Annotated in this window: 88 protein-coding genes and 1 tRNA gene (2 of these 89 only partly in view); 39 read left to right on the top strand and 50 right to left on the bottom strand. The window is 59.5% G+C overall.

The features are described from left to right. On the bottom strand, positions 1-1,868 hold the 5' portion of the coding sequence (locus tag JIN84_RS14805; protein WP_200351817.1) for an RCC1 domain-containing protein. The gene continues 1,624 nt to the left of window position 1, outside the view; only the first 1,868 of its 3,492 coding nucleotides appear in the window; the start codon lies at positions 1,866-1,868; its stop codon lies off the left edge, out of view. A 180-nt stretch (positions 1,869-2,048) separates the two neighbouring features. Between JIN84_RS14805 and JIN84_RS14800 the strand changes: the two genes are divergently transcribed. After that, positions 2,049-4,205, top strand: coding sequence for a prolyl oligopeptidase family serine peptidase (locus JIN84_RS14800; protein WP_200351816.1), 2,157 nt, complete (start codon positions 2,049-2,051; stop codon positions 4,203-4,205). 21 nt (positions 4,206-4,226) lie between these two features. Here the strand turns inward: JIN84_RS14800 and JIN84_RS14795 are convergent, their stop codons facing one another. Continuing rightward, positions 4,227-4,622 carry a hypothetical protein gene (locus tag JIN84_RS14795; protein WP_200351815.1) on the bottom strand — a complete coding sequence of 132 codons (396 nt, stop codon included), beginning with the start codon at positions 4,620-4,622 and terminating at the stop codon, positions 4,227-4,229. Positions 4,623-4,808: 186 nt separating this feature from the next. Here JIN84_RS14795 and JIN84_RS14790 point away from each other — a divergent pair, with 186 nt between their 5' ends. The 4 genes from JIN84_RS14790 (at position 4,809) to JIN84_RS14775 (ending at position 8,053) form a co-directional block, all read left to right on the top strand. After that, on the top strand, positions 4,809-5,831 hold the full coding sequence (locus JIN84_RS14790; protein WP_200351814.1) for an adenosine deaminase family protein: 1,023 nt from the start codon (positions 4,809-4,811) through the stop codon (positions 5,829-5,831). Between the two features lie 19 nt (positions 5,832-5,850). Next, on the top strand, positions 5,851-6,237 hold the full coding sequence (locus JIN84_RS14785) for a hypothetical protein (RefSeq protein WP_200351813.1): 387 nt from the start codon (positions 5,851-5,853) through the stop codon (positions 6,235-6,237). A gap of 196 nt (positions 6,238-6,433) precedes the next feature. Next, positions 6,434-7,393, top strand: a complete 960-nt coding sequence (locus JIN84_RS14780; RefSeq protein WP_200351812.1) for a ring-cleaving dioxygenase — start codon at positions 6,434-6,436, stop codon at positions 7,391-7,393. 33 nt (positions 7,394-7,426) lie between these two features. Continuing rightward, a complete protein-coding gene (locus tag JIN84_RS14775; RefSeq protein ID WP_200351811.1) occupies positions 7,427-8,053 on the top strand; it encodes an alpha/beta hydrolase in 627 nt (208 codons plus the stop codon). A 681-nt stretch (positions 8,054-8,734) separates the two neighbouring features. On the opposite strand, the gene ppdK is transcribed toward JIN84_RS14775, so the two are convergent. The 7 genes from ppdK to JIN84_RS14740 form a co-directional block, all read right to left on the bottom strand. After that, positions 8,735-11,575 (bottom strand): pyruvate, phosphate dikinase, encoded by a 2,841-nt coding sequence (gene ppdK / locus JIN84_RS14770; protein ID WP_200351810.1) that lies wholly within the window; start codon positions 11,573-11,575, stop codon positions 8,735-8,737. A 193-nt stretch (positions 11,576-11,768) separates the two neighbouring features. Then, positions 11,769-13,691 carry a transcription termination factor Rho gene (gene rho / locus JIN84_RS14765; protein WP_200351809.1) on the bottom strand — a complete coding sequence of 641 codons (1,923 nt, stop codon included), beginning with the start codon at positions 13,689-13,691 and terminating at the stop codon, positions 11,769-11,771. 590 nt (positions 13,692-14,281) lie between these two features. After that, entirely contained in the window at positions 14,282-16,900 is a 2,619-nt protein-coding gene (locus tag JIN84_RS14760) for an Amuc_1098 family type IV pilus outer membrane protein (RefSeq protein WP_200351808.1), read from the bottom strand. Positions 16,901-16,975: 75 nt separating this feature from the next. Then, positions 16,976-18,031 (bottom strand): Amuc_1099 family pilus-like system protein, encoded by a 1,056-nt coding sequence (locus JIN84_RS14755; protein WP_200351807.1) that lies wholly within the window; start codon positions 18,029-18,031, stop codon positions 16,976-16,978. Between the two features lie 26 nt (positions 18,032-18,057). Beyond that, complete coding sequence (locus JIN84_RS14750; protein WP_200351806.1) at positions 18,058-19,029, bottom strand: Amuc_1100 family pilus-like protein; 972 nt, start codon at positions 19,027-19,029, stop codon at positions 18,058-18,060. Positions 19,030-19,062: 33 nt separating this feature from the next. Then, a complete protein-coding gene (gene mul2B / locus JIN84_RS14745; RefSeq protein WP_200351805.1) occupies positions 19,063-20,940 on the bottom strand; it encodes an Amuc_1101 family PilM-like pilus complex protein in 1,878 nt (625 codons plus the stop codon). Between the two features lie 59 nt (positions 20,941-20,999). After that, positions 21,000-21,785 carry an Amuc_1102 family pilus-like protein gene (locus JIN84_RS14740; protein WP_200351804.1) on the bottom strand — a complete coding sequence of 262 codons (786 nt, stop codon included), beginning with the start codon at positions 21,783-21,785 and terminating at the stop codon, positions 21,000-21,002. Between JIN84_RS14740 and JIN84_RS14735 the strand changes: the two genes are divergently transcribed. Further along, positions 21,784-22,500, top strand: coding sequence for a type I 3-dehydroquinate dehydratase (locus tag JIN84_RS14735; RefSeq protein ID WP_200351803.1), 717 nt, complete (start codon positions 21,784-21,786; stop codon positions 22,498-22,500). The genes JIN84_RS14740 and JIN84_RS14735 overlap by 2 nt on opposite strands. Positions 22,501-22,506: 6 nt before the next feature. Here JIN84_RS14735 and JIN84_RS14730 read toward each other — a convergent pair whose 3' ends face one another. After that, positions 22,507-24,513, bottom strand: coding sequence for an ATP-dependent DNA helicase (locus JIN84_RS14730; RefSeq protein WP_200351802.1), 2,007 nt, complete (start codon positions 24,511-24,513; stop codon positions 22,507-22,509). A 125-nt stretch (positions 24,514-24,638) separates the two neighbouring features. On the opposite strand from JIN84_RS14730, the gene JIN84_RS14725 reads away from it, so the two are divergent. From JIN84_RS14725 to JIN84_RS14690, 8 genes are all read left to right on the top strand, one after another. Next, entirely contained in the window at positions 24,639-25,139 is a 501-nt protein-coding gene (locus tag JIN84_RS14725; protein WP_200351801.1) for an SRPBCC family protein, read from the top strand. Positions 25,140-25,161: 22 nt separating this feature from the next. Further along, complete coding sequence (locus JIN84_RS14720) at positions 25,162-25,701, top strand: SRPBCC family protein (RefSeq protein WP_200351800.1); 540 nt, start codon at positions 25,162-25,164, stop codon at positions 25,699-25,701. A 12-nt stretch (positions 25,702-25,713) separates the two neighbouring features. Further along, positions 25,714-26,103, top strand: coding sequence for a hypothetical protein (locus JIN84_RS14715; RefSeq protein WP_200351799.1), 390 nt, complete (start codon positions 25,714-25,716; stop codon positions 26,101-26,103). Between the two features lie 23 nt (positions 26,104-26,126). After that, positions 26,127-26,489: a DUF1428 domain-containing protein gene (locus tag JIN84_RS14710; protein ID WP_200351798.1), complete on the top strand. Its 363-nt coding sequence runs from the start codon at positions 26,127-26,129 to the stop codon at positions 26,487-26,489. Between the two features lie 14 nt (positions 26,490-26,503). Then, complete coding sequence (locus JIN84_RS14705; RefSeq protein WP_200351797.1) at positions 26,504-26,902, top strand: YciI family protein; 399 nt, start codon at positions 26,504-26,506, stop codon at positions 26,900-26,902. Positions 26,903-27,000: 98 nt separating this feature from the next. After that, positions 27,001-28,290, top strand: a complete 1,290-nt coding sequence (locus JIN84_RS14700; RefSeq protein WP_200351796.1) for an RNA polymerase sigma factor — start codon at positions 27,001-27,003, stop codon at positions 28,288-28,290. Positions 28,291-28,421: 131 nt separating this feature from the next. Beyond that, complete coding sequence (locus JIN84_RS14695; RefSeq protein WP_200351795.1) at positions 28,422-29,093, top strand: hypothetical protein; 672 nt, start codon at positions 28,422-28,424, stop codon at positions 29,091-29,093. A gap of 86 nt (positions 29,094-29,179) precedes the next feature. Next, positions 29,180-35,149, top strand: coding sequence for a rhamnogalacturonan lyase family protein (locus JIN84_RS14690; RefSeq protein WP_200351794.1), 5,970 nt, complete (start codon positions 29,180-29,182; stop codon positions 35,147-35,149). A gap of 77 nt (positions 35,150-35,226) precedes the next feature. On the opposite strand, the gene JIN84_RS14685 is transcribed toward JIN84_RS14690, so the two are convergent. The 11 genes from JIN84_RS14685 to dusB all read right to left on the bottom strand — a co-directional run bounded on the left by JIN84_RS14685 (position 35,227) and on the right by dusB (position 53,089). Further along, positions 35,227-36,627, bottom strand: a complete 1,401-nt coding sequence (locus tag JIN84_RS14685) for a Gfo/Idh/MocA family protein (protein ID WP_200351793.1) — start codon at positions 36,625-36,627, stop codon at positions 35,227-35,229. A gap of 166 nt (positions 36,628-36,793) precedes the next feature. Then, positions 36,794-38,176, bottom strand: coding sequence for a 3-keto-disaccharide hydrolase (locus JIN84_RS14680; RefSeq protein ID WP_200351792.1), 1,383 nt, complete (start codon positions 38,174-38,176; stop codon positions 36,794-36,796). Between the two features lie 212 nt (positions 38,177-38,388). Further along, positions 38,389-41,859, bottom strand: coding sequence for a 3-keto-alpha-glucoside-1,2-lyase-like domain-containing protein (locus tag JIN84_RS14675; RefSeq protein WP_200351791.1), 3,471 nt, complete (start codon positions 41,857-41,859; stop codon positions 38,389-38,391). Continuing rightward, positions 41,856-42,884, bottom strand: coding sequence for a hypothetical protein (locus JIN84_RS14670; protein ID WP_200351790.1), 1,029 nt, complete (start codon positions 42,882-42,884; stop codon positions 41,856-41,858). Before JIN84_RS14670 ends, JIN84_RS14675 begins: the two co-directional genes overlap by 4 nt. Before the next feature lie 185 nt (positions 42,885-43,069). Continuing rightward, complete coding sequence (locus JIN84_RS14665) at positions 43,070-44,317, bottom strand: hypothetical protein (RefSeq protein ID WP_200351789.1); 1,248 nt, start codon at positions 44,315-44,317, stop codon at positions 43,070-43,072. Continuing rightward, on the bottom strand, positions 44,314-45,318 hold the full coding sequence (locus JIN84_RS14660; RefSeq protein ID WP_200351788.1) for a hypothetical protein: 1,005 nt from the start codon (positions 45,316-45,318) through the stop codon (positions 44,314-44,316). The genes JIN84_RS14665 and JIN84_RS14660 overlap by 4 nt, the downstream gene beginning before the upstream one ends. A gap of 329 nt (positions 45,319-45,647) precedes the next feature. Beyond that, positions 45,648-46,649 carry a GTP 3',8-cyclase MoaA gene (gene moaA, locus JIN84_RS14655; RefSeq protein ID WP_200351787.1) on the bottom strand — a complete coding sequence of 334 codons (1,002 nt, stop codon included), beginning with the start codon at positions 46,647-46,649 and terminating at the stop codon, positions 45,648-45,650. A 106-nt stretch (positions 46,650-46,755) separates the two neighbouring features. Beyond that, a complete protein-coding gene (locus JIN84_RS14650) occupies positions 46,756-48,228 on the bottom strand; it encodes a DUF1501 domain-containing protein (RefSeq protein WP_200352040.1) in 1,473 nt (490 codons plus the stop codon). Between the two features lie 138 nt (positions 48,229-48,366). Continuing rightward, positions 48,367-48,765: a four helix bundle protein gene (locus JIN84_RS14645; protein WP_200351786.1), complete on the bottom strand. Its 399-nt coding sequence runs from the start codon at positions 48,763-48,765 to the stop codon at positions 48,367-48,369. Between the two features lie 31 nt (positions 48,766-48,796). Beyond that, a complete protein-coding gene (locus tag JIN84_RS14640; protein ID WP_200351785.1) occupies positions 48,797-52,003 on the bottom strand; it encodes a DUF1553 domain-containing protein in 3,207 nt (1,068 codons plus the stop codon). A gap of 87 nt (positions 52,004-52,090) precedes the next feature. After that, positions 52,091-53,089 (bottom strand): tRNA dihydrouridine synthase DusB, encoded by a 999-nt coding sequence (dusB, locus tag JIN84_RS14635; protein WP_200351784.1) that lies wholly within the window; start codon positions 53,087-53,089, stop codon positions 52,091-52,093. Between the two features lie 306 nt (positions 53,090-53,395). Here dusB and JIN84_RS14630 point away from each other — a divergent pair, with 306 nt between their 5' ends. Together JIN84_RS14630 and JIN84_RS14625 are read left to right on the top strand one after the other, a co-directional pair. Next, positions 53,396-54,355, top strand: a complete 960-nt coding sequence (locus JIN84_RS14630) for a phosphoglycerate dehydrogenase (RefSeq protein WP_200351783.1) — start codon at positions 53,396-53,398, stop codon at positions 54,353-54,355. Positions 54,356-54,418: 63 nt separating this feature from the next. Further along, complete coding sequence (locus JIN84_RS14625; RefSeq protein ID WP_200351782.1) at positions 54,419-55,576, top strand: hypothetical protein; 1,158 nt, start codon at positions 54,419-54,421, stop codon at positions 55,574-55,576. A gap of 4 nt (positions 55,577-55,580) precedes the next feature. On the opposite strand, the gene JIN84_RS14620 is transcribed toward JIN84_RS14625, so the two are convergent. Both JIN84_RS14620 and JIN84_RS14615 read right to left on the bottom strand, forming a co-directional pair. Further along, complete coding sequence (locus JIN84_RS14620; RefSeq protein WP_200351781.1) at positions 55,581-55,976, bottom strand: hypothetical protein; 396 nt, start codon at positions 55,974-55,976, stop codon at positions 55,581-55,583. After that, complete coding sequence (locus JIN84_RS14615) at positions 55,973-56,845, bottom strand: TIGR02587 family membrane protein (protein WP_200351780.1); 873 nt, start codon at positions 56,843-56,845, stop codon at positions 55,973-55,975. Before JIN84_RS14615 ends, JIN84_RS14620 begins: the two co-directional genes overlap by 4 nt. A gap of 342 nt (positions 56,846-57,187) precedes the next feature. Between JIN84_RS14615 and JIN84_RS14610 the strand changes: the two genes are divergently transcribed. The 3 genes from JIN84_RS14610 to JIN84_RS14600 are packed head-to-tail and all read left to right on the top strand — an operon-like array spanning position 57,188 to position 58,080. Beyond that, a complete protein-coding gene (locus tag JIN84_RS14610) occupies positions 57,188-57,376 on the top strand; it encodes a hypothetical protein (protein WP_200351779.1) in 189 nt (62 codons plus the stop codon). 25 nt (positions 57,377-57,401) lie between these two features. After that, positions 57,402-57,737: a DUF883 domain-containing protein gene (locus tag JIN84_RS14605; protein ID WP_200351778.1), complete on the top strand. Its 336-nt coding sequence runs from the start codon at positions 57,402-57,404 to the stop codon at positions 57,735-57,737. A gap of 1 nt (position 57,738) precedes the next feature. Beyond that, a complete protein-coding gene (locus JIN84_RS14600; protein ID WP_200351777.1) occupies positions 57,739-58,080 on the top strand; it encodes a hypothetical protein in 342 nt (113 codons plus the stop codon). Here JIN84_RS14600 and JIN84_RS14595 read toward each other — a convergent pair. Further along, a complete protein-coding gene (locus JIN84_RS14595) occupies positions 58,077-58,430 on the bottom strand; it encodes a cupin domain-containing protein (protein ID WP_200351776.1) in 354 nt (117 codons plus the stop codon). The two genes, JIN84_RS14600 and JIN84_RS14595, sit on opposite strands and share 4 nt — an antisense overlap. An 85-nt stretch (positions 58,431-58,515) precedes the next feature. Here JIN84_RS14595 and aroB point away from each other — a divergent pair, with 85 nt between their 5' ends. Beyond that, a complete protein-coding gene (gene aroB / locus JIN84_RS14590; protein ID WP_200351775.1) occupies positions 58,516-59,601 on the top strand; it encodes a 3-dehydroquinate synthase in 1,086 nt (361 codons plus the stop codon). 9 nt (positions 59,602-59,610) lie between these two features. On the opposite strand, the gene JIN84_RS14585 is transcribed toward aroB, so the two are convergent. The 3 genes from JIN84_RS14585 to xseA all read right to left on the bottom strand — a co-directional run bounded on the left by JIN84_RS14585 (position 59,611) and on the right by xseA (position 63,441). Then, entirely contained in the window at positions 59,611-61,185 is a 1,575-nt protein-coding gene (locus JIN84_RS14585) for a nidogen-like domain-containing protein (protein WP_200351774.1), read from the bottom strand. Positions 61,186-61,366: 181 nt separating this feature from the next. Continuing rightward, positions 61,367-61,972, bottom strand: a complete 606-nt coding sequence (locus JIN84_RS14580; RefSeq protein ID WP_200351773.1) for a flavin reductase family protein — start codon at positions 61,970-61,972, stop codon at positions 61,367-61,369. Beyond that, complete coding sequence (gene xseA, locus JIN84_RS14575; protein ID WP_267908237.1) at positions 61,969-63,441, bottom strand: exodeoxyribonuclease VII large subunit; 1,473 nt, start codon at positions 63,439-63,441, stop codon at positions 61,969-61,971. The genes JIN84_RS14580 and xseA overlap by 4 nt, the downstream gene beginning before the upstream one ends. A gap of 677 nt (positions 63,442-64,118) precedes the next feature. Between xseA and JIN84_RS14570 the strand changes: the two genes are divergently transcribed. Next, complete coding sequence (locus JIN84_RS14570) at positions 64,119-65,429, top strand: cellulase family glycosylhydrolase (protein ID WP_200351771.1); 1,311 nt, start codon at positions 64,119-64,121, stop codon at positions 65,427-65,429. Between the two features lie 75 nt (positions 65,430-65,504). On the opposite strand, the gene JIN84_RS14565 is transcribed toward JIN84_RS14570, so the two are convergent. The 6 genes from JIN84_RS14565 to JIN84_RS14540 form a co-directional block, all read right to left on the bottom strand. Further along, the gene (locus tag JIN84_RS14565) at positions 65,505-66,476 is read right to left on the bottom strand and encodes a hypothetical protein (protein ID WP_200351770.1); all 972 of its coding nucleotides are present in this window, start codon (positions 66,474-66,476) and stop codon (positions 65,505-65,507) included. After that, a complete protein-coding gene (locus JIN84_RS14560; protein ID WP_200351769.1) occupies positions 66,473-68,269 on the bottom strand; it encodes an ORC-CDC6 family AAA ATPase in 1,797 nt (598 codons plus the stop codon). The genes JIN84_RS14565 and JIN84_RS14560 overlap by 4 nt, the downstream gene beginning before the upstream one ends. 18 nt (positions 68,270-68,287) lie before the next feature. Then, the gene (locus JIN84_RS14555) at positions 68,288-69,412 is read right to left on the bottom strand and encodes an HD domain-containing protein (RefSeq protein WP_200351768.1); all 1,125 of its coding nucleotides are present in this window, start codon (positions 69,410-69,412) and stop codon (positions 68,288-68,290) included. After that, positions 69,412-70,515, bottom strand: a complete 1,104-nt coding sequence (locus JIN84_RS14550; protein ID WP_200351767.1) for a DNA cytosine methyltransferase — start codon at positions 70,513-70,515, stop codon at positions 69,412-69,414. Before JIN84_RS14550 ends, JIN84_RS14555 begins: the two co-directional genes overlap by 1 nt. Before the next feature lie 243 nt (positions 70,516-70,758). Beyond that, the gene (locus JIN84_RS14545; protein WP_425563429.1) at positions 70,759-73,020 is read right to left on the bottom strand and encodes a GH92 family glycosyl hydrolase; all 2,262 of its coding nucleotides are present in this window, start codon (positions 73,018-73,020) and stop codon (positions 70,759-70,761) included. Between the two features lie 204 nt (positions 73,021-73,224). Then, a complete protein-coding gene (locus JIN84_RS14540) occupies positions 73,225-73,683 on the bottom strand; it encodes a hypothetical protein (protein ID WP_200351765.1) in 459 nt (152 codons plus the stop codon). 51 nt (positions 73,684-73,734) lie between these two features. On the opposite strand from JIN84_RS14540, the gene JIN84_RS14535 reads away from it, so the two are divergent. Next, positions 73,735-74,088 (top strand): arsenate reductase family protein, encoded by a 354-nt coding sequence (locus JIN84_RS14535; RefSeq protein ID WP_200351764.1) that lies wholly within the window; start codon positions 73,735-73,737, stop codon positions 74,086-74,088. A gap of 7 nt (positions 74,089-74,095) precedes the next feature. Here JIN84_RS14535 and JIN84_RS14530 read toward each other — a convergent pair whose 3' ends face one another. Next, positions 74,096-74,890: a histidinol-phosphatase HisJ family protein gene (locus tag JIN84_RS14530; protein WP_200351763.1), complete on the bottom strand. Its 795-nt coding sequence runs from the start codon at positions 74,888-74,890 to the stop codon at positions 74,096-74,098. 83 nt (positions 74,891-74,973) lie between these two features. On the opposite strand from JIN84_RS14530, the gene JIN84_RS14525 reads away from it, so the two are divergent. The 4 genes from JIN84_RS14525 (at position 74,974) to JIN84_RS14510 (ending at position 79,263) form a co-directional block, all read left to right on the top strand. Continuing rightward, a complete protein-coding gene (locus JIN84_RS14525) occupies positions 74,974-76,047 on the top strand; it encodes a phosphate acyltransferase (protein WP_200351762.1) in 1,074 nt (357 codons plus the stop codon). Positions 76,048-76,127: 80 nt separating this feature from the next. Next, entirely contained in the window at positions 76,128-77,006 is an 879-nt protein-coding gene (locus JIN84_RS14520) for a hypothetical protein (RefSeq protein ID WP_200351761.1), read from the top strand. 114 nt (positions 77,007-77,120) lie between these two features. Further along, entirely contained in the window at positions 77,121-77,723 is a 603-nt protein-coding gene (locus JIN84_RS14515; RefSeq protein WP_200351760.1) for an N-acetylmuramoyl-L-alanine amidase family protein, read from the top strand. A 43-nt stretch (positions 77,724-77,766) separates the two neighbouring features. Then, positions 77,767-79,263 (top strand): NAD(P)H-hydrate dehydratase, encoded by a 1,497-nt coding sequence (locus JIN84_RS14510; protein WP_200351759.1) that lies wholly within the window; start codon positions 77,767-77,769, stop codon positions 79,261-79,263. Here the strand turns inward: JIN84_RS14510 and JIN84_RS14505 are convergent. From JIN84_RS14505 to mscL (JIN84_RS14495), 3 genes are all read right to left on the bottom strand, one after another. Next, positions 79,260-79,571, bottom strand: coding sequence for a DUF3817 domain-containing protein (locus tag JIN84_RS14505; protein ID WP_200351758.1), 312 nt, complete (start codon positions 79,569-79,571; stop codon positions 79,260-79,262). The two genes, JIN84_RS14510 and JIN84_RS14505, sit on opposite strands and share 4 nt — an antisense overlap. Positions 79,572-79,666: 95 nt before the next feature. Then, complete coding sequence (locus JIN84_RS14500; protein ID WP_200351757.1) at positions 79,667-80,014, bottom strand: P-II family nitrogen regulator; 348 nt, start codon at positions 80,012-80,014, stop codon at positions 79,667-79,669. A gap of 228 nt (positions 80,015-80,242) precedes the next feature. Next, positions 80,243-80,674, bottom strand: a complete 432-nt coding sequence (mscL, locus tag JIN84_RS14495) for a large conductance mechanosensitive channel protein MscL (protein WP_200351756.1) — start codon at positions 80,672-80,674, stop codon at positions 80,243-80,245. A 165-nt stretch (positions 80,675-80,839) separates the two neighbouring features. On the opposite strand from mscL (JIN84_RS14495), the gene JIN84_RS14490 reads away from it, so the two are divergent. Continuing rightward, positions 80,840-81,514, top strand: a complete 675-nt coding sequence (locus tag JIN84_RS14490) for a ubiquinone/menaquinone biosynthesis methyltransferase (protein ID WP_200351755.1) — start codon at positions 80,840-80,842, stop codon at positions 81,512-81,514. A gap of 312 nt (positions 81,515-81,826) precedes the next feature. After that, on the top strand, positions 81,827-82,219 hold the full coding sequence (locus JIN84_RS14485; protein ID WP_200351754.1) for a helix-turn-helix domain-containing protein: 393 nt from the start codon (positions 81,827-81,829) through the stop codon (positions 82,217-82,219). A 69-nt stretch (positions 82,220-82,288) separates the two neighbouring features. On the opposite strand, the gene JIN84_RS14480 is transcribed toward JIN84_RS14485, so the two are convergent. The 3 genes from JIN84_RS14480 to trxB form a co-directional block, all read right to left on the bottom strand. Next, complete coding sequence (locus tag JIN84_RS14480; RefSeq protein WP_200351753.1) at positions 82,289-83,503, bottom strand: OmpP1/FadL family transporter; 1,215 nt, start codon at positions 83,501-83,503, stop codon at positions 82,289-82,291. Positions 83,504-83,634: 131 nt separating this feature from the next. Then, positions 83,635-84,411, bottom strand: coding sequence for an NIPSNAP family protein (locus JIN84_RS14475; protein WP_200351752.1), 777 nt, complete (start codon positions 84,409-84,411; stop codon positions 83,635-83,637). Between the two features lie 11 nt (positions 84,412-84,422). Beyond that, positions 84,423-85,349 (bottom strand): thioredoxin-disulfide reductase, encoded by a 927-nt coding sequence (gene trxB / locus JIN84_RS14470; RefSeq protein WP_200351751.1) that lies wholly within the window; start codon positions 85,347-85,349, stop codon positions 84,423-84,425. Positions 85,350-85,439: 90 nt separating this feature from the next. Here trxB and JIN84_RS14465 point away from each other — a divergent pair, with 90 nt between their 5' ends. The 3 genes from JIN84_RS14465 (at position 85,440) to JIN84_RS14455 (ending at position 88,232) form a co-directional block, all read left to right on the top strand. After that, complete coding sequence (locus JIN84_RS14465) at positions 85,440-86,219, top strand: ABC transporter ATP-binding protein (protein ID WP_200351750.1); 780 nt, start codon at positions 85,440-85,442, stop codon at positions 86,217-86,219. Continuing rightward, a complete protein-coding gene (locus JIN84_RS14460; protein WP_200351749.1) occupies positions 86,216-87,931 on the top strand; it encodes a hypothetical protein in 1,716 nt (571 codons plus the stop codon). Before JIN84_RS14465 ends, JIN84_RS14460 begins: the two co-directional genes overlap by 4 nt. Positions 87,932-88,013: 82 nt before the next feature. Then, positions 88,014-88,232, top strand: a complete 219-nt coding sequence (locus JIN84_RS14455; protein ID WP_200351748.1) for an addiction module protein — start codon at positions 88,014-88,016, stop codon at positions 88,230-88,232. Positions 88,233-88,498: 266 nt separating this feature from the next. Here JIN84_RS14455 and JIN84_RS14450 read toward each other — a convergent pair whose 3' ends face one another. Continuing rightward, complete coding sequence (locus JIN84_RS14450) at positions 88,499-89,713, bottom strand: MDR family MFS transporter (protein WP_200351747.1); 1,215 nt, start codon at positions 89,711-89,713, stop codon at positions 88,499-88,501. 342 nt (positions 89,714-90,055) lie between these two features. On the opposite strand from JIN84_RS14450, the gene JIN84_RS14445 reads away from it, so the two are divergent. Next, a complete protein-coding gene (locus tag JIN84_RS14445; protein WP_200351746.1) occupies positions 90,056-91,108 on the top strand; it encodes an Mrp/NBP35 family ATP-binding protein in 1,053 nt (350 codons plus the stop codon). Between the two features lie 69 nt (positions 91,109-91,177). Here the strand turns inward: JIN84_RS14445 and JIN84_RS14440 are convergent, their stop codons facing one another. The 4 genes from JIN84_RS14440 to clpB form a co-directional block, all read right to left on the bottom strand. Then, on the bottom strand, positions 91,178-92,467 hold the full coding sequence (locus JIN84_RS14440) for a hypothetical protein (RefSeq protein WP_200351745.1): 1,290 nt from the start codon (positions 92,465-92,467) through the stop codon (positions 91,178-91,180). A 21-nt stretch (positions 92,468-92,488) separates the two neighbouring features. After that, positions 92,489-93,493: an Lnb N-terminal periplasmic domain-containing protein gene (locus JIN84_RS14435; protein ID WP_200351744.1), complete on the bottom strand. Its 1,005-nt coding sequence runs from the start codon at positions 93,491-93,493 to the stop codon at positions 92,489-92,491. A 35-nt stretch (positions 93,494-93,528) separates the two neighbouring features. Beyond that, a complete protein-coding gene (locus JIN84_RS14430; protein ID WP_200351743.1) occupies positions 93,529-93,873 on the bottom strand; it encodes an MmcQ/YjbR family DNA-binding protein in 345 nt (114 codons plus the stop codon). Between the two features lie 70 nt (positions 93,874-93,943). Then, positions 93,944-96,517, bottom strand: a complete 2,574-nt coding sequence (clpB, locus tag JIN84_RS14425; RefSeq protein ID WP_200351742.1) for an ATP-dependent chaperone ClpB — start codon at positions 96,515-96,517, stop codon at positions 93,944-93,946. A 129-nt stretch (positions 96,518-96,646) separates the two neighbouring features. Here clpB and JIN84_RS14420 point away from each other — a divergent pair, with 129 nt between their 5' ends. Continuing rightward, positions 96,647-97,567 (top strand): LysR family transcriptional regulator, encoded by a 921-nt coding sequence (locus JIN84_RS14420; RefSeq protein WP_200351741.1) that lies wholly within the window; start codon positions 96,647-96,649, stop codon positions 97,565-97,567. Here JIN84_RS14420 and JIN84_RS14415 read toward each other — a convergent pair. Then, positions 97,537-98,304 (bottom strand): tetratricopeptide repeat protein, encoded by a 768-nt coding sequence (locus JIN84_RS14415; protein WP_200351740.1) that lies wholly within the window; start codon positions 98,302-98,304, stop codon positions 97,537-97,539. The genes JIN84_RS14420 and JIN84_RS14415 overlap by 31 nt on opposite strands. A 183-nt stretch (positions 98,305-98,487) precedes the next feature. On the opposite strand from JIN84_RS14415, the gene JIN84_RS14410 reads away from it, so the two are divergent. Beyond that, positions 98,488-100,137, top strand: coding sequence for an NAD+ synthase (locus JIN84_RS14410; RefSeq protein WP_325099604.1), 1,650 nt, complete (start codon positions 98,488-98,490; stop codon positions 100,135-100,137). A gap of 141 nt (positions 100,138-100,278) precedes the next feature. Next, positions 100,279-102,366, top strand: coding sequence for a right-handed parallel beta-helix repeat-containing protein (locus JIN84_RS14405; RefSeq protein WP_200351739.1), 2,088 nt, complete (start codon positions 100,279-100,281; stop codon positions 102,364-102,366). Positions 102,367-102,431: 65 nt separating this feature from the next. Here the strand turns inward: JIN84_RS14405 and JIN84_RS14400 are convergent, their stop codons facing one another. After that, entirely contained in the window at positions 102,432-104,555 is a 2,124-nt protein-coding gene (locus tag JIN84_RS14400; protein ID WP_200351738.1) for a discoidin domain-containing protein, read from the bottom strand. Positions 104,556-104,906: 351 nt separating this feature from the next. On the opposite strand from JIN84_RS14400, the gene JIN84_RS14395 reads away from it, so the two are divergent. The 3 genes from JIN84_RS14395 to mscL (JIN84_RS14385) all read left to right on the top strand — a co-directional run bounded on the left by JIN84_RS14395 (position 104,907) and on the right by mscL (JIN84_RS14385) (position 106,813). Then, entirely contained in the window at positions 104,907-105,665 is a 759-nt protein-coding gene (locus JIN84_RS14395) for a PRC-barrel domain-containing protein (protein WP_200351737.1), read from the top strand. Between the two features lie 42 nt (positions 105,666-105,707). Then, positions 105,708-106,241 (top strand): DUF3341 domain-containing protein, encoded by a 534-nt coding sequence (locus JIN84_RS14390; protein ID WP_200351736.1) that lies wholly within the window; start codon positions 105,708-105,710, stop codon positions 106,239-106,241. A gap of 110 nt (positions 106,242-106,351) precedes the next feature. Beyond that, on the top strand, positions 106,352-106,813 hold the full coding sequence (mscL, locus tag JIN84_RS14385) for a large conductance mechanosensitive channel protein MscL (RefSeq protein ID WP_200351735.1): 462 nt from the start codon (positions 106,352-106,354) through the stop codon (positions 106,811-106,813). Positions 106,814-106,821: 8 nt separating this feature from the next. On the opposite strand, the gene JIN84_RS14380 is transcribed toward mscL (JIN84_RS14385), so the two are convergent. Next, positions 106,822-106,895 (bottom strand) — tRNA-Arg (locus tag JIN84_RS14380). 118 nt (positions 106,896-107,013) lie between these two features. On the opposite strand from JIN84_RS14380, the gene coaD reads away from it, so the two are divergent. Then, positions 107,014-107,508, top strand: a complete 495-nt coding sequence (coaD, locus tag JIN84_RS14375; RefSeq protein WP_200351734.1) for a pantetheine-phosphate adenylyltransferase — start codon at positions 107,014-107,016, stop codon at positions 107,506-107,508. 52 nt (positions 107,509-107,560) lie between these two features. Here the strand turns inward: coaD and JIN84_RS14370 are convergent, their stop codons facing one another. Further along, the gene (locus JIN84_RS14370; protein WP_200351733.1) at positions 107,561-112,423 is read right to left on the bottom strand and encodes a beta strand repeat-containing protein; all 4,863 of its coding nucleotides are present in this window, start codon (positions 112,421-112,423) and stop codon (positions 107,561-107,563) included. Between the two features lie 232 nt (positions 112,424-112,655). Further along, a protein-coding gene (locus JIN84_RS14365; RefSeq protein WP_200351732.1) for a beta strand repeat-containing protein crosses the window boundary here: on the bottom strand, positions 112,656-115,343 show its 3' portion. Its footprint extends 1,593 nt past the window's final position; only the last 2,688 of its 4,281 coding nucleotides appear in the window; its start codon lies off the right edge, out of view; it ends in the stop codon at positions 112,656-112,658.

Below are 115,343 nucleotides of genomic sequence, written 5' to 3'. Positions count from 1 at the left end.
GAATTGAGCCGCATTTCCTCATCCCCGTCATCTTCATCATCCCAGTCATCCTCCCAATCGTCATCCCAGTCATCCTCTCCGTCGTCGGTTTCTTCGTCAGCCGGTGCGCCAATGCCCAACTGCCCGCTGCCATTGTTTCCCATCGCCCACACGCTGCCGTCGGTTTTCAGGAAAAGGCTGTGGTAGGCACCCGCCGAGATCGACCGCACACCGGTCATGATTTTCACCGGCGTCACGGAGCTTCCGACATCACCAAAAAAGTGATCCCCGGTGGCCCACACGCTGCCATCTTTTTTCAAAAAGAGGCTGTGGGCGTTCCCCGTCGAAATCTCCTGAACATTGGTCATCACCTTGACAGGGGACCGGCGGTTTCTGGTGGTTCCGTCGCCCAACTGGCCGTCGTGGTTGCTGCCGGTTCCCCAAACACTTCCGTCGGACAGCAATACAAGACTGAAGCCGATCCTCGCGGAAACGGAAGCCACTCCCAAGGGGGATTCATGGGGAAGAACGGTCAAAACGGAGGACCCGCTCGTGGAACTGCCTGCCTGATCGCTCACCACACAACGGAAACTGGCGCCCGTATCAGCCGCAGACACATTCCTGAGCGTGTAGCTGGCCGCCGTGGCCCCCGGAATGTCCACTCCGTTCCTCTGCCAGCGGTAGGCCAGGGGAAGCTCGCTCGTCGCCGTCACGGTCCATGTCCCGTCAGTCCCCGTCCTCATCCACTGGTTTTGAGGATGAGCGGTGATGATCAGCCTGGTCTCAAAAATCCGGACCGGTGTCCGGCGGTTCACCACGGTCGTTCCATCTCCCAGTTGTCCGTAAGCATTCCATCCCACCGCCCACGCGCCTCCGTCGGTCCCGATGAACAAACTATGGGTTCCCCCCGCCGAAATGGAAGCCACTCCCGTGGTCATCTGGAGCGGAAAAGGGCTGGTCGTGATCGTACCGTCGCCCAACTGGCCGGAGCCGTTGTAGCCCGCCGCCCACAGGCTTCCATCCGTCTTCAGGAAGAGACTGTGAAGTCCTCCCGCGGAGATCGCCTGAATTCCGGTCATAACCTGCACCGGAGTGCTGCGGCTCACCAAAGTGCCATCACCCAATGAGGCGTAATCGTTCCGGCCCACCGCCCACACGCTGCCGTCCGTCTTCAGGAAAAGTCCGTAGTGCTCTCCCGCGGCGATCGCGGCCACTCCCGAAATACCGACCTGCACCGGCGTACTGCGCGAAATCTTCGTCTTGTCCCCCAACTGGCCGTAGGTATTGTCTCCCGTCGCCCACACGCTTCCATCATTCTTCAGGAAAAGGCTGTGATGATATCCTGCGGAGATCGCCTTCACGCCCGTCATCACCTGGACCGGAATGGCCCGCGCCGTTTTCGTTCCATCTCCCAATTGCCCGGAAGCATTGTCCCCCGCAGCCCAGACGCTGCCATCCTGCTTCAAAAAGAGGCTGTGGTTGCGTCGTGCCAGGATCGCCGTCACTCCCGCGATCACCTGCACCGGAGTGCTGCGGGACACCATCGTTCCATCGCCGAGCTGGCCGGAGGTGTTCAGGCCGACCGCCCAGGCGGTGCCGTCATCCTTCAAAAACAAACTGTGCCTGTTTCCCGCCGAGATGGCCGTCACTCCCGTCATCACCCTCACCGGGAGGGGGCGGTTCGTTGTCGTGCCGTCGCCCAATCCACCACTGGTATTCTCCCCCCACGCCCATGCGCTGCCATCGGCTTTCAATACAAAATTATGATTGCTGCCGGCTACCACGACCGGGGTGACGGCCTGAACCCGGGCCAGCGATGTCCATGAAAACAGGGCGAATACCAGAAGCCATAGGCTCCTGAAACGGGAGGAGGGGGGAGGGATGATCATCTGCGTGACGAGATCTTTTTAAAGAAGAGTTCCAGCGATCATACAAGAGATTTCAACAAGCCGCCGGTGGTGTGAAACAACCGGCCCGGGGTCCGGTGCGGGCATCACATCTCCGCCAGCAAACGATTTCCATTGGCTTCCACGTCGCCATCCGTTAGGGCAACCACAGTCGTTCCAGTCATGAAACCGTTTCGCATCCTCCCGTTTCTTGTCCTCATCGATCAGGCGATGGCGGTTCCCCTGCCTGAGCCACGGCCTGTGAAGACGGATTATTTCGGTACGGTCATCGAGGACCCCTACCGTTACTTCGAGGAGAAGCACCAGCCGCAGGTCGCCGCATGGGCCCGTGCGGTCTCCGATGAGACCATCGGAAAACTCTCCAAGCTGCCGGACAGGGAACGCATCGCGAAATGGATCGCCGAGGCGGACCAGAGTCAGGGTGACAAGGTCGGCTGGGTGTCGGAACCCTCGCCGGGGGATTACTATTTCCTCATGCGGAGGCAGGACGATCCCATCGAACTGCTGTTCCACCAAAAGCCCGGCGGCAGGCCGGAGTTGATCCTCGATCCGCGCCAGGTGGTGAAGGGCGACGGATCTCCTGTCACCATCAAGGCGTTCACCGTCTCTCCCGATCTCAAACACATCGCCGTCACCATCACCGCGGGTGGTGGTGAAATGGCCAGCCTCTATGTCTACAATCTGGCGGAGCAGAAAATGGTGGAAGGCCCCTATGACCGCGCCCGCTGGGGAGCGGCGGAGTGGCTTCCCGACAGTTCGGGCTTTTTCTACACCCGGTTGCAGAAGCTCGCTCCTGATGCCGACCCATTGGAAACCTTCCAACGCGGTAAAACCTGGTATCACAAGCTCGGCACTCCGGAGTCCGCAGACAAAGCCATCTTCGGCGAGGGGGTGAATCCCGACGTGCTGGTGAAACCGGAAGACATCGTCTTCGTCAGCCCCCTGGCCGACACCGGCTGGGCACTGGCCACGAATGAAAGCGGTGTCTCCGCGGACTACATCCATCATCTCGCACGGGTGGACGAGATCCTTTCCGGAAAACCCCGCTGGCGGAAGATCTGCGATCGTCCGGACCTCGTCGGCTCCATGAGCGGCGGCGGATTCGCCATCCATGGGGATGAGATTTTCCTCCTCACCCGCAAGGATGCGCCCAACGGAAAAATCATCCGCCGTAAGCTGACGGAGGATGGCCTCGGAGAAATGAAGACCCTCTACACCGCACCGCGCGGCTCCATCCAGAATCTGTCCGTTAGCAAGGACGGGATCTATGTCCGCACGTTGGACGGCGGTCCGAGCCGGCTCGTCCGGCTGCCATGGGATGCCCTCGACAAGCCAGAAACCATCACCACCGCCGAAGAGGGACGCATTTCCCTGCACGATTCCCCGGCCGGTCATCCGTCGCGGGAAGGTGTCGGTTTCACCTTGGACTCATGGACCCGCCCGGCACGGTTTTATCACACCACACCAGGCAAATCCTTGCCTGAGCCGAGCGCGCTCCCTCAGCTCCGGGAACCCGGGATCTCCGCGAGGCTCGTCAGCCGCGAAACGATGATGCCCGGCCACGACGGCGTGATGATCCCCGTATCCATCATCCACCGGAAGGATCTTCCCCGCGACAAGACCCATCCCGTCATGCTCATCGGCTACGGCGCATATGGCATGTGCCTGGAACCGGGCTTCCGTGCGGCTGAGACCGCCCTCTTTGAAATGGGTGGCATCAAGGTCGTCGCCCACGTCCGTGGCGGCGGAGAGCTTGGCGAGGAATGGCGTCTCGCAGGCTATCAGAAAACCAAGCCGAACACTTGGAAGGACATGATTTCCGTGGCGGAGGGACTCGTTCGCGATGGACTGACCACTCCCGGCCAGATCTGCATCCACGGTCGCAGCGCGGGCGGAGTCACCGCGGGGCGCGCACTTACGGAAAAACCGGAAGCCTTCGGCGCGGTGCTCATCGGCGTGGGCCTGACGGATGCCTTGCGCGCGGAGAATTCTCCGAATGGAGTGCCGAACATCCCCGAATTCGGCACCACCAGGACGAAACCCGGTTTCGAAGCCCTGCGGGAGATGAGCGCCTACGAGCATGTGAAGCCTGGGGTGAAATATCCACCGACACTGCTCTATCACGGTGCGAACGATACCCGCGTGGAACTCTGGCAATCGCTGAAAATGACCGCCCGCCTGCTCGCGGCAGGTGGGGAAAACTCGAACGTCGGATTGAGGATCGACTACCAGACCGGACACGGCAGCGGGGCCTCCCGCGAACAGGAAAACTCCCTGCAAACCGATCTGCTCTCGTTTTTCTTCGCGAACTGCGAGTAGGAGACTCCCCTTCCTGACGCCTCATTCCCCATTCTTGGATGGCGGCGTGTAATTCACATTTCCGAGCGTGTCCTCGGCCAGCTTGTATGCGTCCAGCAACTTCTCCATCGTGAAGTCTTCCTGATTCTTGTAACGAAGAAGGGCGGTTTCCAATATCCTCCACGCGGCCCTGATTTCCGCGGCTTTGCCGCCGAGGTTGAAATTCGTTATGAATCCGAGGGCCAGCGATGATGAAAACGCCAGACCGGCCAAAACCCATTTGTTATCGATCAGACCGGCAAATGCCGTCACCCCAAGTGAAAGTGCCGTTGCGACGATGCCCAAGGCAACGAAGGTCCGGTTCGTGGAAACCGCCATACGGTGCCAGACTTCGAGCCTCCGGGCGAACTCGGGTGGGGGTGGTTGTTTTTCAGCCATATTGATAAACACGCGGGGTTGATTCCAACAAAACAATGTGGTCGATTTCACGACTGAATATCAAGAGGGAAACCCGGCGGACGCCTTTATCATCCCGCAATCGCAATGATCCCTCAAAGCCAGCCCCTCCGCAACGCCCGCCGCATGCAGCATTGCAAGTCTGTCAAAAATCAGGTCCACTCGTCCATGCACGACCTCCACATCCACCTCGGCGGAGCAGTTCCATCCTCGGTGCTCTGGGAAATCCTCTGTGACAACGGGCTGCGCACCGAGTATGTCGATTTCACCAGTTTCCACGATTCACTGACCGCCCGCCCCCACGAGGTGAAATCCCTGGATGACTTTCTGGGCCGTTATTTCCAAGTGACGGAGGAAATCCAGTCCTCTCCCTCGGCGGCCAGCGTTTCCGCCTATCAGGTCGTAGCGAAAGCCTACCGCCGCGCCCAGGTCCGCGCGCTGGAGCTGCGCTTCAACCCACAGAAGCGCATGCGCCACGGACTGCACACCATGGACGCGATCATCCTGGCCGTCATGCAGGGGTTGGAACGTGCCTCTCTGCACTACGGCGTCGCCACAGGCATCATCCTGTCATTGGGCCGCGATCTTTCCCTGGAATCAAACTGGCTCATCATCGAGGCCGCCATCAAGTGGCGCAGCCGTGGCTCGCTCAATGGCGCGAACGGTGTCGTCGGCATCGACATGGCCGGCCCTGAGTCCCGCTCGCTCGAACTCAGCAAACCCTGGATGAGCGAGGTGTCCGCCATGATGGAGAAAGCCCGTGATTCCGGACTGAAGATCACCTATCATGTCGGCGAAAGCGAAGCCACCGGGCCGAAGGGCATGCTGAACGTGATCGAGTCCATCCGCCCGGACCGCATCGGCCACGGCATCGAACTGCGGAACGCGAAGGGAAAGGTCAAGGACGCGCTCGTCACCCGGTTGCGTGAAAACTCCATCTGCCTGGAGCTGTGCCCCACCGTGAACCTCGTCACCCGCGTGGTGCCGGACTACGCGTGCGTCGCGGATTTCGTGAAAACCCTCGCGAAAAACGAAATCCCTTACTGCATCAACACCGACAACCCCTACCTCATCCACACCAACCTCAGGCAGGAGTATGAAGTCGTGGGCAAGGAACTGGGAGACGACGCCAGGCCGTTGCTGGACCTCAGCAGGAGCCACGCGAAGGAGCACCGGTTCCTGAGAGAGTGAGATTTATCGCACAAGATTCATGCACGTCACACCGTCACAAGAGCGGATGAAAAAGATCACGCTCTCCGTCACCCTTCTGGGCATCATCGCGGGAGTCTGCATCGGCTGCAACCAACTTCTGGTTCCTTTGGCCGGGGTTTTCTTCGGACTTCTCATGATCTCCCCGCTTTTCTTGACCCTCCTGATTTCGAATTCAATGGTGGGAACCGCCACACAAGTGGTCCTTCTCGGTTCCACCCTTGGTTATCTGACCAATCTGATCTATTTGATTTACTTCAGTTCGAACCCGGACAATCCCATGCGGTTGATATACTCGGTTCCCGTAATGATCGTGCTATGGTTTATCGCGGCATATCTGGGACTTACCCGTTCTGAAATCAAACGCCGCCAGAAGAGAACCAGTTGATATCCGGAATATAAGAACGGCTTCCGCCCCATTGGACACGGATTTCCCCAACCGTTGCTATCCGGCAAGAGTCTTCACGCGCATCATCGGCAGGCCTCCGGCACTCCATCGCAAGGAATGCCCCATGCGGAACCGGTAGTCTCAGCCATACAACTCCGCATTATCCAAAACCCCGGATCCCGTGCATGCTCCGGACATGAAAACACAACAACCCGTTCTTCATGGCCTCCACCACGTCACCGCCGTCACCGCCCAGGCGCAGCGGAATCTCGATTTCTACACCCGCACGCTCGGCATGCGCCTGGTGAAAAAAACGGTGAACCAGGACGACGTCTCTGCCTACCACCTGTTCTACGCCGACGCCGTTGGCAGCGCGGGATCGGATCTCACCTTCTTTGACTGGGCTCACACTCCGACCGTCCGGATCGGCGCGGGCACCGTCAGCGAAACCGGCCTGCGCGTGCTCGGCGGAGAAGCTTCCTTGGAGCAATGGATAAAATGGTTCGACCAACAAAAGGTCGGACACGGAGCCATCGAGGTCCTGGCGGGCCGCCCCACGCTCGCCTTCCAGGATGGCGAAGGACAACGCCTCCGCCTGATCGCTGACGATGCCTCCGGCACGGAGGTGCATCCATGGCACGGCAGCCCTGTCCCTCTGGAAGCGGCCATCGTCGGACTCGGCTCCGTCAGCCTGACGGTGGGCGATGTGGACGCGACCTCTCAATTCCTCACCGGAGTGCTCGGTTTCAAAAACGACGGCGACCTTTTCGAGACCGGCTCCGGTGGCACCGGCACGCAACTCCGTTTGGCGGGCTCCACCAGCCGTGGCCAGGACGGCGCGGGCGGCGTGCACCACGTGGCATGGCGGGTGAGAGACCAGGCGGAATTGCTCGATTGGCAGCGCCACTTGGAAAGCCACGGCCACCGCACCTCCGGCGAGGTGGAGCGACACTATTTCAAATCCCTCTACTTCCGCATCCCCGGCGGCATCCTGTTCGAGATCGCCACGGACGGCCCAGGCTTCGCCGCGGATGGAGAGGATCCCGCTCATCTCGGGGAAAAGCTCGCGCTGCCTCCTTTCCTCGAACCCCACCGTGCGAAAATCGAGGAGGGAATCAAGCCGCTGGACTATCAACCAAGCAAAGCGAAAGGTTGATCGTTGTTTGTCAGAAAGAAAGAAACCACCACCATGACACCTGACTTCATCCATCGTTTTGTTCCGGCATCCGGCGGAAACGTCGCCACCTCCCCCACCCTGTTGCTGCTCCACGGCACGGGTGGCAATGAAGACGACCTTCTCCAACTGGGTCATTCTCTCGCGCCGGGTGCCAACCTGCTCAGTCCGCGTGGAAAAATTCTGGAGAACGGCATGCCGCGTTTTTTCCGGCGCCTCGCCGAGGGCGTGTTCGACGAGGTCGACCTCCTGCGCCGCACCCAGGAACTGGGAGATTTCGTCATCGCCGCAGCCAAAGAGTATGGCTTCTCACCGGAAACCATCACCGCGGTAGGCTACTCGAACGGAGCGAACATCGCCGCGAGCCTGCTGTTGCTCAGGCCGGGGATCTTGAAAAACGCGGTCCTGCTGCGGGCGATGGTTCCGCTGACACCGACGAAAGCTCCCGACCTGACAGGCACCCGGGTGTTCCTCGCCAGCGGTCTCAGCGATCCCATTCTTCCCATCGACAACGCGCGCACTCTCGGAAAGATGCTTCGCGATGCGGGTTCGGAGCTGACTCATCTGGAAATCAACACCGGCCACCAGCTCACGTCCGGAGAACTGGACACGGCGAGGACATGGCTCGGTGACGGTTCCTGATCATCCCTATCACACGCCGCCTTTATGAAACTGGAGCGCGGAATTCATTCCGCGCGAAAGTTTCCGGCATGGTGCCGTCCGATAACGGATCGGTTGACGCGTTTTGTAAAAGAGTGTGGCCGCCGCGGATTGTAAAATCACCTGATGGTTGGAACCCGGCACGATCGTGCCTGTCCGGCGGCGATGATATTTCGAAAAATATGTCTTAGAAAGACGCGTGTCCGCAATTCCTCGAAGGCGTGTGATGACACTCCATGACACGTGGGTAAATGCCGCAACCTATGAGCGGCCCTTGTCATCCGCCACAACGGAACTTTCGCGTGGAATGAATTCCGCACTCCAGTTTGACCATTGCTCCGGAGCCATCATCCCCTCGCAGATCCAACCGGATGATCCTTGCAAATGGCCACCACTCCGGTTCCTGAGAGGTTGGATCAAGGAAACGATGCCACTTGAAAGGTGGTGGCGCACAAAACCTCACCACCGGCGAATCACCCTTGGCGGTGAAAACACTCAAGACCACGTGACCGCTTACCTGTCGGAGTCCGTATCCATCTCCGCTTCTTCCTCCCCGCTCCCGCGTCTTGCTTCCGCGTTTCCGTTCTCCCCATCAGCCATCTGCAAAAAAAGCCGCCCCGGTTTCCCGGGGCGGCTTGGAATCATTCGTCGAGCGTCAGAAGATTACTTCTTCTTGGCTGCCGCGGCAGCGCGCTTCTCGAGAATCGCAGCCTGGGCGGCGGCGAGGCGGGCGACCGGCACGCGGTATGGCGAGCAGGACACGTAAGCGAGGCCGACGTTGTGGCAGAAGACCACGGAGTCAGGATCACCACCGTGTTCGCCGCAGATGCCGAGCTTGATGTCGGGGCGGGTCTGGCGACCTTTTGCGACAGCGGTCTCGATGAGCTGGCCGACACCGGTGGTGTCGAGCGTGGCGAACGGGTTCTTGGCGAACACGTCGTTCTCAACGTAGGGCAGCAGGAACGCGCCCATGTCGTCACGGCTGATGCCGAGCGCGGTCTGGGTGAGGTCGTTGGTTCCGAAGCTGAAGAACTCGGCGTTTTCTGCAATCTGGTCGGCGGTGAGAGCACCACGTGGGACTTCGATCATGGTGCCGACCTGGTATTCGAACTTCACCTTCTTCTCGGACATGACTTCCTTCGCAACGCGATGGACGATCTCGGCCTGGAGATCGAACTCCTTCTTGAAGCCGACGAGCGGGATCATGACCTCAGGCTTCACCTTGATCTTCTTCTTCGCCACGTCAGCGGCGGCTTCGAAGATGGCGCGTGCCTGCATCTCGGTGATTTCCGGATAGGCGATGCCGAGACGGCAGCCGCGGTGGCCGAGCATCGGGTTGAACTCGTGAAGGTCGGAAACGCGTTGGATGATGGTCTCAACCTTGACGCCCAGCTTCTTCGCGAGGTCGTTCTGCTGTTCCTTGCTGTGAGGAAGGAATTCGTGAAGCGGTGGGTCCAGAAGACGGATGGTCGCTGGCAGGCCCTTGAGCACGGTGAAGATGCCGGTGAAATCCTCACGCTGGTATGGGAGGAGTTTCGAGAGGGCGGCCTTACGCGCTTCGAGCGTGGTGGCGAGGATCATCTCGCGCATCGCGTCGATGCGGTCGCCTTCGAAGAACATGTGTTCGGTACGGGTGAGGCCGATGCCCTTCGCGCCGAACGCGAGTGCGATGCGGGTTTGCTCCGGAGTGTCGGCGTTCGTGCGGACGGACATGCGGGTGGCTTGTTCGCACCACTTCATGAGCTGCTGGAAGCCCTTGAACTTCTCGGTGGCCATCGCTGCCTTGTCACCGCTGACGATGCCGGAGATGATTTCGGAAGGAGCGGTTTTCAACTCTCCGCCGAAGACCTTGCCGCTGGTGCCGTCGATGCTCATGAAGTCACCTTCCTTGAACACCTTGCCGGCCGCGGTGACGGTCTTCTTGTCGTAATCGATTTCCACTCCGCCCGCTCCGCAGACGCAGACCTTGCCCATCTGGCGGGCAACGAGAGCGGCGTGGGAGGAAACACCACCCTTGGAGGTGAGGATGCCTTCGGCGGCGATCATGCCGCGGAGGTCTTCCGGGCTGGTCTCGGTGCGGACGAGAAGGACCTTCTCACCGCGTGCCTCGGCGAGCACGGCGCGCTCGGCGTTGAGATAGATCTTGCCGGAAGCGGCACCCGGGCCGGCGGGAAGGCCGGTGGCGAGGGTCTTGGCCTTCGCGACGTCCGCGAGGTCGAAGATGGGAGCGAGGAGCTGCTCGAGCTGCTCGGCGGGGTTGCGCAGGATGGCGGTTTCCCAGTCGATGAGCTTTTCCTTCACCATGTCCATGGAGAACTTGAGGGAAGCGGCGGCGGTGCGCTTGCCGTTACGGGTCTGCAGCATGAACAGCTTGCCTTCCTGCACGGTGAACTCGATGTCCTGCACGTCCGTGAAGTGTTTTTCAAGGATGGTGCGGACCTTCATCAGCTCCGCGTATGGCTTCGGCAGGGCGGCCTTGAGGGTGCTGACGTTCTCAGGGGTGCGGACACCGGCGACGACGTCCTCACCTTGTGCGTTGATGAGGTATTCACCCCAGAATTCGTTTTTGCCGTTGGCCGGGTCACGCGTGAAGGCGACGCCGGAGCCGGAGGTTTCGCCGGTGTTGCCATAGACCATGGCCTGAACGTTCACGGCGGTACCCCATGCGGCGGGGATGTTGTATTTGCGGCGATACACGATCGCGCGGTCGTTCATCCAGGAACCGAACACGGCGCCCGCGGCACCGCGGAGCTGGTCCCAGGGATTGGTTGGGAAACCCTTGCCGGTGCGCTCCTTGACGAGTGCCTTGAAACGCTTGACGAGTTCCTTCTGGTCGTCGGCGGTCAGGTCGGAATCGATGATGTCCTTGTGATAGGTCTCGTGTTTGAAAGTCTCGATGACAACTTCGAACGGCTCGTGGTCCTCGCCTTCGGCCTTCTGCACGCCGAGCACGACGTCGCCATACATCTGGATGAAACGGCGGTAGCAGTCCCATGCGAAGCGCTCGTTCTTGGTGGCGGCGGCCAGGGAGAGAACGGTCTCGTCATTGAGTCCGAGGTTGAGGATGGTGTCCATCATGCCGGGCATGGAGTCGCGGGCGCCTGAGCGGACCGCCACGAGAAGCGGCATGCCCTTCGCATCGCCGAACTTGGCACCCATGATCTTCTCCATGTTCTTCACACCGGCCTCCATCTCCGCCTGGAGGGAGACAGGGTAGGTACGGGAGTTGTCGTAGAAGTAGGTACAGACCTCTGTGGAGATCGTGAAGCCCGGAGGCACCGGCAGACCGATCCTGGTCATTTCAGCGAGGTTCGCACCTTTGCCGCCGAGAAGCGCCTTCATGCCGCCGTTGCCGTCAGCCTTGCCAGCTCCCCAAGTGTAAACGTATTTGACCTTCTTGCTTGAAGCGGTCTTCTTCACTGCCGATTTTTTGACCGCGGACTTGGCGGCTTTCGGAGCGGTTTTCTTGGCGGCTGGTTGCGCTGCCTTCTTTTTGGTTGCCATCGTTGTGGTTATATCGAGTTAAGAGAGCGTTGACTGCTGGAAATGGAGGGAGATGGTTCGCCCGGCCCAGCACAAGGCGCGGGAGGCTATGCACCTGTCCTAGCAGTGTCAATGAAGCAGTTGCGGGAAAAATGGAGTCCGCAAGCCTCAAATCACACTGTTTGGAAAATGAATTTCAACCGGGAATCCCCCCTCAGCGGAGTCCGCGCAGCAGGAGTTCCGCGTTGGTCTTGGTCGCCTTCAGATTCGCCAGCAGGGTCTCGATGGCATCGCCGATGGGCTGCTGCGCGAGCTGCTTGCGGATGTCCACCACCTTGAGGAATTCATCCGGGTGGTAGAGGCGGTCGTCGTTTCGGGTGCCGGACTGCGGGATGTGGATGGCGGGAAACACCCGGCGCTCGGCAAGCTCCCGGTCCAGGCGGACCTCCATGTTTCCTGTGCCTTTGAACTCCTCGAAGACGACATCATCCAGACGGCTCTCCGTCTCCACAAGCGCTGTGGCGAGGATGGTGAGCGAGCCTCCCTCCTCGACGTTGCGCGCGGTGCCGAAGAACTTCCGCGACTTCTGAAGCGCCGCCGGGCTCACGCCGCCGGAGCCGATCGGGCCGCCCTGCATCGCCGAGTTGTGGCCGCGGGCGAGGCGGGTGAGACTGTCCAGCAACAGGATCACGTCCTTGCCCTGCTCGACAACACGCTTCGCACGCTCGATCACCAGGTCCGCGACCTGCGCGTGACGCCGTGGAGACTCGTCGAAAGTGGATGCGTAAACCTGCGCGCCAACGGTCTCTTCAAAATCGGTGACCTCCTCAGGACGCTCGTCCAGCAGGAGGATGATCAGCTCCGCGTCCGGATGGTTTTTCCGGATCGAGCGCGCGATCTGCTTCAACAGGATCGTCTTCCCGCCACGCGGCGGAGCCACGATGATGCCGCGCTGCCCCTTGCCGAGAGGGGCGATGAGATCGATGACGCGCACACCGAGGAAGTCATTCCCCTCCCCTTCCAAATGGATGCGCTGGTCCGGGAAAAGCGGTGTGAGCTTGTCAAACTCCGTCGACGCCTTGAACTCCGCGGCGGGTTTTCCCTCGATCTCGATCACCTCGAAACCCGAGAGCAGCTTGTCACGCTCGCGTGGCGCACGAACCTTGATCTTCACCTTCTGACCGGTACGCAGTCCGAAATCGCGGTTCAAATGACCGGCGATGTGGATGTCATCCGGACCTGGACGGAAACTGCGCACCGGATCCCGCAGGACCGAGACATTGTCCTTCGTCTGCTCGATGATGCCCTCGCAAACCAGCTCCGAGCCTTCGTGGCAGAAAAACGTCAGCAACTCATAAACCAACTGGCTCTTGGAGATCCCGCCCTGGATCTTCGCGGGCACGGCCTCGGCCATCGCTTGCAACTCCGCCAGTGGCTTGAGACGGAATTGATTCACGTCAATGAACGCAGGCGGCGGCGTGGCGGTGGCTACCACGGCGGGAGCTTGGGATTCCGGAGATTCGGATTCGTTTGGAGGGATCATGAGAAATGGTTGGACGAAACGTCGGATTTGAAATTTGAGTACCGCAGGCGACCCCTCGTTCCAAAAAACCACATCCGCGAGGGACATTTTTTCCTGAATCGGGAGCTGTGCGGCAAGGATGGACTCGATGAGAGGATCGTCGAAACCGTTGCGCGCCTTGAGCCGCCGGACTTGTGTGGAACGGGAGGAAGCGACGACGAGCACCTGAGTCTGGCCGAAATCGAAACCCTTCTCAAACAGCAGCGGAACGTCCGCGACGAATAATTCCGCCCCCCGTTTAGCAGCCTGCTCCAGGGAATCAAGACATTCCTGCCGAACCCTCGGGTGAAGGATACCCTCCAATCTGCCCCGGGCCACCCCGTCGCCGAACACCCGCCCACGCAAAAAACCGCGATCTATCCTCCCCTCCCCATCCAAGGCAGCCGGACCAAAAACCCCGGCCACTTCTTCCGCCACTTCGCCGTCCGAATCCATGAGCCGGTGCACCGCCGCGTCGCAATCAAAAATCACAACGCCCGGCAACAGCTCCTCCAGCAACCGGCAGAAGGTTGTTTTCCCCGATGCGATCCCGCCGGTCAGTGCCATCACCCGCATGGAGGGAGAATCGTGGGATACCGCGAACAGGGCAAGAAAAGAAGAAACACCCGCCCGTTCGTCGGAAACGACTCTTTCGACGACAATGTGCCAAGCGGCGCTTTTGGATGGAATTCTCCGGAATCAGGGCGCCGGTGTTCGGTGCCGATCCAACTGGACGGATTTGCTTTTGGCAGCATCCCCTTTTGTCGTCCGGTGAGGGTACTTCTGTCGTCCGGTTGGTTCTCATACCACGGATCAGAACTCCCGGACTTCCCGACACCCACCCGGGAGGTCCTCGCAGGACAGGATGTTCCGCGGAGCAGTCGTCGGGATGACGAGGTTCTGCCGGCTGCCGCCGAAAGGAGCGCGTTCATCCTGAACGCTACGCGCCGTGGACATCCTGTCCACCGGCAGGCTGGGACGTGATCCGAAAGCAACCAATCCGGTAACTCCAGAAGCAACGACATCTTGCGATCATCCCAAGACCTCGACGCAAATTCAAAACCAACACAAAAACATATCCCTCATCCATTTGCGGCAACCACCCACTCTCAAAACGCAAAACGGGCGAAGGATCGCTCCTTCGCCCGTCAGTGAATTTTTATGGATCAGTTGGCGGGAGCCGGAAGGTCCGGAAGAACGCCACCATCGAAGCCGCCGCCAGTGCTTGCCGGGGCCGAAACCGGCACCGTGCTGCCTGCGTCAGGTCCGCGAAGCGGGCGTCCGGTCGCATCGATGATCTGCGCCGTGACGAAGATGATCAGGTTGCTCTTGATCCGGTTTTCCGACTTGCTCTGGAACAGGCGGCCGATGATCGGGATGTCACCGAGAATCGGCACCTTGTCCTCGACGTTCTGCACATCCTCACGCATCAGACCGCCGACCGCAACGGTGTAACCGTCATAGATGGTGAGCTGGGTGTTGACACGGCGGGCGGAGAAGACCGGCATTTCGATGCGGTTTTCGGTGATGACCGAAACGACCGGGTTGCCGAGGGCGTCCGTGGATGGCGACTGGATCGGGCTGCCGTAGTTGATGAAACCTTCGAATTCGACGATTTCAGGAACGAAGCGGAGATCGATCACGAAATCGTTTTCACCGATGGTGGGTTCGATTTCGAGCGTGACACCGGTGTTACGGGTATCGAACGCGGTCGGCGTCGCAGGAGTGACCGGGAAGCTGGCGCCACCGCCGCCACCGAAGCCACCGCCGAGACCGAAGCCACCAGTGACGGTGCTGCCGGTGCTGTTTGGAAGTTCGGGGGGCTCGTATTCGGTCGGGTAGATGAATTCACGGATGATCTCGATCGTCGCCTTCTGTTGCGACTTCGCGGTCACCGATGGAGCGGTCATCAGGTCCGTGCCTTTCTTCTGGGCAAGTCCGCGCATGATGAGCTGGACCTGGCCGTCGGAGAACAGACCGGTGAGAGCGGCGATACCAGGAGCGACGTTCGCAGCTTGTGCGGTGCGGCTCGGGTTGTTGAGGATCGCGTCGATGTTGTTACGGTTGATCGCCTGGTCACCGCTGCGGAGACCATTGGTCACGCCGTTGGTGGTGCCTTGGGAAGGATCGGCAGGGATGCCGTCCACCGAAGTTCCGTTGACCGGGCTGATGAAGTCGCCACCGGTGCGGCCGCCTTGGTTACCTTGGGTACCACCGCTGCCGAAGACCGTGTTGGAAAGACCGAATGGATTGACGATCCAGTCGAAGCCGAGCTCGTCGTTGTTCTCTTGGGAGATTTCAACAAACTTGGTGGTGATCTTCACCTGCTTCGGAGCCTTGTTCATCGATTGAACCAGCTGCTCGACCTTGTCGAGTTCCGAAGGGGTGTTGGTCACCAGAAGCGAACCGCCGCTGCTGAGGGTTGCGGAGCTGCCTTCGCCGAAGACGATTCCGTTGGCCTTCAGGAGATCAAGGATCGGCTTGCGGGCAGTCAGTCTCTTCGCACCGCTGCCGGAAGCCGATTCCGCGAACGGATCCGCAGCAGCACCGCCACTACCGCCGTCCTCACCACTGTCGAGCGAGGATTGGAAGTCAGGTGGCACCGTGAAGCTGCGGGTGAAGATTTCGTCGCCAGCTTCGGTCGCAGGAACGAGCGTCACCGCGAAGTCGTCAACCTTGTAACGAAGTTTGGTTTGATCGCAGATGTATTTGAGAGCTTGTGCGAGAGGCAGGTTGCGGACGCGCAGTTCCTTCACACGCAGGGTTCCCGGATCAGCACCGCCAAGAGGAAGGTCGGCACCACCTGGTGCGGCCGGATCGGCCGGACCAGCGGAGGCTGCGGCACGAGGACGACGGATCACGAAGTTGATTCCCTTTTTCGCAGGATCCGTTTCGGTCACATCCAGTTCGGATGCGCGGAGACGGAGGAAATCGATCGCTTCTTCCACCGTGGTGTCTTCGAAGTCGATGCGGGGAATGATGATTCTCTCAAGCTTTCTGGAGATATAAGCAACACCTTCGGTCGGGCCGTCTCGTCCGATGGTGGTGTTCGTCAGTTCAGGAGCATCGGGGGGAACGGAAAGTTCCCATGCGGCATCCACCTGCGCGAGAAGCTCGGCGCGTGTGTGGTCATAAGCGGCACGATAGTAGTCGGAACGGGCGGCGGCGAGTTTTTCAAGTCCGCGGCGGGCGGCGCTGTTGTAAGGATCGAGACGAAGCACGTCCTCGTAATTGCGCTTGGCGTCGTCATACTTGCCGAGGTTGTAGTTGCCTTCGGCGGTGTAGAGCGCGCGGCGGACCTGATCGACGTTCTTGGTGTGTTCGTAGGTGAGAGCCGGGTTGGTGCGGATCGGATCATCGAGGTAACCCAGTTCGCGCTTGGCATCGACATTGTTCGCATCGACGGCGATGACGCCCTCGAGAAGCGTGCGGGCTTCGGAATATTTGCCGACCTTGCGGTTCTGCATGGCAAGAGCGACGCTCGCGTCACTCAGGTGCGCAATGTAGCTTTGGCGGCGGTCGGAGACCATCGGCGCATCCGGCAGGCCGTCCAGTGCCTGGCGATATTTATCAACAGCTTGCTGATAGTCTCCCTTTTCATAAGCGGCACGACCTTCGATAAGAAGCGCGTCGCCCTGGGCGACAGCGTCCTGACGACGGATCATTTCACGCTGGGCGAGACCGCTGAGGCTGGAGCCTTCGCCGGCGTTCGCAACCGTTACGGTGACGGGCATGGAGGATGCCACGGCCATCAACGCGAGGGCGGTGCGACTGGTTCGATACATTGGCGTTTTTTGCATAGTGAGCTGAGGTTTTCTGGCGATGTTTTCGAGTTTTGGAAAGCGATTTTTTAGGGGATCTTATTCGGTGATCTGGGGCATGCCACCCTTGCTGATCTGGACCGATTTCTTCTCACCGGCGGCATTGGTGTATTCGATGGTGACCGATTCCGGTGTGACGACTTTTGCGAGGTAGTCCTTCTTCGGACCATCCGGAGGAAGGGCGAACGTGGTGTTCTCCTCGACTTTGAATTCCTTGCCGGCATAGCCGACCGCTTCCAGAGAGAGGATGGCGGTGCGGTCATACTTGGCATGCTCGTTCATGCGCTCTTCCGACAACGGCGCGGGATATTCGTAAACGGTGCCCTTCTTGTTCGGGCGCTGGTCCTCGATGCGGACGTAGGTGATCTCCATCTCGACGTTGGTCTTCGGATTCATCTCACGCCTGATCTCTGAACCGAGAAGTTTGAAGCGGTTCAGCATGACACCCTTGGTGAAGAACAATCCACCTGGCGGGATCATGTCGGCCGCACCGGTCTTGTTCACGCCACCCTTGCTGTCGAAGAAGTTGAAAGGGAAGCTTCCGTTGTCACCATAGGTGGGGCGGAGCACCCACTTCAGGCTTTCATCACGGGAGTATTTGAGCTTCGCGATGAGGGAAGGAACCGATTTGGCATTGTTGGGATCGGTCTTTGCCTCGTATTCCTCCTTGTTCGAGAATCCATCCTGGTCGGGATCCCGGTTCGGTGAATCGGCGAAGCCCGGATCGAGGCGGTTCTCAATCCACCAAGTATTCGGAATGGGCGGATGAATCGGCTGGTCGTTGGTTGGGTCGATGGCCACTTCCGGATTGGCGCTGGCAATGAAGAGCGGGATACCGGTGAAAAGATCCACCGGGCGTTCGCCTGCCGCGAGACCCTGACCCACCGTGCGGTCAAGCTGCATGGAAGACTTGGCCTTGGGAATGAGATCGGCATCCTTCACGGCGGCGCTGGTCGCACCAGTCCCCTTGAGTTCGGATCCGAATTCTTCTTCGACCCCCCCGAGTTTGGACCATCCCAAATAGGAAAGGCCTAAGGCGACGGCAACGGCTCCGCCGAGGGCGGCTTTTTCGTAATTCTGTGAAAACCAGGACATGGTTGGAAAATGGGCTTTTGTCTGGATTAAGGAAGTTTCTTCGCAGGAAGGAATTCGAGGAGGTCCAAGCGGAGAAACACTTGCAGCTGCTCGGTTCCAAGCACTTGGGAAAGGATACGGCTGGAATCGGCCGCCGCCGGAGCGGCTGGCGCGGAAGCGTCCGCGGCTGGAGCGGCAGCATCATCACCTGGCAGGACGAAGCCGCCGGAGAATGCCTCACCGCCACCGCTTGCCGGTTTTTCCTCGCCCGCAGGCTTGTCAAACTGGGCATCGGTAGTGCGTGGCGGGTCTTTCTTGATGTTGCCGATGCGCAGGGCGCGGATGACAACGTACTGCTTGTCGATTTTCGAAAGTGCCGACAAGAACTCACGGACTGACTTTTCAGCTCCGGTGAAGGTCAGCTCCATCGGAAACGCCCTTGCGACCGACGCATCAGCCGCCGCGAACGTTTGGTTGTCTTCTTCCGGAAGCGGCTGACGATAGAAGTTTTTCAGCTCGGTGGGTTTTGCTTTCGCGAGGGCGAGCAACAGCGACTTGATGGCACCAAGCTGATAGTTGAGGACACCGGTGTTGTTACCTGAGGCGAGGCTGGTCTTGTATCGCTCGAAGCCCAGGAAAAAGGGCTCGGGAACGACAGTCGCCCCCTCTTCAAAAGCCTTGCGGACTTCCGAGTTCGCCGCGAGCAGCGAGTCGGTGAACTCCTGGGGGCTGACGTTCTTGATTTCCTTCGGGCGGAAGGGTTCGAAATCGGTCTGAAGCGCCTCGACCAGCTTGACATATTCGCCGAGCGCCTTGTTCTTGGCATCCTTGTGCTCGGTTTTCGGGTAGAGCGGAAGCTTTTCAAAGCCGGACGCTTCTTCATACGAAGTGTCGAAATTCTCCTTCGCGGTGTCATATTTGCCCGAGCCGAGCATACCGACAACGAGGAGCACGATCGCTCCGCCGAGGGTTCCGCCGGCGAGGCCTGCGAGAAACTTGTTTTCCTTGATCCAATTCATGATTCAAATGGCAAATGGGTTATCGGGTCGTGATTACTTGATGACGACCTCGCGGGCCAGCGGCAGGGTGATTTCAAAAGGAAGTGCGAGTTCGCCTGCGGCGCCTTGGACGGTGATGTCGAGGATCTTGTTATCAGGAAGCACGGTTTCAGCTCCCTTGGTGTCCTTGGTCTTGAATTGGAACAGGGCCGATTTGTCGCGGAGGTTCTTCAAGAGTTCGGAAACCACGTTCTGACCTTTCGGAGTCTGACGCCAGAAGCCACGGATGCGGACGGCATTGGCGGTTCCGGATGGAGCCGCATCAACCGGCTTCGCGTTACGGGCGGGCCTTTTGCCGGCCTCGGGTTCGTCGGCCCTGACGTCCACCATGGCGGTCTGGCCATAAGCGACGGCTGCGAATTCCGGCTTGATCACCGACTTGCCGCTTTTCGCCTTGGCGGCTCCGGCTTTTCCTGTGGTTTTTTCTACCTCGGCAAGTGGATCGTAACCGCTGAGTGGTTCGATATCCGTCACCCAGACAGCATCGCTGGCGAAAGCACCGCGGACTTCGGCGAGCAGATCGAGCCAGAATGCGTGATCCCTTTCGGCATCGGTATATGCGGTGGCGATTTTACGGAGCGAGTCTTCCCTTTTCAGGAGGGCGGCGATGTCGTTCTTGATGGGAGCCAGGTTGTCCCGGCTGTCGGACATCCGGGTCGCCTCTTCGGCAGCCTTGGAAGCGGCGAGGTTCTGGAAGGCGGCCCAAGCGGCGAAACCACCGAGAAGGATGACCGCCGCGCCGATGAGGAACGGCTTGCGCTTGTCCGCCGCGCGGGCTTGCTCGACCACTTGTGGCACGAGATCGATGCTGATGGCGGCCTTGCCAACGCTACGGAGCCCCAAGCCGACGAGCTCACCCATGAGGTGGCCTTCGCGCTGGATGACCGCGGCATCGACTCCCTTGCCCACCGTGACATTGCGGACGGGATTGAAGTATTCGACAGGCAGGTTGAGCTTCTCCTGGAAGAATTCCAGTGTGTAAGGAAGGTTCGCACCGCCACCGGCGAGAAGGATGCGGCGTGGCGCGCTGCCGCCGTGCTGGCTGCGGTAGTAGTTGGTCGTGCGGGCGATTTCCGCAGGAAGACGGGTGAGGGCGTTGCGGATGACCATCGCAAGAGCGGCGACGGTCTCATCCAGTTGCTCGGTGTGGCCGCCGCCGAGAGCGACGAGTCCGTTGGCGATCTTCTGGTGCTCGGCATCCATGAAGGAGATGCCGTATTCTTTCGCGATCGCCGCGGTGACCGCGCCACCACCGATGGCGATGCTGCGGGTGAAGAAGCGGCGTCCCTCGATGTAAAGCAGGTTGCTGGTTTTGGCTCCGATGTCGATCAGCAGGATCGGCTCATCCGGATTGCCATAGGTGGCGCGGAAGGCGTTGTAGAGAGCCATCGGCGCGACATCGACTTCGGAGGTGCCGAGGCCGCTGTCGTTGACCGAGGTGTTGATCTCATCCAGCGCGTCGGCCTTGATGGCGACGATGACGACTTCCTTCTCATCGGCTCCTTCGATCAACTCGTAGTCCCAAACGACTTCGGCGAGCGGGAAAGGAACATGCTGCTGGGCTTCGAAAGTAACGAGCTGCTCGATGTTGTCATCCTGCAGCGGCGGCAGTTTCACGAAGCGGGTGAAAACCGATTGGCCGGAAATGGCATAACGGGCCTTGGTCTTGCCAACCTTGAGGCGCTGGGCCAGGTCCGCGATGGCGATCCGGATCTGGGATGCCTTCGCGGCCTCCATCGCAGGATCAGCCACGATGGTTTCCGAGTCGTAGGACTTGAGGACTAAGCCGCCGTTTTTCGAGCCTTCGAAAACGGCCATCCCAACGCGTTGAGATCCGATATTAAGTGCGACGGTGGTCTGATTGTCAGCCATGATTCAATGAATGAAGAGAGGAAAATGCCTTGCCGGGTGAAATAACAACAGTGCTCTGCTCAGCGGCGTTCCACGCCCACTTCCGCATAGCGGTCCCACCACATGTTGGCGAACGGTGTTTCCAGCTTCGAGAGAAGCGGCACCGATTCGCTGCGGGAAATCTTGTCCGAGGCGGCGTTCCACCAACCGGCTTTCCCCTTGTTGGTCTCCTCCGCTTTCTTCTCCCCGTTCACGAGCACTTCGTAACCGACGAACTCGACCGCGTTCTTACCGCCTTTATCGGAACCGGTGAGACGCTTGATCGAAGCGGGCGAGAGGTATGCCGAGCAGTAAACTTCCTGCTCCAAGGGGACGTTGACGTGCTCAACCGTCTTGGTGAGAAGCAGGAAGGTGCCCGCCTTATCAGGGTTTTTGACAGCGATATACCACTTGACGGTGATTTTTTCGGCGGTCTTGGAAGGTGGCTCGGGAGCGAGCGAGACTTTCAATTTCGCTTCCATTTCAAGCCAGTCACCCGGCTTGAAGGACTTCTGCTTGCCACCGGAAAATTCAGGGGAAGGAAGATCGTCGAACACAGGCTTCTCGACAACAACCTTGGCGGCTTGGCCAAATGCACTACCTACGGAAAGGGCTGCGACAACTGCAGAAGTGGCGATAAAGGCGGAAAAGCGGGGTAAAATGTTCATGCGGTTCAGGTTTTGAAGGAACCTAGGGAATTCGATTTCGGGTTGACCAGAGAAAATCACGATTTCTCGCAAAATTCCGAACGAAGTAAATACAAGGAGACCTCCCGCAAGCCACAAGCGGTTGACGAACCGCCGTTTGGCACGCATCACTTCTTTCATGGCGAGCGCGAAAATATTGCTGGAAGACGGTCAACCGCGGGTTGTGGGAAGCTTCGGAAGTCTTTCAGATTTACAAAATATTGACAATCACACGGCTCATGAAGCCTGCGATCTCGCGGAAATCCGGCTCGATCTGCTTCAAGCGGATTCTCCAACCGTCCGACCTGAAATGTGGGCACACCTGCGGGGGATTCCGCTGTTGTTCACCGCACGCAGAAAGGAAGAGGGAGGGGCGTCGGACCTCTCGGCCCGCGAACGCATGAACTTGCTGGAAACTTCCTTGGAATCAGCGGCTTGGGTGGATATCGAGGTCGCCAGCATCGCCGAATGCGGAGACATTCTGGCAGAACTCACGGCCAGAAAAATTCCATGGCTGGCTTCTTATCATGATTTTGAGAAACTCCCTGAGACAGCCAGGCTCGAAGAAGCCGCCGCAGCGGCGAAGGCAGCAGGTGCGGCAATGTTCAAGGCTGCGGCGAAAATGGTAACGCCAGCGGATCTCACACGCTTGTCAGAATTCCAGTTGGCCGATCACGGCATCCCCGTCTCGACCATGGGCATGGGACCACTGGCCCCCGTTTCCCGATTGCTTTGCGCCCAGTGCGGCAGTCATTTCAACTATGGTTTCCTCGGAAACACCGCCACCGCACCGGGCCAGTGGGACAGCGCGTTGCTGAAACAAGCGGTTTCCCGGCTGTCGCAATTCCGGATCTAACAATCTCTAACCGATCACCTCCACCGGAGCGTCCGGCAGTGCCTTGAGGAATGCCTGTCCGTAACGTTTGGTCAGAATCCGGTTGTCCAGGATGCACACCAGCCCCTTGTCGCGCTCCGTGCGGATCAGGCGTCCGACCCCCTGCCGCATCTTCAGGATGGCCTCCGGCACCGAATATTCCATGAACGGATTTCCGCCCGCGGCTTCAATGGCTTCCAGCCGCGAGGCGGTCAGCGGATGATCCGGCACCGCGAACGGCAGGCGGGTGACGATGACGTTTGAAAGCGCCTCCCCCGGCACGTCCACCCCTGTCCAAAAGCTGTCGGTCCCAAATAAAACGCTGTGCACGTCGTTGCGGAATTCCTCGATCATGCGATGCCGCGGCATGCCGTCACCCTGAATGAAGATCCGCCAGCGCTGCACCTTGAAAAAATGCTCCAGCCGTTGTGCCGCGTCGCGCATCGTCTTGTAGCTGGTGAAAAGCACGAACGCCCGGCCATCACTCTCCAACAATGAAAGCCTGATGGCTTCGGCCAGAAGTTCGTCATACTGCGGCGTGCCCGGGTCCGGCACGCTCTTGTAGATGCGGATCTGCATCTGCCTCTGGTAGTCGAAAGGACTGCCGATGCACAACGCACGCGCGTTGTCCGCCCCCACCCGGCCACGGAAATAGCCGAGTTTCGGATCGCCCACGCCGAGTGTCGCACTGACCATCACCAGGCTTTTTTTGCCGGTGAAAAGCAGCGGGCGCAGCTTGTCCGCGACTTTCACCGGAGCGGCGTGAAGGCTGAACTGCTGCTCGTCCCTGCCACTGCGCTCCACCCAGTAGACGCTGTCGTCCGCCGCCTGATCCAGAAATGCTCCTACTGATCCATGCGCCTCCCGCAACCGCCGCGACGCATCCTGCAGTTCGGACCGGGTCGTCTCGGACTCCACCTCCGCCGCGAGATTGTCGATCTCCGCCCAGAGATTCCTGAGGGGTGCCGCGAGCGTGTTCGCCACCAGTTCCGGCTGAAGCACGCGGAACTCTTTCGAGAAATTTCCGAACTTCGCCACGTCCCCCACCTGATGGAAAAACCGGTCCGCCGCGACCAAGGCCTCCTCCACGGCCGTCAGGGCCGTTGCCTTCCGGAATGCTTTCAGTAGTCCCTTGCGGGTCCGTGGATGGTAGAGCCGCTGCAGGTCGAAACGGAGGCCGGATTGAGAGACCCGCAGTCCGAGCTGGATCGCCGCGACCTGCTCGATCGTGTGCGCCTCATCAAGCACCGCGAAATCGTTGGGAAAAAGAAAGCCTCCGGTTTTTTTCGCGTCTTCCTCACCGTCCGGCGGCTCGTCCGTATTCAGCAGCGCGAAGAAGAGCGTGTGGTTCACCACGATCAGCTTCGCGTCCGCCGCCGCCTTGCGAGCTTCCTGGAAAAAACAGTTTCCCCGTGGTCCGCAATGCCGGGAAGTGCACAGGTGCGCCTCGCTGCAGACCTGCAGCCACACCTTCATCTGCGGTTGGAAATCCAGATCGCTGAGGGTCCCGTCACGGGTGCCTTCCGCCCACCTGCTGATCGCTTCCAGCTCGTCATTTTCCGAAGCGGTGAAAAGATCCCCCGCCTGCTCGAAAGCACGCCGGAGTCTCAGCGGACAAAGGTAATTCTGGCGGCCTTTCAGCAACACCGCCGGCAATTCCTCGCCCAGGATTTTCCTGACGATCGGAATATCCTTCCTCACCAATTGTTCCTGCAGATTGATGGTATGCGTGGAAATGATTCCTTTCCGCCCCGTCTCCAGTGCGAATCGGGCGGCGGGCAGCAGATACGCCAGGGACTTCCCTACTCCGGTTCCGGCCTCCGCCACCAGAGGATTCGCCGCGATGAGCGACTCAGCCACCGCCACCGCAAGTTCCTGCTGCTGTGGGCGATATTCAAAATCCCTCGATTTCGCCATGGCCCCCTTGCGCGAAAATGCGTCACGCACCGACTCGCTGAAGCCGGGAATGGGGGTGCCTTCGGTGATGGAAATCATCTCCCGGCCATCGCATCCCGCATTGACCCGTCTGCCAAGCACCTTTCACGGCGCGTTCGATTCCCTTTTTTAATTTCGAAAAAATTTATCCACAATTGTCCTGAACGCGACGTCCCGGTCGTCGTATGAATGAAACCTACCCAACCGTCATGGAAAACACCGCCCCATCCCTTGCCGAACGTGAGCTCGCCATCAGCCGCCACATCGCCGCTCCACGTGCGAAAGTCTACCAAGCCTGGACCGATCCCAAGCTGCTCGTGCAATGGTTCACTCCCCCGCCCTATCTCACCGTGCATGCGGAACTTGATGTCCGCCCGGGCGGCTCGAATTACATCGTGATGCGCGGTCCCGATGGAGTGGATGTTCCGAATCGCGGCATCTATCTGGAAGTCGTCGAGAACGAGCGCCTCGTCCTGACGGACGCCTACACGAAGGCATGGGAGCCTTCGGAAAAACCTTTCATCACCATCTGCCTCACCTTCGAGGACGAGGATGGCGGCACCCGCTACACGGCACGGGTGCTCCACTGGACCGCCGCCGACCGCGAGACCCATGAGAAGATGGGCTTCCATGAGGGGTGGGGCATCGCCACCGACCAGTTGGCGGCGCTCGCCATGAAGGCATGAACCATTCTCCATCCACTCTGTCATGATTGCCAAAATCCTGATCGCCCTCGGCGTCATCATTCTCATCTTCGTGATCGTGGTGGCCTCGCGCCCCGCCGATTTCAGCTATCGGCGGACCGCCACCATTTCCGCCCCGCCTTCCGCCGTGTTTCCTCATGTGAACGACCTGCACAAGTGGCAGGCCTGGTCGCCATGGGCGAAGAAAGACCCGGCGGCGAAGAACACCTTCGAAGGTCCGCCCGCGGGCGTTGGCTCATCGATGAGCTGGGCTGGAAACAACGACGTCGGGGAAGGCACCATGAGCGTCACCGGCAGCGAGCCTGACGAATCCGTGCGGTTCAAACTGGAGTTCAGAAAGCCCTTCGCCGGGACGAACTTCGCGGACTTCACTTTCAAGCCGGAAGGAGGTCAAACCGTCGTCACCTGGACGATGACCGGAAAAAACACCTTCTTTTTCAAGGCCTTCAGCCTCTTCGTTGATTGCGACAAGATGATAGGAGGCGACTTCGAAAAGGGGCTGGCGGACCTGAAGAAGATCGTCGAAACTCAAGGTGCCAATTAATCAACCATCATCATGAAACACATAACCAACATTGCCGGAGGATTGCTCGGCGCCGCCTTCGTCGCTTTTTCACTTTTATACTTCTTCAAATTCAGGGGCATTCCTCCCCAGGCGCCGGAAGGATCTCCCATCATGCATTTTTACCAAGCTTTCGGCCCTACCGGCTATATGGACTTCGTCAAGGTCTGTGAACTTATCGGCGGAATATTATGCGCCATTCCCCTTACGCGGAACATCGGGCTGTTGTTCCTGGGACCGGTCATCCTGAACATCATCGCCTACCACGCCTTCGTCGACAGTCCCGCAAGCCTGGTCAATCCGGTCCTGATCCTTTTCTGCCTCCTCGCCGCCTACCTGCTCTGGGCCGCCCGCGCGAAATTCACCGCCCTTCTCAACCACTGAACCACCAACCAAAACCTGATATCATGAAAAACTACGTAGATGGATTTGTCATCCCGGTCCCGAAGGCCAATATCGAGAAATACCGCGTCATCGCGGAAAAGGCCGGAGCCCTCTGGCGCGAACACGGAGCGATCGATTATTTCGAGTGTGTCGGCGACGACCTGGAAGTGGAGAACATGGTGTCGTTCCCCAGACTCGCGAACGCGGGCCCGGAAGACACCGTCGTGTTCGCATGGATCACCTATAGTTCCCGCGAGCATCGTGACGATGTCAATGCCAAGGTCATGGCGGATCCCCGCATGCAGGAAATGATGGATCCCAACGATTCCACCTTCGACTGTTCCAAGATGTCTTACGGAGGCTTCAAGGTCATCGTGAACGCCTGATCAAAACCAAGACCATGAGCACTTCACCCGCAAAATCCCAATACCTCCTGCTTTTCCGTGGCACGAACTGGCACCGCGAGCTTTCCGCCCAGGAGATCCAGGAGATCATGGGCCGCACCAACGCATGGTTCGACGGCCTCGCCCGCGAGGGAAAAGCAAAGGGAGCCCAGCCTCTCGAAGGCGAGGGCAGGACCATCTCCTACAAGAACGGCAACGTCGCGGACGGCCCCTTCACCGAGTCCAAGGAATCCATCGGCGGCTATCTGCTGCTTGAAGTGGAGGATTTCGAGCAAGCAATGGCCATCGCCCGGCAGAACCCGATGATCCCATACGGACTCACCGTCGAGGTCCGCCCTGTCGCGGAAGCCTGCCCCGCGAACAAGATCTACCGCGAAATGGAAGCGGCGGTCTGATGTTTCTCCCTGGAGTGCGGCGGCCGGGTCCGGAACCATTCCGGATCGAATCGCCCCCCGCCCATTGTCTCCCGCCGCCGCACTCTCCCATCAGCAGCATGACCTTCTCCTCATCCTCCCAGGAAATCCCCCGGCTCACCGAACATCTTTTCCGCCAGGAGGCGGGCAAGCTAGTCTCGGCGCTAACGGGCCTCTTCGGCATGGCGCGGCTGCAACTCGCCGAAGACGTGGTGCAGGAGGCGATGATCCGCGCCTTGCAAACCTGGCCCTACCACGGCATCCCGGAAAATCCCGCCGCATGGCTCATGCAGACCGCACGCAACCGTGCGCTTGATATCATCCGCCGGGAAAAATCCTTCCACACCAAGCAACCGGCGATCATCGCCACGCTTGAAAACTGGTCCGGTGATTCGTCTGTGGATTCTCAGCCCCGCTTCGATGACGAGATCAAGGACGACCGCCTGCGTCTCATATTCGCCTGTTGCCACCCGCTGGTTTCCCAGGACGACCAATCCGCGCTCGCGCTCAAAACTCTCTGCGGATTCAGTCCCGGAGAAATCGCCAAAGCCTACATCACCAGCGAGGCGGCCATCGCGAAACGGCTGACACGCGCCCGCCAGAAGATCCGCGACCTCGGGATCCCTTTTGAAATCCCGTCCGGCCCGGACCTCGCACCCCGGCTCGAAAGCGTGCTCCATGTGCTCTATCTTTTGTTCAACGAAGGCTACAAGGCCTCCAGCGGCGACAACCTCATCCGGGAGGATCTCTGCGCCGAAGCCATCGGTCTCACCACACTGCTGGCGGATCATCCCGCCACAAGCCAGCCCCGCACGCACGCGCTGCTCGCCCTGATGCTGCTGAATGCCGCGCGCCTCCCCGGACGTCTGGACCCACAAGGCGGACTTCTCCGCCTCGCCGATCAGGACCGCGGCACCTGGCACCGCCCGATGATCGCGCAAGGGCTTCACCATCTCACTCTCTCCGCCGAGGGCGACAGCCTGAGCGAATACCATTTGCAGGCCATCATCGCCGCCAGCCACGCCACCGCCGGCGACGACGCGTCCACCGACTGGCCCGGCATTCTCAACCGCTACGACCAGTGGCTCGGGATCAACGACTCTCCCATCATCGCCCTGAACCGCGCGGTCGCCGTCGCGAAGGTCCGGGGCCCTGCCGCCGGAATCGAGGCGGTCGAGGCCATCCGGAACCGCAAACCGTTGGAAAACTATTATCTCATCCACGCCGTGCTGGGTGAATTCGAGGCCCAGCTTGGAAACTACCAGACCGCCGTCCGCCATCTCCAGAAAGCGCTCGATCTGGCCGAGGTGAAATCCGAACAATCCTTTCTTCTGAAACAGCTTCAAGGCTACGAAGCCCACCCCTCGTGACCCCGCCTCACCCGTTCAGGGTATCGACACGAGATCGTCATGCCGTGCTTGTAGTGGAGGTTCAGAACCATCCGTGCCGCGACGACCGATGCAAGCGGCGCGGAACACGGTCATCCGTTTTCCATATCACCGTGCCGCACCGTTTTTCCATCCTCCTGATTCTCGCGCTTGGCAACTTCGCGCGTGCCCATGTCGGATTTGAGAACGACACGGAAATCCGCGTTTTTCCCGACAACATGCGGGTGGTCGTCCGCACGTCGATCCCGTTCGCCCAAGCCTTGCTCGGAAACGGCATCCCTCCGATCACCGACGAGGCCGGGCAGGCGGCTGCCAAGGCACTTCTGGAACAATCCCCCACCCATCTGATTTCTATCATCGCGGGTGGAGACCCCTTGCTGCCGGATCAGGTGGAATGCCTGTCCGAGGTGCAGGATGACATCGCCTTCATCCTGACCTACCCACGGCCCCGGATCTGGCCGGTCTCGGTGAAGGCGGAATTTTTCCCACGATTCGGCAATCTGGAAAGCGGAGCCATGGCGGTGTTCGATTGCACCGCCTCCCGCTTCAACCGTGATGCGGAACCGCTGGAAAAGAAAACCGTCGATGCCCGTGATCCCTCGCTCACGTTTTCACTGGCCCCGGTGGATCATACGATGAAACCGAAGGAAGTTCCGGCGCCCGCATCCGAAGCCGGGTCTCCGGATATTGAAAAGATCGCGGGCATCGGCCTGTTCATCATCACGGCGGGCGTGGTCATTCTCCTCGCCCGACGGAGCTGGCGAGGTCTCGACGAAGGGGCTTAACCCGTTCGTGTGATGGACGCCGTCCGGGTCACCGCAGACCTTTCGCATGACAGGGCGGGATCATCCCGTCCTCCGGCTGCAAACCCATGAACCGCCTGCTTCTCAAATCCACCATCGCCTGCGTCACGGCGTTGTTTTTCACCAACCCCGCCTCAGCCCAAAGGCAGATGGAACGCCTGGGCCGCGGCATCGTAGCCGTCAGGACGAACAGCACGCAGGTTTACATCGGCTGGAGGCTGCTCGGAAATGATCCTCCGGATGTCGCGTTCAACCTCTACCGTTCGGCCAATGGCGCGACTGCGGTGAAAATCAACGCCACGCCGCTCACCGCCACCAGCGACTATCTCGACACCCCGCCGAACCTGGCTGGCACGGGTTATTCCTATTCCGTAAAACCCGTTCTGTCAGGAGTGGAGACGCAGGACATATGGGCACATCCCTCCAGCACACCATTCACGCTTCCGGTAGCCCCTCCCACCCGCCAATACATCCCCGTCCCCATCCGACCGACTCCGGACGACACACCGACCGCGTCCTACCGGGTGAAATTCTGCTGGGTCGGCGACCTCGATGGTGATGGCGAATATGATTTCGTGGTGGACCGCACGAATCCGAATGTGGAGGCACGCCAGTGGCTGCAGGCCTACAAGCGCGACGGCACCCTGCTCTGGCAGATGAACATGGGGCCGAACAGTGTCTATCACTACAACATCGAACCGGGTTCGTCCGCCATCGGCATCGGACATGGAGACAACGTCACGGTGTATGACATGGACGGTGATGGAAAATCAGAAGTCATCGTCCGCACTTCGAACGGCGTGGTCTTCGGAAACGGAGCCGTCGTCAGCGGCGGTGCCAGTGACAACGCCCAGTTCCTGTCCATCGTCAATGGCATGACAGGCGCGGAGATGGCCCGCGCCCCCGTGCCGAATCCACGTCTCGCGGACGGCCCGATGAACGGTCACATGGGCATCGCCTATCTGGACGGGCTGCGTCCTTCGGTCATTCTCGCCGCGAAAAACCGTGATTCGAACAATGACTTCCACGGCGTCATCACCGCGTGGGATTGGCGCGGTGGCGCGCTCGGCCAGCGTTGGTCATGGATGGACTCCGGCGCCCTCCATGCCCCGGAGGGACATCAGATCCGCATCGCCGACGTGGACAACGACGGCAAGGACGAGTTCGTCGACATCGGCTACGTGCTTGATGACAACGGCACCCAGTTGTTCAACATCGGCGAAATCGTCCACGGCGACCGCTTCCATCTGACGGACATCGACCCTGACCGGCCCGGCTTGGAAAACTTCGTCATCCAGCAGAACAACGGCACCGGACTGGCCACCGCGCTCTTCGATCCCGGCAATGGCAGAATGATCAGGAAATGGTATGCGGGCGGAGTCGTCGATGTCGGACGTGGCGTGGTCGCGGACATGGATCCGTCATGGAAAGGGTGTGAATTTTTCTCCACCCAGCCGGGCATTTACAACTCGAAGGGTGTCCAGATCTATCCGAGCCAGCCGTTCCCGCCGGAAGCCATCTGGTGGGACGCCGACCTCAGCCGCGAGTTCATCGCCACCGTCGGCAGCACGGCGGAGAGTCCGGCCATCAGCAAATTCAATCCGGCGAATCCCGGAGGCTTCTCCCGCCTCTACACCATCTACAACGAAACCCCTCCCGGCGTCTATCAGGCCTACGGCGGCCGCCCCGCCTTCTGGGGCGACATCCTCGGCGACTGGCGCGAGGAGCTGCTGTGCGTCGCGAACGACAATTCGGAACTGCGGATCTACACGCCGAAGACCGGTTCCGTCACCCGCATCTACACGTTGATGCACAATCCCCAGTACCGCATGCAGGCCACCACCAAGGGTTACGTGCAGGCGAACTACGTGGATTACTACCTCGGCACCGGCATGACACCTCCACCACCCGCCCCGATGGCGGATGCGAAACTCACCTGGCGCGGTGGCCCGGGTAACACCGTTTGGGACACCACCACACCGGGCTGGCTGAATGGCAGCTCCAACAGCACGTTCACCAATGGCGACAGCGTGCGTTTCGACATCGGAGCGAACAACACCACGACCATAGCTCTGAGCGGCACGCTCCAGCCGTCTTCCCTCACCTTTTCCTCGCCCAAGTCCCACGTCTTTGACGGCAGCGGAGGAAGCCTGTCGGGCACGATGCCGCTCGTGAAAAACGGAGCCGGAGGCATGACCCTCACGGGAAACCACAACTACACCGGCAGAACAACCGTCTGGGATGGCGCGCTGATCCTGAATGGAAATCTGCAACAAAGTCCCGTCACCGTCTGGGGTGGCATTTGGGGTGGAGCCCCCGCCGCGGGTCTGACGGGCGGCAGGATCGGCGGCACCGGCACCTTCTCCCAACCCGTCACACTCGGCTACCGTGGAGCGATCACTCCGGGTGACGGCATGGGAAGTGCGGGCACGTTGAATTTTACCAACGGCCTTACCGCCCAGGACGGTTCCTATTTCGCCTTCGATCTCGCGGCCGGCCCCGCCGGAACAAGCGACCGCATCGCCATCACGGGCAACCTGAGCTTGGCCGGGAAGGTGGGAATCGTCATCAAGGCTCTCGAAGGCACTCTCTCCCCCGGCACCTACACTCTTGCGACCTATTCCGGCACGCTCACTGGCAATGTCTCGAACTTCGCCGTCACCGTCCCGCCCGGCACACCCCATACCCTGACGGCGGGATCAGGTCAGGTGAATCTCATCATCCCCGTGACCCGGCCACCCGCCAGCGTCGTCTGGCGTGGCAGCGGCGGGGCCTGGGATCTCGCGGGTTCCGCGAATTGGCTCGCTGAGGGAGAACCCGATGTCTTCGTATCCGGCGACCACGTCACCTTCAACGGCAGCGGTTCCGCCTCCCCCATCGCCACTCTCACCGGAGCCCTGCCCGTCGGCAGTCTGACGGTGAACTCCGCGTCCGACTACACGCTCACCGGCAGCGGCTCCATCAGCGGGAGCGGCGGTCTCACCAAGTCGGGAACCGGAACACTCACCATTTCCACCGTCAACGACTACACCGGACCCACCCTGCTCAATGGCGGCGTGCTCGCCATCGATTCCTTGGGCGATGCGGGCACGCCCGGTTCCATCGGTGCCGCCACCGCCGCCGCGGGCAATTTCGTCATCAATGGTGGCACGCTGCGGCTCACCGGATCGCAGACGAACACAAACCGCAGCCTTACCCTCGCGGCGTCCGGCGGCGGCTTCGACATCGCGACGAACGGCAGCTCCATGCAGATCAGCGGAGCCATCGGAGGCAGCGGCGGCCTCGTGAAAACCGGTCCCGGCACCCTCATCCTTGCCAAGGCGAACACTTATACCGGCGGCACCACCATCAACCAGGGCACCATCTATCTGGCAGGCTCCAGCCCCAACAGTTCCGGATTGGGCAGCGGCTCCGTCACCCTGAACAACGGCACGCTCACCATGGCGAACGTGCAGGCCAGCGAAACCGCCGCCTGGAATGTCGTCGTCCCGACGGGGGCGACAGGCCGCTTGAACGCTGACGGGCGCTGCTCGCTCACCGGCTCCCTGACGGGCGGCGGCGTCTTCAATTTCTACACCCCGTATGTCCGCACCGATCTCAAGGGCAACTGGTCAGCCTTCTCCGGCCGGATCAATCTCATCGGCGGGGCGGATGGCGGGGAAATGCGTGTGACCAATACTTTCGGATTCGCAGGATCGTCGATCAATGTCGGTGAGAACGGATTCGTTTACTACAACATTTCCAGCAGCAGCCCCACCCTCGATATCGGCGAACTGACCGGCTCCGCCACCTCCGGCATCGGTGGTGGTCCCACCGCGGGACGCACGGTCACCTGGCGCATCGGCGGAAAAAACACCGACGCCGCTTTTGCCGGAGCCATCGTGAACAGCACCGGCACGACCGCCGTCACCAAGATCGGCAGCGGCATCTGGACACTGTCGGGAGCATCCACCCATACCGGCGCGACACTCGTCAGCACGGGCACTCTCCGGGTCGACGGCAGCACCACCGGCAGCAATCTGACGGTGTCCGCCAACGCGGCCCTCGGCGGCACCGGCATCATCACCGGAAATGTAGTCTTCCAAAATGGAGCGGTTCTCGAACACGGGACACCCGGAGCGACACCACCTTCCATCAAGGGAAACCTGACGCTCGGCACCACCCTGATCGTCCGCCCGATTCCTGGCACCGCTCCTGTCGCGGGAACCCACACCTTGCTGACCTATACCGGCACGCTTGCCGGGACGCCCGCGTTGTCGTGGCAGGCTCCCGCCGACACGAATCTTGTCGCCACATTCGACATTTCCACGCCCGGCACCATCATCATGACGCTTGCCAAGAAGACCGGCACCGCCAACCTCGCGTGGACCGGCGCCACCAGTTCAAACTGGGACACCACCTCCGCCAATTGGACCAACGCCGGCAGCAACCTCGCCTTCTCGAACGGCTCCATCGTTTCCTTCACCGATGCCGGAAATGCGACGAATCCCGTCAACATCCCGCTCGATGTCGAACCGGACGAGATCATCGTCAACGCGACGAAGGACTACACCTTTTCCGGAAACGGCAAAATCATTGGAGAAACCGCGCTCGGCAAAAGCGGAGCAGGTGTTCTGAACATCGCCACAGCCAACACCTACTCGGGAGGAACCATGATTTCCGGAGGAACGCTTTCCATCGGCAACGCCGCGGCCCTTGGCAGCGGTCCGGTCACTCTCGCCGGAGGAACATGGGCCACTGGCGCGCTCACACCGGGCAACCCCATCATCGTTACCGCGAACTCCACCATCACCGGTGGCAGTGGCAGCGGTGCCCAGGGAATCAAGGCCGTCAGCGGCAGCCACACGCTCACGCTGACGGCCACGAATGTTTTCGACATCGAAGGCAGCCTGACGGATTTTTCCGGGACGATTTCCCTCAACGGCAGCGGCTCGTTCCGGTTGTTCGGCAGCGCCGGCAGCCCGAACGCGGCGTTCGATCTCGGAACACGGGGACTCGGAAGCAGGTCGGGCAGCGCTTTCGCACTTGGCTCGCTCACCGGTGCGGCGGGTTCCACACTTGGCGGAGCGGGTGGATACAACTCCGCGGTGACCTATGCCATCGGTGGAAACAACACCTCCACCACCTTCTCCGGAAGCATCAACAATGGCAACACCGCCGGCAACGCGGGAAACATCACCCATTTGCTCAAGACCGGCGGCGGATCCCTCACCCTGGCGGGAACCAACAATTATACCGGCAACACCACCATCAACACCGGCAGGCTCCTCGTCACCGGATCGCTCGCCAACACCGCGGTGACCGTCGCCGCCACGGCCACCCTCGGTGGCAGCGGCAGCATCGCCGGAGCGGTCACCTGTCATGGCACGCTGTCACCTGGTGCTCCCATCGGAACCCTGACGCTTGCGAACGGACTCACCCTGTCCCCCACGAGCGTGCTCCACTATGAACTTGGCAGCAGCCCGGACAAGGTGGCGGTCACCGGAAACCTGACACTCGCAGGGACCCTCAACGTCACTCCCACCGCCGGCTTCACCGCCGGAAACCACATCCTCATCACCTACACCGGCACCTTGACCGATGACGACGGACTACAAATCGGCACGCTCCCGGCAGGCTACGAGGCCACCATCAGCACGACCACGCCTGGCGAAGTAAGACTCATCGTCACGCAGGACCGTACACCTTTCGAGGAATGGCAGCTTGCGAATTTTGGCAGCACCTCCGATCCGAACGCCGGCCCGGCCGCCGATCCGGATGGAGACGGCACCCTCAACGAAACCGAGTTCCGTCTCGGGCTCGATCCGAAAAGCGGCGCGTCATCCTTCAAGGCCACCGGTGCCATCACACCTTCGGGTTTCACGCTGACCTGGCCCTCCGCCGCCGGACTGGTCTTCGAAGTCCGGCGCGGCGCCGATCCCGCCGGGCCATGGGAACTGCTGGAAACCCTCGCACCGATCACGGACGGCCCCGGACATTTCACGGATAGCGAACCACCGCCGACCGGAGCGTTTTACCGGATCATCCTGCTGCCGTGAATCTTCCGGAGAGGGACCGACGGGCTGAAAAAATCTTCACCCGTCGACCATCCCTCGCCTGTCGTCGATCGCGTCCGTCAGATCCCACCCGATTTCAGAAGAGCGGCGATGTCGAATTCGGCCTTGCGGGCCTTGCGGCTGCAAAACGCGTTGGCTTCCGCATCGTTGCCGAAGGACTCGGTCTTCACATCCCATGTCACCTTGCGACCGAGTTTCATGCTGATCCAGCCGGCGCAACACGCCTGCACGCTGCGGGCCGCTTCATCCACCGGGGCGATCGGATCCTTGTTCGCGACAATCGCCTCCAGCCAGTTCCGGTATTGATTGCTGCTGGGCGCGAGACGTTTGGCATCGGCACCGAGCGGACTGATGAGTTTCGGATCGCTGGCACGCAGGGCGCTTTTTCCATCATCCTTGGAACCGTTCCCATCGCTGGCGGTGACTTTCACCGCGCCACGGGTGCAGAAGATCCAGCCTTCCTCGCCTTCGATTTTAAGACCGTTTTCAAATTTGTTATCCAACACCACCTTCACGTCGTCCGGATAGAGCATCTCGATGTGGTAGGTGTCGTGCACGGTCCATTGGTCATCCTTCATGAATCCCGCCTTGGCTTCGACCGTGCTCGGGCCGCCGAGCTGCTGGCCCATGACGAGGTGGGCGATGTCGAGGTGGTGTGCCCCCCAGTTCGTGATCATGCCGAGGCCGAAATCCTCGGTGGTGATCCAGCCGGGACGACCGCCGAAGCTGTCCTGCGGATGAACGCGGCCTTCCATGTAATCCTGCTGCGGCGCGGAGCCCAGCCAGGTATCGAAATCGAATCCCGCAGGGATCGGCATGGCCTGCGGTTTCCTGCCGCTCGCCTTGTCCAGCCCCACGCCGATCTGGATGGACTTCAGCTTGCCGACACGGCCGTTCCAGACCGATTCAATGGCGGCGCGGAACGCGGTGAAGGGATTCTCCGAACGTTGCTGGGAACCCGTCTGGAGGATCACTTTCTTCGCCCGGACGGCGGTGCGGAGGGCGATGGACTCCTGGATGTTATAGGTGAGCGGCTTCTGGCAATAGATGTGTTTTCCTGCGATGGCCGCGGCGGAAGCGGCCAGGCCATGCCAGTGGTCCGGCAGGCTGACGACCACGGCGTCGATGGTGGGATCCGCCAACAACTCGCGGTAGTCGGAATAAACCTTCACCGAAACGGAGGACTCGCCGTCCTTCTTGTATTTTCCCTCGATGCGGCGCTTGCCCTCGGCGGCGCGTTTCGGATCAAGATCACAAACCGCGACGACGCGGGCGAGCTTCTCAGACAGGATCGATTCCATGTCCGCCAGCCCCATGCGGCCACAGCCGATCTGCGCGACCTGGATCCGCTTGTTCGGAGAATCCTGCGCGAAGAGAGAGCCGGAAAAAATGCCGGGGACGGCGATCAGCCCGGCACTTGCGCCGAACGTGGTTTGAAGAAAATGACGACGGGTATACATGGTAAAAAGAGTTATGTAAATATGATTCAACAACGAAGCCGGCAGCCACGAAACATACCGGCACACGAATGAAAAGAGGGAGATCAGAACTCACGGATCCTGATCCGGATCTTCCTCCCCACTTCCGTGTATTCCGAGTATTCCGTGGTTCCTTTCGAATCGATGATTATTTCGAAAGATCACGGATCTTGATGTTCTTGTAGAACACCTGGTTTCCATGATCCTGGAGCAGGATGTGGCCTTCCGGAAGCTCGCCGAAGTTCGGCCACACCTTGTATTTGCTGATGGCGACGAGATCGCGCCATTCCTTGCCACCGCGCTCGATGTCGATGGTCTTCACACCGTTGAGCCAATAGGTGAGCTGTTTGCCCTTGGCGAGGATGCGGGCGTTGTTCCACTGGCCCACGGGATTGACCTTCTTGTCGGCGGGCGCGGTCTTCATGTCGTAGAGCGAGCCGATGGTGCGGTTGCCGTCGCGGCCGAGCTTGGCGTCCGGGTGGCGGGCGTCATCAAGGATCTGGAATTCCGGCCCGATGGCGGAACCCTCTCCCTTGTTGATGGAGGGATCCACAAACGTCTTGATCCCGCTGTTCGCACCGGCGGTGATCTTGAAATCCACGCTCAGCTCGAACTCGGAATACTTGTCCTTGGTGATGATGTCACCCGCCGCGGCGGATTCGGCACCGCCGGTTTCGTTGATGGTCAGGATGCCGTTATCCATTTTCCAGCCGGCCTTGGGGAAATCCGGTCCCTTGGCGCTGCGCCAGCCATCGCTGGTCTTGCCGTCCCACAACAATTTCCAGCCCGCGGATTTCTCCTCATCCGTGAGGGTGTTGACGGTCTTGTCCTCGACCTCCTGGATTCTGAGATTCCGCCAGCGCACCTGGGTGCCGTCCTTTTCCTTCTCCTTGCCGATGCCGTGGACCTGCAACGCGATGAAACCGGACGGCGTCACCGAGTCCTTGATCTCCGCACAAGGCGTGCCGTTCAACGTCGTCTTGATGGAGTCGCCGATGGCTTCCACCCGCACCTTGTTCCAATCCTCCTGTTTGAAAATCTTCCTGCCCTGGTCGGTGAATTCCTTGCCATTTCCGCCGAGGATGCCGGGATAGAGCCAGCCACGGCGCCCTTCTTCATAGATGCCCGCGGCCCACCAGCGGTTTTGTTTCGGATTCGGGTCGATCTCGATCTGCAGGCCGTGGACGACGTTCGCGCCGGTCTTGTATTTCTTCCCCTGCCACTCGAGTTCGGTTGCGGTGGGGTAGCTGTTGCTGCGGATCTGCACGCCGGAGTTCAGCCTTGGATCGACCTTGAATTCATATTCCAGAATGAAATCGCCGTAATCCCGTCCGGTGCAGAGGAAGGAGTTCGGCGTGTCCATGGTGGAGGTGCCGACGATGCTCCCGTCCTCGATGGTGTACTTCGCCTTTCCACCGCGCTGGACCCAGCCTTCGATGTCCTTGCCGTTGAAAAGATTCGTCCAGTTGTCGGCGGCGAACGCGCTGCCGAAGGTGGCGATGAAAACGAGTGGTGTGAGGAAACGGTTCATAGGTTTTGTCATTAAAAAAAGACTGGAGTGTGGATACGGAAGCTGCGGACGATTCTTGCGGATCTAACACTAAAAGGGGACATCTCCGGATCCCAGGAAGCCATCTTCCGGGGCGGGTCTTCTGTAAGTTGGAAACTGTTTTCCGGCTCCCGCCCTGTCAAGGTCGCGCTGGCCATGTGTCTGAAGCGAGGTGGCGAAATCATGAAAACCCCTCATTTGAGCATTTCGACCCCCAACCTGCAGAACAGGCTTGTGGCGTCCCCGGCGATCGGAACGTCGGTGCGGATGGTGCACATTTCAGTGATGCCGTCCCCGGTGGCGACAGGAGGAGCGACCTCGGAGGCCGACCGGGCGGTCCAGCTTCCGGCACCGAGGGTCGATGATGTCTCCACGCTGAACCGGAGGCCCCGCGCGGCGCTGTCGATGCGGCGCAGGTAGGTGAACTGAAGATAGCGCACGTCCTCCTGTTCGACGATCTCCATCTGCGGAACCAACGAATGCGCGCCTTTCTTTCTTCCGGCGGTTTTCGGGTCCGAACCCATCGCATATTCCCAACGGTTGCTGATGCCGTCGTTGTCGCTGTCCGCGTCCGGTTCGGTCGCGATGATGCCGTTGTCGGTCCGCCAGGCGTCCCACTGTTGATCGAAAGTGTCCGCGGGCATGACCCAGATGTTCCTGAACTGCACCCGGCCGATCGCGGCGGAGGAGTGCGCCTGGAGCAGGAGGGCATGCAGCCCGGAAGACTCGGCGGCGGAGGCACCGGTGCTGTCGGGAATCTCCACATCATCGTGTACCAGCATGCCGTTCCACCTGACCGTGGCGCGGGCGTTGCTCACCTTGGTGTCTCCGCTCCAGCGGGCGGCGGTGAACCAGATGTCATACCCTTGCCAGGCCCCGGCACCGAGGCTCGCGTTCTGCGAGGCAGGACGCTGGAGGTAGAGGGCTCCGGCGTCGTTGTTTGCCAAGGTGGCTCCTGCGGGTGTGTTGAGAATCTGGATTTCATAACTCCGCTGGAGCTTGATGCCGGAGTTGCCCGCCTCCTGGCCAGTTCCTCCGGCGGGTGACAGCCATTCCGCATGCAATCGGAAATCCTTGAACCGTTGCACGGTGGAGATGTCGTTGGGCAGCGAGTCGGAGTCCACCGCCATCGCGCCGTTCGTCACCGGCCAGTTGGGCGAGGTGCCGTCCGCATCGCGTCTCCACTGGGCGTCGCGGGTGGCGGTGGTGCCGTCGAAAAGCACCCAGGCATTCGTCGGCGGCGCGGGAGGACCGCTGAGCGCGAGGTGATCGACATTCGCACCACTCGACCCGGTGGAAGTCGCACGGATGGTGTTGATGCCCTTGTTGAGCGTCACCGCCAGCGGCGGGGTCATGACGTAGTTGGTCCAGCCGCCCGTGAGGCTGAAAGGCAGCGTCACCCTGGACCCCGCCTGGCCGTTCGTCTGGATTTCGAGAGGCCGGTTGCCGGTTCCGTTGTTGGCATAGCGGAAGGAGATCGTATGCGCTCCCGCGTGGGCCGCGTTCACCGTCCATTCGACATATTCCCCGCTGTTCGCCACATAATCCGCGAAACCCGTCCCGGTGAAACCAAGGTTGTCCGTACCGACCCGGACTCCCACCCGGGTGGCATCCTCCGCTTCGTAAACGATCGTCTGCACCGGTGCGACCGGAGAGGTTGGCTCGGTCGGAGGATTGAGCGGGACGAAATCCGGTCCTGCGGCGGCGGGCCGTTGGTTGAGCGTGTACCAGGCCTCGGTGGCCCAGGGCGAGACGTTGTTGTCGTTCTTGAAATTCCGGATCCGGAAGTAGGCGACCTTGCCATTCTCCAAAGACGGGATTTTCAGGAAAACCTTCCGGCGGTCCTGCGACACGCCGATGTCGGTGACGCTGCGGGTGACGGTGCCGACTTTCGGTCCGCCATAGCTGATCGTCGGAGTGTATCCATACTGCTGGACCTGGTAGTTGGCGGCCTGCGAGGCGATCGCATACGGCACCGGCTGGGTGAATTCCACGATGAAGCCGTCCGCCCGCGCGCGGATGCTCTGGATCTCGAAGGTGGTGAGTCCGTTCGGCTGGAGCTTCTGCAGGCCGAAGGTCTTGTTGTTCCAGTTCCAGTTCCCGCCCGCGCCGAGTCCTCCGGCATAGAGCGAGCCGTCCGGTCCCCAGACGAGGCGGTTCATTCCGGTCTCCAGACCTTGGGTGAATTGGAAGACCACGCCCTGGTATTCTCCGTTGATCTTTTCCATGAAGACACGGTTGATGCCGCCATGGGTGAGTTCCGCGAAAAGCATTTGTCCGGCATACGCACCACTCGGAATAATGACCGGTTGGGCGGGCGAGTTGGAAATCTCGCCGTGTGGCAGCCAGAGAGCCGGGGCCTTCGCGGCGGTGGTGCCCGCGGGATTCACCTGGTGACCGTAGAACTCGCCGGGCCTGATGTGGTTGATCCGCGAGGACGGCAGCCAATCCCCCTGGTTGTCACCGCCGAACAACTCGCCATCCATCCCGATGCCCAGTCCGTTCGGCGTGCGCAGGCCGCTGGCCATGATCTGCCAGGTACGCGTGGCCTCATTGATCCTCAGCAATGATCCGGGACCGTTCGGCACCGGATAGGCAGGCTGGGAACCCGGCAGGTAGGCGGTGTCCCCACCCTTCAACGGAGTGGAGGTGGTGACCCAGAAGTAACCGTCCTTGTGGACGAGGTTGAAGGCGAACTCGTGGTAATTGAACGACGCGGGCCAACCATGGGCCACCGCGACGTATTCGTCGGCCATGTCGTCCCCATCGAGATCGACCAACCGGGTGACTTCCTGCTTCTGGGTGACATAGATGCTCCCGTTCACCACCTTGAGCCCAAGCGGCTCACCAAGACCTTCTGCGAATCTTTTCACCGTCACGGCACCGGGCCCGTTGAGATTTCCCAACAGATAGACCGCCCCCACCGTATCCCATGTACAGATCGCGAGCCGCCCGTCCGGCAGGAAGTCCATCCCACCCACGCGCGGCTGGAACCCGGCGGGGCGGAAATTCACCAGCTTGAACCCGGGGTGCACGCCCGTGAGCGGACGACCGTCTCCCGGTCCCCCGGCGGTCCCCCCCTCGCCGTCCTCATAATAGAAATTCTTGGTGCCTGGGGAAGTCACGTGGATCTGGCCGTCTTCCGTCTCGAAAGCACTGGAGGGCATCTTGACGAACTCCGACGCTCCCGGCGGTTTCCACTCCAGCAACAAACGGGAGCCACCGGTATTCTGATAGAAATCCAGGTAGAACGGATAACTCCCCGCGAGCAGGCTCAGCGTCGCCTGGCTGGAATGGAGATCCGGCTGGTCGTTGTCGATCACCAGCGTGGCGCTCTCTCCGACGAAAAATTTCGCGCCGTCATCGCTGGTGAGGCGGAATTCATAAGTCCCGCTCACCGGCACGACGAGTTTTCCCCACACGTGGCCCAGATAGTATTGCGAAACCGGCGCACCGTAGCCGGTGGGCCAGCTTCCGGTGAAGTCCACCGCCGGATAGTCCTCCGCGGCGTTCGGTGTCTGGCCATCCACCAGCACGGGGATCTCACGCAGCGACTGGCCCAGTTCATAGACCCAGACCGTCACGCCGGGTTTCATCGCCGGACCTTGGGCGTGGGCGAGGCCTGCCAGCAAAACAGCCGCGACAACTGAAAAAAATCGTCTCATGGGGTCCAGGTCGTGTTCAACGTGCATTCGCCGTTTGATGTGAAATCGAGGAAGGTGTCCCCTCCCGCCGTGCGCAGGGCTCCCGCTCCGGAAAGCGTGCGGGCGGCGTTGTAGCCGGTGCCGTCGAGTTCCAACGAAAGCACCGCCCCTGCGGGCAGTCCGCTTACCGTGAATTTCCGGGTCATCGCCGCACCCGCGAGCGCTTCCGGCGCCTCGTGGACGGCCACACGGACATCCCCCGGGAGGACGATGTCATATTTGATGACGATCCCGTCCGTCTGGTTCACCAATTGGTAGCCGCGCCAATCCACCCGGGCGTTGACCGGCGAACCGTCCTGCCGCGCGGACCATGCCTGGTAATCCCCGAACAAGGAAACGTTCTGCAGACCGGTGGATGCGCCGGTCGTGGGAATGAACCGCAGACGGACCTGGCTGCCGTTCACGGCAAGCTGCTTCTGGTTCCCGTCCTCCGGAGGCGAGGAAAGTGAATCCCAGTATTGGGCGTCCCAGGTGGCTCCGTTGTTGTTGGAAACCTGCACGCGCAGGACGCCGCCGGAGCCGGGAGTGAAATAGTTGAGCATCACGTTCCCATATTTCGTGAGGTCCAGTGCGGGCGACGTCAGGACGGCGGAGCTGCTTCCGAACGACCACTGGCCGCCCGTGGTGACACCGGAAGACGTCCACCCTGCCGGAATCACCGTTTCATCCAGATTTCGGAAAACAAACGCGTCCTCCAACTGGTGGTAGGTCGTGCCGAGCGTGACCGAGTTCTTCTGGCTGAAATCCCACACCTTGCCTTGGAACTGGACGCCTCCGTTCCAAACCTTGTGCAACGTCCCGTTCGCCGGGTTGTAAGACGCCCAAAGGTCGGATCGCAGCGCGAGCACCAGCATGCGTGTCTTGTTTTCCAGAATCATCCGGAACGCCCACGGCTCGCGGCCGCGGGTCGCCGCATGCGCGTCGCCCGCGACGAGCGCCGGCAATGCGAGCAGACAAAGTCTGTGAACCATCGGGCTTTTTTTCATTGTTCAGGTGAATTCACACTGCGAGACCTCCGGCAAAGCGGGACAAGTTCCCGATAACTACCGAGAACACAGGAAGTTTCATGGGGTTTTGAAAGGAGAAACGGAAAAACGTCATCAAACCCGACAGGTGGGCGGCACGGTTTCGTGGATTCCTCCACAGGAATGCGATACACCCTCGACTCCGATCATCTTCCTCTCTTCCACAATTCCGCATCGATCTTCTCCCGGTCCTCGCGAGGAAGCCTCAGCTCATCCATGAGATTCGTATAAAACCTGATCTCTTGGGAGGAAACATCTCCGGCGTGGCGTGACACGGATCTGAGAAGAGTCGAGACCTGGCCAGCCGGAGAACCGATGGAGCGAAGGGCTTCAAGCGCCCACGGACTGGCTCCATTCGGATTGATCACTCCCAGCGCGACCACTATCCTGTCTTCGTCACCGGGCAGCTCCGCCATCACTTCCGCAATCGCCATGCGGGGTCCCCAACTGTCGTTGAAGAGATCATCCAGAGCCCTGTTCCGGTCATCCTGCGAAAATTCAGCCAGCTTGGGGAGCAGCCAGCGGATCGCCTCCTTTTCCTTTCCTCCGACTGCTTTTCCCGCGAAAAGGGCTCCCATATACATCGCGGCCTGTTGCCCTTCGGTCTGGGCAAGCTCCCGCACACCCGCCCATGCGGCCTCCGGATCCTTCGCGGCCCAGTATTGCACTGTCGTCCGGGAATCCGGCTCTCCTGCGGAGAAGTTATTGATGAAAAGCCGGTAGTCGAAATCGTCCGGCAGCGGGCCGATCGGCATGCCGAATAGCAGATCGTTTCCAAAAATCTTTTTCAGTTCGATCATATCCTCCACCCCACGGGCGGTTGCTCCCCGGATCGCGGCGGCGAGGATGGAGCTGCTGCTGCTTTTCGCAAATTCCAACCGGTAGTGATCATACCACGATTTCGCGAGCGCGGGATCATTTCTGGCAGCACTGCCGATCAGGGAATGAAGGATCGTCTCCCGTCCGCCCGCCACATCAAGCGCATCCGCCCATCGCAGGGCGTTTTCCCCCTCCCGGCGGAAAAGCTCATCAGCAGCCTTGGACAGCAGGGAATCGATTTCCTCCCATCCCTCCTCGCTCATCGAGCGGACCAAATTCCCCATCAGACTGCGGATCTCCGCGCCATCCATCCGCCCCAACTGCATGGATTCCTCCGATCCGCCGGATTCTTCCAATATCCACCAGCGTAAAAGCGATTTGATGTCATGCGCATCCGCCGCAGGGGTCAAAACCTTGCGTGCGGGACGCCCGTCAAGTGTTGCGGAACCGCCCGCGGAGCCATGATCCATCGACGGGCGGGCCCCGGCATGATCCGCGACGAATCTTCCGCCGAAGACTCCTGTTAGAATACCGGCCAGAAGCAGGCCGAACAGAGGCAGATAAGATTTCATCATTTGAAACGGTTGATAATGTTCTCACTGCGACCCTGCGGAGCACCCCACTCGGTGAGCTTCTTGAGGAGCTGATCCTCATCCACCAGATTGAAACGAGGCGTGGCATACCTGCTGTCCTCCTCCGACATCATCGGAGTGTTTTCCAACAGATCGATCCGCTTGCCCGGATCATCCACACCTTCCAGCAGCCGCATCACCTCCACCGAATTCCCCGCACGGATGCTCTGCACGCCAAGCACGAGGAGTTCGTCCAAGGTGGCGGGATCCGTAATTCCCTCAGCAAAGTCACTGATACCGCTGGACGGACTCAACCACCTCCGGCGGTTCAGTCTCACATATTCGGCACGCTCCGCCGGATCAAGCGCGTCGATTCTACCGCCAAGCCACCTCATGTGTTCCGTTTCTTCCTCACCCGGCGCGGGGATCACAATATTGGATGTGATCGACGCCACCCCATGGTTTTCCAGCAGCCAGTCGAACAGCCCGTCCTTGTCTTGGCTACTCCATCCTCGCAGGAACATCGTCCCCCCTTCACGAGGACCGAGCGCCTTGAATTCCTCACTGCCCGCCAACGACCGAAAATCGAAACCTTTCGGAAAATCAATGGGCCGGCGGAGTTTGAAATCGATTTTTTCCTCTCTCATGCTTTTCAGCAGCGCTTCCACCGCCGCCGCTCCCTGTTGCGCACGCCGGCTTAGTGTGAGAACGAGGATTTGATCATAATTGCCGATCAATCTGCGGTGGGAAAGGATGAATGCAAGCCCCTCCTCCGGCTTATCGGCCGGCCAATAATCGCAAAGTCTGAGGCCCAGGCTGCCTTGCAGGCTGGGGGAATCGAGCTTTTCGAACCAGGCGATGGCGGCGGCGAGATCCCGACGCATCCATTCGGCGAAAAGGAAGTTATTCAAGCCTTTTCCGGCCCCGGCGGCCAGCATGATGTCCGGGTTCGACAAGCTCTCATTGAGGGCTTCCCTGATTTCCTCATTCGTCCACTCGGCCAATTTGCCGGAAATCGGGGTACCGCCGGCCTTCCTACCTTTGGCTGCACGATCATGGACCGACTTGAAAAAATCGTCTTCCTTCCAACGGAGCGAAGAAGCGTCTCGCCCCTCGGTTGGTCTGCCGGGTGCGGCTGGAGTCGAAGAGATTTTTTCCACGGATCTCCAACCGATGAATCCTCCCACCAGTGCCGCTCCACAGAATATGACAAGCCCCCTCTTGAACATGATTCCTAATAGGAAAAGGGAGGCAAAAACGTCAACAAGATTTCACAACCCAACAAACTGAAAATCAGTGAATGCCGCGCGAACCCCTTTTACATCGTCTGCCATCAGCCTCCCAAATAGCTCATCTCCGCCTTGGGCCGCGATACACGCCCACGCTCTTCCGAATAACGATCCGAGCGCACCTGCCAAACCGAACGCACGGCTTCCCGCAAGACATCCCCGTTCATCCCGCTTCGCAGGATACCGCGCAGGTCATGTCCGTCCGCGGCGAAAAGGCAGGTGAAGATTTTCCCGTCCGCCGACAACCGCAGCCGCTGGCAATCACGGCAGAACGGTTTGGTAACCGACCGGATCAACCCGACTTCTCCCGCTCCACCAGCATGTTTCCAGTGCGCGGCCACCTCGCCCCGATACGCGGGATCACGCGGCACCAAGGGAAATTCGGTTGCGAGAATCGATAGAATTTCATCCCCGGAGACCACCTCATCGAGTTTCCAACGGTTGGATTCCCCCACGTCCATATACTCGATATAACGCAGATCCACTCCGGTCGATTTCGCCCAACGGGCGAGCGGCAGGATCTCCCCTTCGTTCACGCCCCGCTGGATCACCGCATTCACCTTCACGGGCAGGCCGAAGGCCCGGGCGGAGGAAATTCCCGCGAGCACGCGCTCCACCTTCGCTCCGACGCCATTCATTTTTGCGAAAATCACAGGATCCAGCGCATCCAGACTCACCGTCACCCGGTTCAAACCCGCGAGTGCCAGCGCCTCCGCATGGTGGGCCAGAAGCACCCCGTTCGTGGTGATGGCGATGTCCCTCACTCCCTCGACCGTCGCAAGCATGGCGACAAGATCCTCCAGCCCCCGCCGCATCAGGGGCTCTCCCCCTGTCAGCCGTATTTTCCCGATGCCCAGGGGAACGAGTGCCCGCACGAGGGTGATGATCTCCTCGAACGTCAGCAGTTCCTCACGCGGCATGAACGCGTATCCCGGTCCGAAGACCTCCACCGGCATGCAGTAGCGGCAGCGGAAATTACAACGATCCGTCACCGAAATGCGCAGGTCGCGCAAGCCTCGGCCCAGTAGATCGGTTGGCAGTTCCATCGCGGGAAAGATGGACACGCCGCCTTCCCTCCGCAATGGGAACAATGGGATTTCCGGAAAAACAGGAAGGAGTTGTTTTCATGACTCCCATCAATCCCATTCCAGGCTAGGCGAGCACCTCCCTCACCACCCGCGCGGGTTCGACCCCTGTCAGTTTCTGGTCCAGTCCCTGGAACTTGAAACTAAGGCGTTCGTGGTCCACGCCGAGAAGATGGAGGATCGTCGCGTTCAGATCCCGGATGTGCATCGGATCCTTGACGATGTTATACGAGAAATCATCGGTCTCGCCATAGACCGCCCCGGCTTTCGCCCCGCCACCCGCCATCCACATCGAGAAGCAGCGCGGGTGATGGTCACGCCCGTAATTGTCCGCCGTGAGCCCGCCTTGGGAATAAACCGTGCGACCGAACTCCCCTCCCCATACCACGAGCGTGTCGTCCAGGAGGCCGCGCTGCTTCAGGTCCGCCATGAGCGCGGCGGTGGGTTGGTCGATGTCTTCCGAGAGGGTTTTGATGTTTGTCGGCAGGTTCGTGTGATTGTCCCAACCGCGATGGAAGATCTGGGTGAAGCGCACCCCCCGCTCGGCCAGACGGCGGGCCATCAGGCAGTTGTAGGCATAGGTGCCCGGCTCCTTCGCCTTTGGTCCGTACATGTCCCAGATGGACTGGGGTTCGTTGGAAAGATCCGTCAGCTCCGGCACGGAGGTCTGCATGCGGAACGCCATTTCATACTGGGCGATGCGCGCGTTCGTCTCGGGATCGCCGATGCGTTCGTAGAGCTGGCGGTTCATGTCGGCCACGCCGTCGATCATCGCCCGCCGGATCGCCGGAGGGACGCCCTTGGGATTGGACAAATGGATCACCGGGTTTCCCCCCGAACGCAAGGCGACACCCGCGTGATCCGGAGAAAGGAATCCCGCCGACCACAGGCGCGATGAAAGCGCCTGGATGTTGTTCGTCGTCGCCAGCTTGGAAGTGAGCACGACGAAGCTCGGCAGATCGTCGTTCATCGAACCGAGGCCGTAGGAAATCCACGACCCGATCGAAGGCTTGCCCGGATTCATGTTTCCCGAGTTCGCCAGCAGGATGGCGGGCTCGTGGTTGATCGCATCCGTATGGAGGGACTTCATCACGGCGAAGTCGTCCGACACCTTCGCGAGATGTGGGAAAAGCTCGCTCACCCAGTGGCCCGCTTTCCCGTGCTGCTGGAATTTGAAAATGGAAGGAGCCACCGGGAACCGCGTCTGCGACGCGGTCATCCCCGTGAGCTGCTGGCCACCCCTGACCGACTCCGGCAGATCCTTGTCGAAATGAGCGGAAAGGTTCGGCTTGTAGTCCCATGTCTCGATCTGGGACGGCGCGCCGGCCATGAAAAGATAGATCGCCCGTTTCGCCTTCGGTGCGAAATGCGGAAGCAGCGCCGCCTGCATTTCCGCAGCCTGGAGCGAGTTCCCGTTCTTCGCGAAAAGCCCTGCGACACTGGCCCACGCCAGCGATTTCCCAGCCCGGGACAAAAACTGCCGCCGTGAGGCAAGCGCGTGCCACTCGGCCTTGAGCTCGGGCGGAATCGGAAGATCCATTACGCTCGGACCTTCGCCACCGTGATCGGAGCAGAGTTGGATAGAGGGAGTTTTCATAAGATAAAGTGATCTATGAGAGATGATGGATGATCAATGATCGACGAATTGAAGAAAAAGAGAGCCATGAAAAAAACACGATCAGAGAGGTGGACGGCGTTTGGATTTAAGACGGGCGGTCTGGATGGAAGCATAAAAAGTCCTTTGAAGCTCGTCTGATTCCTTGAGGATTTTTGTCAATGGTCCGACATCTTCCAGCATCGGCACGCGGACAATCAATTGTAACCAACGTTCGGACTCCCGAAGTTCTTTAAGCGCGATGGACATATTATGAATGAAATCATCAGCAGATTCGCCACCTTGGGCCTCGCCGTGATGAGCCATGGGAGCCGTCCCCGCGCGGATCAACTGTCCGCAAACATGCCTACCTGCAGTGCTTCCCGGAAGCCTTTCGGCGCTGCGGATACAAGCGGCGGCATATTCGAGCAAACGTTCTTCCAGAGATTCACGCTTTCTCTCTTTCTCTACTTCTTCACTCATAGATCTTTGATCATCCATCATCCCTCATAGATCATTTCGTCAGGGTTTCGTCGAGGTTGAGGAACTGGTTGCACATCATCGCCCAGGTGGCGACTTCGATGGGGTCGAGCGAGGGGTTCGCCGGAGCTTCACCGGTGGTGAGGACGTCCTTCGCGTCCTGGGCGTTCTCGCGGTAGTGCTTGGAGAAAGCCTCCAGTTGCTTGGTGAGTTGGTTCACCTCCTTCTGGGCAAGCGGACGGGCCATCAGGGTTTCCGAGAGATAATTGAAGCGTTCCGCCGGTTGGCTGGAATTCTGGATCGCGCGCTCCGCGAGCTTGCGGGCCGCTTCGAAGAACTGCGGATCATTCATGCTGACCAGCGCTTGCAACGGTGTGTTGGTCCTCGCACGGCGGGAACAAACCACCTCGCGGGCGGTGGCGTCGAAGGTCTCCAGCGACGGCGGCGGAGCGAACCGTTTCCAGAAGGAATACATGGACCGGCGGTAGAGCGCCTCGCCGGAATCCTGCTTGTAGTGCAGCGTGTTCGACTCGGGCATGGAGACGGCCTCCCACAGACCTTCGGGTTGGTAGGACTTCACCGGCGGTCCGCCGACCTTCGTCGCAAGCAGGCCGGATGCCTGAAGGGCGGTGTCACGCAGCACCTCGGCATCCATCCGGAAACGCGGACCACGGGAGAGCAGACGGTTGCCCTGATCCGCGGCGAGCGCCTCCGGTGTCACCTGGCTGCTCTGCCGGTAGGCGTGCGAGGTGAGCAGCAGCTCGTACATATGCCTTACATTCCAGCCGGACTCGCGGAATTCGACGGCAAGCCAGTCCAGCAATTTTTCATTGGAAGGGCGCGCGCCCATGATGCCGAAGTCGTCCGGAGTCTCCACGAGGCCGGTGCCGAAGACCTCCTGCCAGATACGATTCACGGTGACGCGGGCGAAGAGCGGATTCTCGGGCTTGAACAACCATTCCGCGAGTTCGAGCCGGTTCGAGGATTGGTTCGGCAGAGGCAGGAAATCCGGCGTGGCGGGTACGACCATTTCCTTCCGCGCCGAGTAAACCCCGCGATCCAACACCCACGCGGTTGCCGGAGTCTCACGCTCGCGCGTGATGAGGGTGGCCATGCCATCCTTGCCAAGGCGCTCGATGTCGGCGTCGGCGGCCTCCATTTCCTTTTTGAAACGGGCGGCCTCCGGATCGGCGGATGGCAGGAAATACTGATCGAGGGCGACGAACCGCTGGCGGGCCGTCCATTTCTGAGGATCTGGTGAGGCGGCGAGGATTTCGGCGCTGAGATCCTCATAAGGCAGGCGGGCGAACTCCGCGGCATCGAGCTTGCGATGATAGAGGCGCACGTCCTGATAGGCCGTTTCGCGCATGCGCTCGCCACCGGCCCGCACGCCGAGTTGCAGCGGCAGCTTGTTCCTGATGGTCAGCCCGGGCTTGAGGGTGTTCGTCGGAGTGCTCGTCGGGCGCTCTTGTCCATTCACGTAGAATTTCACGCCTTCCCCCTTGGCGGAGCCGTCATAGCTGAATCCCACGTGCACCCACTCGCCGCGCGGAATACCCGGCGTGTCGGCGCGGATGGCCTGGTCCGGCCACTTGGAAATGATGTGCACCACGAGCTTGTCACCATCGATGAAAAAATCCCAGCCGCGATGGTTTTCCATGGATGCGTCACCCATGCGGGCGAGAAGCGGACCGTTGCCGGTGGTGGCGTTGCTCGTCTTCATCCGGAGATTGATCCACATGGACGCGGAGAACGATTCGTCCGACTCGAAGTCTCCCTGATCCGGCATCACGAGATTCGTGGCGATCTCCATCCTCGCGGACGGCCAGAGCCACACCTGCTCGCCCCAGACGAGGGGGTTCGTGTCCGCCTTGTAGTCCGGCGTCTTCGCCCCGGGAGCGGAGTTTTTCACAACGTCTCCCTTCCCTTCGTCCAGCTTCAGACGGAGTTGCAGGTCCGTCGGAGAAACAACCGATGGCTTGTGTCCGCCGGAAAGCCATTTTTTGAAATTCACGGGCGCGGCGGCCCGGCGTTTCTCATAATTCGCCGCCGCCTGCGAACGGCGGACGATCGCCGCGTCGAACTCCGCGCGCTTGTCATCCGCGGGGACGCGGAGCACGGGCTGGGTGTCGGCGATGTTCTCATCCCACGCCTTCTCGGCGGTGTTGTTGAAAAACGCGGCAAGCGAATAGAAATCCCGCTGGGCCGTGGGGTCGAACTTGTGATCATGGCAGGCGGCGCATCCCACCGTCAGGCCGAGGAATGTCGCGCCGAACGCCTCGGCGCGATCCCGGGTATTGTTGGCATGCACCTCCTCCGGAATGGTGCCGCCTTCGTTGGTCGAAACGTTGCAACGCACATAGCCCGTGGCGATCCATGTATCCGCCGAGCTGGCCGGAATCATGTCTCCGGCAAGCTGCTCGCGGACGAAGGCGTCATAGGGTTTGTTCGAGGCGAACGAACGGATGACATAGTCGCGGTACGGCCAGATCGAGCGCACGTTGTCGAAATGCAGCCCGTGTGTGTCCGCATAGCGCGAGTAGTCCAACCAATAGCGGGTCCGGTGCTCGGCGTATGCCGGTGTCGCGAAAAGTTTATCAAGATACTTCTGATATGCTTCCTTGGTCGGATTCTTGACGAAAGCCTCCACGTCCGCCGCATCCGGCAGAAGTCCGGTAAGGTCCAGCGCGGCCCGGCGGACGAGCGTGCGGGGGTCCTCATCCGGACCGGGAGCCAGTGCCTTTTCCGAAAGTTTCTCCTGGATGAACGCATCGATGGGATTGTTCACCAACTGGGGGGCGGCAACCTTCGGAACCTCCGCACGCTTCGGCGGAATGAAGGACCAATGCTCCTCATACTTCGCCCCCTGTTGCACCCATTTCTCCACCAACACGATTTCCTCGGCCGTCAGTTGGTTATGGGATTTCACAGGTGGCATCACCTCGTCCGGATTCTTCGACTTGATGAGCTGCACCAGCAGGGAAGCGGCGGCATCCCCCTTCACGATCACAGGCTTGCCATCCTCGCGATTCTGAAATGCGAATTTCTCCCGGTCCAACCGGAGCGGCTCTTTCTTCGGCTCGCGTGTGCCCGAGTCCGGGCCGTGACAATGATAACAATTTTCCGAAAGGATCGGTTGGATCGACTCATTGAATGAAATGGGCGCATCCTCCGCAATGACCTCGCCGGACAAGACACATCCGGAAAAAATCGGCAGCAAAGTACGGAAAGCAGGATTCATGGGTTATGGTGACGATGAGGAATCTGGCGGAATCGCCTGTCTCCCAAAACGGGTCGGGACCCGCAATCTTTCATCGCCAACAATACTTCACAACTCCGCGAGCACTAGATGTTTCTGGAGTGACCAGGCGGCGAGGTCCTCCACCTGTGCCACGGAAGACACCTGGCACAACATCTGGCGCAGTTCCTTCGCTCCCGGAAATCCCTTACAATAAGCCATCAGGCGTGACCGCATGGCCGTGAGCGTCTGCCTCTCGTTTCCATTCCGCCCGCTGTCCACCGCCAGCCTGCAATGGCGCAGCACGAGCGCCCAGCGTTCCTCCACCGCCACCTCCGGCAGCACCTCCCCGGTTTCGAGAAAATGCTTCGCCTCACGGAAAACCCACGGGTTCTGCATCGCCGCACGGCCGATCATCACGCCGGAGACGGCGGTTTCGCTTTTGCGCTTCACCAGGTCCGCCCCGCAGTGGATGTCACCGTTTCCGATCACCGGCACCTTCACCGCACGCGCCACGGCGTCGATCACATCCCAGTTCGCCTCGCCACCATAGCCTTGCGCCCGGGTGCGGCCGTGAACCGCGATGGCCTGCATGCCGCAGTCTTCCAAAATCTTCGCCACCTCCACGGCGTTCACCGAATTTTCATCCCAGCCGATCCGCATCTTCGCGGTGACCGGAACCTGGTCGCCCACCGCCTTGGCAACGCCGGATGCGACACTCGCCAGAACCGGGCAATCCTTCAGCAACGACGATCCGCCATTGCGCGAGACCACCTTGTTCACCGGACAACCGAAGTTGATGTCGATGAAGTCCGGACGCTTCCAGTCGATGATCTTCCTCGCCGCCTCGCCCATGCGCTCGCCGTCCGCGCCGAACAGTTGCACACCCACCGGCCGCTGCCCGTCCGTGAATTCCGTGTATTTCCGCGTCCGGTCGTCCGCCTGCATGATGCCCTCGGCGGAGACGAACTCCGTCACCATCACATCCGCTCCCAGTTCCTTGCAGATCTGGCGGAAAATCACATCCGTCACGCCGGCCATCGGGGCGAGGTAGAGCGGAAATCTGTTGTCGGAAAACCAGTGGAGCACGCGACAAGGCTACAACCTACCCGCCCGGCAAGTCCAGAGAGGATGACATTTTTGAAAAATCAACGCTCCTGTCGGTAGACAGGAGACCACCAAAACCATGAACAGGCGCGCCGGATCAATGCATACGAAATTTCAAACCATAACCCGACACCCGGATGCGGAATTGATGAAAAAATCCCATTTCCAAGGGCTTTTCGTGAATTCCGCGGCTCACATTTCTCTAACGACAACCATTTTCCCACAAATCATGCGTTTCTCCAAACAGGTATCTTGATTCTTGCTTCCGGAGTCTTTTCTCTCTCCCCCATGCGCATCCTCCTCACGACCTGCAGTTATCAAGACACTCCCGGCCCCCACCACGCCCTCATGGAATCCCAGGGCTGGGAAATCGTCCGCGAGCGCGGCCCGCTTTCCGAAGCCCGCATGCTGGAACTCGCCGGCGACTTCGACGCCTTTCTCTGCGGTGACGACGGCATCACCCGCGCGGTCATTGAAAAATCCCTGCCGCGCCTGAAGGTGATCTCCAAGTATGGCATCGGCCTCGACAAGATCGACATCCCCGCGACGAAGGATCTGAACGTCCCCGTGCTTTTCACCCCCGGAGTAAACCACGACACCGTCGCCGAGCACACGTTCCTGCTGCTGCTCGCCCTGGCGAAGAATTTCGCCTATGCCATCGACGGCACCCGCGCCGGACGCTGGGACCGGAAAACCGGCAACGAGCTTTTCGAGAAAAAGATCGGCCTCATCGGTCTCGGCCGCATCGGCCAGGAAGTGGCACGTCGCGCGCGCGCCTTCGGGATGGAGGTGCATGCGTATGGAAACTACTGGCCGGAGGACATCGCCTCCGAATTCCAGATCACGCGCCATGACTCGCTCGATTCATTGTTTTCCTCCGTGGACATCATCAGCCCGCATACCAAGCTGAACGCCGAAACCCTCCACTGCGTGAATGCCGGGCGCCTCGCCCTCATGCCCGAAGGCTCGTGGGTCATCAACACCGGTCGTGGCGAACTCATCGACCAGGCGGCGGTCATCGCCGCGCTGGATTCCGGAAAACTCGCGGGCTACGCGGCGGACGTCCTCGACGAGGAACCCCCTCCGGCGGATCACCCGCTGCTGCACCACCCGAAGGTGATCATCACGCCACACGTCGGCTCGCGGACCTTCGAGAGCGTGCCACGCCAGGCAATGAAATCCCTGACGAACCTCATCAACGCGCTGAAGGGCGAGGGTGAGTGCAATTGCGCGAATGGTGTGATCTGAGCGATCCCCCTCCCCCAAGGAGAGAATCCTTGTCAGATCCATCGGATTTATGGTTAGTGCGGCATGGCAGTTTCCTATCGGTCCGATGGATTTGTTTCCCTCACGTTCAGGCGCTCCCTTTCCTCGCTGTTGACCGCCTGCGCCGCCACGACCATGGCCGTGGAGGGAGCACTCTTCCAAGGGTTGGGTTTTCTTTCCGAACCCGATGCCTACAGCACGGCATACGGGCTTTCCGCAGATGGTTCGACGGTGGTGGGTGGTTCCGCGATCGGGGAATTCCTATGGTCCTACCGCTGGAAGGACGGGGTCATGACCCCCATCCCGAAATCCAGCGAAGCGGACGTTCCGCTGAGCCAGGGACACGCTGTTTCCGCGGATGGCTCGGTGGTCGTCGGGATGGAACTGGATCTGACCGCAGGCACCGTCACCGGTTACCGCTGGTCGGAGGCCGGCGGCTTGGTGACGCTTCCGTATGAAACCGGAGTGGTGGACAACAATTATGGAACGGCGGATGTTGTTTCCGCCGATGGCTCGGTGGTCGCGGGTTCCGGCCCGAACGCGTTCCGCTGGACCGCGGCGGACGGGATCACCTCCATTCCTCTATTGCCCGGTGGAGAAAGTGGCATGAGCCACGTGCACGGCATCTCGGGTGACGGTTCCACCATCGTCGGCGCGTCGTCCGCGACGGATGGCGAATTCGCGTTTGTCTGGAGCGAGGCGGAGGGCACCCGGACGATCGCAATCCCCGACGCCTCATGGAGCGACGCGATGGGCATCTCGGCGGATGGCTCCACCATCGTCGGCGCGTTTTCAGTCGGAGCTTCGACATCCCAGACCGCCTTCGCCTGGACCGCCGCCGGTCTCGTGACGATGAGTTCCCTTTCCATTGAGGAAGGCACCATCAGCCAGACCTACGCCCTCACCAGCGACGGACAGTGGGCGGTGGGAGTCTCAAACGATCTGGCGGCTTTGTGGGACACCCGGACCGGAGATGTCTGGGATCTCAACGCATTCTTGGCCGGCCAGGCGGCCTTTGCCGGCTGGACGCTGGAGGACGCGACCGGAATCAGCGCCAATGGTCTGAAAATCGTCGGTAACGGTCTGAACGCCGAAGGAATACCCGAGGCATGGATGATCGATCTGGCATCCATCCCCGAACCGTCATGCGGAGCAATGCTAGCCCTGGGGATCGCCATGACGTTCCGCCGTCGCAGAATATGAAAATTCACGGCTCTTCATAGCCGATCACCTCACACTCCACTACTGCGGGTTCTCCCGTTTCACGGAAGGAAACCGCTCCCGCCCTGCTGCCGCCACGCGGCACGAAGTCGATGGTGAATCCGGCCTCCCGCTTCCCCTCGCCGTGCCCGAGGCAGACCTTCACCTCCACGTTTGCGGCGACGCGTTCTCCGTTGTTTTTCACCGTCACAGGAATGCGTATCCAACCGTCCTTGCTCACAGGCGTTCCCGTTTCCGCGCGCATTTCCGCAGGTCCTTCCTCCACCCCGAAAGCGGCGAGTGTCAGAAGGGTGAGAGTGACCAGCACCAGCCCGCTGCTGATACCGAAGACCGTCCACTCCAGCAGGTTCTTCGTCGGATTCTCTGGTGTGGATTTTCTCATGAGTCTTTGGATTTCGCGCTATCACCCACTTGCAGCAGCAACCGTCCGGCGGATGCCCCCAGCGTCGCCGGAAAACCCAGCACGACGACCTGCGCCATCGCTTGGGAAAAAGGCTCGCCATCCAGCTTGCCGAAAAACCACAGCGATCCAGCCGACACCACCAATGCCACGGCGTAGGTAGAGACGATGCCCCGGACCGACTGCATCGCCGTGTCCCGCGCGACATGGAGTTTCGCCCCCCGGAAACCGGAAAATTGAAGGATCAGAGACCCCATCAGGATCGAGAACAGGGCGATGAGCAGAAGTTTCGCCGGCGGACTTTCCATGGCGATCACCGAGATCTCCTCCGTTGGCGCCACATTCGAGGCGAAAAGCACCGCTCCACACAATGCCAGGGCGAGTTGTGGAAAAAAGCCGTTCACATCCTCCTCCTCGGAAAATCCCTCATCCCCCTCGCAAGGCGCACCCAACTGCGCGGTCCCCACCGATACGCCGATCGCGACCGTCATCCCCTCCATCACGATCTTTCCGAAAATCTCCAACAAATCCATCCCTCCCTCGATCCTTCCCGTGAGCCATAACACCAGGGCGGACAGGACCACCCCGATTCCCATTTCCTCCACGGAATCGATCAACACCTCGATAAACGAGGCATCCCGCCGCAGCCCGGCAAAACGGTTGTACAAAAGGAGCAGTCCGAAAGTGGTGACGGCATAGATCAGGATTCGTCCCGGATGGAGCATGAATCCGGATTGCCACACCTCCATCGTATAAAGGAGAGGCAGTGAAAACATCAGGCCTCCGGCGATGCCGCGTCCATACTCGCGGAGCGATTCGGCGGGGTCGCGATGATGGCTGAAGCGGAGCATTCCTTGCGATGATGTCGCACCATTTCCATATCAGCGCGAGGAGAATTATAAATTCACGTTCCTGATTTCCATTATCGGGATTTTTGCATCATTTCAGAAATGGGAGTGATGTGAATTGCACGGCATCAATCGACATCAAAATACAACAGTATCACATATAGACACTTACGAACCACACCACTCCGGAATACGATCTGCATCAGGAATAATCACGAACCCCTCACCACGCCCATGTCCTCCTCAATCACATCAGCGGATTCAACGCAGAACCCAAGTCGGTCAAACTCTTCCAAAGGCCCTTCCGCACATGAGGATCTCACCATCGCGGAGCAAATCGAGATCATGAGGCTCACAGACGAACACAGGCCGGGTGAGGACTGCTTCCTCGATGCGCATGGCGCGAAACACTGGGTCTCCTCCGTGGAAGTCCAAGGTTTCATCCGGAAATTCGGAGCGGAACACCCTTCGAACTACCTGGCCAGTCACGGCACCCGCTGGGAAGAAGATTTTTTCAACGATTCCGAACATTGATTCCAACATTCCAACCATAACTCTTATGACTACCGAAAGCACCACCCACCCTGCCGAACAAATCCGCGAAACGCTCGATCATACCGGACAAATCATCCGGGAAAAATCCGCCATCGCATGCGATGCCATGGCAAAGGAAGCCAGCCATCTCGCCACCTGCGCCAGCGAGCGCATCCGCGAGAATCCACTCCCCATCGTCCTCGGTGCGGTCGGTGTCGGCATCGCCATAGGGGCGCTGATCATGTCCGGCAGACAATCGCACAGCTATCAGGAAGCTCTTATCCAGGAGCCGCTCGAACATGCGGGGGATGCCATCCGCAACAGTCTCGGCCATTTCTATAACAGCGTTAAATTCTGGTGATATGACACAACCATCCTTCAAACCACCCACCGTGGAACAAGGCGTGAACGCCCTTCTGGAAGACGCGAAACGCGGCGCGTGCGAACGTTACCAGCATTACGAAAGTCTGGTCCGTCAGTCTCCAGGCAAAGCCGTGCTCGTTTCGGTTGCCGCGGGCTACCTCCTGCACCGCCTTCCGGTGCGTTCCTTGCTGGTCTCCCAGGTCCGGCTCGTGACCGCCCTTGCTCCGCCAACCTTGCTTGCATTCGGTGCCGCCAAGTTGTGCGAGTTCCTACAGCACCAGGGAAGCGCCCGCCAACCGGCGGACGACAATCCTGACGGAGGCAATCTGAATCCAAGTTAGGCGAAATAGGTATCCCCGTGCGCATAAGGCGGTGCACAGCAGCACAGGAACCGCATCGCCTCTGTGGCGCGGATCTGATGCCATGCCCCGGGCGGGATCAGAATCGCGTCACCAGGTTCGACATCTGTTTCCAAGCCGTCGATTTCCATCCTGCCCCTCCCTTCCAGCAGGTAGTAGAACTCCTCACTGAGACGGTGATAGTGCCGTTCCGTCTCCGCGCCCGGGAGCAGGGTGGCTTCCGCCAGGCTTTGGTTACGGACGGGAGCATTTGACAGGTCCAGCAGGCTCCGGATCGTCGAACCGTCCTTGGTCGTGAAAGGCGTCTGCTCTGCGTGCTTGCGGATTTCCATGGCGCGAGCGAAACACCTATCCGCCGGACAAGCAATGCGGGACTCCGAAGCTGGACAAGCGTCGCCGTTGTCTCATGCTCGCCCCATGCCTTCCGTCCATGTTGATCTTTCCAACCGTTCCTACAATGTCCTCGTCGAGCCGGGACTGCTCGCGCAGGCGGGCAAAACCCTGAAAAAAGCGGGCATCACCAACCCACGTGTCGCGGTCATCAGTGATGAAACGGTGGCGGGTTTCCACTCCGCGAGCCTCATGGACTCGCTTGCCGCCGAGGGCCTGCAACCCACGTTGCATCTGGTGCCGTCGGGCGAAGCGTCGAAGTCGATGACCCACGTGGAGGCCCTCTGCCGCGAGATGATCCGCGCCGGACATGACCGCAAGTCGCTCGTGGTCGCGCTTGGCGGCGGAGTCGTCGGAGATCTGGCCGGATTCGTGGCTTCCATCTTCTACCGCGGCATCCCCTTCGTCCAGGTACCCACCACCATCGTCGCACAAGTGGACTCTTCGGTGGGTGGAAAAACCGGCGTGAATGTCGGCGAGGGAAAAAACCTTCTGGGAGCCTTCCACCAACCACGTCTTGTCATCGTTGACCCCGACACCCTCGGCACCCTGCCGGATCGCGAGTTCCACGAAGGCTTCGCGGAGGCCATCAAACACGCCGCCATCCGGGACGCCGGAATGTTGGAAGAGCTCGCCTCTTTGGATCCGTCCGGACGCGGGGTCCCCGCGGATCTCATCGCCCGCAACATCGCCATCAAGGCCCGCGTGGTGGAAGCGGACGAACACGAGACCCGGGACATCCGCGCGTTGCTGAACTTCGGCCACACCATCGGCCATGGCATCGAGGCCTCCGTGCCATACGGCCGGATGCTGCACGGCGAGGCGATCTCGCTCGGCATCCGGGCCGCCCTGCTTGTTTCCGAACGCCACGCCGGACTGTCTCCCGCCGACAGCGCGAAGGTCATCTCCCTTTTGGAAAAATTCCACCTGCCGCTCGTTCTCGCTCCCGAAATTTCCACCGAAACGGTCATGGAAAAACTCTCACGCGACAAGAAATTCTCCTCCGGAGCCATCCGCTTCGTCGTGCTCGAAGGGCTGGGCAGCGCGAAAGTCATCGACACCGTGACGTCCGGGGATCTCCGTCAGGCGATCGAACATTTGAGAACCCTCTGAGTCGCCACCTCACGGCGCGGAATGGGTGACCGTCACCGTGCTGCTCCCCACCCGCGGAGGAGAACCATCCGTGGTGGCGGTGAGAGTGAACTCATACGCACCCGGTCCTGGAAGAGTGACCTGGGGGTTCAGAATGGCCGGATTCGAGACTTGCGCGGTTTCGCCGCCGGACTGGCTCCACGCGAGCGTGAGCTGCCCTCCGCCCGTGAAGCCGGCGCTGCCCGCCAAGGTAACGGTGTATGGCGCATTTCCCTCCAATTCGATCGGCGACCCCGCATGCACAGTGAGAATCTCATCTTCCAACGTCACGATGATCTCGTCGTAGGAGGAGAACCGCGGCTTGGTTTTGGTCGTGGTCGTCAGCCGGAACACGTAACTCCCCGCCTCCGGCAAGGTCACATTGGGAGTGAGGGAAGCCGCGTTCGCGATCTGTGCCGTAGCCCCTCCCGTCTGCGTCCAGAGAGCGGTGTAGCCGCCCACTCCCGCCAGAAACACCTCGCCCTGAAGCTGGATGCTCCCTGACGCACCATACGGCAATGTGACATCCGCCCCCGCGTTCACGCGCATGGCACCGAAGAGCGCTCCATTCCGGAATTCAAACCGAAGTCTTCCCGGCACATCCGAATTCCATGTCCGATGGACCAAACCTGATCCGGTGTTCTCCGCACCTGACGAACGTATCTTGTCAAGGAAAGCGCCGGGCACTCCGGATCCTTCCACCTCCATCGCGAATTTCTGGTTCGCCGGCTTGGGTCCGCGGCCTGCGATACCGGCCCGCGCGGACAGTCCGCCATATCCGTCCTCCCCGTCCACATCCCCCGCCTCCCACTCGATCCTGTTGTAGTTGAACTCGACATCGAAGTTCCTGGCCCCGGTATCCTCCCGTTCGATGATGACGATTTGGAAGCTGTTGAGTTTGTCCGGATGCAGGTCGAAGTGGCCGACTTCGCTGTAAGTCGCCCCGAAAGCCCGGTGCCCGTCCACGTATTCCTGGACGAACCCGGCGGCATCATGGCTTTTTGAAAAGTGTATGACTCCGGAACCCTCCGCCCTGGTATCCACATCCGCCCAAAACGGGGCCAGAATCTGTGCGTTGATCGTCCGGAGATCTTCGGGAGTGAAGACGGACAAATTGTCACCGAAGGTGATGTTGCCATTGTTGTTCACATAACAGGCACCATAGTCGGTGCCCAGGAAGTTCACCACAAACGGCAACAACCGCGCGTTTGAGGAATAATCATCGTTCGGAGGAAGTTCCACCGCGTTGAAACCCGGACGGATCGCGCCCTCCCGAAGACGGAAAAAGTAAGTGGATTCGGAACCTTCAAAGAGCAGCGAACGTGCGTTTCCCGATCCCTCGACCACCCGGCTGATGCCTTTCCAGGTAACCAGGTCCCTGCTTCCTTCCAGCATGTGGGTCTTCTGTTCCTGTGCCTGCCAGTCCAGCAGGTAGCACCCCGGCTCCATGGGGGTGATGCGCAATGGAACCGTGGATTGGGCGCTGGCATATCCCATCATCGACCAAACGCCGGCGACTGACAAAAAGAGCCGGCCATCCACAATCCTCCGCCCGACGTTTTTCATCAGAAAAATCGGCTCGTGGCAGCGGTGCCTGAGGGTTCCATCCATCGTGATCCTATGTCTTCATCCGCCCCGGGACAACGGGGTGTCACAACTCTGTTCTGACACCGGGAGCAACAAGACATACACGGAAATATCAGCCAAGTCTAACCAAACGTTCAAGTCTGAATTCATCAACCTGTTCTCACTGAGGACGGATCATTTCGAACAGATCGCTCGTTTTACAATACCAATTGGGCACGGACATCCGCCCCACGGGATGGAAAACATCACCACGTATCCGCAAAGTATCTACATCAAATAACTCCTCTTTTACCTGCACGCGGTGGACGATACCAAACACAAGGCGGTTTTCCCCAATCTGCTGGATGGAGTGCAACTTGCATTCCAATGCGGCAGGCGCCGCTGCGATGCGCGGGGGAGCGACCGATGCAGAGGCCGCGGTTTCCAGATTCTCCCGCTTCGTCTCGCTCACCCCATAGGGCACGGTGGCTGAGGTGCGGTTCATGACTTCCGCGAGCGATTCGTCCACCAGATTGACCACGAACTCGCCCGTCCGGCGGCAGTTTCGGGCGGTGTCCTTCGGCGAGCCGTCCGGGCGGTCGCCAGGTGCGAAAATCACCAGTGGTGGCTCGTCGCCAAACACATTGAAAAACGAGAACGGCGCGGCGTTCACACTGCCGTCCTCATTGAGCGTCGTCACCCATGCGATGGGGCGCGGGGTGACCAGCCCCGCCAGAATCGGATAAGCGCGGTGGGCGTGGGTGGTGAGGAGGTCGAGTTCGATCATCGTGGGGTGACTATACTGGTCGTTTCACCGTCGGCAAATTTCGTGCGCATCATTTCTCCCGGCTTCAGCGCCGCCGCGGAGGTCACAATTTTTCCGTCCGCCGCCAATGTGATGGAAAATCCACGCTGGAACGCGGACTCCGGTCCCAGAGCGCGCAAGAGGCCGCGCAACCGGTCGAGACGCTCCGCGCGCTGCACCGGGATATCCCGGCCCGTCCGTTCCAACCGTCGGCGCAGCCCCGCCACCGCATCCATCCGGCGTTCCAGAATGCGGGCGGGATGGCATGCCTTGTGACGGGCGCGAAGCTCGCCGAGACGCACCGCCAGCCGTTCCAACGAGAGTTTGGTTCCATGTGAAAGCTGTCCCCGTGCGGAATCCACCCTCATGACCGATTCACGCAGCAGTTTCTCGCCATCGCGCTGCAACGCGCCACGCTTCAGCGCCTCCACCGCGAGTTGCGCACCGGCCAACCGCTCGCGCGCCGTCCGCGTCATCCGCCGCCGGATCTGCGCGAGCCTGGCCGACAGCTCCGCGCCATCCGCCACGGCGAGTTCCGCAGCCGCGCTGGGCGTCGGAGCCCGGAGATCCGCCACGAAGTCCGCGATCGTGAAATCGATCTCATGCCCCACGGCGGAGATGACCGGAATCGGACATGCGGCGATGGCCCGCGCGACGACTTCCTCATTGAAATTCCACAAATCCTCGATCGAGCCGCCGCCCCGCCCTACGATGAGGACGTCACACCGTGGATAGCCGAACGCCTCCGGACGTCCCATTTTCTCAATAGCTTGTGCGATTTCCAGCTCAGCCCCCCGGCCCTGCACCCGCACAGGAAAAAGCACCGGCTGTACCCATGGAGCCCGCCGTGCGAGCACATTGAGAATGTCCTGAAGCGCCGCGCCGCTGCCGGATGTGACGAGTCCGATGGTCTTGGGAAATGGCGGAACCGGCTTCTTGCGGTCGGCATCGAAAAGCCCCTCCGCATGAAGTTTTCGCTTCAGGGCCTCGAATCGGGCCTGCAGATCCCCCGCCCCCGCGCGCTCCGCTTTCTGGACGATGATCTGCAACTGTCCCCTCGCCTCATACACGCTCGCCTCCGCGAAGACCCGTACTTTGGCGCCGTCCACCAGCGCCTCCGCTCCTTCCCGCCGCTTCGCGTTGAACATGGCGCAGGAAATCTGCGCGCCCTCGTCTTTCAGCGAGAAATACCAATGCCCGCTTGCCTGCTTCCGCATGTTGGAAATCTCGCCCTCCACCCAGGTCTCGCCGATCTGGACCTCCAGAAGATTTTTCATCCGCCGCAACAGCTGGGTCACGGAAAGGGATTTCGGCTCGGAAGGCCGGGGTTTCGAAAACAAGTCCACGTGCGGAACCTCGCAGGTAGTGTGACTTTTTCGAGCCTGAAAATCCTCTTCTGAGACACGATCCGTTCGCTCGAAAAATCCCGCTCTTGGACCGGGACACCGCATATTGCAGGTGATAACGCCCTTGGCGGACCCGCCAATGGTCAAAAGAACACACACGCGATCGCGTATGTCGGGAAAAAATTGATAATATTGCGAAACCCGCTAGATAGAGCACGTTGAAATTCACCAACTTAGGCTCGAACGTCATCCTGCTCCTCCTGCTTTCAGCTCTTGCGTGGGGCGGCATTTTCGCGCTCTTGGTGGTTTACCTGATCGGAACTCCCTCGTTTGTCGGATGGCTTATCGTCTCTCTTTTTCTAACAGGGATGGTCGTGTGCATCAGCCTGATGGGGCTTGAAATCTTCCGTCCCTCGAATGCTGAAAAGCAGGATAGTACCAAACAGCAGCCATTGAAGGGTCCTCCCAAAATTTCCGAGCTGCAATTGGACGATTTTCCTCCGGTCGCCAGCCAAACTCCCTCCCCCGCCTCCCCCGCAGTTCACCTCCTCCCCCCGCTGCAAGTTCCTCTCCCCGCTCTGGCCCCCCTCCAGCAACACGCCCTCCGCAGCGTGCTCACCCTGCAGATGCAGCCCCCCTCGGCGCAGCCCCCCCCCATCACGCAATCCCTCCGCCCCCAAGAGTCGGCTGTTTCGGGTAGTCTTCCGGGAGGACGATGATTGCGGACCGGATCGGCGTTTTTTAACTCCTTTCCGGCGCGGAAAAACGGTTGGATTCCTCCCATGTGGTTCCCTGGTCCGCTTCGCTCCACAGTTCTCGCGCTTTCCCTTGCCACCGCGGCATCAGCGGACGGGCATCGCCCGCTGATGCGGGACTTCATCGGGCTGAACGGCCACACCGTTCAGTTCAAGCCCGAACTCTACCGCCCGGTCTCCGGCGTGGTGCGGGATTACCATCCCGTCGAGTGGGATCTAGGCAAGGAAACCGCCGTGTTACCGAAATTCCCTTTCGCGAAAAACGGCGTGGACTGGCAGCACGTCTATGGCTCGTGGCGGGAAAAGAAATGGGACATCGACGCCTGCCTGATGTTCGAGTCCGTCAAGCGCGAGGACTGGAAGGACATCGATGCGGATGCCCGCGCATACGGCGAGGCGTTCGCCAGGGAGTTCGGTCCATCCGGAAACCGCAAGCTCACGGACTCCGTGGAAATCGGCAACGAGCCGGGGAAATGGAGCGATGCCGACTACACCCGCATCTTCAAGGCCATGGCCACCGGCATCCGCGCGGGCGATCCGAAACTGAAAATCGCCACCTGTAATCTCACCACCGGCAAAAGCGGTGACTATGAGAAATCCGTCGATTGCGTCGCCGCCTTTCCCGAACTCTTCGATGTCCTGAACGTCCACACCTACGCCCAACTCGAAGGCTGGCCGACGTGGAAGCGGAGTTTCCCCGAAGACCCGAAACTCCCGAACTACCTCCAGGACGTGGAAAAACTCTGCAAATGGCGGGACGCCCACACACCCGGCAAACCCATCTGGATCACCGAGTTCGGCTACGACTCCACCACCCAGCCGAACGCCACTACCGGCGACTTCGTAAAGTGGCAGGGCGTCACCGACACCCAGCAGGCCCAATGGCTCGTCCGTTCCCTCCTCGTATTCTCCTCCATGCCCGTCCAGCGCGCCTACGTCTATTTTTTCAACGACGACGACCAACCCGGCGTCCACGCCAGCGCCGGCCTCACCCGCCATTTCAAACCCAAACCCTCCTTCCACGCCCTCGCCCACCTGCAACAGGTCCTCGGCGACTGCCGCTTCGAGAAAATCATCACCAACCAACCCGCCCAGCTCCGCGTTCAGGAATACCGGAACGACGCCGGCAAAATCGTCTGGGCGGTGTGGAGCCCGACGGGCGAGGGGAAAACGTTCACGACAACGCTGGAGAACATTCCGGGGAAAGTGGTGGGAGTGCAGAGAATGCCTCTTACTTCGGAAATAACAAATCTACTTACCGCTCACAAAATCGGAAACGAAAAAATCTTAATCGAAGCAGATGGGACACCAACGTATCTAATTTTTGAGCATCGATAAATTATTAATTTCAACTGATAATTTATTGCGCACATAAATCAATGTATAGCTTCAATCAAAAAAACGGAGCACCAACTACCGCACTTTTATAGTTCTAGCATCTTTGATCATTTCCGTAATATCGAATTCGCTGATATCGCCAGCTCCCTTACAGTAGAGCGAATTATACTCTTTCGGAACCGAATACACCATCCTTACGTTTCGCTTCCGAAGCGCATATAAAGCCGCACCAATAAATGAAAGTTTAGTATTCATCGCGACAATAGCGACATTATAACCTTCGTAGTCAATATTCATGGCCATCAATTTTTTATAGGTATCAAAAATGGAATTGGCACTAAAATCAACTGGCTCTATATTTGGCAACGGAATCTCTGTCCGCAACTTATTCGCTACTATTTCGCTGTAGGCACTGGCCCCTTCAACAGTCGAAGTATCTCGATTCTCGCTACTAATGGAGAGGCGGCTCGGCTCATAATATACAATGGTTTCAAGAAGCCTCTCAAATTCGTGGCCCGCAAATGCGACGACATGTTTTACCCTTTCACTGCTGAAATTACCGGGATATCCTACGATTGATCGAATTCTTACCACACCTCGGCTCAGCCACTGCTGATCTAAAGACAACTTAATATTTTGTGTTGCATAACCGCCTCTATCACAAGAGGGAGCTGCAACATAAAAAACTCGAACACTTTGCAAATAATCCCTTCGGACGGATAGCGCAAATAATAGCATGCCCAGTGGTTCACGTGGCAGACACGTTGCATCAATTAATATATTGCCACCACATTCGCAAGCGATCCCCCAAACCCATTCCCATAATGAACGAGAATTAAGTCTGTTACATTTCGCGACGTCCATAATACCCAAATTTTCGAACTGCGAAATGTTTTCACTCAACTCGACACTGTCATCGGCAAATAGAACAACCTTAATATTTTCGCGCTTACCGCCGCTTTCTACAAACTTCTTCGGCATCACCAACGAGCGCTCTTCAAAAGATATTGCCCCGACAAACAAATCAACATTATTCATTTCGTTCATAAGCCAGCCTCCTCAGGTGAAATGAAAATCCAGCTTTCAGCTCCGGTCGACGTAGTCGCTGAACCGTCGTGCAATTCAAAAAATGTTAGTTGATCAGATTCTTTATTAATTGGAACAATCGCCTTATCTCCTTGCTCAATGAGAATTTTTGCACGTTCAGCGGTAAGGGACAAATAACCCGAATAAGCGGAAACATCCAAATTAAAAGCAGGCGCTAAGCGCCGAGTCAGGACATACAGCGTCCTCCTACCCGTGCCCTCCTTTTTGCTGATAAAACCCTTCATTAGATATCCTTCTGCAATCGCCAACTCCAAAAGTCTTTCTATTCTCTCTCCCGGCTCATTTTGAAAGCAGAATGAAAAAACTCGTCGCTCGGAGTCATTCGAAAGCATTTTTTCTTTAAAAAGATTACTTATTCCATTTATTAACTTGTATATAGACAACCAGTCTTCGCCTGTGGCATCCCGTGCACGCTTTTGTTTTGGATTCTTTATATCTGCCAAAACCTCATCAGCATGACTCCTCACGATCAAGTTCTGAATCGAAGGAGCAATGCTGGTTACCGGCTCTTCACCTCTAGAAGCACTGTCAAACATTCTTTGCGCGCAAATTATAAAATCCCTTACATGCCCACTGCTCAAAACGGCTAAAGTCGAAAATCCTGAATACACGAAGCTATTCGGCGCTCTTGTTTTTCGGAGTATTTTCATATACTCAGAAGTCAGATGTCGATACACATAGTCACCAACCGATCGTCCATGATATTTTTTTGAATAGTCGTCATTTAATTTTCGTGCCAAATTCCTCAGCTCCTCTTTTTGGCTTGGATCTTCCGGGAAAAACTTATCAGGATCTATCTCCCCAGGAGAGGTTTCGATGCCCACACCCTTGAGGCGTTTTTTTGAAATTTCACGGAGTAAGTTCACATAATCCTCACCGGAATTTGACATATATCTAGTAGCTATATCATATTGAAAAAAATCATGGGGGTGCTGAATGGCGGACTTTGATCTTGTTTTATATGTTTTATATCCGAACATTGTGCTGACTTTAAACACAGCACTCTGCCTTCTCCTAGCAATCCAAGAATTTAATACTATGGTGTGCGATTCTGGAAGATCGTCAGCATCATCGATCAATACGTATAAACATTTGTTCAAATTTTCGCTAAAATAATCTGCGATTCTACCGAGCAAGGTATCGAACAAAAACAATGGCCCCTCGAAAGGAAGAGCATCATACAATCTCAGACCGACATAGGTAATAATACGTGCTCGCTCTTGCTCAAACAAATTAATGACTTGTTTGACGAACAAGTCAAAACTCACCTCACTGGAAATATCCGCAGATTGAACACTATATTGAAATGCGTTCCGAAAACAGTCACAGGTCAAGTCCATCAATCCGCTTTGATGAATATCTGAAACAACTGAAATATCGCCTTGCAATATAATGAATAATTGCTTAGCTACCAAAATTGAAAAATGACTTTCGCTAATTATGTTCCGCTGAGCGTCGCTTTGAAACAAATCCAACTCCTCCGTCATGAATTCCGTATCTCGAACCGAAAAGTAGATAGCTAAAAAATCAGGTGTTTTGTCAGGATATAAAAGGCGCTGACAGTCATGTTGAAGTATTCTGAATAACATCGACTTGCCGGTGCCACGATGGCCATTAACAAAGCAGTTTTCCTTTCCGTTCACTCGATCCAAACGTTTATCATCACACCAGAGATCTACCGCCTCCTCAGCAGACAACTTTGAAGCGGTAACCAGTTCGAAGGGATTTTTCATAGGCGTTTCTGTTTTTTACTATTTTTTTAAGTATCCCAATATCGTAGCAAATGGTCCTTTTTTTCCAATCGATAGAACTGGCACAGTATCTCTAGCACCAACCGAAAAGCACTCTGCAAGTGTCATGATTTTCTTCTGAGTAAGTTCTGGTGATCTTTGGCACAATGAATGATCTAAATCAGGATAACCATGATTGAGAGATAGAGTGAACTCCTCCGAAATCTCAACTTGACTTGGACGCTCGGTCTTATATTTTCTCACTGTAACATTTATCTTGCTTATATGAAATGCCGGTCTCGCATATTGCGAACAGTATCTAGATTCTTTATCGATCACATTTATCTTTTCTTCCAGAAAATCATAAAAGCTAATTTTTTTATCATCTATGGTAACACTAAGGTTATGTTCGGATGGATATACACCAAAAACGATATAAAGAGCTTCACCTCTTAGTTCAAAAGAATTGAAGCATTTGGCGTATGCATGTGCCAGCTTGCTTCGGTCTGAAATTTCGTGATGAGCCACTACCGGTTGCGGCACTCTCTCTTCATTTTCCGAAAGTTCGTCTCCCAACCGCAGGAAGGCGGCAAGCAACAGGAGCCTTGGAGGCTTTATACTATCGACATTTAAACTTCTAAAGGTGTCTTTTCCAAAATCCGGATGGCGTCCGCCATGCACACGCGCGACATCATAAATTTGTTGACAAGCGCTACTTATAAACAATTCCTTGTATTTGATGATTACTTCATTGCACCGTTCTGGATGCCCCTCTCGCTTCAGTACATTTGCAGCGTCATGAACGTGTGCAGCACACAGTAAAATATAAGCCTCCAGGACTGTGATGGGAGTATCTGACTGACCGGACGTTTCTTTAGATAGCTTATCGAGACTTTTTATCAGATCGGAAATATGACGACACCCGTGGACCGTAAAAACGTTTGACACAGCTCCATCAGAGATTTTCGCCTCGTTCATTGCCAGCCCTACGTCGACAAACGGGTGAACTTTTTCAAAAAATTCCACCTCGAGCGCACGAAACTTCGCATAATAGGCTTTCGCATCCGAATGATCCGAATGAGAAGTGTCTGATGCGGCCTTTTGCAGCAGTGAAATCAGATACCCGTTTGTAGTATAATCACTCATTAGAAGAACCTATTGAAAACTTCCTTTGCCAAAATCGGTGGCACCATATTACCAACTTGCTGCTGCTGGAATCCTATAGAACCTGAAAACAAGAAATGATCAGGAACCGATTGAATTCGGGCAGCCTCTCTGACAGACAATCCCCTGTTTTCATATGGATGGATTAACATGTTTTTCCTGAAATTACCGATCACGACAGATGCCTTTTTAGGATCCAATCTCTTGTATATTCCCGTGTGGCAGCGGGATCGATCTGCATAATTACCAAACAATGATTCAGGGATATCTTCCCAGTTTCCACCATGAGGGACATAGCTATACCTATCTATCACCTGCTTACAATTTTTGGTAACAATGTTCCCGGTAACACGATTTGCTCCCTTTCTGAGTCTCTTCGCGTAGGCTGATTCAGCCTTGCAACGATAATCCATCTCATCAACACAAGCCCCATTTTCCAATACAGGAAGATCGCTGATAGCTTGCAAAACCGGAATTTCCGAAAGAGTCGTGGGACAAGGATATACAAACTCCCCGCCATTCCTAGCGCCGACGAAGAATGCTCGGGTCCGCCGTTGAGGAACCCCGAAATCGACAGCATTAAGAAGACTAAATGACATCTTGTAACCTGCCATTTTAAAGGTGTTCAGGGCGGTTTCCAAAAAACTACCACCTTCGGTTTCGGTGATACCTTTGACATTTTCCATGACAATGTAGTCAGGATTCCACATTTGGACCATTCGAATGAATTCCTGAAACAACCAATTATTTGGATTCTGTGAATTTCTGGTTCTTTGGTTAGAAGTCGAAAAACCCTGACATGGAGGACCACCGAACAATATACTTTTAACTCCTTTGGACTTCTTAGGGAGCATGCGTAGTTTTCGAATGTCCCCAGTATACAATGGAATTTTTGGGAAATTCAGTCTGTAGGTTGCTGCTGCATGGGGACACTTTTCCACTGCGTAAATAACCTCAATCCCAGCCATTTGGGCACCCAAAGTCATTCCACCAGCACCGCAGAAAAGGTCGATACCCACAAAATGAGCTTGACTCGGAACCTCTTTCGCACTTGGACCCAGTCCGCTACTTAGCATCCGGGTCATAGTGGAACCTCTTTCTCCATTTCGGTTTTGCCCTTAAAGCTCATTTTTCGCCCAATATTTTGCAGATGAATTTGCCTCCGCCGGAAAATAAACGTAGGGTGGGCCGGTCGGACAGCTTTTATTTCTGGTGGCCAGTTTGCCTTCGTCATCACCTAGGTCACATGAAACTGACAGCTGTCTTGCTCTTTCATCCATACGGGCTCTGATGATGACCTGGCACCAGATTAGCAACTCTAGGCGCAGTCACTTCCGTTCCTCAGTAGGGCCAAAATCGATTGACTCCACCTTCAACCCAGACGGTGGCAGATACTCCTCCGACGCTCCCAGCTCCTTGTTCGGGGTATCCGACATCTCTAGGTCGATCTTCAGCCCCTTCACCACGTCATCATGGCGGAACCAGAGGGCCGTGGAGAGCTTGTCGTTGAACCGGATGCTCTTGATGTACTTGTTATCGCGGGAGCTTCCATTCGCGTTGATTTCAAAACGTTTGCCGTTCTGGAGGTCGATGGAGACCTTTTCGAACACCGGGCTGCCCATTTCATAGACGGGGACACCGGGCAATTCCGGATAGAAGCCCATCATGGACAGGACTACAAACGCAGCCATGCCACCGCCGTCCTCGTCGCCTGGAATGCCGTGGGCGGTGTCGGTGTAAGCGAAGTCCAGCAGTTGCCGGATGCGCTTCTGGGTCTTCCATGGCGCGCCGAGGTGGTTGTAGATGTAGGGGATGGCGAAGCTCGGTTCGTTGCCCATCGAGAACTGTCCCACCATGGAGGTGGAGTCGGGGAAGGTCGCGAAGAATTCATACTTGGAACGATCCCGGTCCGCGACGGATGATCTTCCCAGGTCCTCGCGGAAAAGCTGGTCCAGTTTCTCCTCGGCGGCATTTTTCCCACCCATCAGTTCCGCCAGTCCCTTGAGGTCGTGCTGGACGTCCCAGTTGTAGGTGTAGACGTTGTTCTCCGTTGTATAGTCGCGGCCACCCATCCCGCCCGAGAACTTCGGATCGAACGGCTCGATCCATTCGCCCTTGTCGTCCTTCGGCCACATGAAACCCTTCTCGGCGCGATAGAGTTTCTTGTAATTCTCCGCGCGGGTGAGAAAGAGCTTCGCGTCGTCCTGTTTGTCCAGTGTCTTCGCCAGTTGGGCGATGCACCAGTCGTCATAGCTCTGCTCCAGCGTCACGGCGATGCTCTGGCGGCGCTCGAAAGGATGAACCTCGGCGACGGTTTCCTTCTCTCCGGGACGGAGCGAGGGCAGGTAGCCGTTCTTGTTATAGAAATCATCCAGCGATGTTTTCGGACCGTTGCGCCAGGGCAGAATGGTGGCATCCAGCGAATTCTTGCGCAGGCCTTCGTAGGCGGTCTTCAGATCATAATCACGCACTCCCTTGAACCATGAATCCGCGATCCACGGGGCGGCGTGGTTTCCCGTCATGCAGGCGTAGTCCCCCCACAACACCGCGAAGGAGGGCATGGCGCCCGTCTGCTCATACATGCGGACGTAGGAGTGGATCTTGTCCGCCTGCTGCTTCGGATTCAGCAGGGTTTGCAACGGTTCCAGGGCGCGGTAGGTATCCCAAAGCCAGTTGTCCACGTAGAACGGGCGGTCGTCCTGATGTACCTTGTGATCGAAGCCGCTGTAGTATTGGCCATCCTCGGTGATGTTCACCATCCGCTCGTAGCAACGGTAGAGGCAGGTGTAGAACACCCGCTTCTGCGCCAGCGTCCCGCCTTCGACGCGGATCTGTCCCAGTGTCTTGTTCCACAGGTTCTTCGCCTCTTCCTTGATCGTTTCGAAATCCTTGTCCGCGATTTCCTTGGCGAGATTCTTCTTCGCCTGTTCCACACTGATGAAGGAAATGCCGTAGCGGAACTCCAGCGCACCTCCTCCAGCGCCACCGCTCACCGCGAGCCGCGACCGCCCGTCCGCCTCACTCCGCGACGAGGTGACCGGTCCGCTGAATTCCCCGTAAACATAGGCCCGCATGTCGTTGAACTTTTCCACGCCGGAAACCGAGCCGTCCTCGCCCATGGCGAGCTCCCCTTCCTTGCGGTTCGCCAGCAGGACCATCGGTTTGCCGTTCGGGAATGTGAACCTGAAGGAGCCACACCTCTCGGTCGGTGTGAATTCGATGCCGATGAGAGAATCATCCAACCGCGAGGAATAGTAATAAGGAGTGGTATTCTCCAGATCGTAGGTCTGCGGCTGCTTCCACGATGCGTCGCCCGGATCACCCGAGCCGGGCATGATGGCGAACAGTTCTCCCAGGCGGTGGGAGATGATTGTCAGTGGGAACGACTGGATGCGGTCGTCGAGGCTGTCCTTCCGGACGGGATAGACCCGGACCATGCTGTTCGGCAGATGCACCGTCGGCCGGGTGGGCTCCAAAAGGATGCCGACGCCGCCGATGGTGGGATCCACATACTCAAGTTGGGAGTGGGCACGGCTGCTCATTGCGAAACCACAAAGGAACGCGGCGGATAGGATTTTTTTCATTTGAATGGGTTTTTGGGAATCATCCGCGGATGGGTTTCGACCGCCATGTGATCCCGGCGGCGATGCGGTGACTCCAAGTGAATCCGCATGTTCACAGATCGTGAAAAGTCCGCATAGTCTCCAAAACGGGGACAGAACCGGATGCCACCGGTCTGAGAACGCCTTAATGAAGGGAACCAACGCAACAGGCTGCGCCCCCGGCTTTCAGGACTACAAAACGTCGGCAACCGTAAGCACCGGCATCTCAAGCGACTCACCCGAACGCATGCCGAGGAGCTTCCGGTAGAGCGGGCTGTCCGGGGTGAGCAGGGTGATTTCCATGCCGTCGTGTGGGATGACGAGTCCGCCCGATGTGGGAACGAGGAGGAAATGGGTGGTTTCCCCATTCAGGTCCGCCTCGACAAGTGCTCCGGCGTCGATGGCGTCACCGGGGTCGAAATCCGGGAGAGTGAGCGATTCGAAGGTCCGGAGCGAGGCGGCGAGTTCGTCCACCTGACGGGCCTGACCGGCGGCGAGGTAGGATGCTTCCAGGCTGCGGGTGTCGTATTTCCCCTCGGCCTTGCTGCCGGGATCGGTGGCGGCGGCGTGGGCTTCGTAGGCGGCTTTTGACAAGCGTTCGAGGCTGGCACGGAGTTCGGCACGGATTTGTTCGAGCAGGCGGGATTTCATCAGCGGACGGCGAGACTTGCACGGCGGCGGGGGACAAGCAAGATTCGAAGCATGCTGACTGTTTACGCCTACCAGAAGTGCTCCACCTGCCGCGACGCCCTCAAATGGCTCAGGGATCGCGGGATTCCCCACGAAGTGAAGGCCATCCGCGAGACCCCGCCCACGGTGGCGGAGCTGGAATCCGTATTATCCGGCACCGGCGGAGACATCCGCAAGCTCTTCAACACCTCCGGCGTGGACTACCGCGAACTCGGCATGAAGGACAAGCTTCCGACAATGGATCAAGCGGCGGCGCTGGAGCTACTCTCGTCCAATGGAAATCTGGTGAAGCGGCCTTTCGTCACCGGGGACGGGAAAACATTGGTGGGATTCAAGGAATCCGACTGGGCGGCCGCGCTGGGTTGACCGCCCCTTAAAACGCCTCCGTCAGGCGTTGCCGTTTTTCAAACAACACCGTTTCCCGATAGCCCGCCGCCTTGGCAAGTTCGATCGCCCGCGGGAAATCCCGGGCCACTTCGCCGGGCGAATGTGAGTCGGAGGAAATCACGAGGCCGATGCCGGCGGAGCACGCGAGCTCCAGAAAACGCGGTGTGGGATAAGCCTCGGCGCACGGCTTGTACCAGCCAGCGGTGTTCAGTTCGATGACCGCTCCATTCGCGGCGATGGCGTCGATGACGGGCTCGTAGAACCGGTCGAGATCGCCTGCGGGAACATGGGCGAATTTTTTCACCAGATCCGGGTGGCCGAGGATGTCGAACAGTCCGCTGTCCGCCATCCTCGCATAAGTCTCCCAGTAGTGCGTCCAGACAGCTTCCACATCGCTCTGAGCCCAGCGGCCCAGCCACTTCGGATTGTCGAAGTCCCAGTCGCCCAGATAATGCACGGAGCCGATGAGATAGTCCCACTCGTAGCGCGAGGCCAGATCCGCGATCCAGGTTTCACAGCCGTTCAGCCAATCACACTCCAGTCCGGCGCGGACCGGGATTCTTCCGGCGGCATGGATGCGGGCGCGCTCGATCCATTTGAAATATTCCGGAAGCTCGCCGACCTCCATGCGCCAGTCGTCGAACGGCTCGGGAACTTGGGGCGCATGGTCGGAAATCCCGTATTCCGTTAGACCTGCGGCGATGGCCGCGTCGATGTAGGCTTCTGGCTCGCCCTCCGCATGGCGGCAGAGCGGGGTGTGGGTGTGATAATCGGCAGGCACTTTCGTATTTCAGGATGAATCGGGTTGAACGGATGCGAAAACCCATACTAGACTCACCGCAGGCTGCAAACGCCAGAGTTTCCATGTCCGACATTTCCCACGCCGCCACCACGGGTAACTCCGTCACCCAAAACCTTCTCGAGCAACTCCGCCGCCATCCGAAACGGGTGGTTTTCACAGAAGGCGAGGACATCCGCGTCATCCAGGCCGCGGCGCGTCTGGTGGAAATCGAGGCCGTGGCTCCCATCCTGTTGGGGAACAAGGAGCGCATCCGTGCCATCGCGGCGGAGCATGGCGCGTCATTGAGATTCATCCATATCATTGATCCTCCCCTGGCGTCCGACTTCAAACTCTTCTGTCAGCGTGTGGAAAACATGGCACGCTACCGGACCTTGCAGATCGGAGATCCTGCGGAGATCGTCTCACGTCCCCATTACTTCGGCGCGCTCATGGTGCAATACGGCCAGGCGGACGCATTGGTCGGTGGCAACCAGGCATTGCCCGCCTCCTACTTCCGCGCCCTGCTCCACACCATCAAGCCCCTGCCGGATGTGCCGAAGATTTTCGGTGTCACCATGCTCACCGGCGACCATCTGAAACATATGGGTGGAAACGGCGTCCTTTTCCTCGCGGATTGCGGGCTGATCCCGAACCCGGACGTCACGCAGCTCGCCGCCATCGCCATCGAGACCGGCAAGCTCGCCCACCACTTCCTCGGACGCAAGGCCCATGTCGCGATGCTGAGCCACTCGACCAAGGGCTCCGCCAGCACTCCGGACGCACGCAAGATGGCGGCCGCAGCATCCCTCGCTCAAGACCACGCGCTGCACCAGTTTTTGGAAATCAGCATCGAGGGTGAGGTTCAAGCCGATGTCGCGCTCGATCCCGAGGCTGCGGAAACCAAACTCCCGGCTGCGGAAGCCCGCCCGACCGCGGATGTGCTCGTCTTCCCCAACCTGGACGCCGCCCATATCTCGCTCAAACTGCTCCAGCACGTGGCGGGAGCCCAGAACTACGGCCAGCTCATCCTCGGCCTGTCCAGGCCCGCCGCCCAGGTGCCCCGGACGGCGACGGTGGAGACGATCTTCGGCACCGCCGCCGCGATCGCCGTCGAAGCCATCAAGTTCCACCAGCTTTATCCGGACGGTGAAGTTTGAGTGTTTGGAATACTTTGTAAAACTTCCACACGCTTTTTCGTAAGGTTGACGCCCGGTCGGATTACGGCTAGCTGTCGCGAGTGACCATCATCCGGAGCCTCCGCCTACTCACCCTGGCATTCCTCGCCACCGCGCTTTCCCACGTCGCTGACGCCCAGGTGGCCAGCACGCTGCGCCTTTCCAAGAAGCAGTATCTCGCCGGCGAGCCCGTCCTCGCCGTCATCACCATCACCAATCACGCCGGCCAGCCGCTCACCTTCGCCAGCGATGGCCGCAACCAGTGGCTGGATATCATCATCAAGGATCGGAAAGGTGACTCCGTTTCTCCAAAAAGGGACCGTTCCTTCGGTAAAATGACCGTCAAAGCCGGGGAAACCATGGCACGCGAGGTGGATCTGGCCGAACATTTCCAACTGAGCGAACCCGGAAATTTCTCAGCCGTGGCCGTCATCCACGTTCCCGGAGTCGGCGACGGCTCGACAACCAACCGGGTGCTCTTCGACCAGACCCCGGGTTCTCCGTATTGGAAGCAAAAAGTCGGTGTCGCAGGCAGACCCGGACAAATCCGTGAATTCAGGGTTCTCAATTTCAGCAGCGACGACAAATCCCAGATCTACGCGCAGATCATCGACGTCAATACCGCCCAGAACGTGCGGACCTTCCCTCTGGGCGATGCCCTGATGCTGCGCAAGCCGCTCGTCACCGTGGATGGACGTCAACGCATGCACGTCATGTTCCTGGCCACGCCGACCATGTGGGTGCATTGCGAGGTGGATACCGACGGAAAGATGACCAACCGCCAGATCCACCAGCGTGGCCCCCAAGGCGACCCCCAGCTCCTCACCTATGCTGACGGGTCCGTCCGCGTCTCCAACAGCATCCCCTACGATGCCAAAGCCGCCGCCGAAGCGAAAGCGAAGGTCCGCAAGGCCTCCGACCGCCCTGCTGGCACGTATTGAGCTTTCCGCCTCAATCGGAATTTCTCTCTTTCATTTAAATTCTCTTTACTTTTTTTAAAAAAAGTCAACTTTCGTTAACTGTTTCACGGGCTTAACTATTTATTTCATTTTTTTATGAAAAAACTCATCACATCCCTGGCTCTGATGGCCCTTTGCGCCTTCAGCAGCGCGGCACAGGCCGCCAGCTTCCGGACGGTCGTCATCGACGCCGGCCACGGAGGACACGACAATGGAGGCCAATGGGGTCGGGTCTATGAAAAACACCTCGCCCTCGACACCGCATACCGGCTTGAAAGCAAGTTGAAGGCTCTCGGTTATCAAACGGTGATGACGCGCCGCAGCGACTACTTCATCTCGCTTCCCCAGCGGGTGAATGTCGGGAACCGTTACCGCAACGCGATTTTCGTCAGCATCCACTATAACTACACTTGGAAACAGGACGTCAGCGGTTTGGAAACCTTCTTCTCCAATCCGGCGAGCCGCCCTCTCGCCCAGTATGTGCAGAACAGCCTCATCCGCCGCACCCGCACGGTGGATCGCAGTGCGAAATACGCGCGTTTTTATGTGATCCGGAATTCACAGATCCCCGCGATCCTGGTGGAAGGCGGATTTGTCAGCAACACCGCCGAACGCAACCGCATGAAGTCCGGATGGTTCCGCGAGAGCATCGCACAAGGAATCGTGGATGGCATCCAGCGCTATCGCCGGGACGGCTGAATTTCCAAGTGACGCTTCATCAGAAGCCGCGTAGTTTCATTTCATGGGTTCGGTAACGATTGCTGAAATGCTCGCGGCTGAATCCTCGGCCATGGCGGATGGATGGACGGAGGAGCAGCTTCTCGATCTCGCGGGCGAACGGCTCGGACGTGCCATCGGTCGTTATTTTCCCCATCCCGGCACGGTCGTCGGCTACCTCGGGAAGGGCCACAACGCGGGCGATACCTTGGTCGCACTCCGGATCCTGCGCGACGAATTCGGTTGGGATGCAACCATCCGAAATGCCTGGCCTGTCCATGAATGTTCTCCGCTGGTCAGGAAGAAATGGGACGAACTCGGCATTGATATCCCCCTCGAACATCCGCCCTCGTCTGCGGATGTGAAAAAACCCCTCCTCTTGCTCGACGGCCTCCTTGGCACCGGCACATCCGGCCCTCTCCGGGAGCCGCTGTCATCGCTTGCGGCGGAAATGTCCTCGCTTCGAAACCATTCCGGAGCGCGGATCGCCTCGGTTGACCTCCCGTCCGGCATCAACGCGGACACTGGTGAAATTTCGCCCGATACCGTCACCGCCGACATCACGTTCATGATCGGGAACGCGAAGCATGGATTGCTGACAGCATCCGCCTCCTCCGTGACCGGAGCCCTGGCGGTGGTGGATGTCCCTCCCCTGGCAGCCTCCGGAAAAAGCGGGCTCGGGATCGTTTCCCCGCAGACCCTCCCTTTCGGCAAATCCCCACGCCCGTTCGATTTCCACAAGGGACAGGCCGGTCGCGTCGCAATCCTCGCCGGTTCCGAAGATTATACGGGAGCCGCGGTGCTTGCCGCCACAGGAGCCCTGAGCGGCGGAGGCGGGCTCATCACGCTTTTCACTCCCAGATCCGCGCATGCCCTCGTGGCGGCCAGATGCCCGCCTGAAATCATTGTCAGGGGAATTGAAAATCCCATGGAAATGTCCGGGCTCCGGTATGACAGCTTGGTCGTCGGTTGCGGATTGGGAGAAATGAATGATACCTGGTCCGCCGCACTGACAGACCTTATCGCCCGCACGGAAGTCCCCACCGTGGTCGATGCGGATGCCTTGAACCACATCGCGAAGACCGGAAAAACGGCGATCCTCAACGACAGGCACATCCTCACTCCCCATCCTGGAGAATTCGCCCGCCTCGCACCGGACCTGACAGGGTTCTCCCGGGAAGAAGCTGTCGTCCGCTTTGCCAATCGGGTTTCGGCCACTTTGCTGCTCAAGGGGTCCCGGACGCTTGTGACCGCTGCAAACCAGCCGGTGTTCTGCAATTCGACCGGCACTCCCGGCATGGCCACCGGTGGCCAGGGAGATCTGCTGACCGGAGTGATCGGCGCCCGCCTCGCCAACGGCGACACCCCGGTGCAGGCGGCCGCCTTGTCAGCATGGCTCTGCGGGCGCGCCGCCGAGATCGCACTGAACGAGCGCCACCTTTCCGAAGAATCACTGGCGCCAAGCGATGTTTCGCATTTCCTCGGTGCCGCGTTCCGTGATTGGAAATCCGCGGATCGTTAGATTTCCTCGGGACGATCTTCTTTCGCCAACTGGCGATCGACGAGAAACGGTCCGAACGGAATGAGGGACGCAACGAACGCCATCACGGATTTCCCGAATGATAGCTGACCACCGAGCAGGGCTTGGAAAATCGTGAGGCAGTAAAGCACGAACAAGAGGCCGTGCGCCCAACCCGTCCATTTCACCGCTTCGGGCATTCCCGCGAAATACTTCAACGGCATCGCGACACCCATCAGCAACAGGAACGAAATCCCCTCCAGCATTCCCACTCCACGCACGCGGCCCACCGCTGTATTCCAATTTGGCATGACCTAAAAAGAGCTTTTCCCGGTTATTAGTAAACACAAAGAACCACCGATTCCAAGGGAATGCGGTGGTCGGTTGGTTGATCAGGAGCGGAACCTCAGTTCACTGCGACAGCGGAAGAACCGGTCTCACCCGTCCGGATGCGGATCGCTTCTTCGACAGTGGAAATGAACACCTTGCCATCACCAATCTTGCCGGTGTTCGCACTCTTCACGATGGCAGAGGCCACGCCGTCCGCCTGTGCGTCGTCCACAACGATTTCAATTTTGACCTTGGGAAGGAAATCCACGGTGTATTCGGAGCCCCGGTAAATCTCGGTATGTCCCTTTTGACGACCGAAGCCCTTGACTTCGGTGACTGTCATACCTTGCACACCCACCTCGGCGAGGGCCTCCTTAACTTCTTCAAGCTTGAATGGTTTTATGATCGCTTCGATTTTTTTCATAGTTCGGCGGATTGGTAATGAGAGAAAAGCATGACGTGTGCCAACTCATACACACTCTAATTTTTTTTCTGCCACAAATCTATGCGTTCCAACCGCCCGTGACTAGAGGAAAAGCGACCGGACGGGGAAAATTATCCCCTTCCGGCATGATGTCCGAAGTGGTTTGGCCACATGACAAACGCCCGCCCCCAACATGGAAGGGATACGGAAAATCCGGTCAGAAACAATTTAGGCCTTCGACTTGAGCAAATCGCGGATCTCGGTGAGCAGCCGCTCCTCCGCGGTGGGCACAGGAACCGGGGCCGGTGCCGCGGCTTCCTGCTTCTCCGCCAGCTTCTTCGCCTTGTTGATCGCTTTCACGACGAGGAACATGACAAACGCGACGATGAAAAAGTTGATGGCCACCGTGATGAAGTCCCCGTAGGCGAACACAGCACCCTGCTTTTTCGCTTCAACCAGGCTGGTCGCCGTCACTTTATCCGAAAGCGCGATGAACTTGTTGGTGAAGTCCATTCCGTTTCCGATCAATCCCACCCAAGGCATCACCAGCCCCTCGATGAAGGAGGTGGAAAGCTTGGTAAAGGCCGCGCCCATGACAAAAGCGACGGCCATATCGATGAGGTTTCCCTTGAGAGCAAATTCCTTGAATTCCTTGAACATGGCGATGGGTGATGAAAATCACCATTCACATGCAGGATCCGGAGCTTGAGGGAAAGAAAATTCTGCGGAACCCTGCATGGGGGCCGGCCGGTTGCGGAGGCGGATCCCGCTGCCACAGGTACGTAATTCGCTTGCGGCCATCCGCATCCCGTTTACCCATCGTGCATGCCCGACGCAACCTACGTCCATGATGCCTTCGCGAGAATCGCCGACCGCTATGTGGTGACCAACCACGTCCTCAGCGGCGGCATGGACATCATCTGGCGGAAGATCGTCACGGCCCGCATCCGGAAATGGAAGCCCTCCCGTCTTCTTGACGTGGCCAGCGGCACCGGCGATCTCGCTCTGGAGATCCAGGACCAGATTCCCGACTGCGAGGTCACCGCCTCGGACTTCTGCGCGGAGATGCTCGCCCATGCCGCGAGCCGCGGCATCGCAAGAACCATCGTCGCGGATGCGCTGCATCTGCCGTTTCCTGACAGCGGCTTCGATGTGGTCACGGTCGCCTTCGGCCTCAGGAACATGGCTGACTATCCTGCGGCACTGCGTGAGATGCGGCGGGTGCTGAAGCCGGGAGGCCGCCTTGTCATTCTGGATTTCTCGCTTCCGGAGGGAATCCTCCGCCGCCCTTACCGTTGGTACCTGCATCACGTCCTGCCAAAAATGGCCGGAGCCCTCACGGGACAGAAAGACGCCTACGAATACCTCGGCGGTTCCATCGAACAGTTTCCATCAGGCAAGGGAATGACCGATCTTCTCGAGACTTGTGGATTTGGCAAAACAGACGCCACCCCCATCACTTTCGGCGTGGTCACGATCTATGAGGGCACTGCGGCCTGATTTTCCCGCAGGCTCACTTCCTCTTCGCCGCGCTGAAGTGTAATTTAAAAATCCCCTCTAAAAACAGACGCTTCAAATACGTTATACTTGTTCACATCCTTTTGGGAATAATTTCCAACAATCTCGTCACCAACCGTTATTCAACGGACCTTCTTGTGAATAACCATCGACGCCGGGCGGACCGTGATTTCAATGAAGTTCATAAATCATTGAAAATCATATTTTTAAAATATTCATTATGTCCGCCGAATAATTTTAAGGAATTGACAGTCCGTTCGTGATAAAGTCCTATCTGCCCATCCCTTTACACCCGTGAAACGCCGCGACGTAGAAATTACCCAGCGAGACGGAAGGTTTCTCGCGATTCTGGCCCGCGAACCTCTGCCTCTGTCATTGTCCCAGATCGCCCGTGAGGGTGACTACAGGATGAGTTTCCTGAGCGAACGGATTGGGGTATCGGAACGCCATCTCCGCCGTGTGTTCGAGGACGGCATCGGCATTTCCCCGAAAGACTGGATGCGGCAGGAGCGCATGGTGGCGGCCCGGTCGTTGCTGAGGGCGGGTTCACCGATCAAGGAAGTCGCGATTGACCTGGGATTTACGAATTCGAAGATGTTTTCCCGCGATTTCCAATTATTCCACGGCGTGACGCCCACCGAGTTCCAACGGAAGGAAAAGTCACACGTGTTGAACGCGATCAACTGATACCAGTCCCCTTCCCCAGATAGGAAAGGGGAGGACGGGAGAAATGGACAAGATGTCCTCTTTACGGCTTCAGAAGTCCTGCTGCCAAGCAAGCACCAGGGCGTTGTGGCGGGACTTGTAACGGCCGTTCGCGAGCGGCTCCGTCGCACCGTCCACAGTGCGGTTCGAGTAGCCGAACTGATAGGTGAGCATCCACTGATGATCACCGCATTTCCTGCCAAAGCCGAGATTCAGCCATTGGAGGTCCGCATCGCAAACACCGGGAGTGAAATTCGTGTCAGGTTGCGAGCTCTCGTTGTAGTCGTAACCGATGGCGAAAATATAGCCGCTTTCGGTGGTATAGGAGGCGCCGATTTCGTAGATGAAGGAAGACTCCCAATCGAAGGTCACCGGCACCGTATCGGTCCCCGGCACCGTCGAGGTTTTCACATTCAGCGTGTTCAGCGAATCCCAGTTCAGCCACTCGATGTTCGCCTCGATGTTCCAGCCCGGTTTGGGCCGATATGAGTATCCCACCGCCACCCGGTCCGGTGTCATGAATTCCATCCCGGCCGAGGAATCATCCGCGAGCAGGTTGGACTCGGTTTTGCCGTTCAAGTCGAACGAAGATCCAGTCTGGTAGTTCAGGCCGAACGCGTGTTGTTCGTGGGGTTGCCAACGCAAACCGACGGCACCGGCGAAACCGATGTCATCCCCGTTATAGCGGAAGTAGCTGCCGGGAATGCCCGCGCCCGTTCCGGGATCCCTGAGTCCCTGCTCCAGGGTCAGATCCGCATAATTGACTGAAAACGATGCGCCGATGGAAAATTCATCCGTTACCTTATAGGCGACCGCGGAGGTTGCGCTGGCGAACAGCAGGCGCGCTTCCGTCACCACCGGACTCATGTTGCTGTCACGTCCCCAGTCCGTCCCGAGCCCCCATGGGCTGTTCAGTCCGAAACCGAAGCTGAGCCGGTCATTGAAAGGCTGGACGTAATAAAGGCTTGGCACCACCTGAAGTTCGTTTTTCGCCTCCGTCTCCTCACCCTGCACCGTCGCACGGTTGCCGAGCACGATCGCATAGGCTCCGGCCTGGACCTGTGGACGTTCCAACTGGGTCATACCCGCCGGATTGTAGAAAACGGCCGCCGCGCTGTCCGCCGTCGCGACGAATGCGTTCCCCCGCGACGTGGCGAACGCGTCCTGGTTCGGCAGATAGTAGCCTGCGGCGCATGCCATGTCGGGCATCAATCCGCCCAGTGCTGCCGTGAAAATAATCAGTTGCCTCGTTTGGAATGAACGCATGGTGGTGGAGTTTCTGCCATCCCCCGGCATTGGTCGGCTGCTTCACGGACCAAGAAGGAAGGTGCGCGCACACTGACTGGATTTTTCCGCCACGTCAGTAAATTTCCCAAACAATCACCTAACGGCGCGGGTCACTTCACCGGCGAGTAGTCCGTGGGTTTCATCAGCTCGGATTTGACGCCATCGGGCACCGTCAGCGGGCCACCGGCACCCGTCTCCGATTCGCCCTTCACCTTCAACCACTCCGGGTCTTCCCTGAACGCGCCGAATGAAGCCGCCTGCGATTCCTTGGACGCGTGTGCGAGGAAATAGACAAGCGTGTCGTCCGCACCGGGCTGCCCGGGCAGCGGCGTGAAATAGCCGAAGTGCCGCATCCCATGTTTGGTAAACAACGAAATCGTGTGCTTGCGGAACCGCTCCAGCAGGCGCGGCAGATTTCCTGCGGTGGCCGTATAGGTCCGCATCTCGAAGACATGCGGAGCACCCGCCTCCAGCTTCATTTCGGGAGAAAAATCGGTGAGACCGAGGAAACGGTTCTCAACCTTCGCGACCAAGGTTCCGGAGGTCTCGGAAGCCGACTTCGCCGCCACCCATTCCGGGTCGGCTTGGAATGCTTTCCAAGATGCCTCGCGCGCGGCCAGACCGGGGTAGGACAGAAGATAGACGAGCCGCCGCTCCGGATTATCAAGCGGCACCCAGTAGGCGACGTTCGTCATCCCGTGACGCTCGAAAAGCTTCATGGTGTGATCCCGGAAGCGCGTGTGCAACGCGTCCAGCTTGCCTTCCGCGGCATAATAAATCCGCAGTTCGAAACAACGTCCCCCACCCTTCTCCTCCGCCGCCGATCCGGTGGTCATCAGTGAGATTCCTGCGAGTGACATGAGAGAGAGGAAGTGGGAGCGTTTCATGATTTTGACAATTATTCCAGATCGGTCAGGTAGCGCTCGGCCTCAAGCGCCGCCGCGCAGCCCTGGCCTGCGGCGGTGATGGCCTGGCGGTAGTAGTGGTCCGCCACATCGCCCGCGGCGAAAAGGCCCGGCGTCTTGGTGGAGGTGCGGCCCGGATTCTGGAGAATGTAACCGTTCTCGTCCATGTCGACGAGATCGCCGAGGAAGGCGCTGTTCGGAACGTGGCCGATGGCGACGAAGACGCAGGCGACTTCCAGTTCCTTCTTCTCACCGGTGACGAGATTTTCCAACATCACGGCGCGCATCTCGCCCTTTTCGTCGGTGATGTAGTCGGAAACCGTGGAGTTCCAAACCGGCTCGATCTTCGGATTCGCGAGGGCGCGGTCCGCCATGATCTTGGAGGCGCGCAGCGTGTCGCGGCGGTGGATGAGGTAAACCTTGCTGGCGAAGCGGGTGAGGAAACCGGCTTCCTCCGTGGCGCTGTCCCCACCGCCGATGACGCACACCGGCACGTCACGGTAGAAGGCGCCGTCGCAGGTCGCGCATGAGGTGAGTCCGTGGCCGATGAGTTCCTTTTCGTTGTCGATGCCGAGGTGGCGCGGAGCCGCACCGGTGGCGATGATGACGGTCTTCGCCTCGAACTGCTCGGATCCCGCCTTCAGGAGGAAAGTGCCGTCCTCACGGCGCTCCACGGACTCCACGCTCGCCCAAGCGATGCGCGCGCCGAACTTCTCCGCCTGCTGCTGCATTTTCATCATCAGCTCGGGTCCCATGATTCCGTCCGGGTGGCCGGGGAAATTCTCCACCTCGGTGGTGGTCGTGAGCTGGCCGCCGGGCTGGGTGCCGGAGAGGAGAAGTGGCGAGAGATTCGCGCGTGCGGTGTAGATCGCTGCGGTGTAGCCGGCGCATCCGGTGCCGATGATGATGACGTTTTCCATGATTCTGTGAGCGTTCGAGATGCCGGAGTATTCCGGCGGATCTCCGGGCGAGTCAATCCCCGGTGCCGGATTTTCCAAGCAATCGCCGCGATGGCTTGTACTCGCCTATTCCCCTCGAACGGTGCCATAACCACCGCGATGCACATCGAGTTGCAAAACGTCTCCAAATCCTTCGGCCACAAACACGCCCTGAAGAAGTTCGACCTGAACGTCCCACCCTCCACCATCGTCGCGCTGCTCGGGGAGAATGGAGCGGGAAAATCCACCCTGCTGAGGATTCTGGCCGGCGTGAGCGTCCCCGATTCGGGGCTGGTCCGCTATGACGGGAGACGGTTCGACCGGGAAAACATGGAATTGCGCCAACGCCTGCATTTCACCCCGGACATGCCGCTGCTGTTTCCGGACCAGTCGGTGGCGCGGAACATCGCCACCTTCGCGGCCCTTTACAAAAAACCGACGGCGGGGAGGGAGGATTTCCTCGCGCATTGGCTGGAGGACATGGGAGCGGCCGCATTGATGAGGCGGAAGGCGGGGGTTCTCTCGCGCGGACAGTTGTGGAAAGCGGGGCTGGGATGTGTGGCCGCCATCGAGCCGGAGTTGTGGCTGGTCGACGAGCCCTTCGCCTCGGGCATGGACGCGCTGGGCATGGCGGCCTTCCGCAGGCTCGCCAGACATCTGGCGGACACCGGCGGGACGGTCATTTATACCACACAAATGGTGGAGATGGCGGCGGATTTTTCCGACCACGTCTGCGTGGTCCGCGAGGGCGAACAAGTGCTCTGGGAAAGCAGCGCGGAAACCCGCCGCCGCATTGCGGAGGATCCTGACGCGGCGGAAAACATCCTGCGAGGGACCCCAACACCCCCATGAAACTGCAAGATCCGGAAATCGAACGGGAATTTCTCCGGCTCGCCGAACAGGGGCGTAATGGCAAGCCGATGGAGAGGCGGGACAAACACGTGTGGCGGACCATCCTGCCGCGGCTTTTCTACATGTCCCTGTTCGTGGTCCTGCTGCTGACCATGCTGGGACTTTCCTCTCCCGGTCACCGGGCGGCCCACTGGCAGTTTGCGATCTGCGGTGTGGTCCTGACCGCTGCGGCGTTGTCCGGCATCTCCATCGCGCTGAAACCCATCCATCGGCCCGGCTGCCTTGCGGCTTTGATCAATCTTCCCGTGAAATGGAGTGTTTTATTCAGAACAATCCGCAACCGCTTTCTCCTCCGCTCGTTGTTCTGGCTGGGCGGATTGTCATTCATTTTCGCTTTCGCGGTCAGTGGATTTTCATTCTCCTCGCCGTGGCTTACAGGACTCTCCACCATCCTGTTGACGGGCACGACCCTGGCGACGGTCGCGATTTCCTATGATCCCCCCGCTGCCCTCAGACATGCCCGGACGTTTTGGATTTCTCTCGGACTGCTGCTGACGGTGGGCATGATGGTGTTCTTTTACAATGGCTCGGGGTATTTCAAAACCGGAGGCACTCCACAGTGGCTGGCCTGCGGGGTTTCCATGCTCACCTGGTTCTTTCCACCCACATGGGCCTTGCCGGGGCGGATGGAACAAGGAGGCGGACTGCTGGCGCTGGTCTGGTGCTTCTGGGGATTTTTGAAATGGGGAAAATGGCCGGAGGCGATCGGCCGTTATTTCGACGCACCTCAGAATTTTTTCGAAACCATCAATGATCCGGAGACTGAGGATGAAGAAATTTTCCCGGAAGAATCCCACGACTCCGGAGAGGTGGATTCCACACAGACGTCATTGGCGTTCCCCGGCGAAGGATGGATGGAGCACTGGGTGCGGCGGGTCATTGGTGAAAAGGACGCTCTCATCGCCGGAACATTGGTGGACCAGAACACCACTTGGACGAAACAAACCAATCTGGCCATCATCATCGCTCCCATCCTGCTCCTCATCAGTTGGGTGATCACGAGAATCCCCGGAAATTTCTACGGATATGAGGCGTTGAAACTCTCCGTCACCCTCGTATCCCATCTTGCCGTGCCGCTGCTGCTGCTGCCGTTCTCGAACGCGGTGCCCCGGGCGTCCGGCCAATGGGGGGAAGGGCCGCAAGCCCTGCCATTTCTTTCCCTGCTCCCGATCAGCGCCCGCGATTTGTCACGGGTTTCCACCAAGATCACCCTGGCGAGAAGTCTGGTCCTCGCGGCGATCGCCACGCCCTATTTCTTACTCTTGCTTTCCATCGTTGAAACGGACATCCCGCCTTCCGACGCACTGTGGATCGTTCCCTACTTTTGTTGTTTCTGGGTCGCGTCCCGTCCTTTGCTCGTATGGTTCAGGCTCCAGTCGGCCGGTCGCTGCCGGAGAGGAATGTTTCCGATGGATTATCTATGGGTCTGGCTCGTCATCGCCCTCGCCATCACGTGGCTCGTCGCCGGCGCGGTCGGCATGATTTTCGGACTGATGTGGAAGGAGTCCGTGAACTCCGCCGACGATTACGGATTCATGGCAGGAATGGCTTTCGGTGGACTCCTGCTGAGCGGACTTTGCGCGCGTGCGACCTTCGAGATCCACCACTGGCGGATGAGACGGGGGCATTTCGATTGGGTTTCGGAGAATTGAAATGTCGCCTATCTACGGTTCCGCCACCCTATTTGCCGGATGAGGGGTTGTTCCACCGCCCGATATGGGCTATCAATGGTCCATGATCGCACTGGACGAACTCAGAGAGCTTCCTCTCCAGGAAAAAATGAGAATGATGGAGGTGCTCTGGGAAAGCATCTCGCCTACTGAGGAAGAACTGGAAGTGCCCCAATGGCATAAGGCCATTCTCGATGAACGCGAACAACTCATTCGGGAAGGAAAAGCGAAATTCACAGATTGGGAAACCGCCAAAGAGCGGATCAGAACCGCCATTTCATGAAAATGGAAATGCTCGATCTCGCTCAAAACGATTTTGATCGAAGGTTACTTTTTCTATGAATCCAAAGAACGCGGTTTGGGCAGTTACTTTCTGGATACGCTCTATTCGTTGAAAATTTCCGGAGGAGTCCACCGCAAGACATACCAGAATCTCCACAGGTCCCTATCCAAGCGCTTCCCATTCGCCATTTACTACTCGCTGGAATCGGAAACCGTCCGAGTGAAGGCTATCGTGGATTGCCGGAGAAACCCGTCGTGGATCCGAGGTCATCTGGGCAATGCCTGATCCCTCCCCGCCTTCCCCCGGCTCGCCAGCATCAGGCAAGCCGCGGCAAGCGAGAGCGCGAAAGCACAGGTCCACAGCACCGTAGGGTTGAAACGATAGAGCATGATCCCGAACGTCGGACCCACCATCGTCGCGGAACTCCAGGTAATGGAAACCACTCCTTGGTAACGGCCCCTCATTTCATCAGGGGCGAGTCCGGCCATGTAACCGTTGCTCACGGGCATCGCGATCATCTCACCGATGGTGAAAATCCCCATGCTGAGGATCAGCACCGGCAGCGTGGCCCCAAGCACGTTCAGGCCCATTCCGGCACCTAACAACAGATATCCCGCCGCAATCACCTTAACCGGTGAGAAGCGCCGCGTGAAGCCGATCAGCGGCAGCTCGAGACACGCGATGATGATTCCGTTGAAAGCCATCAGCAGGCCGTAGGTCCGCTCGTCCAACCCCGCACCCTGTGTGGTCTGCAGGCTATAGGTGCAGCCCATCTGCAGAAACACCAGCGTGGTGAGGAACCCGGCGATCGAGGCCATCTTGAACGGAGTGTTCTGGTTGATGTGCCTCAGCGCGTGCCCCCAGCCGCTTTTCACCTTCTCCGTCAGCGGAACCACCCGTGGCTTGAGACCGATCAGGATGGTAAGCCCGAGCAACAGGGTCGTCGCAGCATCCGCAATGAACAGGGCGAGGAACGACTTCTTCGCCATGAAGCCGGCGGTGGCCATGCCAAGCGCGAATCCCACATTGATCGCCCACCGCTGGCAGGCGAACGCCCGCACCCGCAGTTCCGGCGGGATCAGGTCCGCCATGAGCGCGCTTGCCGCCGGGGCGTAGATTCCCGAGGAAAGTCCGGTCATGAACGTGGCGAGAACGAACATCGGCACGCCTTCCGCCTGCGAAAGCAACAGCATGAATGACGCGGCTCCCGCACAGGAAATGAGCATGGTGTGCTTGCGTCCGAACCTGTCGGACAACCAGCCTCCCAGGATGCCGGCACACAGTCCGCCCGCGCCGTAAGCGCCAAGGGTGAAGCCGATGGTCTTCTCATCATGCCCCTTCATCTTCAGGTAGATGACCAGGAACGGCATGACGAAACTCCCGAAACGGTTCACGAGGGTGCCGCCGAAGAGAATCCAATATTGTCCCGGCAGGGATGCGAGATCCTGCAGGAGGGTCGTGGGGCGTGCGGTCGTGTTCATGGGAATGGCGCAAAAAAAGCCCCGTCTGCCAGGTGGCGGACGGGGCGGAAAAAGGGTTCGAAATTTATTATCCGATCAAGATTCCGTTCGTCCGCGCCACGCCTTCCTTTCGAAGGTTCGCAAGCATCGGGCGGAGGTTGACGGAGGAAATCCACACAAAACCATGCCCGGCACCTGCGGCGGCGGATTGATGCATGGAATAGGTGGAATGATTGAAAAACATCTGACGGATGCGCAAGCTGGGGATTTCCGGAAAATTGTCAATTTCCAAAGTCCTGATTCCAAAAGATCTTTCACAAACGCGTTGCACCCCGTGAGGAATGGAAGAGAATCCCGCCGTCCATGAGCCCAGATTTCATCCGCGAAGCACTCCGCCAAGTCCGCTACCCCGGCTTCTCCCGGGACATCATTTCATTCGGCCTCGTCAAGGACGTGAAATGCGAGCCCGGCCTCGTCACCGTGCATTTGGAGATCGCCACGCGCGACCCTAAGGTGCCCGAGCAGATTTTCCAGGCCTGCCACGCCATCCTCGATCCGCTGCCGGACATCGGCACGGTGAAGATCGAGATCGAGGTGAAGGACGCACCCGCCGCCGCAGGCGGCATGAGCGGCTCGGTCGGCAAGTCATCGATCCCGGGGGTGAAGCGCATCATCGCCGTGGCATCCGGAAAGGGCGGCGTCGGCAAATCCACCGTCTCTGCGAATCTCGCGGTCGCCCTCGCCGCTTCGGGCGCGAAGGTCGGCTTGTGCGACTGCGACCTCTATGGTCCGTCCGTCGCGCAGATGTTCGGCGTCGATGAAAAACCCATGGCGAACGAACACGATGAGATCATTCCGCTCGAAGCCCACGGGCTGAAACTCATGTCCATGGGATTCCTGCTGGACGACCGGTCGCCCGTCATTGTCCGCGGTCCGATGGCCACGCGCTACACCCAGCAATTCCTCCGCCAGGTGGCCTGGGGCGATCTGGACTACCTCGTGCTGGACCTGCCACCCGGCACCGGGGACATCCAGCTCACCATCGTCCAGACCGTGACGGTGGACGGATCCGTCATCGTCACCACCCCGCAGGAAGTCGCCCTCATCGACGCGCGCAAGGCGGTGTCCATGTTCGCGAAAGTGAACGTGCCCATCCTCGGCCTGATCGAGAACATGGCCTGGTTCGAGGGCGATGATGGCAAACGCTATCCCATTTTCGGCAAGGACGGCGGCGTGCGCGAGGCGGAATACATGAATGTGCCGCTGCTGGGACAGATCCCCATCGACATCGAAACCCGTGAGCGAGGCGACAGTGGAGCTCCCGTGGCCCTTGTCTCCCCGGAGAAAAGCAAGGTCTCCGCCGCGTTTCATGAAGTGGCGGCGAAACTCCGCTCCAAGCTGGAGAAGGTCAGATAAAGGACCGGCCCGGTTCTCGATAGCGATGCCCGGATGATGATGGACGGGTGGTCCAAGCTCCGAGACCGGTCATCTCGGATACTCCACGCCCACCAGTTTCCACCCGGATTTCATGAATCCGGCGGTGGCGGCTTGCGAGAGCTTGCCCGTATGCACCAGCACCTTCGGCATTGCCCCGAGGTCATCACGATTTGCCGCACCCGCGACCTGCTCCGTCCACGTCACCTGGTCCACCGGAGCAGGAACCTCCAGCTCTCCGGCGGCGGTGACGGCTCCCGGCAGCCGGCCGATCACCTTCAGTTCCACGTAGTCGGCGGCACCGGAACGCTGGCGGGCCGCCAATATCTGCAACGCCCCCACAAGGAAATCCACCTGTTCGGGGGTCTCGCAGGCGTTCGCCAGCAGAACCGCATTTCCACGCCCCCCGGCCTTCGGCATCGCCTCAAGCGCGAGTGTGATGAGGTGGCGTCTTGTGGTGCTGAGAGGGCCGCGTCCGACCTGGAAGGTCTTGATGTCCTCATCGGAAATTCCCATGGCCGCCAGCGAGCGTCCGTCACGGAACGCGAGTTCGGATTGGGTGAGCGCGTAGGTATCTTCCGGGACACCGACCATGTTCGTCGCGGCTACCGCCACTCCCGCCGAAGCCACGGCCGCCCCGATCCGCAGCGGCAGGCCGCCGGCGAAAAACGCCCAGGTGACCTTGTCCATCTCTTCCTGCAGGCGCGCGTTGTCCGAATACGGATCCACGCCCAGTTGTTTGGCGGTGGCCAGCTTCGCCTTGTCAAAACCCACGGCGTTTCTGGCGGCCTCACCGATTCCCCTGCCCGCTTCGGCGGTGACCGCCTCTCTTCCCTCCTCATCGGGACTCGCGGATATTTCCTCGCTCTGGTCCTTCAGTCTTCCTCCCGCCCGGCCGATGGCGGATCCCATCTTGCTGAAGAAATGCCCGACCGTGGCCGGAGCCGCCTTGAGTGAATCCACCGGATGTTTGACGATGTTTTTCACGGCCTCGATCGGTTGCTCGACGGACCGTTTCATCCCCTCGGCGAACAAATCCCCCTTGCTGGTCTCCACCAACCTGCGGATCGCCTCGGCTTCTACGATACGCCGCCTCGCCTGCGGCACACCAACCGCCGTCAGGGTGGCATAGTCGCTGTCGATCGTGAAGTAAGCCATGTAGCCGTCCGTCGGCACCTGGTCGCGCACCCGGTAGGAGCTGCCGCGAAGGGTGCCGGCATCCAGCAATGACGCGGCCTGCAACATCACTCCTGTCTCATGGATGTCCGCCGACGGAGCCTGCGAAAATGCCGGAGCCACGAGGGCGGCGCAAACGAGTGGAATCGAGAATCGGGTTTTCATGAACGTTCGGTTTTGTGGTTTCTATGGTTTGGAAAAAGGTGGCAGGCCCGCCCGGATGCGGGCGGAAAAATCCGGATCATCGTTCGCGGCACGCGCGGCGTCATTGATGCGGGAACGGAGCTTCAGCTCATGGAATGGCAGGCCTCCATCACGGAAGGCTCCTTGTTCCTGAAGCATCTCATCCGCTTTCCCGTTCACCAGCATCCTCCAGTCCCAGGGCTGGCGTTTTCCCGAATGATTCTGCGTCCGGATGCTGGTGGTGCAGTTCGTCGTCAGCGCGTTGTACCAACCTGCCTTGTCATGGAGTTCGTTCAGCGCGGTGACATAGTCCATGAACCGCTCACGTGCCTTTTCCGGACTGATGTTCAACCGATAGAGATAAACGTCCTCACCCTTGCGATAGTTCGTCCGCACCCGGATGACATCACGCTCGTCCGCCACGATGTAGATCAGTTCGTATTGACGGTAGATCCCGCCGATCGCCGAGTAGCTCTCTCCCTCTTCCTTGCGCGTTTCGATGGAGAAACACAATGGCGGGGAGTCGGAGAACTGGAAACTTACCACCGGATGCGCCATGTAGGGGGAACCCCAATAGTTCAGGGCGAGGTCGATACCCGTCAGTTTCGACAGGTCGACCGTCCGCGTCTCCCATCTGGGAACATAATCCGTTTCCGTCCGGTAGTCGAAATTACGGACATTGTGGAACACCACCTGATCTCCATTGATCTCCGCATGGGCGGTGCGCGCGACGTCCGCCAGCCATTTGCGGTCATTGCGGGGAGCCAGGCCGAACCACCAGGCCATCACCAGAATAACCAACGCCACGGCGATGAGACGTTTTCCACGCTTCCCGAAAAGCCACAGGGAACCGGTCACCAGCAGGAACAGGATGGAAGCCGCCTTGCGCCCGGGCACCGGAGCCGGGAAATCGTACCAGAAAGCCCCCATGCACCAGAGGATCACTGAAAGTCCCAGCAAGAGAATCAAGGCGGTGGCGATACGGCGGGCGATGATCTCAGCAGTCATATGTCATGATGGTCGGATGGTAAATCAGCGGGACATCATGGCTTCCTCTTTCCCTTGGGTAACGAGGCGACGACCAGATCATAGGAATGATCGATGAGTTCCCTGACCAGGCGGGTGGGAAGCGAACCGTCCAGCACCAAGGTGTTCCAGTGCCGCTTGTTCATATGGTATCCGGGAAGGACGGAGTCATATTCATCGCGCAGCGAGACGGCCCGGTCCGGGTCACACTTCAGATTGATGCGGGCCGGAAATTCCCCTGGGTCCGTCAACGCGAACAATTTGCCGCCCACCTTGTATACCAGAACTTCGGGGCCGAAGGGAGTGGTCTCTTCGGCACCGGGCTTCGAAAGGAAGTGTGTGATCGCGTCGGGGAGGTCCATGCAAGCATCCGCATCCTTGCCAATTCTGATATAAACACAAGCATTCTTCGACCACCTTCCCCGCCAACGGTCACTTCGTAAAAACGATGCGTCCTCCCTTGGCGTCCGCGTGGATCACGTCACCATCCACGAATTTCCCGTCGAGCACGTCCAGCGACAACGGGTCCAGCAGAAGGTGCTGGATCACCCGCTTGAGCGGCCGGGCGCCGTATACGGGATCATAACCCTGTGTGCCGATGTGTTCCTTCGCCTCCTCCGTCAGCGCAAGGCCCAGCCCTTGCTTCGCGAGACGCTGGCGGACCCGGGCGAGTTGGAGATCCACGATGGCGGCAAGCTCCTCCCGGTGGAGACGGTCGAAGATGATGATCTCATCGATGCGGTTGAGAAACTCGGGGCGGAAATGTCCGCGCAGGGCCTCGGTCACCTGAGCCTCGCGTTGCTCGGCGTTTTCCTCGTGGAGAATGTATTGCGATCCGATGTTGGAGGTCATGATGAGCACCGTGTTCCTGAAATCCACCGTGCGTCCCTGGCCGTCGGTGATGCGGCCGTCATCGAGAACCTGCAACAGCACGTTGAACACGTCCGGGTGCGCTTTCTCGATCTCGTCGAACAGCACGACCGAATACGGCTTGCGGCGCACCTGCTCGCTGAGCTGGCCTCCTTCTTCATAGCCGACGTAGCCCGGAGGCGCGCCGATGAGCCGCGCGACGCTGTGCTTCTCCATGTATTCCGACATGTCGATGCGGATCATCGCCGCCTCGTCGTCGAAGAGGAACTCAGCCAGGGCCTTGGAAAGTTCGGTTTTACCCACGCCGGTGGGACCGAGGAAAATGAACGAGCCAATGGGGCGGTTCTCATCCTGGAACCCGGCGCGCGCGCGGCGCACCGCGTTCGAAACGGCCTTGATGGCTTTCTTCTGGCCGGTGACCCGCTCGCCGAGGCGCTGCTCCATGTGGACGAGTTTCTCGCGCTCTCCTTCCTGCAGGCGGTTCACCGGGATACCGGTCCATGTGGAAACCACGCGGGCGATGTCGTCCTCGGTGACTTCCTCCTTGAGAATCGCTCCCTGGTTCTGGCGGGAGGCGAGCTGCTCCTTGGCCGCCTCAAGCTCGCGATGGGCCTCGGGCAGATCTCCATAGGTGATCTGGGACGCCCGGGTGAGATCTCCGATCCGCTGGGCACGCTCGGTTTCGGTCTTGAGATTCTCGATTTTCTCCTGTGCCGCACGGACCAGGTCGATGATGGATTTCTCATTCCTCCACTGCGCCATGAGACCGGAGGATTTCTCGCGCAGGTTCGCCTGTTCCTCCTTCACTTTTTCCAAGCGGGCGATCGAACCCTTGTCGGTTTCCTTCTCCAGAGCCTTCTTCTCCATTTCCAACTGGAGGATCTGCCGCTCCAGCACATCGATCTCGGTCGGCATGGAATCCAGCTCGATCTTGAGCCGGGCCGCCGCTTCATCGATCAAATCCACCGCCTTGTCCGGCAGGAAACGGCCGGAGATATACCGGTCGGACAACGTGGCGGCCGCAACCAGCGCGCCATCCTGGATTCTCACGCCATGGTGGACTTCATAGCGCTCCTTCAGCCCCCGGAGAATGGCGATGGAGTCCTCCACGGACGGTTCACCCACCATCACGGGTTGGAACCGCCGTTCCAAGGCGGCATCCTTTTCAATGTATTTCCGGTATTCGTCGAGCGTCGTCGCGCCGATGGTCCGCAGTTCCCCACGGGCGAGCTGGGGTTTGAGCAGGTTCGAGGCATCCACGGCCCCCTCGCTGGCTCCCGCCCCCACGATGGTGTGCAGCTCGTCGATGAAGAGGATGATCTGCCCGTTCGATTCGGTGACTTCCTTCAAGAACGCCTTCAACCGCTCCTCGAATTCACCCCGGTACTTCGCCCCGGCGAGCATGCCACCCAGGTCGAGCGTGATGATCCGCTTGTCCTTCATCGAGTCCGGCACGTCACCGGACACAATACGCCGGGCCAGTCCTTCGACGATGGCAGTCTTGCCCACACCCGGTTCGCCGATCAGCACCGGGTTGTTCTTGGTCCGCCGGGAAAGCACCTGCAGCACGCGGCGGATCTCATCGTCCCGGCCGATGACGGGATCAATCTTGCCCTCCCGCGCCCGGGCGGTCAGATCGGTGCCGTATTTTTCCAACGTCTGGTATTTACCCTCCGGATTCTCATCGGTGACCTTTTGGGAACCCCGGACGCCGGTGATCGCCTCACGGGCGCTCTTTTCGGTAAGTCCGGCGTCCTTGAGCACTTTCCCGGCGGGCGAGTCCCCTTTCAAGGAGCCGAGGATGAAATGTTCCACGCTGAGGTAGTCGTCGCCGAGCGACTCGCGCGCCTGGTCCGCCGCTTCCAAGGTCGCCCGCAGGCCCACGCTGATCTGCGGCTGGGTGGACGCCCCCTGCACGCTGGGTTCGCGGGAAAGGGCGGACGCCACCGAGGCCTTCAAAAGCGGAATATCGACGCCCGCCTTTTGCAGGATGGGTATGGCGATGCCTCCTTCCTGCTGCAAAAGGGCGAGCAGCACGTGCAGGCTCTTCAGTTCCGCGTGGGCGGATTTCGAGGCGATGCTTTGTGCCGACTGGAGGGCTTCCTGGAGCTTCTGAGTGATTTTTTCGAGTCCCATGGCTTTCGATTTGTCCCAACATAGGCACGAAGAAATTCCGTTGCAACGCATGGACGTGCGAAATCCGCGCATTTCAAATCATCCATTTCCGATGTCGCACAACCGCCGGAGAACGCTAACATCCCGCGCATGGAGCTGCGCCAGTTGAAGCATTTCGTCGCCGTGGGGGAAACCGGAAGCATCACGGCCGCGGCGAAGAAACTGCGCCTCACGCAGCCAGCGCTCAGCCGGCAGATCAAGTCGCTGGAGGAAGAGCTGGACACCGCGCTGCTGGAACGCGGGGCGCATTCCATCCAGCTCACGCCGGCGGGCGAGATCCTTCTGGCCGAGGCCCGCAAGCTTGTGAAGTTCAGCGATGCCATGATCGAAAAAGTGAAATCCAGCACCGTGGGGGAACCGCTGCGCGTGGGCTACGCGCCATCGCTCGCGGGAGAATTCCTTTCCGTGGCGATCGAACGTTTCACCCAGTTCCATCCGCGGGTGAGGGTGAGTTTGTACGACTGGTCCTCCGCGGAAATGCGCGCTGGTTTGGAAAACGGCAAACTCGATCTCATCCTCGCGGCCCCGTGCGTCGGCCTGCTCGAACCCATCAAATGGATCTCGCTCCGGAGCTACGGTTGGCAACTGGCGATGTCCGCCAACCATGCTCTGGCGGGCAAGCAACGCATCACCGCCGGCGATCTCGACGGCCAAAAATTGTTGCTCTACGACCGCGAGCACTACCCCGATTATTGGGACCGCATCACCGGCTTTTTCAAGGAACACCAGATCCAGGCGAAAATCGCGGGCGAGTTCGACGGCGTCAGCAGCCTCACGGCCGCATTGGAGGGAAACCTCGGCATCGCCCTGCTCGCGGAAAGCAGCCGGATCGATCCCCGGCAGAGACTGATCACCCGGCCGCTGGACGCGGAACCCAGCCGAATCGATGTAGCGGCCGGGCTTCCTGCGGACAACAGGACCTCCGCACAGGTGCTCGCGTTCGTCGAAGAACTCAAGCACGCCGCGGCGGACCTGTCACGTCACTCGGCGGCACCCGAGTCCTCGCCGTAGAAGCTCTTGATGTATCCGTATTCCACCAGCGTATCCTGCCACGGAGCCAGCACGTTCTGATCCTGGAAAATGCGCCCCGCCATGGCCAGCCACTCCTCCGCCTTGATCAGATCCTTTTTCTCGTAGGACAAGGTCGCCTGGGCGTAGTAGTAAAACGGGGAATCATCCTCGAAGGTGTATTTCTCGGCGAGACTCGCGGCCTCCGCGGTCTTTCCGAGCTTCTGCTTGCACAGCAACAGCTTGAATTCGACCAGGCGGCCCAGCGCGATGTTGTCCTTCGGGATGCCCTGCAGGATCTTGGCGAACTGCTCCTCGCCCTTCTTCCATTCCTTGGTGCAGAAATAGACCTCGGCGATATTGAACTCGATGCTCGGGTTGTCCTTCGAAAGCTTGGCTGCCTCGTTGAACTCGGCGAGCGCCTTGTCGAACGCCCGCATCTCGACGAAACTGCTGCCCCGCAGGTTGTAGACTTCGGGACTGTCCTTGAAAATTTTCGCCGCCTTGTCCAGTTCCTCCATGGTCTCGAAAATGCGCTTCTGCTGGAAAAGCCGGCTGGCCTCGGACAAATGTTTGATGAATTCCTTCCGGCTTTCTTCGGGCAGGTTCAGGAACGCCTGTTGGTTCGGCATGAGCGCCTGTTGCGCCTCTGCAGGGGTCTTTTCGGCGGGTTGTGCCTCGTTTTGCGCGGCGAGCGGGGAGATCAAAGCGAGCAATGTGAAGAAGGAAATGGCTTTCATGGGCGTCTGATAAGGCGGAAATTAGACAGGAGAATCGCAAACGGCAAGCTGTCGTTCGTGCCTATTTCCTCCTCGCGCGCTTTTTCTCGTCCAAGGGTGCCGGCCTCATCCACAGGCGCCCCCCTTTTTGAAGACGCCGGATCCGCCACTTTTCCCTTTCACCTTGGCCGTCTGGGGTGTTTCGTGAACGCACTCATGAACATCGGCATCGCACAAATCAACGCTGTCATCGGTGATTTCCCAGGCAATGTGAAACTCCTGCTGGCGGCTTACCGCGAGTGCCTGGAGGCGGGGGCGGAACTGGTGGTCACGCCCGAACTCTCCCTGGTGGGATATCCCCCGCGCGATCTGGTTTTCAAATCCCAATTCGTGCCCAAGTGCCTGCAGGCGCTGGATTACCTGGCCGGAGAAGTCCGCGAGGTCCCCTTGTTGGTGGGTTATGTGGACCACCATCACCCGGCCCATCCGGGAAAACCGTTCCGCAATGCGGCGGCATGGCTGGAGAATGGAAAAATCCGGCACCGGATCTGGAAAACATTGTTGCCGACCTACGATGTCTTCGACGAGCGGCGCTATTTCGAGCCGAGCGACAGCTGCGAGCCCATCGTTTGGAACGGCCGCCGCATCGGAGTGACGATCTGTGAGGACATCTGGACGGAGGCACACCTGCAACGGCCCTTTTACGACCGCGATCCGGTGGCGGAGTTGTCGGCGAAAGGCATCGACATCCTCCTGAATCTCAGCGCGTCTCCGTTTCATTTGGGAAAACCGCTGCTGCGCCGGTCGATGATCGGCGGCATCGCCCGCAAAGTGAAAGTTCCGGTCGTTTACTGCAATTCCGTCGGTGCGAACGACCAGCTTGTCTTCGACGGCCACTCGCTCGTCACGGATGGGAACGGCGGCATCTCCGCACAGTTTCCCGGCTTTTCCGAAACCGTCCGCGTGGTGAATCCCTTCGCTCCGGCGGCCAACGACACGGAACTGGACACCTGTGATGCCGGGCAGCTCTACCAGGCCCTCGTCCTGGGAGTGCGCGACTACGTGACCAAATCGGGATTCTCCAGCGTCTGCCTCGGGCTCAGCGGCGGGATCGATTCCGCTCTCACCGCGGCCATCGCGGCAGACGCCCTCGGTCCGGGAAACGTGCGGGGCCTGACCATGCCCAGCCCCTACTCCTCCCGTGGAAGTGTGGATGACTCGTTCTCCCTGGCGAAGAATCTCGGCATCCGTTGTGACGAAGTTCCGATCCGGAATGCCTTTGAAGCGGTGAAATCCACCATGCTGCCGGTTTTCGAGGGAAAAGCGGAGGACGTGACGGAGGAGAACATGCAGGCCCGGCTGCGCGGCCTGATGCTGATGGCCCTCTCCAACAAGGAGAACCACCTGCTGCTCACCACCGGAAACAAGAGCGAACTCGCGGTCGGCTACTGCACCATTTACGGAGACATGTGCGGTGGGCTCGCCGTGATCTCGGATCTGCCAAAGGTGAAGGTTTACGAAGTCTCGCGCTGGATCAACCGGGAGCGGGAGATCATTCCCTGGAATACCATCGACAAACCGCCGAGTGCCGAACTGCGGCCCGACCAGAAGGACCAGGACACGCTTCCCCCTTACGAGATCCTCGACGCGATCCTCGAACTTTACGTGGAGCACCAGCTCTCCGCGGATGAGATCATTTCCCGCGGCTACGAGGAGACCACCGTGCGCTGGATCCAGCGACGCGTGGATTTCAACGAATGGAAGCGTCACCAGGCGGCACCCGGCCTGCGGGTGACCTCGAAGGCGTTCGGGATGGGCCGGAGGATGCCCATCGTGCAGCGGTTCGTAGGATAGAAACGCGTTCGGTTTCACCGCTTCCCGTCATGCGTTTTTCCGCAGTTGCAAGAGGTTCCATGCTGCCGCACCCTTCGCAGGATGCGGAGGACCCGTCACGGATCTCCCATCCCCCCACCCTCTTCCAACCATCCTGATGCCATGACTCTGAACGAAGCCCGCAAGATACTCGGATTGGGGGAAAAGGACGATCCGGGACCGGCGTTGGAGAAACTCTCCGTCGCCCGGGGACAGCTCGCCAAGATGGTCGATACGGCCCCTAACAACGGACTTGCGGAGCGTTACCAGGCCGAACTGGACGATTTCGACAAAGCCCTCACTCTGGTCCGCGAGCATCTTGACGCTGCGGGTCTGCTCCCACCGCCGCTGCCCCCGGAAGTCCTCAGGCAGCAGAAAACGGTCGTGCCTCCGCCCGCGAAAACGGTGGTTCTCGCCAACGCGCCCTCCCCTCCGAAAGTGGCCGGAACAATCGTGGCCTTGGAAGCCCCCCACGCCCCCTCCGGCTCGCCTCCCCGTCGCAGACCCTATGTCATCTGGTCTTTGGTCCTGCTTGTGGCAGCCGGAGGCGGAGTGGGGTTCCACCTGCAAAACAAACAGGTCCGTGAGAAGCAACGCCTCGCCCGTATCGAGGAGCTTGACCGGAAAGGCACCTCTCTCATTGAAAACCGCCGCTGGCAGGAAGCGGCGGATGCGTTTGCGGAGATCGAAAAAATCTCGCCCCATTCCGAAACCGCCCGACGCGGCCGCCTCGGTATCGAGGAAGGCATGGGCGAGGAACAGACCCAGTTCATCGGCTATTGGACCGGCCAGGCCACCGCCGAACTTGAGGCGGGCCGCTTCGATGAGGCGGCCTCCGCCGCCCGCCAAGTGTTGGCGAAATACCCGGATGAGGCGGAGGCCTCCGCTATTTTGCGAAAAATCGACGACGCCCGTGCGGGACAGGTCCGTTCCGCCGCCATCGCCGCCGCCCGGCAGGCACTCGACGAGCGGAAATGGGATGGCGCGGTTGCATCCGCAAATACGATCCTGTCCACCTCCCCCGAAGATCCGGATGCCAAATCCATCCTCGCCGATGCCCTCGCCGGGAAGCAAAAAGCCGCCGCTGACGAGGCGAAGGCGCTGGAACTCCTGAAACTCGCCACCGCCCGCGACAACGGCCAGTTCGACCAACAGGCGCTCGATTGGCTCCGCGAGGCGGTTTCGCTCGCTCCCGGAAATGTCGAAATCGCCACCCGTCTCGAAAAACTTTCCAGCTACATCCGCACCCTTCGTGTTCCCGAAGATTTCGCCACACCTGACGAGGCCATCGCCGCAGCTCATGACCGCGACCGAATCGTGCTGGGGGCATCCATCTGGAAGGGACCGCTCGTCGTGAACGCCGCCATCGAACTTCAGGGAGCGGGGTTCAACGACGCCATCATCGAATGCCGCCCGGAAGACGGCAGCGCCATCACCATCGGCCCCGGAGCCAAGGGCGCGCGCATCAGTGGGATCACCTTCCGGCACGAAACCTTCGCGGTCGGCACGGATCGCTTCTCCGCCGCCCTTGTCCGTGGAGGAAACGCTGCCTTTGTCGATTGCCGGTTCACGGGTGCCAGCGGCCACGGCCTCGCCGTCATCGAGGGTGGACAGGCCAACGTGAGTCGCAGCCGCTTTGCCGACAATGGCTGGAACGGTGCCGCCGCCAGTGGAAACGGCAGCTCCCTCGAAGTGCGGGATTGCGAATCACTGGACAACTTCGAGCACGGCATCGAGACATGGGACGGAGCCGCGGCCACCCTCGTGAACAACCGCTGCCAGGGGAACAGCCGCAACGGCATCCACACCGACAACCGGAACGCCGCCGCCAATATCCAGGGAAACCAGCTCATCGAGAACCGGGAGTTCGGCATCGTCATCGACAGCGCCGGATCCGGAAAAATCACCGGCAACACCGCCCGGGCTAACCTGCTCGGCGGCATCGTCGTCCGCAACGCCGCCGGCCAGCTCGCCGTCAGCGAAAACCAGGCCACCCTCAACCAAGGCCCCGGCCTGGTTTTGGAAAAAGATCTCCAGCCCTCCGACTACGCGAAGAACTCCGTCACCCAGAACGTGGGCGAACAGGTCATCGCGGGGGTCGATCTATCCGAGAAAGCCGAAAACGCTTCGGAGGCCTCCCCCCCACCTCCTCCCGCCCAACCTGCCGGGGAGCAAGAAATTCCCCGCGCGAAGGCTGTCATTGAGGAGTGAAACCTGATCAAACAGGAATCAAGATCAAGCCTCCGAGGTTGAACACACTTTCAGCAATGCCCGCCTCACCGGCTGCCGTAAATCTCCACATCCGCGACCCGCGCGGTGCCGTCGAATCCGGCACTCACGACGTTCACCTTCACATATCTGGCATCGACCTTGGGAAACTCGATGTCCGAGACATTCGCGGTGTTGCCCTTGGAGGTGTGGACCGTTTTCCATGACTTGCCGTCCAGGCTCGCCTGCACGGTGAAGGCGGCGGTGTTGAATTCAGGTTTCATCCCGTTGTCACCGGCATGGCGGATGACGCAACGGCTGATGCGGTAGGGTTTCTCGAAATCGAATCCCAACCATTGCTTGCCCTTGGCGGCCGAGTTCCAGAGCGTGACAGGGGTGCCGTCCGTCACGGCATCCACGGACGAGCCATCGCCCGAACGCACCTTCGTCCCGGGTGCCATGCAGAGGTTGAACGGCTGGCCGCCCGATTCGTATGCGAGGTTGAAGTAATGGTCCGCACGCACGAACTCGGTCTTCTTGTCCTTGAACTCGCGGTTGATCTCTTCATGCAGGGCGAGGATCCGGTCCGGCTTCAGCTCGTTCCAGATGTCCACCTGATAGGCGAGGAAGAGCGGTGCCTTTCCATCCCAGCGCCCGATCTCGCGCTTCATGGAGCCGTGGATGTGTTCGTAGGAGCCGGCGTAGGGGATCACCAGTTTGTCGAACTTGAGACGGTCGTTCTCAAGCCCGCCCGCCACGGACGGCACGTCCTTGAAATTCTGCACCGTCGCGCCGTAGAGACTGCGGCCATGTTTCTCGTACGCCGCACGTAGTACCGGCGGGGCGTTGTCCCAGATGGTGATCACCCGCAGGCCGGAACGCTGGAGATAGGTCTCGGTGAGGCGGGCATACCCCTCGGCCCGCGCCGCGTCCGTCATGTATTCGCCCACGGGCGCGCCGGGTTCCTCCAGGGTGTTCGCGGGCATGGCATACCCCATCCCGGAGGGGCCCGTGACGAAACAATCGTTCGGCGTCGCGGAACCATAATAGTAGTTCATGATACCGGGGCCGATGTCCACCAGCCCGGGGGCGATCGTCCAGTTCAGGGGGATTTTACCCCGGCTCGACTTCGTGCCATCCCAGATCCGCCGCATGGCGTGCTGGGTGTATTGGATGTTGTCGCCGTCGCTGATGAAGATCGCGACATATACCTTGTTCTCAAGCTCCGGCATCTTCGGCACGGGAGGAATGGCGATGCGGTGATCGGTCCCTGCGAACACACTGGCATTGATGTAGAAATCCGCCGGCAGGGTGCCGATGCCGAACTTGGAGACCGTGGTGACGCCGGAGCGCTCGGTGGAGTACCAACCCAGCGCGACGGCCTCGCCCGCCTTCATGTCACCGAGGAATTTCTCAAAAACCGCCTTTTCCTCGGGGATGAGCGTGTCCAGCCACACCACCGCCGCTCCGCAGGCGATGGCGATGTCCCGCGTGTGATGGTAGTTCCCCCCGCCCTTCTGGTCGTGCGGCTTCGCGCTGACGATCAGACGTTTCTCGCACTTCGGCCAATACTTCTCATAAAGATGATTGTAGATTTCCACCGGGGTGGTGAATGCCAGTCCGCTGAGATCCTCCACCACTTTCAGGGAAATCCCCTGTTTCTTCATCTCATCAAACACCACCTGGGTCACCGGAAGCGCTCCGTGCAATCCGGCGACCGTTCCGGCCAGATTCCGGTAGTGCGGACTCTTCGCCGGGTCATAGAGGACCACTCCCGCGACCTCCTTCGCATACTTTTTCACCATGTCATATTTCTCAGACATGGGAAAGCGGTTGCGCTTGGCGATGCCGACCGTCGGCGTGTCCGGCCATGTGTCGGCCCCTTCCTCCGTGCGCGCGTTCTCGAGAAAGATGCGCGGCTGTTTCCTGTTCACCAGCCCTTGCAGTGCGGAGAACGTGAGCTGCTCGTCCTTCGACAGATCCTGCACCACGACCATGTCCAGCTCCGGGGCCGGTTTCGGAAAGATCGGGATCGCCTGCCCCTTCGGCCATGAAATCCCTTCCTTAGGATTCTCAACCGCCGGATACGGGAGGTAGTGGTTTTTTTCCTCCGCCACGACATGGCCGCATACCACGGGGAGAAAACCCAGCCCCACGCACAATCCCCTGAAATTCCTGTTCTTTCCGTTCATAATCAATCGTAGCCAGTCAACAGCCCCGCCACTGCGGTCGCGGGGGCAATCCATACACCGGAGGCCCGGATTTCTTGTCAAAGAGTGCTTCCGGAATATCTGCAAGTGGATCTCCGGCAAGGGTGGCGGCCACCTGCGGGAAAGCCCTCGGCTGTCCATGCAAATCGCATGTTTTACCGTGCTCGTTGCAACCGATCCACCACCCCGACTCCGGGGAGATAGGGTCGGCAAACTCCCGAATCCTCCTGTTTTCAAGGCTTTTCCGCATGTCATGGCCCCTCCGGCACAACGATTGCGATAGAGGAGCCGTCCGTGGACAGACCATGGACGGCTATTCCAACAACCAATACCATGAAGACGACCCATCGCACCCTTTGGATCTCCCTGATCCCCTTGCTCTCACCCATGACGGCTTCCGCGGAGCCGGAGGCGAAACCGGACAAGGTCACCAACCACCTCACCGCCGCCAAACCGATCGGCAGTGCCTGGCGCGCTTCGGAAGTCATCGGAACCTCCGTGAAAAACGCCAATGACGAGACCATCGGCGAGGTGAAGGATCTCGCCATCGATTTCAAAAACGGCGAGATCCTCGCGGTCATCGTCTCGTCCGGTGGCTTCCTCGGCATCGCGGACACCCTGAGTTCCCTGCCCACATCCGCCCTGCGCTATGATGTGGATGCCAAGGGCTTCAAGACAAAGCTCACCAAGGAGCAGTTGCAGAAGGCTCCGCAACACAAGTCCGGCGAAAACCCGGACTATTCGGACGCGACCGTTTCGCAGAAGCTCCGTGATTACCGCAACGCCATCGGCGGTGACGTGACCGCTGAAGACAACACCGCCAAAAACGAGGTGGACTCGGATGGAAAAACCACCACGCCCATCGACCAGGGCAACAGCGAGGCCGACATCGACACGACCAAGAACATCCGTTCGTCCGTGGTGGACTCGGACCTCTCGTTCAACGCCAAGAACATCAAGATCATCACCAAGGACGGAAAAGTCACCCTGCGGGGCGTCGTCGACTCGGCGGCCGAGCATGAGTCCGTGCTCAAGCTTGTTTACAGGCACGTGAACGAGAAACACGTCGATGATTCCCTCACCGTCAAATGACACGATTTTTCACCAAACCATAAACACCAACATCCCATTACCATGAGTCACAAATCCATCTACGCCATCGCCATTTCCGAAGGACAGGCCAACCAGATCCTCGACAGCCTCGTCAACGCGGGCTTCTCCACCAACGACATCTCCGTCCTGTTTCCGGACAAGGATTCCACCCACCAGTTCGCCCATGAAAAGCACACGAAGGCACCGGAAGGCGCGGTGGTGGGAGCAAGCGCGGGAGGAGTTGTAGGCGGCACACTCGGCCTGCTCGCCGGAATCGGCGCGCTTGCCATCCCGGGAGTGGGTCCGCTCATCGCGGCAGGTCCCTTGTTGGCAGCGCTAAGCGGCGTGGCTGCGGGCGCGACCGCAGGAGGTGTGGCCGGCGCGCTTGTCGGGCTCGGCACTCCTGAAATCGAGGCAAAGCGCTATGAAAACCGCATCGCGGAAGGCAATCTCCTGATCTCGGTGCACGCCGAAAATTCGGACGAGGTCGAAAAAGCGAAAGACGTTCTCAAGAACGCCGGAGCGGAAGACATCTCCGTCGCCTCGCTTGGCGAGGCCCCCACGGTCGGCAAATAATACCGCCGTTCCCAAAGAGCCACAGCCTCATGCAGCAGGCTGTGGCTTTTCCATGTCATATCCATCCGCCGGAAGGCTTCGACCATCCTCCGGCCACCTTCTTATCATCCATGCTCATCCAAGACTTCAAGGCATTCGCCTTCAAGGGCAACCTCATCGACATGGCCGTCGGCATCATCATCGGCGGCGCGTTCGGGACGGTGGTGAAATCCCTGGTGGACAATGTTTTCATGCCGCCTCTCGGAATCCTGACAGGCAGGGTGAATTTCAGCGCGAAATTCATCTCGCTGGACAACAAGCCATACGACAGCCTCACAAAAGCGAAGGAAGCGGGCGCGCCCGTGATCGCCTACGGCCAGTTCATCACGGATCTGATTTCCTTCGTCATTCTCGCGTTCGCGGTTTTCATCGTGACCAAGAAGGTCATCGGCGCGCTGAGAACGCACCACGAAACCGCCGCAGCCGCGCCCGCCCTCACGACCGACCAGAAGCTTCTCACCGAGATCCGCGACTGCCTGAAAGCGGGCCACCCCGGAAACGGAACCACAGGCGATACCGCAACCCTTTCATGATGAAAAAGCGCGCTCGACTGGATTCGAACCAGTGACCGTCCGCTTAGAAGGCGGATGCTCTATCCAACTGAGCTACGAGCGCTTGCGGGGAGTGTGGTAACAAGGTATTTCCATGAAGTCAAAAGTCTCGTGGAGGTTTTTACGCGGGTGGGGGTGATTTAGCGATTCCGGTTCCCGGATTTCCCGCTACGGTCCCGCCCATGCGCACCGCGGTTTATGCCGGTTCTTTTGATCCCCCTACGAACGGACATCTCTGGATGATCGAGCGGGGCTTGGAAATGTTCGACCGCCTGATCGTGGCGATCGGGAACAACCCGGCGAAATCGTATTCATTCACGGTGGAGGAACGCCTGGAGCTGCTGCGTGCCTCGACGGGATGCCCTGAACGTTTGGAAATCGCCCATTTCGACAACCGCTATCTGGTGGATTATGCGAAGAAGATGGATGCCAGCTACGTCCTGCGGGGCATCCGCTCGCCGAACGACTACGAGTATGAGCGGGTGATGCGCCACATCAACGCGGACATGGCACCGGAAATCACGACGGTCTTCCTGATGCCGCCACGGGACATCGCGGAGGTTTCATCAAACATGATCAAAGGCCTCACCGGGCCACGCGGCTGGGAGGACACGGTGCGGCGTTACGTGCCGAAGGCGGTCTTCGAAGCGTTGGCGGCCCGCGGGGGAGCGATGTGACAGGGAGGAACGGGAGTGCGAAACCCGCACCTCCCATCCCTCCCGTGAACGGTCACTTGAGGACCCTCGCGCGGATGAAATCCTTGGGATCGGCGGCGACCGTTCCCGGCGTGCGGAAGGTTCGGTAGGTCCAGTCGTCATCCAAATCGGGCAGATCCGCCGAGAGGGCCGGCACGACCTCGGTGATGATCATGGTTTCCCAATCCGAGAGTTCGTCCGATCCTTGGATCGTATAGGTCAGCCCGGCGATGGCTGCTGATTTCGAGGTATCGCCGGTGAATGCGGCTCCCACCCTCACCGGCAGGGTGTAGGTGAGGGCGTTTTCCCCGCCGACCACCGCAACGGCCGAGCGGGTCTTGCCCGAGGCCGTGCTGCTGATCGGGCTGCCATTGAGCGCGAACTCCAGCAGGTTGCTCTGGCCGTCGTGATCGGGATCGGCGGAAGGCAGCGCATCATTGCCGGTCAGACCAAAGCCTGCGGACCACGCGACGAACGGATCCGAGACGGGAACGAAGATTTTCCCCGTGCCGGTGATCTGTGGGATGATGTGCTGCGCTCCTGATCCGCTGCCGCCGTAGGTCCCCGAGGCCTGGCTGACACCGTCGATTTGAAAATCGCTGACGGTGTCGGTTCCGGTGTGGGTCAGGTTGAGAAACGCCCCCGTCGCCACATTCAGCGCCGCGGTGTCGCTGAGGACATCGTCGGTCGGTAGCCGGAGGGTTCCTTCCTCGACCGTGGTGGATCCGGTGTAGGCGTTCGCCCCCGCGAGGGTGACGATGCCCGTCCCGGTTTTCGTCAGCGAGCCCGCTCCGGTGAACGCCCCACCGAAGTTGATGTCATGCGGCGCGCCGGAGGCATCGGCCGCCTTGATGACGATTCCCCCTTCCAGACTGACCGGTATCGCCGTGCCCCACGCACCCGCCGCCCCGAGCAATCCGGAGGTCAGCCGGATGCTGCTGGTGAAGACCGGCGCTTCCTGCACCAGTCCTCCGCTTCCGAGGTAAAGTTCCCCACCCTTCAGCCACACCACACCCGTGCCGGAGGTACCCGACGCCGCGCCGAAGGCCACGCGCTGGAGGGTGGAGACGCCGCCCGAGAACTTCAACATCGCCTTGTTCGCCGAGGTCGCGTGCGGACTGAGCACCACACCCGTCACCGCCTCCGAAGAGGTGAACGTGCCGCCGGAAACCTGGAGCAACGACCAGCGGTCGTTCGCCGCGTTGCCGACGGTGATGACACCGGCCACCGTGGTGTCTCCACCGGAGAACAGGGCGGAGGAACCGGAGTTCGAAGTGCTGATGGTAAGCAGGCCGCTGATATTCGCGGTACCGCCGGAGACGACGAAGCCGTCGACCACCGCGGCATCCGCCTCGGTGTAGGTGGTGGCGTTCGATGATGGTCCGGCGGGCAGGTTGTTGAAATTCCGCGTCCGCTGGAGGATGACATCCGTGGCGGTGAAGGTGCCATTTTCGACAGAGATGAGTGTCCCGTCACTCGTCCCGGTGCGGACACCGCCGTTGAACGCGGCGCTCCCCGCCACCAGGTTGAAACCGGACGCAAGGACGAATCCCCGGGAATCAATGGTGCTCTGGGCGCTGGATGAGAAGGTGCCGCCATTGACCAGGAAACGGGTCGTCGTTCCCATGTTCAACGCGGTGGTGGCGATTTTTCCGGTCCCTGACAATTCCAACACACCACCCCCGGCGTTCATTCCGGTCGCTCCGGCATAGGTGTTCGCATTGTCCAGAACGAGGGCTCCCGCCCCTGCCTTGATGAACGATCCCGTGCCGGACAGCACGCCCGAGTAGTTGCCGGAACCACCCGCGCCGCCAACGGTGAGGGCGACAGGATTCAGCAGGTCGTCCTGAAGCGCCAGATCCTTGGTCCCGGTGAAACCACCGATGGTGGCCGCGCTGATACCGCTGAACAACAGCGAGCCGGTGTTGTAGTCCAGCGAGGTGTTCTGGAGCGCCAGCGAATTCCCGAGGATCAGCGAGCCCGCCTGCAGGTCCGTCGGTCCGGAATAGGTGTTGCTCCCGGCAAGGGTCAGCGTGTTCGAGGCCAGTTTGGTGAGCGTGCCCGTGCCGCTGATGCTGCCGTCCAGGGTGAAGTCCGTGCTCCGGTTGATGACCAGTTCCGTGTTGTTCAGGATGGTGCCGGAGATGAATCCATCCGCACCGCCATTGCCGAGCTGGAGCGTGCCGGCGAGAATGGAGGTGCCTCCGAAATAGGTGTTTTCCCCGGCTAGGACCAGCGTGCCGTCCCCCGTCTTCTGGAGTCCCCCGTTCCCGCCTTCACCGAGACTGTTCGAGATGAGGACCGTGTTGGAATCCGTATCGAAGGTGATGAGGCCGTCCACGAGACGGACCGTGCGTCCGCCGCTGGTGATGTCCTCGGTGTTGCCCGGATTCCAGACAAGCGCCGTTTGATCCAGTGAGATGTTTCCCGCCCCCAGACCGGCCGGGCCGAAACGGGTGGTGCCGCCGGTGAGGCTGATTTCCCCGGTGAATGTGTTGGCGCCGTTGAGGAAAAGATCTCCGGAACCGGTCTTCGTCACACTCTTCCCCGTGCCGGAGACGATTCCGCCAAGTGTCAGGGATCCACCGGATGGTGGCACCGAAATCGACAGATGGTTGTTCAGAACAAGCGGTGTGTTGATGGAATGCGTGCCGGAGTTCACCAGTATGCTGGCATTGACGGAACCATTCGCCAGGGTGAGGGAACCACCCGAACCGGGATTGATGGTGTAGCCGTTCGGAATGCTGGTGAAGATGAGGTTTCCCGCGGTCTTGGCACCGTCAAGGGTGACGGTGGCGGGAGCGGAAAGCGGTGTGATGAAATTCACCACAGCCTGTGAGACGTTCGGCACCGTTCCGTTCCAGTTCGCGGCATTCCCCCATGATCCTCCTCCATTGGTGATCCAGTTGCGGTTCACCCCGGTGTCGATGATGGTCAGTTTCACGAAGCCGCCGGATGCGGAAAAGGAGTAACCCTTGCCCGGTTGGGGATTCCCCACCGCCAGATTGGTCGCGGCACCGCCAAGCGTCCCCGAATATTGGAAGAGATTGTAAGTCCCCGGCACGCCGGAGAAGGGCGTGCCGAGATTCGTCCCTTCCTGGTAGAGATTCACGATCCCGCCGTTGACCAGGAGTCCGCCTCCGTTCGTGACATTGACCAGGTCGTTTCCCGTGCCGAATTCCACGTTGGTCACCGATCCCGCCTCCAGATCAAGCGAACCGACGGTGAGGGTGCCCACCGCGCTGTTTCCCGGAGAGACAATCGAGCCGCTGGTGGTCGTCACCGCACCTCCGATGGTTCCAGTACCTCCCACTCCGCCGGCGGCGTTCACCGTCACCGCGCCACTGGTCGCGGAACCGGTGGTGTTGTTCGCAAGCAGGAGTCCGCCATCGACGGTGGTCCCCCCTGACCAACCCGCGGGCTGGGTCAGGGCGAGTGATCCCGCCCCCGCCTTGGTAAAGCCCCCGCTGCCGCCGTTTCCAACGGCGTTGGCAAAGGTGATGTTTCGACCGTTCGTGTCAAAGGTGGCTCCTCCGGCTCCGATGGCGACCGCCCTGCCGGAGGGATCGATATCACCCAGGAACTTGAAGGTGCCTCCGTTGATGTTGAGCGAGGTTCCTCCCCCCAGATTGGCGAGAGCCGTCACGCCGAGCGTGCCGCCGCTGATGTTCACCGCGCCAGTGAAGGTGCTGACCGATGTGGTCAGATCAAGCTCTCCCGGTCCGAGCTGGGTGAGATTTCCCGTGCCGGAGATATTGTGGATCAGGGTCACCGTGTCCGACCGGTTGAAGACCAGTTCCGCGTTGTTGGTGATGTCGCCGCCGCCCACGAATCCGACGGTGCCGCCGTTGCCCACCTGGATGGTCCCCTCGTGGATGACGGTGCCGGATCTGTAGCCGTTCGCACCGGTCAGAATGAGCCTGCCGGGGCCGGATTTCACCAGCACGCCCGTGCTGGAACTGCTGTTTCCGATGATCGCGGCGATGGTGAAATCATTCGGACTGTTCTGGATCACGTTGAACGTGTGAGCCGCGCCGCCCGACGAACGGTTGGGACGGATGAAGGCGTTCGTCCGGCCGTTGCCACCGATCGAGCTGGCGGCCGCGTTGGCGGTCACGAGGATGCCGCCGATGGTCGAGGTCCGGCTGGTGTTGCTGTTGGCCACGTCCACATTGTAAGAGGTCGCCGAGTCGAACCGGAGGGCGCTGATCAGCGCGGTGGAGGTGATGGCTCCGATGTTTCCCTGGATATCATTGATCACCCCCGTCGTGATGGTTGCCGTCGCCGGGGTATAAGTGGCGGCGATGACGTTTCCCGTGGCATTCAGCGCGGCCCAGTCATTCGAGCCAAACGTGCCCCATGCGTTGTTCTGCGCGTCCACCAGCAGATTGGACGCTGCCGCGCCCAGCTTGATGGAACCCGTCGTTCCGAACTGGACAACCCCGGCGGTCGACACCGCCTTGGCGGGGATCGCTTCGGTGGTGATCGAATGTCCCGGGATCACGTTCCAATATTGTTTGCCGGCGCCGATGGCCACCGGAGAATTGAGGACAAGGTCCTGGGTGGCTGAAGACATGTCGATGCCGCCTCCCGCGAGCGTGAGGGTGAAACCGGCGAGCGTCGTGACGGGACCCGCCGGATTGGTGAGGCTGATGCCACGGATGGTGCGGGCCGCCTCGAGGTTGATGGCCCCGAGATTCAAGGTGGAGGACACGTCGAAATTCACCGTTTCCGTGGTGCCGGGCAATGCTCCCTCCACCCAGTTGGTCGTCGTAGACCAGTTGGCATTGGTCGCGCCGGACCATGTTTTGGCGGCTTGGAGCGGTGACATCGTGAACAACGAACTTGCGGTGACAACGATGGAGGGAATGAAAAACGGCAGGGTTTTTGTCTTCATTTCAGGTTTTTGGGTTTGGGGATAAATTCGGGAGGCATGACTGCTGATCCCTCTTTTACACCTGCCATTTACCGGTTGGCCCGAAATGGGTCCACTACCCCAAGGGAGGTAGTTCACGGATAAAACAATACCGCCCCGGTCGAGCGAGACGACCGGGGCGGCAGACAACGAAGGTTTCACTTCGGGAGGTTCCGGGCGGATGACAAGCCCGAACCATCCCCCGCTTCCACCGTCACTTCACAGCATGGATGCGGCCGAAGAGCCGTCCTCCGGCCTCGCGGCCCGCGCGGGGGATCTTCACCACGACCGTATCCAGCGCGGCGGTCGGAACATCTTCCGAGACATCCACCGCAGGCAGGGCGTCGACGGGACCGACGGTGATGAAGTCGGTCCACGTCACCATGTCGGCGGACCACTGGACTTTCAGGACCACATCGCTTTCCGAAAGGTCGGAACGGCGGAAGGTGAGCGTGAGGTCGGTGGCGTCCAAAGCCTGTGCCGGAAGGATGGAGGTGTCGGACGCTCCCGTTCCGGCCGGAATGCCACCGAGGACATATTCCAGGAGATTGGAAATTCCGTCCGCATCAGGATCGAGGCCGGCGCCATCGTTCACCCCCACGCTGAGGCCGTTGGCCGGGTCACCCGTCCAGGATGAATACCCCACGGAGACCAGGCCGAGCAAGCCTGTCGCCTGGTCGAACGTCCAGGTTTTCCCTCCGTCCACCTTGGTCCAGGTGGTCCCGGACCGCGTGAAGCCGTCCACGGAGAAGGTCGGACCATAGGTCTCATCCAGCAGCGCCACGTCCACCAGAAGCCATGAATTGCCGCTGGTTGTGTTCGCCGTGGCCAGATCGATATTGAACGCCCCGTTCAAGACGACGGTTCCCGAACCCGTGATCTTGTTGGAAACGCCGTTGGCTCCCGGGACGAAACGCAGATGCCCGGTGGCCGCGAGTTCCAAGCTTCCTCCGTTCACCGTCGTCGAACCCGTGTAGGTGTTCGTGCCGGACAAGGTCAGCGTGCCGGTACCTGTTTTCGTCAGCGCGTTGTTGCCGTTGATCTGTCCCGCGAAGGTGCTGCTGCCATTCAGCGCTCCGACGCTCAGCGTGCCGGTTCCAGCGGTAGCCCCGGCGAATCCGGCGGTCGGCGAAGAACCTGACAACGCGCCAAAGAAATAGATGTTCCCGCCGCTGTTCGTGACCGGTTGCAGGAAAGCGCTTCCCCCCACATCCACCGAGCAGTTCGCGAAGCTGTTCGTATCGAAAGTTCCGCTGTTGTTCAACATGCGGGCGGTGCCGGTCCCGGCGAAGTTCACCTGACCGGTGAAGCCCACCCAGCTGTTGTTGAGGTCGTCCCGGGTGACCGTGGTGTTGAGATTGACGTTCAGCGTCCCTCCGCCGGTGACCACCGCGGTGCTGCCGAGACTCATCCGGTTGTTCATGTTGATGGTCCCCACCTGGCCCACGGGGACCGAGATCGGATTGCCGAAGCCATAGGAGAAGTTGTTGCCGTAGTTGTTCTGCAGGGTCCCTCCCTGGAAGGTGACGGTTCCGGGTCCGAGGAAGGAATCCCTGTTCACGGCGAGCACACCCGCACTGATCACCGTGCCACCGCTGTAGGTGTTCGGATTGGGATTGATGGCACCGAGCGACAGGGTGCCGCTTCCGCTCTTGTTCAGCGTGCCGCTTCCCGTGATCGCGCCGCCAAGCGTATAGGTCACGGAAGGATCCACGGAGAACGTGCTGTTCACGCTGCCCAGTGTCACGCCTCGCGAGCTGTTGAAACCCGCGGTTGCCTGGACCACCGCGTTATTGAGGACCAGCGGGCCGGTCGTGCTTCCCAGGCTGTTGGCGTTGCTGACCTGTACGATGCCGCCATTGACCACGGTCCCGCCGCTGTACGAGTTGGCCCCGGTCAGGGCCAGGGTCCCGGCGTCGACCTTGTTGAGGGTTCCCATGCTTTCCCCATCGGTGATCTGGCCGCTGATGGTGAAGCTCTTTCCGGCGGCGACCGATACCTTGCTGGTGCTGTCCGTGAGGTTGAAAAGCGCCGTGCTGGTGATGTCCTCCGCAGCCCTCAGGGTGCCTGTATGGATGGTCGTCGTGCCGAAGATGTCTCCCAGACTTTCCGCGCTGTTGATCTGGAGCGTGCCGCCATTGATGACTGTTCCGTTGGTGAAGGTATTCACCCCGTTGAGCACAAGAGTGCCCGGACCTTCCTTGAGCAAGGGCGATCCGTCACCACTGATCGCACCTCCCACCGTCAGTGTGTCGCCCGGATTGATGACCGCGAAGGTCGCGGCGAAGCCAGACCCGTCGGTTGTCAGCGTCAGGGGTGAATTGATGGTATGGTTGCCGGAGGTGTCCGTCACGAAAGCACCCGTCGAACCGTTCTTCAGGGTGATGTTCGCGCCGCTTCCTCCGGCCAGGATATAGCTCCTGCCATTCGCCACACCATTGAAGGCGAGGGTTCCCGCGGTAAAGGATCCGTTCACCGTGATGGTGCGGTCCGCCGTGATCTCTGTCCCGCCACCGCCGAAGCCGACGAAGGCCCCCGTGCCGTTGGGCGCGGTGGCCGGCGTCCAGTTGGCGTTCGTGCTCCAGTTGCCATCCGCATTCGTGTTCCAGAACGTCTGCACCGCCCCGCTGTTCGCCACCGTGAGTGTCACGAATCCTCCGCTGGCGCCGAAGGTGTAGGTCTTGGTGACCGACTTGTTCAGTCCGTTGACCGAGAGCGAACCGGGCAGGCCGTTGAGCGTGCCGCTGTAACCGATCAGATTGTAAACTCCGTTCGTGGTGAACGGCCCGGACCCGCCGTTGATGTTCACCTGGCCTCCGCTGATGATGAGTCCGCCGCTGCCAGTGACCACGACCTTGTCGAGCGTCGTGGTGTTGGTGATGCCGATGTCGAGCTGGGATCC

Origin of the sequence: Luteolibacter yonseiensis, from assembly GCF_016595465.1 — a bacterium.
Lineage (GTDB): Bacteria > Verrucomicrobiota > Verrucomicrobiia > Verrucomicrobiales > Akkermansiaceae > Luteolibacter > Luteolibacter yonseiensis.
This window is presented reverse-complemented; position numbering and strand designations above follow the sequence as displayed.

Coding starts and splice junctions, on each gene's coding strand:
- JIN84_RS14760 (WP_200351808.1), bottom strand. CDS start 16,900: ATGTATCGAACCAGTCGCACCGCCCTCGCGTTGATGGCCGTGGCATCC.
- JIN84_RS14720 (WP_200351800.1), top strand. CDS start 25,162: ATGATTGCCAAAATCCTGATCGCCCTCGGCGTCATCATTCTCATCTTC.
- JIN84_RS14785 (WP_200351813.1), top strand. CDS start 5,851: ATGCACGTCACACCGTCACAAGAGCGGATGAAAAAGATCACGCTCTCC.
- JIN84_RS14430 (WP_200351743.1), bottom strand. CDS start 93,873: ATGGACCTCCCCGACGCGATCACACACTTCCTTTCGAAGCCCGGTGCC.
- JIN84_RS14435 (WP_200351744.1), bottom strand. CDS start 93,493: ATGACTGCTGAGATCATCGCCCGCCGTATCGCCACCGCCTTGATTCTC.
- JIN84_RS14640 (WP_200351785.1), bottom strand. CDS start 52,003: ATGAATCCTGCTTTCCGTACTTTGCTGCCGATTTTTTCCGGATGTGTC.
- JIN84_RS14540 (WP_200351765.1), bottom strand. CDS start 73,683: ATGAAATCCCGCCTGCTCGAACAAATCCGTGCCGAACTCCGTGCCAGC.
- JIN84_RS14505 (WP_200351758.1), bottom strand. CDS start 79,571: ATGCCAAATTGGAATACAGCGGTGGGCCGCGTGCGTGGAGTGGGAATG.
- JIN84_RS14610 (WP_200351779.1), top strand. CDS start 57,188: ATGAGGCTCACAGACGAACACAGGCCGGGTGAGGACTGCTTCCTCGAT.
- JIN84_RS14550 (WP_200351767.1), bottom strand. CDS start 70,515: ATGACCCGGATGCTAAGTAGCGGACTGGGTCCAAGTGCGAAAGAGGTT.
- JIN84_RS14780 (WP_200351812.1), top strand. CDS start 6,434: ATGAAAACACAACAACCCGTTCTTCATGGCCTCCACCACGTCACCGCC.
- xseA (WP_267908237.1), bottom strand. CDS start 63,441: ATGCGGTGTCCCGGTCCAAGAGCGGGATTTTTCGAGCGAACGGATCGT.
- JIN84_RS14420 (WP_200351741.1), top strand. CDS start 96,647: ATGGAGCTGCGCCAGTTGAAGCATTTCGTCGCCGTGGGGGAAACCGGA.
- JIN84_RS14625 (WP_200351782.1), top strand. CDS start 54,419: ATGGCAGTTTCCTATCGGTCCGATGGATTTGTTTCCCTCACGTTCAGG.
- JIN84_RS14685 (WP_200351793.1), bottom strand. CDS start 36,627: ATGTATACCCGTCGTCATTTTCTTCAAACCACGTTCGGCGCAAGTGCC.
- JIN84_RS14370 (WP_200351733.1), bottom strand. CDS start 112,423: ATGAAGACAAAAACCCTGCCGTTTTTCATTCCCTCCATCGTTGTCACC.
- JIN84_RS14755 (WP_200351807.1), bottom strand. CDS start 18,031: ATGTCCTGGTTTTCACAGAATTACGAAAAAGCCGCCCTCGGCGGAGCC.
- JIN84_RS14455 (WP_200351748.1), top strand. CDS start 88,014: ATGATCGCACTGGACGAACTCAGAGAGCTTCCTCTCCAGGAAAAAATG.
- JIN84_RS14390 (WP_200351736.1), top strand. CDS start 105,708: ATGAGTCACAAATCCATCTACGCCATCGCCATTTCCGAAGGACAGGCC.
- JIN84_RS14700 (WP_200351796.1), top strand. CDS start 27,001: ATGACCTTCTCCTCATCCTCCCAGGAAATCCCCCGGCTCACCGAACAT.
- JIN84_RS14730 (WP_200351802.1), bottom strand. CDS start 24,513: ATGATTTCCATCACCGAAGGCACCCCCATTCCCGGCTTCAGCGAGTCG.
- JIN84_RS14415 (WP_200351740.1), bottom strand. CDS start 98,304: ATGAAAGCCATTTCCTTCTTCACATTGCTCGCTTTGATCTCCCCGCTC.
- JIN84_RS14605 (WP_200351778.1), top strand. CDS start 57,402: ATGACTACCGAAAGCACCACCCACCCTGCCGAACAAATCCGCGAAACG.
- mscL (WP_200351756.1), bottom strand. CDS start 80,674: ATGTTCAAGGAATTCAAGGAATTTGCTCTCAAGGGAAACCTCATCGAT.
- JIN84_RS14450 (WP_200351747.1), bottom strand. CDS start 89,713: ATGAACACGACCGCACGCCCCACGACCCTCCTGCAGGATCTCGCATCC.
- JIN84_RS14395 (WP_200351737.1), top strand. CDS start 104,907: ATGAAGACGACCCATCGCACCCTTTGGATCTCCCTGATCCCCTTGCTC.
- JIN84_RS14475 (WP_200351752.1), bottom strand. CDS start 84,411: ATGAAACGCTCCCACTTCCTCTCTCTCATGTCACTCGCAGGAATCTCA.
- JIN84_RS14560 (WP_200351769.1), bottom strand. CDS start 68,269: ATGAAAAATCCCTTCGAACTGGTTACCGCTTCAAAGTTGTCTGCTGAG.
- JIN84_RS14645 (WP_200351786.1), bottom strand. CDS start 48,765: ATGAGTGAAGAAGTAGAGAAAGAGAGAAAGCGTGAATCTCTGGAAGAA.
- JIN84_RS14525 (WP_200351762.1), top strand. CDS start 74,974: ATGTCCGACATTTCCCACGCCGCCACCACGGGTAACTCCGTCACCCAA.
- JIN84_RS14715 (WP_200351799.1), top strand. CDS start 25,714: ATGAAACACATAACCAACATTGCCGGAGGATTGCTCGGCGCCGCCTTC.
- JIN84_RS14465 (WP_200351750.1), top strand. CDS start 85,440: ATGGCTTGTACTCGCCTATTCCCCTCGAACGGTGCCATAACCACCGCG.
- coaD (WP_200351734.1), top strand. CDS start 107,014: ATGCGCACCGCGGTTTATGCCGGTTCTTTTGATCCCCCTACGAACGGA.
- JIN84_RS14650 (WP_200352040.1), bottom strand. CDS start 48,228: ATGGATCTTCCGATTCCGCCCGAGCTCAAGGCCGAGTGGCACGCGCTT.
- JIN84_RS14440 (WP_200351745.1), bottom strand. CDS start 92,467: ATGAAAACCCGATTCTCGATTCCACTCGTTTGCGCCGCCCTCGTGGCT.
- JIN84_RS14740 (WP_200351804.1), bottom strand. CDS start 21,785: ATGAAAGAAGTGATGCGTGCCAAACGGCGGTTCGTCAACCGCTTGTGG.
- JIN84_RS14630 (WP_200351783.1), top strand. CDS start 53,396: ATGCGCATCCTCCTCACGACCTGCAGTTATCAAGACACTCCCGGCCCC.
- JIN84_RS14615 (WP_200351780.1), bottom strand. CDS start 56,845: ATGCTCCGCTTCAGCCATCATCGCGACCCCGCCGAATCGCTCCGCGAG.
- JIN84_RS14500 (WP_200351757.1), bottom strand. CDS start 80,014: ATGAAAAAAATCGAAGCGATCATAAAACCATTCAAGCTTGAAGAAGTT.
- JIN84_RS14705 (WP_200351797.1), top strand. CDS start 26,504: ATGAGCACTTCACCCGCAAAATCCCAATACCTCCTGCTTTTCCGTGGC.
- JIN84_RS14680 (WP_200351792.1), bottom strand. CDS start 38,176: ATGAACCGTTTCCTCACACCACTCGTTTTCATCGCCACCTTCGGCAGC.
- moaA (WP_200351787.1), bottom strand. CDS start 46,649: ATGGAACTGCCAACCGATCTACTGGGCCGAGGCTTGCGCGACCTGCGC.
- JIN84_RS14665 (WP_200351789.1), bottom strand. CDS start 44,317: ATGATGAAATCTTATCTGCCTCTGTTCGGCCTGCTTCTGGCCGGTATT.
- JIN84_RS14400 (WP_200351738.1), bottom strand. CDS start 104,555: ATGAACGGAAAGAACAGGAATTTCAGGGGATTGTGCGTGGGGCTGGGT.
- JIN84_RS14600 (WP_200351777.1), top strand. CDS start 57,739: ATGACACAACCATCCTTCAAACCACCCACCGTGGAACAAGGCGTGAAC.
- JIN84_RS14775 (WP_200351811.1), top strand. CDS start 7,427: ATGACACCTGACTTCATCCATCGTTTTGTTCCGGCATCCGGCGGAAAC.
- JIN84_RS14580 (WP_200351773.1), bottom strand. CDS start 61,972: ATGATCGAACTCGACCTCCTCACCACCCACGCCCACCGCGCTTATCCG.
- JIN84_RS14670 (WP_200351790.1), bottom strand. CDS start 42,884: ATGAAAAAAAGCCCGATGGTTCACAGACTTTGTCTGCTCGCATTGCCG.
- trxB (WP_200351751.1), bottom strand. CDS start 85,349: ATGGAAAACGTCATCATCATCGGCACCGGATGCGCCGGCTACACCGCA.
- ppdK (WP_200351810.1), bottom strand. CDS start 11,575: ATGGCAACCAAAAAGAAGGCAGCGCAACCAGCCGCCAAGAAAACCGCT.
- JIN84_RS14570 (WP_200351771.1), top strand. CDS start 64,119: ATGTGGTTCCCTGGTCCGCTTCGCTCCACAGTTCTCGCGCTTTCCCTT.
- JIN84_RS14460 (WP_200351749.1), top strand. CDS start 86,216: ATGAAACTGCAAGATCCGGAAATCGAACGGGAATTTCTCCGGCTCGCC.
- JIN84_RS14585 (WP_200351774.1), bottom strand. CDS start 61,185: ATGAAAAACGTCGGGCGGAGGATTGTGGATGGCCGGCTCTTTTTGTCA.
- JIN84_RS14515 (WP_200351760.1), top strand. CDS start 77,121: ATGAAAAAACTCATCACATCCCTGGCTCTGATGGCCCTTTGCGCCTTC.
- JIN84_RS14790 (WP_200351814.1), top strand. CDS start 4,809: ATGCACGACCTCCACATCCACCTCGGCGGAGCAGTTCCATCCTCGGTG.
- JIN84_RS14620 (WP_200351781.1), bottom strand. CDS start 55,976: ATGAGAAAATCCACACCAGAGAATCCGACGAAGAACCTGCTGGAGTGG.
- mscL (WP_200351735.1), top strand. CDS start 106,352: ATGCTCATCCAAGACTTCAAGGCATTCGCCTTCAAGGGCAACCTCATC.
- clpB (WP_200351742.1), bottom strand. CDS start 96,517: ATGGGACTCGAAAAAATCACTCAGAAGCTCCAGGAAGCCCTCCAGTCG.
- JIN84_RS14690 (WP_200351794.1), top strand. CDS start 29,180: ATGAACCGCCTGCTTCTCAAATCCACCATCGCCTGCGTCACGGCGTTG.
- JIN84_RS14595 (WP_200351776.1), bottom strand. CDS start 58,430: ATGGAAATCCGCAAGCACGCAGAGCAGACGCCTTTCACGACCAAGGAC.
- JIN84_RS14565 (WP_200351770.1), bottom strand. CDS start 66,476: ATGAACGAAATGAATAATGTTGATTTGTTTGTCGGGGCAATATCTTTT.
- JIN84_RS14710 (WP_200351798.1), top strand. CDS start 26,127: ATGAAAAACTACGTAGATGGATTTGTCATCCCGGTCCCGAAGGCCAAT.
- JIN84_RS14750 (WP_200351806.1), bottom strand. CDS start 19,029: ATGAATTGGATCAAGGAAAACAAGTTTCTCGCAGGCCTCGCCGGCGGA.
- JIN84_RS14675 (WP_200351791.1), bottom strand. CDS start 41,859: ATGAGACGATTTTTTTCAGTTGTCGCGGCTGTTTTGCTGGCAGGCCTC.
- aroB (WP_200351775.1), top strand. CDS start 58,516: ATGCCTTCCGTCCATGTTGATCTTTCCAACCGTTCCTACAATGTCCTC.
- JIN84_RS14725 (WP_200351801.1), top strand. CDS start 24,639: ATGAATGAAACCTACCCAACCGTCATGGAAAACACCGCCCCATCCCTT.
- JIN84_RS14735 (WP_200351803.1), top strand. CDS start 21,784: ATGGCGAGCGCGAAAATATTGCTGGAAGACGGTCAACCGCGGGTTGTG.
- JIN84_RS14800 (WP_200351816.1), top strand. CDS start 2,049: ATGAAACCGTTTCGCATCCTCCCGTTTCTTGTCCTCATCGATCAGGCG.
- JIN84_RS14445 (WP_200351746.1), top strand. CDS start 90,056: ATGAGCCCAGATTTCATCCGCGAAGCACTCCGCCAAGTCCGCTACCCC.
- JIN84_RS14510 (WP_200351759.1), top strand. CDS start 77,767: ATGGGTTCGGTAACGATTGCTGAAATGCTCGCGGCTGAATCCTCGGCC.
- JIN84_RS14490 (WP_200351755.1), top strand. CDS start 80,840: ATGCCCGACGCAACCTACGTCCATGATGCCTTCGCGAGAATCGCCGAC.
- JIN84_RS14555 (WP_200351768.1), bottom strand. CDS start 69,412: ATGAGTGATTATACTACAAACGGGTATCTGATTTCACTGCTGCAAAAG.
- rho (WP_200351809.1), bottom strand. CDS start 13,691: ATGCGGGTGATGGCACTGACCGGCGGGATCGCATCGGGGAAAACAACC.
- mul2B (WP_200351805.1), bottom strand. CDS start 20,940: ATGGCTGACAATCAGACCACCGTCGCACTTAATATCGGATCTCAACGC.
- JIN84_RS14405 (WP_200351739.1), top strand. CDS start 100,279: ATGACTCTGAACGAAGCCCGCAAGATACTCGGATTGGGGGAAAAGGAC.
- JIN84_RS14480 (WP_200351753.1), bottom strand. CDS start 83,503: ATGCGTTCATTCCAAACGAGGCAACTGATTATTTTCACGGCAGCACTG.
- JIN84_RS14795 (WP_200351815.1), bottom strand. CDS start 4,622: ATGGCTGAAAAACAACCACCCCCACCCGAGTTCGCCCGGAGGCTCGAA.
- JIN84_RS14535 (WP_200351764.1), top strand. CDS start 73,735: ATGCTGACTGTTTACGCCTACCAGAAGTGCTCCACCTGCCGCGACGCC.